This is a genomic window from Peribacillus sp. V2I11, assembly GCF_030817135.1.
Lineage (GTDB): Bacteria > Bacillota > Bacilli > Bacillales > DSM-1321 > Peribacillus > Peribacillus simplex.
Genome location: NZ_JAUSYW010000001.1, coordinates 4,273,080 through 4,388,422, shown reverse-complemented (window position 1 = coordinate 4,388,422; position 115,343 = coordinate 4,273,080). Strand labels below are relative to the sequence as shown.

General features: G+C 40.9%; 112 protein-coding genes, 5 pseudogenes and 1 riboswitch (1 of these 118 only partly in view). Of the genes and pseudogenes, 20 read left to right on the top strand and 97 right to left on the bottom strand.

The window, feature by feature from the left end:
• Nucleotides 1-291: 291 nt before the first annotated feature.
• The 5 genes from QFZ73_RS21495 to QFZ73_RS21475 form a co-directional block, all read right to left on the bottom strand.
• Nucleotides 292-495: a hypothetical protein gene (locus tag QFZ73_RS21495; protein WP_251430457.1), complete on the bottom strand. Its 204-nt coding sequence runs from the start codon at nucleotides 493-495 to the stop codon at nucleotides 292-294.
• Between the two features lie 114 nt (nucleotides 496-609).
• On the bottom strand, nucleotides 610-1,947 hold the full coding sequence (locus tag QFZ73_RS21490) for an APC family permease (protein ID WP_251430454.1): 1,338 nt from the start codon (nucleotides 1,945-1,947) through the stop codon (nucleotides 610-612).
• 385 nt (nucleotides 1,948-2,332) lie between these two features.
• Nucleotides 2,333-3,385, bottom strand: coding sequence for an NAD(P)H-dependent glycerol-3-phosphate dehydrogenase (locus QFZ73_RS21485; protein ID WP_251430451.1), 1,053 nt, complete (start codon nucleotides 3,383-3,385; stop codon nucleotides 2,333-2,335).
• A gap of 16 nt (nucleotides 3,386-3,401) precedes the next feature.
• Entirely contained in the window at nucleotides 3,402-4,712 is a 1,311-nt protein-coding gene (der, locus tag QFZ73_RS21480) for a ribosome biogenesis GTPase Der (protein WP_251430448.1), read from the bottom strand.
• Nucleotides 4,713-5,211: 499 nt separating this feature from the next.
• On the bottom strand, nucleotides 5,212-5,832 hold the full coding sequence (locus tag QFZ73_RS21475) for a YphA family membrane protein (protein WP_251430445.1): 621 nt from the start codon (nucleotides 5,830-5,832) through the stop codon (nucleotides 5,212-5,214).
• 114 nt (nucleotides 5,833-5,946) lie between these two features.
• On the opposite strand from QFZ73_RS21475, the gene QFZ73_RS21470 reads away from it, so the two are divergent.
• Nucleotides 5,947-6,078, top strand: a complete 132-nt coding sequence (locus tag QFZ73_RS21470) for a YpzI family protein (protein ID WP_082527554.1) — start codon at nucleotides 5,947-5,949, stop codon at nucleotides 6,076-6,078.
• A 66-nt stretch (nucleotides 6,079-6,144) separates the two neighbouring features.
• Here the strand turns inward: QFZ73_RS21470 and fni are convergent, their stop codons facing one another.
• The 19 genes from fni to QFZ73_RS21375 all read right to left on the bottom strand — a co-directional run bounded on the left by fni (nucleotide 6,145) and on the right by QFZ73_RS21375 (nucleotide 25,289).
• A complete protein-coding gene (gene fni, locus QFZ73_RS21465; protein ID WP_251430442.1) occupies nucleotides 6,145-7,191 on the bottom strand; it encodes a type 2 isopentenyl-diphosphate Delta-isomerase in 1,047 nt (348 codons plus the stop codon).
• A 19-nt stretch (nucleotides 7,192-7,210) separates the two neighbouring features.
• Nucleotides 7,211-8,350, bottom strand: coding sequence for a 30S ribosomal protein S1 (rpsA, locus tag QFZ73_RS21460; RefSeq protein WP_251430438.1), 1,140 nt, complete (start codon nucleotides 8,348-8,350; stop codon nucleotides 7,211-7,213).
• A 216-nt stretch (nucleotides 8,351-8,566) separates the two neighbouring features.
• On the bottom strand, nucleotides 8,567-9,148 hold the full coding sequence (locus QFZ73_RS21455; RefSeq protein ID WP_307272970.1) for a lysophospholipid acyltransferase family protein: 582 nt from the start codon (nucleotides 9,146-9,148) through the stop codon (nucleotides 8,567-8,569).
• A 2-nt stretch (nucleotides 9,149-9,150) separates the two neighbouring features.
• Nucleotides 9,151-9,825 (bottom strand): (d)CMP kinase, encoded by a 675-nt coding sequence (cmk, locus tag QFZ73_RS21450; protein ID WP_251430433.1) that lies wholly within the window; start codon nucleotides 9,823-9,825, stop codon nucleotides 9,151-9,153.
• 471 nt (nucleotides 9,826-10,296) lie between these two features.
• Nucleotides 10,297-10,482 (bottom strand): YpfB family protein, encoded by a 186-nt coding sequence (locus QFZ73_RS21445; RefSeq protein WP_048681726.1) that lies wholly within the window; start codon nucleotides 10,480-10,482, stop codon nucleotides 10,297-10,299.
• Nucleotides 10,483-11,361: 879 nt separating this feature from the next.
• Nucleotides 11,362-12,717, bottom strand: a complete 1,356-nt coding sequence (gene ypeB / locus QFZ73_RS21440; protein ID WP_251430431.1) for a germination protein YpeB — start codon at nucleotides 12,715-12,717, stop codon at nucleotides 11,362-11,364.
• Between the two features lie 14 nt (nucleotides 12,718-12,731).
• On the bottom strand, nucleotides 12,732-13,571 hold the full coding sequence (gene sleB, locus QFZ73_RS21435) for a spore cortex-lytic enzyme (protein WP_251430429.1): 840 nt from the start codon (nucleotides 13,569-13,571) through the stop codon (nucleotides 12,732-12,734).
• Nucleotides 13,572-13,696: 125 nt separating this feature from the next.
• A complete protein-coding gene (gene prsW, locus QFZ73_RS21430) occupies nucleotides 13,697-14,383 on the bottom strand; it encodes a glutamic-type intramembrane protease PrsW (protein ID WP_307270446.1) in 687 nt (228 codons plus the stop codon).
• A 97-nt stretch (nucleotides 14,384-14,480) separates the two neighbouring features.
• Nucleotides 14,481-15,446, bottom strand: a complete 966-nt coding sequence (locus tag QFZ73_RS21425; RefSeq protein ID WP_307270443.1) for an asparaginase — start codon at nucleotides 15,444-15,446, stop codon at nucleotides 14,481-14,483.
• 27 nt (nucleotides 15,447-15,473) lie between these two features.
• Nucleotides 15,474-16,442 (bottom strand): YpdA family putative bacillithiol disulfide reductase, encoded by a 969-nt coding sequence (locus tag QFZ73_RS21420; RefSeq protein ID WP_307270441.1) that lies wholly within the window; start codon nucleotides 16,440-16,442, stop codon nucleotides 15,474-15,476.
• A gap of 151 nt (nucleotides 16,443-16,593) precedes the next feature.
• Complete coding sequence (locus QFZ73_RS21415; protein WP_251430421.1) at nucleotides 16,594-17,871, bottom strand: Glu/Leu/Phe/Val family dehydrogenase; 1,278 nt, start codon at nucleotides 17,869-17,871, stop codon at nucleotides 16,594-16,596.
• Nucleotides 17,872-18,143: 272 nt separating this feature from the next.
• Nucleotides 18,144-18,719 (bottom strand): genetic competence negative regulator, encoded by a 576-nt coding sequence (locus QFZ73_RS21410; RefSeq protein ID WP_251430418.1) that lies wholly within the window; start codon nucleotides 18,717-18,719, stop codon nucleotides 18,144-18,146.
• A gap of 91 nt (nucleotides 18,720-18,810) precedes the next feature.
• Nucleotides 18,811-19,704: a MerR family transcriptional regulator gene (locus tag QFZ73_RS21405; protein ID WP_307270434.1), complete on the bottom strand. Its 894-nt coding sequence runs from the start codon at nucleotides 19,702-19,704 to the stop codon at nucleotides 18,811-18,813.
• Nucleotides 19,705-19,802: 98 nt separating this feature from the next.
• Nucleotides 19,803-20,618: a metallophosphoesterase gene (locus QFZ73_RS21400; RefSeq protein ID WP_307270431.1), complete on the bottom strand. Its 816-nt coding sequence runs from the start codon at nucleotides 20,616-20,618 to the stop codon at nucleotides 19,803-19,805.
• 95 nt (nucleotides 20,619-20,713) lie between these two features.
• Nucleotides 20,714-21,172 (bottom strand): YpbF family protein, encoded by a 459-nt coding sequence (locus QFZ73_RS21395; protein WP_063233188.1) that lies wholly within the window; start codon nucleotides 21,170-21,172, stop codon nucleotides 20,714-20,716.
• 141 nt (nucleotides 21,173-21,313) lie between these two features.
• Nucleotides 21,314-22,126 (bottom strand): LysM peptidoglycan-binding domain-containing protein, encoded by an 813-nt coding sequence (locus QFZ73_RS21390; protein ID WP_307270428.1) that lies wholly within the window; start codon nucleotides 22,124-22,126, stop codon nucleotides 21,314-21,316.
• Nucleotides 22,104-22,730: a CPBP family intramembrane glutamic endopeptidase gene (locus tag QFZ73_RS21385; protein WP_307270425.1), complete on the bottom strand. Its 627-nt coding sequence runs from the start codon at nucleotides 22,728-22,730 to the stop codon at nucleotides 22,104-22,106. The genes QFZ73_RS21390 and QFZ73_RS21385 overlap by 23 nt, the downstream gene beginning before the upstream one ends.
• Nucleotides 22,720-24,225: a RecQ family ATP-dependent DNA helicase gene (locus tag QFZ73_RS21380; protein ID WP_307270421.1), complete on the bottom strand. Its 1,506-nt coding sequence runs from the start codon at nucleotides 24,223-24,225 to the stop codon at nucleotides 22,720-22,722. Before QFZ73_RS21380 ends, QFZ73_RS21385 begins: the two co-directional genes overlap by 11 nt.
• Nucleotides 24,225-25,289 carry a YpbB family protein gene (locus tag QFZ73_RS21375; RefSeq protein ID WP_307270419.1) on the bottom strand — a complete coding sequence of 355 codons (1,065 nt, stop codon included), beginning with the start codon at nucleotides 25,287-25,289 and terminating at the stop codon, nucleotides 24,225-24,227. The genes QFZ73_RS21380 and QFZ73_RS21375 overlap by 1 nt, the downstream gene beginning before the upstream one ends.
• A 290-nt stretch (nucleotides 25,290-25,579) precedes the next feature.
• Between QFZ73_RS21375 and QFZ73_RS21370 the strand changes: the two genes are divergently transcribed.
• Entirely contained in the window at nucleotides 25,580-25,828 is a 249-nt protein-coding gene (locus tag QFZ73_RS21370) for a ferredoxin (RefSeq protein WP_034308087.1), read from the top strand.
• 144 nt (nucleotides 25,829-25,972) lie between these two features.
• Here the strand turns inward: QFZ73_RS21370 and QFZ73_RS21365 are convergent.
• Nucleotides 25,973-27,310, bottom strand: a pseudogene (locus QFZ73_RS21365) (IS3 family transposase).
• Between the two features lie 138 nt (nucleotides 27,311-27,448).
• Here QFZ73_RS21365 and QFZ73_RS21360 point away from each other — a divergent pair.
• Nucleotides 27,449-28,819 (top strand): IS1182 family transposase, encoded by a 1,371-nt coding sequence (locus QFZ73_RS21360; protein ID WP_307270414.1) that lies wholly within the window; start codon nucleotides 27,449-27,451, stop codon nucleotides 28,817-28,819.
• A gap of 185 nt (nucleotides 28,820-29,004) precedes the next feature.
• Here QFZ73_RS21360 and QFZ73_RS21355 read toward each other — a convergent pair whose 3' ends face one another.
• Nucleotides 29,005-29,586 carry an ECF transporter S component gene (locus QFZ73_RS21355; protein WP_063233170.1) on the bottom strand — a complete coding sequence of 194 codons (582 nt, stop codon included), beginning with the start codon at nucleotides 29,584-29,586 and terminating at the stop codon, nucleotides 29,005-29,007.
• Between the two features lie 166 nt (nucleotides 29,587-29,752).
• Nucleotides 29,753-29,889, bottom strand: a riboswitch (FMN riboswitch).
• A gap of 339 nt (nucleotides 29,890-30,228) precedes the next feature.
• Between QFZ73_RS21355 and serA the strand changes: the two genes are divergently transcribed.
• Nucleotides 30,229-31,803 carry a phosphoglycerate dehydrogenase gene (serA, locus tag QFZ73_RS21350; RefSeq protein ID WP_251430390.1) on the top strand — a complete coding sequence of 525 codons (1,575 nt, stop codon included), beginning with the start codon at nucleotides 30,229-30,231 and terminating at the stop codon, nucleotides 31,801-31,803.
• 304 nt (nucleotides 31,804-32,107) lie between these two features.
• Nucleotides 32,108-33,466, top strand: coding sequence for an IS1182 family transposase (locus QFZ73_RS21345; protein WP_307270409.1), 1,359 nt, complete (start codon nucleotides 32,108-32,110; stop codon nucleotides 33,464-33,466).
• 221 nt (nucleotides 33,467-33,687) lie between these two features.
• Here QFZ73_RS21345 and QFZ73_RS21340 read toward each other — a convergent pair whose 3' ends face one another.
• The 18 genes from QFZ73_RS21340 to QFZ73_RS21255 form a co-directional block, all read right to left on the bottom strand.
• On the bottom strand, nucleotides 33,688-34,911 hold the full coding sequence (locus tag QFZ73_RS21340; protein WP_307270406.1) for a hypothetical protein: 1,224 nt from the start codon (nucleotides 34,909-34,911) through the stop codon (nucleotides 33,688-33,690).
• Entirely contained in the window at nucleotides 34,883-35,437 is a 555-nt protein-coding gene (gene sigX / locus QFZ73_RS21335; RefSeq protein WP_251435015.1) for an RNA polymerase sigma factor SigX, read from the bottom strand. The genes QFZ73_RS21340 and sigX overlap by 29 nt, the downstream gene beginning before the upstream one ends.
• Nucleotides 35,438-35,653: 216 nt before the next feature.
• Nucleotides 35,654-37,447 (bottom strand): ATP-binding protein, encoded by a 1,794-nt coding sequence (locus QFZ73_RS21330; RefSeq protein ID WP_307272966.1) that lies wholly within the window; start codon nucleotides 37,445-37,447, stop codon nucleotides 35,654-35,656.
• Nucleotides 37,444-38,160 carry a response regulator gene (locus QFZ73_RS21325; RefSeq protein WP_098370811.1) on the bottom strand — a complete coding sequence of 239 codons (717 nt, stop codon included), beginning with the start codon at nucleotides 38,158-38,160 and terminating at the stop codon, nucleotides 37,444-37,446. The genes QFZ73_RS21330 and QFZ73_RS21325 overlap by 4 nt, the downstream gene beginning before the upstream one ends.
• A gap of 295 nt (nucleotides 38,161-38,455) precedes the next feature.
• A complete protein-coding gene (ccsB, locus tag QFZ73_RS21320; RefSeq protein WP_251435002.1) occupies nucleotides 38,456-39,634 on the bottom strand; it encodes a c-type cytochrome biogenesis protein CcsB in 1,179 nt (392 codons plus the stop codon).
• Nucleotides 39,627-41,276 carry a cytochrome c biogenesis protein ResB gene (gene resB, locus QFZ73_RS21315; protein WP_307270400.1) on the bottom strand — a complete coding sequence of 550 codons (1,650 nt, stop codon included), beginning with the start codon at nucleotides 41,274-41,276 and terminating at the stop codon, nucleotides 39,627-39,629. The genes ccsB and resB overlap by 8 nt, the downstream gene beginning before the upstream one ends.
• A gap of 18 nt (nucleotides 41,277-41,294) precedes the next feature.
• Nucleotides 41,295-41,825 (bottom strand): thiol-disulfide oxidoreductase ResA, encoded by a 531-nt coding sequence (resA, locus tag QFZ73_RS21310; RefSeq protein WP_144478468.1) that lies wholly within the window; start codon nucleotides 41,823-41,825, stop codon nucleotides 41,295-41,297.
• A gap of 208 nt (nucleotides 41,826-42,033) precedes the next feature.
• On the bottom strand, nucleotides 42,034-42,774 hold the full coding sequence (gene rluB, locus QFZ73_RS21305) for a 23S rRNA pseudouridine(2605) synthase RluB (RefSeq protein WP_034308106.1): 741 nt from the start codon (nucleotides 42,772-42,774) through the stop codon (nucleotides 42,034-42,036).
• A gap of 313 nt (nucleotides 42,775-43,087) precedes the next feature.
• On the bottom strand, nucleotides 43,088-43,615 hold the full coding sequence (locus QFZ73_RS21300; RefSeq protein WP_373459022.1) for a spore maturation protein: 528 nt from the start codon (nucleotides 43,613-43,615) through the stop codon (nucleotides 43,088-43,090).
• Between the two features lie 13 nt (nucleotides 43,616-43,628).
• Entirely contained in the window at nucleotides 43,629-44,222 is a 594-nt protein-coding gene (locus QFZ73_RS21295; RefSeq protein WP_251434998.1) for a nucleoside recognition domain-containing protein, read from the bottom strand.
• Complete coding sequence (locus QFZ73_RS21290) at nucleotides 44,215-45,372, bottom strand: D-alanyl-D-alanine carboxypeptidase family protein (RefSeq protein WP_373458961.1); 1,158 nt, start codon at nucleotides 45,370-45,372, stop codon at nucleotides 44,215-44,217. Before QFZ73_RS21290 ends, QFZ73_RS21295 begins: the two co-directional genes overlap by 8 nt.
• Before the next feature lie 155 nt (nucleotides 45,373-45,527).
• Nucleotides 45,528-47,174, bottom strand: coding sequence for an FAD-dependent oxidoreductase (locus tag QFZ73_RS21285; protein WP_307270388.1), 1,647 nt, complete (start codon nucleotides 47,172-47,174; stop codon nucleotides 45,528-45,530).
• A 179-nt stretch (nucleotides 47,175-47,353) separates the two neighbouring features.
• Nucleotides 47,354-47,917 (bottom strand): alkyl hydroperoxide reductase subunit C, encoded by a 564-nt coding sequence (ahpC, locus tag QFZ73_RS21280; RefSeq protein WP_063233159.1) that lies wholly within the window; start codon nucleotides 47,915-47,917, stop codon nucleotides 47,354-47,356.
• Between the two features lie 857 nt (nucleotides 47,918-48,774).
• Nucleotides 48,775-49,650 carry a superoxide dismutase gene (locus QFZ73_RS21275; RefSeq protein ID WP_307270383.1) on the bottom strand — a complete coding sequence of 292 codons (876 nt, stop codon included), beginning with the start codon at nucleotides 49,648-49,650 and terminating at the stop codon, nucleotides 48,775-48,777.
• 120 nt (nucleotides 49,651-49,770) lie between these two features.
• Complete coding sequence (locus tag QFZ73_RS21270; RefSeq protein ID WP_307270381.1) at nucleotides 49,771-50,259, bottom strand: YpuI family protein; 489 nt, start codon at nucleotides 50,257-50,259, stop codon at nucleotides 49,771-49,773.
• Between the two features lie 22 nt (nucleotides 50,260-50,281).
• Entirely contained in the window at nucleotides 50,282-50,698 is a 417-nt protein-coding gene (locus QFZ73_RS21265) for a hypothetical protein (protein WP_251434991.1), read from the bottom strand.
• A 55-nt stretch (nucleotides 50,699-50,753) separates the two neighbouring features.
• A complete protein-coding gene (scpB, locus tag QFZ73_RS21260) occupies nucleotides 50,754-51,335 on the bottom strand; it encodes an SMC-Scp complex subunit ScpB (protein WP_307270375.1) in 582 nt (193 codons plus the stop codon).
• Nucleotides 51,322-52,089 carry a segregation/condensation protein A gene (locus QFZ73_RS21255; protein ID WP_251434987.1) on the bottom strand — a complete coding sequence of 256 codons (768 nt, stop codon included), beginning with the start codon at nucleotides 52,087-52,089 and terminating at the stop codon, nucleotides 51,322-51,324. Before QFZ73_RS21255 ends, scpB begins: the two co-directional genes overlap by 14 nt.
• Before the next feature lie 215 nt (nucleotides 52,090-52,304).
• On the opposite strand from QFZ73_RS21255, the gene QFZ73_RS21250 reads away from it, so the two are divergent.
• Complete coding sequence (locus QFZ73_RS21250; RefSeq protein ID WP_072273196.1) at nucleotides 52,305-52,397, top strand: YjcZ family sporulation protein; 93 nt, start codon at nucleotides 52,305-52,307, stop codon at nucleotides 52,395-52,397.
• 166 nt (nucleotides 52,398-52,563) lie between these two features.
• Nucleotides 52,564-53,100 (top strand): DUF309 domain-containing protein, encoded by a 537-nt coding sequence (locus QFZ73_RS21245; protein WP_307270369.1) that lies wholly within the window; start codon nucleotides 52,564-52,566, stop codon nucleotides 53,098-53,100.
• A 34-nt stretch (nucleotides 53,101-53,134) separates the two neighbouring features.
• Here QFZ73_RS21245 and QFZ73_RS21240 read toward each other — a convergent pair whose 3' ends face one another.
• Nucleotides 53,135-53,473: a GNAT family N-acetyltransferase gene (locus tag QFZ73_RS21240; RefSeq protein ID WP_251434983.1), complete on the bottom strand. Its 339-nt coding sequence runs from the start codon at nucleotides 53,471-53,473 to the stop codon at nucleotides 53,135-53,137.
• A gap of 588 nt (nucleotides 53,474-54,061) precedes the next feature.
• Here QFZ73_RS21240 and QFZ73_RS21235 point away from each other — a divergent pair.
• Entirely contained in the window at nucleotides 54,062-54,922 is an 861-nt protein-coding gene (locus QFZ73_RS21235; protein ID WP_373459021.1) for a DUF1002 domain-containing protein, read from the top strand.
• Between the two features lie 38 nt (nucleotides 54,923-54,960).
• On the opposite strand, the gene lysA is transcribed toward QFZ73_RS21235, so the two are convergent.
• From lysA to spoIIM, 18 genes and pseudogenes are all read right to left on the bottom strand, one after another.
• Nucleotides 54,961-56,289, bottom strand: coding sequence for a diaminopimelate decarboxylase (lysA, locus tag QFZ73_RS21230; RefSeq protein ID WP_251434980.1), 1,329 nt, complete (start codon nucleotides 56,287-56,289; stop codon nucleotides 54,961-54,963).
• Nucleotides 56,290-56,558: 269 nt separating this feature from the next.
• A complete protein-coding gene (locus QFZ73_RS21225) occupies nucleotides 56,559-58,052 on the bottom strand; it encodes a spore germination protein (protein ID WP_373458960.1) in 1,494 nt (497 codons plus the stop codon).
• Nucleotides 58,030-58,611: a stage V sporulation protein SpoVABEA gene (gene spoVAEA / locus QFZ73_RS21220; RefSeq protein ID WP_251434976.1), complete on the bottom strand. Its 582-nt coding sequence runs from the start codon at nucleotides 58,609-58,611 to the stop codon at nucleotides 58,030-58,032. The genes QFZ73_RS21225 and spoVAEA overlap by 23 nt, the downstream gene beginning before the upstream one ends.
• Nucleotides 58,612-58,654: 43 nt before the next feature.
• Nucleotides 58,655-59,077, bottom strand: a complete 423-nt coding sequence (locus tag QFZ73_RS21215) for a stage V sporulation protein AB (RefSeq protein ID WP_148358836.1) — start codon at nucleotides 59,075-59,077, stop codon at nucleotides 58,655-58,657.
• Complete coding sequence (locus QFZ73_RS21210; RefSeq protein ID WP_285847333.1) at nucleotides 59,067-59,690, bottom strand: stage V sporulation protein AA; 624 nt, start codon at nucleotides 59,688-59,690, stop codon at nucleotides 59,067-59,069. Before QFZ73_RS21210 ends, QFZ73_RS21215 begins: the two co-directional genes overlap by 11 nt.
• Nucleotides 59,691-59,842: 152 nt before the next feature.
• The gene (locus QFZ73_RS21205) at nucleotides 59,843-61,132 is read right to left on the bottom strand and encodes an NCS2 family permease (protein ID WP_063233185.1); all 1,290 of its coding nucleotides are present in this window, start codon (nucleotides 61,130-61,132) and stop codon (nucleotides 59,843-59,845) included.
• A 234-nt stretch (nucleotides 61,133-61,366) separates the two neighbouring features.
• Complete coding sequence (gene sigF / locus QFZ73_RS21200) at nucleotides 61,367-62,134, bottom strand: RNA polymerase sporulation sigma factor SigF (protein ID WP_034308137.1); 768 nt, start codon at nucleotides 62,132-62,134, stop codon at nucleotides 61,367-61,369.
• Nucleotides 62,135-62,147: 13 nt separating this feature from the next.
• Complete coding sequence (gene spoIIAB, locus QFZ73_RS21195; RefSeq protein ID WP_034308139.1) at nucleotides 62,148-62,588, bottom strand: anti-sigma F factor; 441 nt, start codon at nucleotides 62,586-62,588, stop codon at nucleotides 62,148-62,150.
• 1 nt (nucleotide 62,589) lies between these two features.
• Complete coding sequence (spoIIAA, locus tag QFZ73_RS21190) at nucleotides 62,590-62,940, bottom strand: anti-sigma F factor antagonist (RefSeq protein ID WP_034308142.1); 351 nt, start codon at nucleotides 62,938-62,940, stop codon at nucleotides 62,590-62,592.
• Nucleotides 62,941-63,071: 131 nt separating this feature from the next.
• Nucleotides 63,072-64,238 carry a D-alanyl-D-alanine carboxypeptidase family protein gene (locus tag QFZ73_RS21185; RefSeq protein WP_307270350.1) on the bottom strand — a complete coding sequence of 389 codons (1,167 nt, stop codon included), beginning with the start codon at nucleotides 64,236-64,238 and terminating at the stop codon, nucleotides 63,072-63,074.
• A 220-nt stretch (nucleotides 64,239-64,458) separates the two neighbouring features.
• Nucleotides 64,459-65,799: pseudogene (locus QFZ73_RS21180) on the bottom strand (IS3 family transposase).
• An 85-nt stretch (nucleotides 65,800-65,884) separates the two neighbouring features.
• On the bottom strand, nucleotides 65,885-67,189 hold the full coding sequence (locus QFZ73_RS21175; protein ID WP_076365531.1) for a pyrimidine-nucleoside phosphorylase: 1,305 nt from the start codon (nucleotides 67,187-67,189) through the stop codon (nucleotides 65,885-65,887).
• Between the two features lie 66 nt (nucleotides 67,190-67,255).
• Complete coding sequence (locus QFZ73_RS21170; protein WP_307270343.1) at nucleotides 67,256-68,068, bottom strand: purine-nucleoside phosphorylase; 813 nt, start codon at nucleotides 68,066-68,068, stop codon at nucleotides 67,256-67,258.
• Nucleotides 68,069-69,271 carry a phosphopentomutase gene (gene deoB / locus QFZ73_RS21165; RefSeq protein ID WP_251434967.1) on the bottom strand — a complete coding sequence of 401 codons (1,203 nt, stop codon included), beginning with the start codon at nucleotides 69,269-69,271 and terminating at the stop codon, nucleotides 68,069-68,071. It lies immediately after the preceding gene.
• A gap of 298 nt (nucleotides 69,272-69,569) precedes the next feature.
• Nucleotides 69,570-70,463 (bottom strand): site-specific tyrosine recombinase XerD, encoded by an 894-nt coding sequence (xerD, locus tag QFZ73_RS21160; protein ID WP_251434965.1) that lies wholly within the window; start codon nucleotides 70,461-70,463, stop codon nucleotides 69,570-69,572.
• Between the two features lie 5 nt (nucleotides 70,464-70,468).
• A complete protein-coding gene (locus QFZ73_RS21155; protein WP_251434963.1) occupies nucleotides 70,469-70,696 on the bottom strand; it encodes a YqzK family protein in 228 nt (75 codons plus the stop codon).
• Between the two features lie 168 nt (nucleotides 70,697-70,864).
• Complete coding sequence (gene fur, locus QFZ73_RS21150; protein ID WP_034311309.1) at nucleotides 70,865-71,314, bottom strand: ferric iron uptake transcriptional regulator; 450 nt, start codon at nucleotides 71,312-71,314, stop codon at nucleotides 70,865-70,867.
• A gap of 119 nt (nucleotides 71,315-71,433) precedes the next feature.
• Nucleotides 71,434-72,081: a stage II sporulation protein M gene (gene spoIIM / locus QFZ73_RS21145; RefSeq protein WP_034308157.1), complete on the bottom strand. Its 648-nt coding sequence runs from the start codon at nucleotides 72,079-72,081 to the stop codon at nucleotides 71,434-71,436.
• Nucleotides 72,082-72,219: 138 nt separating this feature from the next.
• On the opposite strand from spoIIM, the gene QFZ73_RS21140 reads away from it, so the two are divergent.
• Nucleotides 72,220-72,783, top strand: a complete 564-nt coding sequence (locus QFZ73_RS21140) for a GNAT family N-acetyltransferase (protein WP_251434961.1) — start codon at nucleotides 72,220-72,222, stop codon at nucleotides 72,781-72,783.
• Nucleotides 72,784-72,820: 37 nt separating this feature from the next.
• On the opposite strand, the gene QFZ73_RS21135 is transcribed toward QFZ73_RS21140, so the two are convergent.
• Both QFZ73_RS21135 and QFZ73_RS21130 read right to left on the bottom strand, forming a co-directional pair.
• On the bottom strand, nucleotides 72,821-74,002 hold the full coding sequence (locus QFZ73_RS21135; protein WP_251434958.1) for an endonuclease Q family protein: 1,182 nt from the start codon (nucleotides 74,000-74,002) through the stop codon (nucleotides 72,821-72,823).
• Nucleotides 74,003-74,554, bottom strand: a complete 552-nt coding sequence (locus QFZ73_RS21130; RefSeq protein ID WP_307270328.1) for an NUDIX hydrolase — start codon at nucleotides 74,552-74,554, stop codon at nucleotides 74,003-74,005.
• Between the two features lie 75 nt (nucleotides 74,555-74,629).
• On the opposite strand from QFZ73_RS21130, the gene mciZ reads away from it, so the two are divergent.
• A complete protein-coding gene (gene mciZ / locus QFZ73_RS21125) occupies nucleotides 74,630-74,791 on the top strand; it encodes a Z-ring formation inhibitor MciZ (protein ID WP_251434954.1) in 162 nt (53 codons plus the stop codon).
• A gap of 56 nt (nucleotides 74,792-74,847) precedes the next feature.
• Nucleotides 74,848-75,756 (top strand): aldo/keto reductase, encoded by a 909-nt coding sequence (locus tag QFZ73_RS21120; protein WP_307270326.1) that lies wholly within the window; start codon nucleotides 74,848-74,850, stop codon nucleotides 75,754-75,756.
• A 49-nt stretch (nucleotides 75,757-75,805) separates the two neighbouring features.
• On the opposite strand, the gene QFZ73_RS21115 is transcribed toward QFZ73_RS21120, so the two are convergent.
• Entirely contained in the window at nucleotides 75,806-75,955 is a 150-nt protein-coding gene (locus tag QFZ73_RS21115) for a hypothetical protein (RefSeq protein ID WP_251434950.1), read from the bottom strand.
• A gap of 100 nt (nucleotides 75,956-76,055) precedes the next feature.
• Between QFZ73_RS21115 and QFZ73_RS21110 the strand changes: the two genes are divergently transcribed.
• Nucleotides 76,056-76,481 carry an Ohr family peroxiredoxin gene (locus tag QFZ73_RS21110; RefSeq protein ID WP_251435007.1) on the top strand — a complete coding sequence of 142 codons (426 nt, stop codon included), beginning with the start codon at nucleotides 76,056-76,058 and terminating at the stop codon, nucleotides 76,479-76,481.
• 59 nt (nucleotides 76,482-76,540) lie between these two features.
• On the opposite strand, the gene QFZ73_RS21105 is transcribed toward QFZ73_RS21110, so the two are convergent.
• Together QFZ73_RS21105 and QFZ73_RS21100 are read right to left on the bottom strand one after the other, a co-directional pair.
• Nucleotides 76,541-76,978 (bottom strand): MarR family winged helix-turn-helix transcriptional regulator, encoded by a 438-nt coding sequence (locus QFZ73_RS21105; protein ID WP_251434948.1) that lies wholly within the window; start codon nucleotides 76,976-76,978, stop codon nucleotides 76,541-76,543.
• Nucleotides 76,979-77,135: 157 nt separating this feature from the next.
• Nucleotides 77,136-77,396, bottom strand: coding sequence for a YqkE family protein (locus QFZ73_RS21100; RefSeq protein WP_063233136.1), 261 nt, complete (start codon nucleotides 77,394-77,396; stop codon nucleotides 77,136-77,138).
• 129 nt (nucleotides 77,397-77,525) lie between these two features.
• On the opposite strand from QFZ73_RS21100, the gene QFZ73_RS21095 reads away from it, so the two are divergent.
• Nucleotides 77,526-78,425, top strand: coding sequence for an alpha/beta hydrolase (locus QFZ73_RS21095; protein ID WP_251434946.1), 900 nt, complete (start codon nucleotides 77,526-77,528; stop codon nucleotides 78,423-78,425).
• A 43-nt stretch (nucleotides 78,426-78,468) separates the two neighbouring features.
• Here the strand turns inward: QFZ73_RS21095 and QFZ73_RS21090 are convergent, their stop codons facing one another.
• The 3 genes from QFZ73_RS21090 to QFZ73_RS21080 all read right to left on the bottom strand — a co-directional run bounded on the left by QFZ73_RS21090 (nucleotide 78,469) and on the right by QFZ73_RS21080 (nucleotide 80,591).
• Nucleotides 78,469-78,792 carry an iron-sulfur cluster biosynthesis family protein gene (locus tag QFZ73_RS21090; RefSeq protein ID WP_251434944.1) on the bottom strand — a complete coding sequence of 108 codons (324 nt, stop codon included), beginning with the start codon at nucleotides 78,790-78,792 and terminating at the stop codon, nucleotides 78,469-78,471.
• A gap of 180 nt (nucleotides 78,793-78,972) precedes the next feature.
• Nucleotides 78,973-79,305 (bottom strand): YolD-like family protein, encoded by a 333-nt coding sequence (locus QFZ73_RS21085; protein ID WP_101222486.1) that lies wholly within the window; start codon nucleotides 79,303-79,305, stop codon nucleotides 78,973-78,975.
• Between the two features lie 26 nt (nucleotides 79,306-79,331).
• Entirely contained in the window at nucleotides 79,332-80,591 is a 1,260-nt protein-coding gene (locus tag QFZ73_RS21080; protein ID WP_307270313.1) for a Y-family DNA polymerase, read from the bottom strand.
• A gap of 414 nt (nucleotides 80,592-81,005) precedes the next feature.
• Between QFZ73_RS21080 and QFZ73_RS21075 the strand changes: the two genes are divergently transcribed.
• Nucleotides 81,006-81,665 (top strand): C40 family peptidase, encoded by a 660-nt coding sequence (locus QFZ73_RS21075; protein WP_251434941.1) that lies wholly within the window; start codon nucleotides 81,006-81,008, stop codon nucleotides 81,663-81,665.
• An 80-nt stretch (nucleotides 81,666-81,745) separates the two neighbouring features.
• Here the strand turns inward: QFZ73_RS21075 and QFZ73_RS21070 are convergent, their stop codons facing one another.
• The 4 genes from QFZ73_RS21070 to QFZ73_RS21055 all read right to left on the bottom strand — a co-directional run bounded on the left by QFZ73_RS21070 (nucleotide 81,746) and on the right by QFZ73_RS21055 (nucleotide 84,206).
• Nucleotides 81,746-82,024, bottom strand: coding sequence for a hypothetical protein (locus tag QFZ73_RS21070; protein WP_307270308.1), 279 nt, complete (start codon nucleotides 82,022-82,024; stop codon nucleotides 81,746-81,748).
• A complete protein-coding gene (locus QFZ73_RS21065; protein ID WP_307270305.1) occupies nucleotides 81,970-82,272 on the bottom strand; it encodes a hypothetical protein in 303 nt (100 codons plus the stop codon). The genes QFZ73_RS21070 and QFZ73_RS21065 overlap by 55 nt, the downstream gene beginning before the upstream one ends.
• 151 nt (nucleotides 82,273-82,423) lie before the next feature.
• A complete protein-coding gene (locus QFZ73_RS21060) occupies nucleotides 82,424-83,215 on the bottom strand; it encodes an SDR family NAD(P)-dependent oxidoreductase (protein ID WP_251434937.1) in 792 nt (263 codons plus the stop codon).
• 22 nt (nucleotides 83,216-83,237) lie between these two features.
• Nucleotides 83,238-84,206, bottom strand: coding sequence for an MBL fold metallo-hydrolase (locus tag QFZ73_RS21055; protein ID WP_251434935.1), 969 nt, complete (start codon nucleotides 84,204-84,206; stop codon nucleotides 83,238-83,240).
• A gap of 510 nt (nucleotides 84,207-84,716) precedes the next feature.
• On the opposite strand from QFZ73_RS21055, the gene proC reads away from it, so the two are divergent.
• A complete protein-coding gene (gene proC, locus QFZ73_RS21050; protein ID WP_251434933.1) occupies nucleotides 84,717-85,562 on the top strand; it encodes a pyrroline-5-carboxylate reductase in 846 nt (281 codons plus the stop codon).
• 103 nt (nucleotides 85,563-85,665) lie between these two features.
• On the opposite strand, the gene QFZ73_RS21045 is transcribed toward proC, so the two are convergent.
• Nucleotides 85,666-86,097, bottom strand: coding sequence for a VOC family protein (locus QFZ73_RS21045; RefSeq protein WP_251434931.1), 432 nt, complete (start codon nucleotides 86,095-86,097; stop codon nucleotides 85,666-85,668).
• Between the two features lie 285 nt (nucleotides 86,098-86,382).
• Between QFZ73_RS21045 and QFZ73_RS21040 the strand changes: the two genes are divergently transcribed.
• Nucleotides 86,383-86,934 carry a MerR family transcriptional regulator gene (locus QFZ73_RS21040; protein ID WP_251434926.1) on the top strand — a complete coding sequence of 184 codons (552 nt, stop codon included), beginning with the start codon at nucleotides 86,383-86,385 and terminating at the stop codon, nucleotides 86,932-86,934.
• A gap of 149 nt (nucleotides 86,935-87,083) precedes the next feature.
• On the opposite strand, the gene QFZ73_RS21035 is transcribed toward QFZ73_RS21040, so the two are convergent.
• The 5 genes and pseudogenes from QFZ73_RS21035 to rnz form a co-directional block, all read right to left on the bottom strand.
• Nucleotides 87,084-87,878, bottom strand: coding sequence for an ABC transporter ATP-binding protein (locus QFZ73_RS21035; RefSeq protein WP_251434923.1), 795 nt, complete (start codon nucleotides 87,876-87,878; stop codon nucleotides 87,084-87,086).
• Nucleotides 87,853-88,884, bottom strand: coding sequence for an ABC transporter permease (locus QFZ73_RS21030; protein WP_063233126.1), 1,032 nt, complete (start codon nucleotides 88,882-88,884; stop codon nucleotides 87,853-87,855). Before QFZ73_RS21030 ends, QFZ73_RS21035 begins: the two co-directional genes overlap by 26 nt.
• Before the next feature lie 32 nt (nucleotides 88,885-88,916).
• Nucleotides 88,917-89,914: pseudogene (locus QFZ73_RS21025) on the bottom strand (ABC transporter substrate-binding protein).
• 208 nt (nucleotides 89,915-90,122) lie between these two features.
• Nucleotides 90,123-90,941 carry a squalene/phytoene synthase family protein gene (locus tag QFZ73_RS21020; protein ID WP_251434917.1) on the bottom strand — a complete coding sequence of 273 codons (819 nt, stop codon included), beginning with the start codon at nucleotides 90,939-90,941 and terminating at the stop codon, nucleotides 90,123-90,125.
• Between the two features lie 64 nt (nucleotides 90,942-91,005).
• Nucleotides 91,006-91,947, bottom strand: a complete 942-nt coding sequence (gene rnz, locus QFZ73_RS21015) for a ribonuclease Z (protein ID WP_251434914.1) — start codon at nucleotides 91,945-91,947, stop codon at nucleotides 91,006-91,008.
• Between the two features lie 229 nt (nucleotides 91,948-92,176).
• Between rnz and zwf the strand changes: the two genes are divergently transcribed.
• Both zwf and QFZ73_RS21005 read left to right on the top strand, forming a co-directional pair.
• Entirely contained in the window at nucleotides 92,177-93,676 is a 1,500-nt protein-coding gene (gene zwf, locus QFZ73_RS21010) for a glucose-6-phosphate dehydrogenase (protein WP_251434911.1), read from the top strand.
• 480 nt (nucleotides 93,677-94,156) lie between these two features.
• Nucleotides 94,157-94,329, top strand: a pseudogene (locus tag QFZ73_RS21005) (asparagine synthase).
• A 61-nt stretch (nucleotides 94,330-94,390) separates the two neighbouring features.
• Here QFZ73_RS21005 and QFZ73_RS21000 read toward each other — a convergent pair.
• From QFZ73_RS21000 to mce, 6 genes and pseudogenes are all read right to left on the bottom strand, one after another.
• Nucleotides 94,391-95,547 (bottom strand): annotated as a pseudogene (locus tag QFZ73_RS21000) (IS3 family transposase).
• Nucleotides 95,548-95,759: 212 nt separating this feature from the next.
• The gene (gene gndA / locus QFZ73_RS20995) at nucleotides 95,760-97,172 is read right to left on the bottom strand and encodes an NADP-dependent phosphogluconate dehydrogenase (protein ID WP_251434908.1); all 1,413 of its coding nucleotides are present in this window, start codon (nucleotides 97,170-97,172) and stop codon (nucleotides 95,760-95,762) included.
• Nucleotides 97,173-97,214: 42 nt separating this feature from the next.
• A complete protein-coding gene (locus tag QFZ73_RS20990; RefSeq protein WP_251434905.1) occupies nucleotides 97,215-98,489 on the bottom strand; it encodes a DNA polymerase IV in 1,275 nt (424 codons plus the stop codon).
• Between the two features lie 560 nt (nucleotides 98,490-99,049).
• A complete protein-coding gene (locus QFZ73_RS20985; protein WP_251434902.1) occupies nucleotides 99,050-100,171 on the bottom strand; it encodes a tripeptidase T in 1,122 nt (373 codons plus the stop codon).
• A 234-nt stretch (nucleotides 100,172-100,405) separates the two neighbouring features.
• Nucleotides 100,406-101,956 carry an acyl-CoA carboxylase subunit beta gene (locus QFZ73_RS20980; RefSeq protein ID WP_251434898.1) on the bottom strand — a complete coding sequence of 517 codons (1,551 nt, stop codon included), beginning with the start codon at nucleotides 101,954-101,956 and terminating at the stop codon, nucleotides 100,406-100,408.
• Nucleotides 101,953-102,378 (bottom strand): methylmalonyl-CoA epimerase, encoded by a 426-nt coding sequence (gene mce / locus QFZ73_RS20975; protein WP_307270279.1) that lies wholly within the window; start codon nucleotides 102,376-102,378, stop codon nucleotides 101,953-101,955. The genes QFZ73_RS20980 and mce overlap by 4 nt, the downstream gene beginning before the upstream one ends.
• 167 nt (nucleotides 102,379-102,545) lie before the next feature.
• Between mce and prli42 the strand changes: the two genes are divergently transcribed.
• Nucleotides 102,546-102,641: a stressosome-associated protein Prli42 gene (prli42, locus tag QFZ73_RS20970; protein ID WP_156404416.1), complete on the top strand. Its 96-nt coding sequence runs from the start codon at nucleotides 102,546-102,548 to the stop codon at nucleotides 102,639-102,641.
• A 41-nt stretch (nucleotides 102,642-102,682) separates the two neighbouring features.
• On the opposite strand, the gene QFZ73_RS20965 is transcribed toward prli42, so the two are convergent.
• From QFZ73_RS20965 to QFZ73_RS20945, 5 genes are all read right to left on the bottom strand, one after another.
• Nucleotides 102,683-103,198 carry a L,D-transpeptidase gene (locus QFZ73_RS20965; RefSeq protein ID WP_307270272.1) on the bottom strand — a complete coding sequence of 172 codons (516 nt, stop codon included), beginning with the start codon at nucleotides 103,196-103,198 and terminating at the stop codon, nucleotides 102,683-102,685.
• A 32-nt stretch (nucleotides 103,199-103,230) separates the two neighbouring features.
• Nucleotides 103,231-104,220: an aromatic acid exporter family protein gene (locus QFZ73_RS20960; RefSeq protein ID WP_307270269.1), complete on the bottom strand. Its 990-nt coding sequence runs from the start codon at nucleotides 104,218-104,220 to the stop codon at nucleotides 103,231-103,233.
• Nucleotides 104,221-104,410: 190 nt separating this feature from the next.
• Nucleotides 104,411-105,133: an amino acid ABC transporter ATP-binding protein gene (locus tag QFZ73_RS20955; protein ID WP_251434890.1), complete on the bottom strand. Its 723-nt coding sequence runs from the start codon at nucleotides 105,131-105,133 to the stop codon at nucleotides 104,411-104,413.
• The gene (locus QFZ73_RS20950; RefSeq protein ID WP_207439437.1) at nucleotides 105,126-105,785 is read right to left on the bottom strand and encodes an amino acid ABC transporter permease; all 660 of its coding nucleotides are present in this window, start codon (nucleotides 105,783-105,785) and stop codon (nucleotides 105,126-105,128) included. Before QFZ73_RS20950 ends, QFZ73_RS20955 begins: the two co-directional genes overlap by 8 nt.
• A 127-nt stretch (nucleotides 105,786-105,912) precedes the next feature.
• Entirely contained in the window at nucleotides 105,913-106,716 is an 804-nt protein-coding gene (locus tag QFZ73_RS20945) for a transporter substrate-binding domain-containing protein (RefSeq protein WP_483878194.1), read from the bottom strand.
• Nucleotides 106,717-107,082: 366 nt separating this feature from the next.
• Here QFZ73_RS20945 and QFZ73_RS20940 point away from each other — a divergent pair, with 366 nt between their 5' ends.
• Nucleotides 107,083-108,453 (top strand): IS1182 family transposase, encoded by a 1,371-nt coding sequence (locus tag QFZ73_RS20940; RefSeq protein ID WP_307270260.1) that lies wholly within the window; start codon nucleotides 107,083-107,085, stop codon nucleotides 108,451-108,453.
• A 134-nt stretch (nucleotides 108,454-108,587) separates the two neighbouring features.
• Here the strand turns inward: QFZ73_RS20940 and QFZ73_RS20935 are convergent, their stop codons facing one another.
• The 5 genes from QFZ73_RS20935 to QFZ73_RS20915 all read right to left on the bottom strand — a co-directional run.
• Nucleotides 108,588-109,025, bottom strand: coding sequence for a BrxA/BrxB family bacilliredoxin (locus QFZ73_RS20935; RefSeq protein WP_034308239.1), 438 nt, complete (start codon nucleotides 109,023-109,025; stop codon nucleotides 108,588-108,590).
• Between the two features lie 211 nt (nucleotides 109,026-109,236).
• The gene (gene meaB, locus QFZ73_RS20930; RefSeq protein ID WP_307270257.1) at nucleotides 109,237-110,364 is read right to left on the bottom strand and encodes a methylmalonyl Co-A mutase-associated GTPase MeaB; all 1,128 of its coding nucleotides are present in this window, start codon (nucleotides 110,362-110,364) and stop codon (nucleotides 109,237-109,239) included.
• Complete coding sequence (scpA, locus tag QFZ73_RS20925) at nucleotides 110,364-112,556, bottom strand: methylmalonyl-CoA mutase (protein ID WP_251434880.1); 2,193 nt, start codon at nucleotides 112,554-112,556, stop codon at nucleotides 110,364-110,366. The genes meaB and scpA overlap by 1 nt, the downstream gene beginning before the upstream one ends.
• Before the next feature lies 1 nt (nucleotide 112,557).
• Nucleotides 112,558-114,435, bottom strand: coding sequence for a methylmalonyl-CoA mutase family protein (locus QFZ73_RS20920; protein WP_307270252.1), 1,878 nt, complete (start codon nucleotides 114,433-114,435; stop codon nucleotides 112,558-112,560).
• Between the two features lie 345 nt (nucleotides 114,436-114,780).
• Nucleotides 114,781-115,343, bottom strand: the end of a protein-coding gene (locus QFZ73_RS20915) for a dihydrolipoamide acetyltransferase family protein (protein ID WP_307270249.1). 721 nt of this gene lie beyond the right edge of the window; only the last 563 of its 1,284 coding nucleotides appear in the window; the start codon falls outside the window, past its right edge; its stop codon occupies nucleotides 114,781-114,783.

The window sequence follows — 115,343 nt, the reverse complement described above, 5'->3', positions numbered from 1 at the left end:
AAGGATATATGCTTTCAAAGGTTCCGCTACCGTCACTTTTACTTGTTCATTCATGTAATTTCACGGATAGATAAAACGAACGATCGATATGACCTTGAAAAACAAGGCGACGAACGCTAGTACAGCATTTGCTTTCGTAGTTATTTCTCACCCTCATGACATGGATAAACGTCATAATAATCAGTAAACTCAGTATCCATGCATAAGCCGGTACAAAATGAAAAGCTGCTGAAAAGAAAATGCTGAACAACAACAACAAGTAATTGACCATTGGAATGAATAATTAATCCATCAGTATCGATTACCTACAAGAAAACCGGCATATGTATTAATAGACTCTTTGCGTTTACGCATATACCGAACCTGTCGAAGGAATGACTTTGCCATCAGTCCATAGCTGTATGCCGTGAAAAGCATCTCCATTATAGCGAGCTCGCAGGCTCCCGGAACCATTCCATGTGACATCAATGCAGCAATCCCATAAATGTTAAACACCCTTGCTAACGCCTGAACGAAAAACGAATAGAACAACAGGCAGGAGCATTAACGACCTCTTCATTTTCTCATCAGCCATATAACAACCTCCTTCGTTTCATGAATCGAGTAGATTCACTGTGCTTCTTCAAAACGGAATAGCGGAGGGGATTCCGTAAACCATTTTGTCCGATACAGAAGATAACCAATCCCAATTACTGCCCAGACAATTCCTAAAATCAAGGAACTCATCTCGAGATTAAGCCAAAGGATGAAGACCGAAGCCGCGCCTAAAACCGGGGACAGAATAGTTGAAAGAAATCCTTTAATCGTTCTGAAGCTTTTGTTTCTTATTGCATGGACGATTACGCAAATATTCACGAAGGTAAAAGCGATTAAAGCCCCAAAGTTTATGAGGGAAGTGGCCGTAACCAAATCAAGGAATAAGGCAACCATTGATATGGACCCGACAAATATGACATTAAAAAATGGCGTGTTATATTTGGGGTGGACAAACCCAAATAGTTTTTTCGGGATCACTTGGTCACGCCCCATGACATATAGCAACCTAGAAACACTAGCATGAGATGCAAGACCGGAGGCAAGGGTACCGCATAAGGTTCCTGCGAGAAAGAAAGCCTGAAATAACTTCCCGCCCACGAAAAGGGCAATTTCCGGAGAAGCTGCTTCAGGATTGCTAAAACGGGAAACATCCGGGAAAAATAACTGTGTAAAGAATGATGCCGTCACAAATAAAACCCCTCCGATAAGGGCAGTCAAAAAGATGGCCCGGGGAACTGTTTTGGATGGATTCGGTGTTTCTTCCGATAAAGTTGTGACTGCGTCAAACCCCAAGAAAGAAAAACAAAGGATTGTAGCACCAGTTATGAGCGTCGACATTTCCATATGAGGCCCGATGAATGGCTGAACCGATAAGACCTCTCCAGTCCCTTCTCCACCCATGACTCCTTTAACGACAAGTGCCACAAAAATAACGATGACCAACATTTGAAAAAAAACAAGGAAGCTATTAAAGTTGGCAGCAAAATTAACATTGAATAAGTTAATGACTGTCATTAAAAGGACAAATGCCACCACCCATATCCACGGGTATACTTCCGGAAAAAGAGCAGTTAAGTATATTTTTGTTAAAATGCCGTTCACCATCGGTAAAAATAAATAATCAAGTAACGAAGACCACCCGACAAGGAAGCCTAGATGTGGATTGATCGTTTTTTGTGTGTAAGTATAGGATGAACCTGCCTGCGGATAAATTTTCACCATTTTCCCATAACTGGATGCAGTAAACAACATCGCTAAAAGAGCAATGACATATGCAGTTGGCACATGTCCCCCCGTTTTTTCGGAAACTATCCCGAATGTATCAAAAACAACCATCGGCGTCATATATCCAACACCAAGCAATACGATATGCCATAAGTTTAAAGACCTTTTCAGTTTACCTGTTTGCATGTATCATTCCCCTTCCTTTTTAGCGGGAAAAGTTAACCAACTTTTCTCGCCTCCCTTATAATTTTTTTGGTCATAATACACTTCGCAATTTTCATACCAAAAAAAATAGTCGATTTTTAACAAAAAACAAAGAAATATGTAGAATGATTTATGCAAATTTGAATAACCTATTCAGTTATTCATAAATTAACAGAGAAGAGATGATTTTTTGCCCATAAAAAAAGCAGAAGATATCTAGATATCTTCTGCTCATTTGACTAAATCCCCCGTGCCGAGGTCAAATTACTAGTTTACTTTCGTTGCATTGTATGCTGATACACGGTAAGGCGCATCATCAAATGCCTAATTTAATGAAATTCTTTTATCAAAATCAACAGATTGGAGGTTAATCCTGCTGCCTGCTATCCAATATGTTAAAAAGTTCTTCCATCTCATTCGTTTTTGAACGATTCATCAAAAGGTCGACTGCCTTTTTCACTTCTTCCCCATTGAATAAAACATCGTACAGGACTTCAGTGATCGGCATGTTAACTTCGTACTTTTGAGCTAGTTGATAGGCGGCTTTAGTTGTTCTGACACCTTCAACGACCATACCCATGTTTTCCAAAACTTCTTCAAGCTTTTGCCCTTTTCCAAGCATATTTCCAGCTCTCCAATTACGGGAATGGACGCTTGTACAAGTGACGATCAAGTCGCCAATCCCAGCTAAACCTGAAAACGTTAGTGGGTTAGCCCCCATGGCAACCCCTAGACGGGATATTTCAGCCAATCCTCGTGTCATTAATGCAGCCTTGGCATTATCCCCGTAGCCTAAACCATCCGTAATGCCGGCAGCCAAAGCAATGATGTTCTTTAATGCCCCACCGATTTCAACACCAATCAAGTCCGGATTTGTATACACACGGAAATTATTATTGATAAAGATGTCCTGAACCCTTTCGGCAGCTTTCATATTCTTTGAAGAAACGGCAACTGTTGTCGGGTGACGTAGACTGACTTCTTCTGCATGACTCGGTCCTGAAAGAACCACTATATCTTTAAGCCAATCCGCCGAAGAGACTTCTTCAATCATTTCCGATATACGAAGCAGGGAATCAGGTTCAATCCCCTTACTCACATGAACGATTGTCAAAGGCTTATCATGAGCCTCTTCAATCTGACCAAGCACTTCCCTGTAGGCTTTGGTCGGCACAGCCAAGATTATTATTTCAATCCCGACCAATGCTTCCTTAATCGAAGAATACCCTTTAATCCCCAAAGGCAATTCAATCCCAGGCAAGTATTTTTCATTCGTATGATTTTGATTTATTTCATTGATTTGTTTCTGATTATGTCCCCATAATCTCACTTCATGCTGGTTATCAGCGATTACGAGCGCTAAAGCAGTTCCCCAGCTCCCAGCTCCAATCACTGCGATACTTTCTTTATCTTTCATCATGTTATAACCACCTTTACTATTTTCTCTGGCGTCCAAAAATTCGTATTGGTGTTCCTTCAAAACCAAAGGCATCCCTAATTCGATTTTCTAAAAATCTTTCATATGAGAAATGCAATAACTCCGGATCGTTAACGAATACAACGAAAGTTGGTGGCTTGATCGCTACCTGAGTCGTATAATAAATTTTCAAACGGTTGCCATTATGTGTCGGTGTCGGATTCATCGCCACGGCATCCATGACCACTTCATTCAATACATTTGTCTGAACCCGGATGGCATGATTCTCACTAGCCTGATCAATGACCGGTATTAAGGTATGTGTCCGTTTTTTCGTTAAGGCAGAAAGATAAATGATTGGCGCATAATCCAAGAATAGGAAATGGGCGCGGATCTTTTCTTCAAAATCCTTCATCGTTTTTTCATCTTTCTCGATGGCATCCCACTTATTGACGACGATGATGACCGCCCTACCCGCTTCATGGGCATATCCGGCAATTTTTTTATCCTGCTCACGAATACCTTCTTCAGCGTTCAGGACCACAAGAACAACGTCTGAACGTTCAATTGCCCTTAATGCACGAAGTACGCTATATTTTTCCGTGCTTTCATACACTTTACCTTTTTTCCGCATCCCTGCTGTATCAATAATGACATATTCTTTGCCATTGTATTTATAAGGGGAGTCAATCGCGTCGCGAGTCGTACCTTCAATATCACTTACAATGACACGTTCTTCACCTAACAATGCATTGACCAGAGATGATTTACCTACGTTCGGTCTTCCAATCAAACTGAATTTAATGACATCATCAGCATAATCCTGGCCGCTGAATTTAGGGAAATGTTTGGCGGCTTCATCCAGAAGGTCACCAAGACCAAGTCCGTGAGATCCGGAAATCGGGAATGGATCGCCAAAACCTAACGCATAGAAATCATAAATTTGATCTTTCATTTCTGGGTTATCGACTTTATTTACTGCAAGGACAACTGGCTTTCTCGATTTAAAGAGTATTTTAGCGACTTCTTCATCAGCAGCCGTTACCCCTTCACGGCCATTCGTCATAAAAATTATCACATCGGCTTCGTCGATGGCAATTTCAGCCTGCTGGCGAATTTGTTCTAGGAACGGCTCGTCACCGATATCAATTCCACCTGTATCAATAATGTTAAAATCATGTGTCAACCATTCACCAGAACTATAAATCCTGTCCCGAGTTACTCCAGGAACGTCTTCGACAATCGAAACCCGTTCTCCAACTATCCTATTAAAGATTGTCGATTTTCCCACGTTCGGACGACCGACTATCGCAATTACCGGTTTTGGCATTGCTATTCACCCTTTCTGCTACTATATCTCTGTCAAAGTCACGAAATTCATGAATGCATTTATTACGGTTGCTTTGCATTATTGATTTTCATTATTTCCTTTTAAAGGAAAAGGCTGTATCCATCATCATTTAAAGGAATCTTTCATCAGTATGAAAATCCCAACTATGTTCAGTTAATCTCATCTAGTATTCACGTGCAGTTTGTCCACTTGACGCCCCAGTTCCTAAGGTGACGTGAAGCTGAACCCTCTGCATGCTCAAACGTGATTATAAACAGCCCAAAAAAATGAAGAAAGCTTCGACATACGGCTTCCCTTTTAATTGTTTAGAGCATTTTACGATTTATCTACAGACCTCTAACTATCCTATAGTAACAAATTTCTCGCCAATCAACAATGATTGTATGAATAAAAGCCTTCCAATTCCAATTGGTTCCATTTATACTTCTGCCTTTTGATGAAGCTGCTAATGCCCCATACCTATTTTTCAGCATTCCCTTCATTGATTAAAATTCTCTTTTCCTTGTTTTGATAAAAATCTCGATTGGGATACTAAATAAATGTATTGGCCAACCAATTCCAACATTCTCCACAGTATGTTTGCGCCCAATACCAGCACTGCATTATCATGCCATTCGTAAGCAAGGGCCACATAAGGTAAAGAGTGGTAAGCAAGCAATCCAGAATATATGATATCTCCCATCATCATCCCAATTAAAAGGACGAACAATCGATGTTTCCAATTTTTTAAAAGGAGTAGGATAAGATAATTCAGGAAAATACACAAAAGATAAGAGGGTTTCATGATGAGCCATATCGGATCAAGCAAAGAAAAAAGTTGAAAACTGGCATAAGCGAGAGTGATAATAAGACTTCCGCTGATCAGTTCCATCATCTTGATGATTGAATTCTTCCTAATATACACACAAAGTATAAAGAAAAGATACGGACCGCTCAAATGCACGGAAACCAAGGGAGCCTCCAGTTTATAGCCCGCTAATAACATAACGGCTAATAGATGAAAAAGAAAATCAAAACGAAAGGGAACCGTTTTCGGAATAAAAAACATGACAATGACCCAAACTATCCATGAAATCCAATAAAAAATAATTCCATCCAAACTGCCGTCCCCCTTTTAGGAACATTATGGCTTGTTTATTCAAAGTATAAACGTAAAGCACGGCATTTTAATGAAGTAAGCCTTCCCTTTATCATTTAAAAAGGAGGTGTGAACATGGGAAAAGATCGGCAAGAGAAGAAATTGAAAGAAAGTAAACGGGTGGAGTCCGACAGGGACCAATCACTGGATCATAAAGGGGCAACAAAAATGGAAAGCCCTGAAGAGGCACGAAAAAGGAATAGTTAAGTCTATCCCTGAACAAAAAGAAGCATCTCAATTCGTTTCAATTGAGATGCTTCCTTTTGTGGTCATTCATTTAGCATACGCCGAACAATCAATGCCTCTTTGAGATAACCAATGATAGGTATTTCCTTTGATGACTAATTTCGATTCCCTAAGCTCTGAGATATTACTGCACCCGAGTGCAGTCATGATGACCTTCAAATCTTCATGTATGTAATTTATTTCTTTGATCAATTTTTCCAAGCCCAACTCTTTATAGAGCTTGAGGAAATGTCCGGCCAATCCGACACCTTTCGCCCCTAATGCCAGGCTTTTTGTAATTTCCAAAGGACTTTGAATGCCACCTGATCCAATGACCGATAGCTGTGGTGAAACATTAACTGCTTCGACAATCGAAGCGGCTGTCGGTATGCCCCACTCATTAAAATATCCGAGTATTTTCGCGCGTCTCTCATTTTCTATTTTAGCAAAATTCGTTCCGCCAAACCCGCCTACATCAATGATCGAAACACCCACGGAATGTAATTGCTGCACCGTTTCCATACTCATCCCAAATCCAACCTCTTTTACGATGACAGGAATTCCGATCGTTCTGTTGATTTTTTCTATTCTCGAAAGGGTACCCGCAAAATCCCTGTCCCCTTCAGGCATCGTCAATTCCTGGATGACGTTAATATGAATCTGAAGGGCATTGGCCCCGATCATTTCGCTGGCCCGCTTAGCCTGTTCGACTGTTGCTTCACCACCGAGATTACCAATCAACACACCATCAGGGTTTTCCTTCCTTACAACTTTAAATGAAGCTTGCTGGCTAGAATCCTTGATGGCTGCCATTTGCGATCCTACCGCCATGGCGATTCCTGTTTCCCGTGCAGCAATGGCTAGGTCACCATTCAATTTTTCGGTTTCAGGGCCTCCGCCTCCGGTCATGGCATTTATAAAAATTGGCGAACTTAATTCAAGTTCGCCAACTTCTGCTGTGAGGTTCACATTATTCAAGGAAATACCTGGTAGGCTTTGGTGAATAAACGAAATATCTTCTAGTCCGGTTTTATGCTGCTGTCCTGTCTTTAGCGCAAATTCTATATGATCTAATTTTCGTTGTTTTCTCTCCAAGGCCATCACCATAATTATCTTATTTTAGTTTTTTCAATTGATCACCAATCATTTCACCTAGCTGAAAGCCCTTCGATTCTTCAGGGAGTTCATAATCTGATGTGTTGTAATTGGATTGAGGTTCTTCAAGTTCCTTAATGCTCAATGATAAACGTTGATCCGTTTCATTGACTTCCAGCACTTTCACTTCGACAGACTGGCCTTCTTTAAGTACTTCTTGCGGTGTGGCAATATGCTTGTGCGAAATCTGTGAAATATGGACAAGCCCTTCCACCCCTGGAAAAATCTCAACGAATGCACCGAAAGAAACAAGGCGTTTAACGATACCTTCCAGTTTTGAGCCTTTGGCCGCTTTTTCTGCAATGCCTGCCCAAGGTCCCGGAAGGGTATCCTTAATGGAAAGTGATATCCTTTCATTATCACGATCGATGGATAGTACTTTCACCTGCACCTTATCCCCTTCGGAAACGACATCGGATGCCTTGTCGACATGCTGATGGGAAAGCTGGGAAATGTGGACAAGGCCGTCTACGCCTCCAATATCCACGAATGCACCAAAATCGGTAATCCTTTGGACCACGCCCTCAAGCACTTGCCCGCTTTCAATCTTATCCAAAACGTTTGCTTTTTGCTTTTCCTTTTGGTCTTGGACCACTGCCCGATGTGAGAGGATTAAGCGATTCTTGTCTTTCTCAAGCTCAACGATCTTGAATGTTAAAGTTTTGTTTTTGTAATCAGAAAAGTCTTCAACGAAATAGTCTTCTACTAGAGAAGCTGGAACAAAACCACGTACGCCTAGATCTACAACAAGCCCGCCTTTGACGACATCTTTAACTTCAGCCTCAAATACGTCTCCATTTTCAAATTTCAATTCCAGGTCATCCCATGCTTTAAGAGCGTCAATTTTACGTTTTGATAGAATGAGAGCTTCATCCTCGACTTTAATCACTTCCAGCTCCAATGCATCACCTTCCGAAACGGCATCTGACGCCTTTTCGACATGCAGGCTTGAAAGCTCGCTGATGGGTATGATTCCATCAGTCTTGCTGTTTTCCACATTGACAATGACCTGTTTTTCTTCTACCTTTGAAACGGTTGCTTTAACTTGATCCCCAACTTTGAAATTGTTCACTTCTACCTGGTTCATATCTTCTGTCATTACTAACTCCTCCTTAACCCATGACTGATCAGCAAATTTCCTCTTCATCGGCCACATATTTTATTTAAAGTGGTTCAATAAAAACACTTTCCTAATAAAGATAAAAACAGTTTTTTTAGAGTAATAAAAGTTATATTCCCTTTCATCCGCAATAACTGAACAATACTCTTATTTTATAAATTCTAACAAAATCAGAAAATTGTCAAGTATGAAGGACTATTTATGCTCGGAAATCAATTTCCCAATTTGGTCCATGATGATTTTTGTAGCTTCATCGGCTGATATTTTCTGTTCGCGATATTCGGTAAAATTTATTGGAGGACCGTAAACGACCTTCAACGGACGCAAAAATTTATATGGGCCGATGATTGCACAGGGTATGATAACGGCATCAGACCGCAACGCGAAAAATCCAGCACCCGCCAAACCTTCTCCCAATTCACCAGTCTTGCTTCTGGTTCCCTCGGGAAACAGGCCAATCGCCTTGCCCTCCTTCAAAAGCTTTAAACCTTTTCTAAGGGATTCACGATCGCTATTGCCCCGCTTGACGGGAAAAGCATTTACTCTGGGTAATATACCCTTTAAAACAGGTGCTTGAAACAACTCTTCCTTCGCCATGAAATGAATATCCCTAGGAGATGTCATGCCAACTACAGGCGGATCCAAATTATCAATGTGATTGGCACAGATCAATACTCCGCCCTCTTTAGGGATATGTTCCTTTCCGAGCGTCTTAACCCTATACGCAGGCATTAAAACGCCTTTTACGACGTTCTTGGCAAATGTGTAAAAATCCAATGTCATCTTTTCCTCTCTTCTATTAAAGACATGATACTTTCTGCAACTTCCTGAATCGATAATGAAGTCGTATCGATTTCGATAGCATCCGCTGCCTTTTTCAGTGGCGATACCTCGCGTTCGGAGTCCAGCTTGTCCCTTGTTGCGATTTCTTCCCTTAATTTTTCGATATCTGATGGAAAACCTTTCAATATATTTTCCTGATGCCTCCGCTGTGCCCTTTCATCCACAGAAGCGATTAGAAATACCTTCACTTCGGCGTTTGGTAAAACATGCGTACCGATGTCCCTGCCATCCATGACGACACCGCCATTTTCACCAAAGATTTGCTGCCTGCGAACCAATTCTTCCCGGATGCTCCGGTGCTTTGCCACTTCCGATACGGAACCAGTCACTTCATTGTTCCTGATTTGGGCTGTCACGTCCTGATTATCCAAGAACACCAACTGTCCATTTTCACTTGGTCTTAATTCGATTTCCGTATTGATGAGAACTTCTGATAATGCTTGTTCATCATCAAGAAGAATCTTTTGATTAAGGGCCTTATAGGTAAGGGCCCTGTACATTGCACCTGTATCCACATATATGTAATTGAACTTTTCTGCAACAATTTTAGCAACCGTGCTTTTTCCAGCAGCAGCTGGTCCATCGATTGCAACTGATAATTTTTTTTCCATAAATCCTCCCAAGAATCCTACAATCATGCTGATTATTTAGTACCCTTTCATTTTATCACAACTAGCGGGAAAATCATTAATAAAAGGGATGTGTCCGTTCAAAATCACCTTTGTTCTTTTTTTGATCACTACAGCCATCAAAAGTTATCCTTTATTGAAAATCATCATACAAAAAAAGCGGTTCACCGCTTCAGACAGTAGACATATTTGAGGAAAAACGAGTTGCCTGAAGTTTTTTATTGAAATACGTGCCAGTTGATTTCAGAAATCCGCTCCCTCTCCTCCGACTGTCTGCCAAGCGTCTGAGGGGTCTCGGGTAGCCAGTTATTCGGCATGATTGTCGCCAATTTCTTCAGGGTTGTTCCATATAAAAAGTAAAAAACATGAAGATAAACAAGTTACTTTTAAAACGGTTCGGAGGAGATCATTCCGAATCTCCTTTTGTCGACAAACTGAAGCGGATAACCGCTTTTACTTATGGGTCCCATTGAATGTTTCAATGATTTTCGTATAATTATTGCTAGTGACACCTTCATACCTCGAGAGCTTGGTCAAATCAAAGATTTGATCCTCCCTGCTCAAAAGGAACTGGAAAAAAAATAAGCAGGCCAATTGGATGATGATCACTTTAATTAATAGTCTTTCAAATGTTTTCAAAAGCCGCACCCTCCATCTGTTTATATTAGCAGTATGGATGGAATCGCTGTTTTTCATTCAATCATGTTAAACATACAAGCTTTTTTTCTTTAAATCGACCTGCTTTTCAAATATAAATCTCATTAATGACTGTACATCATTTTTCGTAGGTTCAAGAAATTGACGTGCAGAGCATATTTCCATGTTCTTTCTCCGTTACGCGATGACTTTGCTTTTTAACCTTAAATAATGAATCTCACCTGATTTTAGCGTAAGCGCCATCCATAGGTATAATTGCGAAACCGATTGTATATTATTTCCTTTTTAAAAGCCTTATGAAGCTCCGCCTGCACTGATATCCTCCTTTATTGTGAGAAAATGGGTAAACTCGGAATGTTCTGGATGAATGGGTGTATCCAAGGTTACATGCAGGCGCACGTATTGCCTACGTTGGGTTTTCACGAACGCTTCTGCTTCGGGCAGCAATAGTTGCATCATGGGTATTCTACCTTTCACTTTTCCAAGCACTTCAGAATCGAATACATAAACAGCCTGCTTGGAAAAAGGTGACGTTCAACTGTGTCCCATCCATGAGGAATGCAATTTTTCCAGTCTCTAAATTGATGGAAAAGTCCGTATAGACACAACCCGTTCGCATTTCGAAACCATACAATTGAACTTTTCCTTCTGTGATGAGTATTTCGGTTCGAGCATTAATATATCACCAATTTTAAACATCGTCGTCCACGTCCTTTTTGATAGGAAGGAAAACACAAATATTACCCGTGAATTATCCCATAGAATCCAATAATCATATAAGTTATTTATCATGTAATAAGAAAAAGGGAAAGTGACTAAGCACATTTCCCTGAAACTGATTATTCATGATAACAGTTTAAATTAAATTAAATTCTCGTATATCGGTTCGGAATTCTTTAATTTATCCACCTTTTCTTCTTGACCGGTATCTGCATTAATGAAAATACGGTAGGTATCATCATTAATCGTACCGAGAAATTCATAACAAAGAACTTCTTCACCAATATCATTGGTGATTAACGCCTTGCCTTCTTCCATTATTTTTACATTACTGTTGATTTTACCCTTAGCCTCTTTCTCGGATATGCTTGGATTCCCTATTTCCCTGGATTTATGTGATTTTAAATACTCGTCGGCTGAAAAACCTATAACGGATCCATCATCCAATGCGATTTTGACCTTGACTGAATCCGGATAAATCTTGACGCCATTTTCTGATGTCACGAAATTCAATAATGCGATATTATCGTACTGAGCACTTTCAAATAATTCAAGTGAACTGAAATCATGTTCCTTTAAAAAATCTTCGGCTTTTGTATAGGCTTGATTCAAATCAATATTTGTTTTGTTCACGTCCCTATTATTTATATACCAAATAGGGTAACCGCCTTTTTTTGTCAAATCCATATTCAATTCGGTATCGGAATCCTTATCGAGGATGCTCACACTATAAAATCCATAATCGGAACCTTTTCCGTTTTCTTCCACATTAACTTGCAAATTTTTGCTTTTTGAGTGTGCATAGTTTTTTGCCGTCGTAATTGCTTCTTCTTTTGTAATGGTCTCACCTTGCAAGTTTTTGAAGTTTTCATCCCTCTGTTGTGCAGAAGTAAAAGTCGGATTCATCTCATTCGTTTCCCCGTACCCAGATACTTTTTTCTCTACCGTCTTTAATCCGTCGATGATCGTGTTATCCGAATTTTCTTTCCCTGATGCAAGAGCCATTTCGACATCCATCCATCTTAAATTGTTTTTAAGGACCAGATACTGAACTTTTCTTAACTCGCCCTGGATGTCCCCTGCCTGTGTGTACAAGGATTGTAGAGTCGCATATTCCTTATCATTCAACGGTTCTTTTTCAAGGTCACGTACCGCTGTTTTATAACTGAAGTCCGCAATTTTTGATAAGAATTCCTCTGTCTTATTAAAAGGAAGCAAGGTCAATGGCAACTGCCCGACATCACTTTGGGCTTCGGAAGTGATACGCCAAACATCTGTTAAAGCCGGACTTAATGAATAACGTGAATTCATAGCCAAAGTACTGCCTACCTTATCGTGCAATAAATCCACTTGATAGCTTAAATCATGAAAGGCTCGCTGATACGTATTTTCCGCGTTGATTAATACAGCATTTTTTTCCTTATGTTCTTGATAGCCCCAGAATGCAGTTCCAGCAACAACTACAACAAGCAGGGCAATCACTATATTCCTGATCATTTTCCTTCACCCCTTTACTTACAAAAGATATGTTTTCCGATTCTTTTAATTTGTTCCCTTGACCAAATCCATTTGCTTGTTGCCGTATCGGGATTAAAGTAATATTCTGCATTACCGCTTGGATCCCACCCATTGATAGCATCCACCACGGCTTCTTTCGCCCTTTCGTTCGGTGTCAGCCAAATCTGTCCATCCGCAACAGCCGTAAAGGCCCCAGGTTCAAAAATCACTCCCGAAATGGTATTAGGAAAGGCAGCACTTTCCACCCTATTCAGTATTACTGCTGCAACGGCAACCTGACCTGTATATGGCTCCCCTCGTGCCTCTCCATAAACGGCATTGGCCATCAACTGAATATCGTTTTGAGAATATCCTCCTGGAAGATTGGCTGATGTCGTTGTTTTGGAAGGGGCCTTACCGGAAGCTGTCCCTCCAGACGAAGATCCATTTCCTTTCGCTTTTACCTGTTTTTCAATGGGGACTCCCCCATAATAGGTGAACTCGTTCCCTTTATTGATCTGTTCATGAACAAATTGTTTATTGAAATTAGAGGCATTCGTCAACTTCTGTTTTGTTGTAGTCCCTGCCAAACCATCGATTGGAAGCCCGAAATCTTGTTGAAAGTTTCGAAGTGCCCAATAAGTGCCCCATCCATAGACTCCATCAATCTTTCCATTATAGTAACCGATGTTTTGTAGGCGTGCCTGCATTTCAATTACATCATCACCAACCGCACCTTTTTGAATGACTTGGCTCGAAAAGGCATTTGTTCTTGTTTCCGGGTAAATTCCGAAACAAATAATTATACACGAAAACAGCAAAAGCCATTTCCATTTTGACGAAATTCCTTTCATCAAAAACACTCCTCTTTTTCTTGAATTAATGTAATTCTATTTTCTTCTTTACTGGCTTTTTTATTCCAAACATAAAAAAAACGGAGCGGGCAAAATATGCCAGCACTCCGTTTTGATAGTATTCTTCATTTGCTAAGGTAATGATTTTGAGAAAGTTTTTCTGCGTGAAAGTCAGACAACAAACGTGCTTTCTTTACTTTTTTCATGCCTAACCACCATAGATAAATCATGAATGGCATGATAAAGTACACCCAAAATTTTTGGGAAACTAAAATATAATCGTAAATCCCATGTAACGAAATTGGTATGATCAATGCCAATAATAAATAAACCCTATTATTCGAAGCCGAAAATTTCGCCTTGCCCAAATAATACCCCATGATCACGCCGAACAAAGCGTGACTGGATACAGGGAGAACGGCCCTTAGAAAAGCGTGTTCCACCCCGTTGGCCAGCAGGTACAAAATATTCTCCATTGTAGCGAATCCAAGGGAGAATGCAGCTCCGTAAACAATCCCATCATATGGCTCATCGAATGCCACATGCTGATAAATAACATAAATGAGTATGAACCACTTAAAGAATTCCTCAAGAAGTGCAGCCCATAAAAAAGCATTTGCTAAATCGGTATTCAAGATTTGTTCGGTTTCGAGCACATACTGTATGAACATAATCGGCAATACAAGAAATACACCGAATAAAAATGTTTTGACCACAACCGATATCGGTTCTGTTTCATATTGATCTTTTAAATAGAAATAGCTCAGTAGCGCCAATCCTGGCGCAATGGCCGCTGACAACATGACCAGCATTAGCTGACCCTCTTTTCATCTTCTTTTCCTTAATCGTACCATGGAATGGAGAAAAACTGAATCCAAGAATGAAGTCTTCCAAATTTTATTTAGTCCTTCAGTACTTAAAGAAGGTCCCATCTATAGAGTTTTCGCTTGCCAACATGACAGCTAACTTAATTCGAGCCTTCTTGCTGTCATAATCAGCGCCTAATATCACACCGCGTTGTTTTAAATCAAATGCGCTGCCTTCATAATCATAAGCTGGGTAAACTTTTCCTTCTTCCGCACTTGTAGTCATGATGATCGTTATGCCTTTATCGATTGCAGCTTGTATGGAAGTTACCATTACAGGGGTAACTTGTCCCCTTCCTACACCCTCGAGCACGATGCCTTTCGCACCGTTTGCAACCGCAGCATCAACAAAGAGGCCATCAGCGCCTGTATGGCACTTGATGATATCCACCCTGGGGATGCTTTTCTGAATATCATAACATTCCCTATGTAAAGGTTTTTGATAGATGCTGACTACATCATTATCAATTATCCCCAAATATCCATAGCCAAAAGATTCGAATCCCTGCAAATTGGAAGCATGCACTTTTTTGACATACTTTGCTGAATAAATCCGCTCATTAAAAACGACCACTACTCCAACATCCCTAATAAGATCACTCGCAGCGCATAATATCGAATTCCTTAGATTGGAATATACATCAGTCCCCACCTCTTGAGGAGACCGTTGGGAGCCGGTTAATACGATTGGACGTTGATCCTTACTCGTTAGATCAAGGAAATATGCCGTTTCCTCAAGTGTATCTGTACCGTGGGTCACGACGATTCCCGTAACTTCAGGATCCTCCAATTCCTTTTGAATGGCTGATTTAAGCTGTTGCATTTTCTCAAAGGACATGGACATGCTTGAAATCTGGAAAATATCAACCACTTTAACCTCGATATCGTTGGGCAATTCGCAAAGTGATGCCAACTCATGTCCAGTCAATGCACCAGAGGCCAACATACCATTCGAAGTTTCTTTACTGGCAATAGTCCCACCAGTCGTTATTAATGATATTTTTTCCATACGGTCCCCAGCTCCTCATTTATATAATCATTTTTCTTTAACAGCCAAATGATAAGCAATCAATCCACCATGAAACCTGCCGTTCTCGATGAAGATTTCGTTCGCATTATTTCCGGCTGCCAGAACTCCTGCAATATAAAGCCCTTTAACGTTCGTCTCCATCGTTTCCTCGTTATATGCGGGCCTTCCAGTCTCCTTATCAATAGTAATGCCCATTGAAGCTAAAAAGGAATGGTCAGGATGGTAACCAGTCATTGCAAATACAAAATCATTTTTAATAACTTTTTCCTCATCACCTACATGATAGATGACGCTGTCTTCCGTTATCCTGTCAACATTCGCATTAAATTCCATCTTGATCGTTCCATTGCGGACTAATGATTCAAATTCCGGAAGGATCCAGGGTTTGATGCTAGAAGAGTAATCCGATCCTCTATAAAGGACTGAAACCCTTGCTCCTGATTTGACCAATTCCAGAGCTGCATCCACACTCGAGTTTTTGCCACCGATGACTGCAACATCACAATTAAAGTAGGGATGGCCCTCCTTGAAGTAATGAAACACTTTAGGGAGCTGTTCACCCGGTATGCACATATAGTTAGGATGATCATAGTATCCGGTCGATATGATCACATGTAGAGCTGTATAGTCACCTTTCGATGTTTTGACTAAAAACTTCCCGTCTTCTCGTTTTTCCACCTTTTCCACTTTTTCGAATTTATTGACCCGCAATTCTTTCCTTCTGACTACCTCCCTATAATAGGCTAGTGCCTGATTGCGGAACGGTTTACGGTTTTCGATTATAAAAGCGATATCACCAATCTCCAGTTTTTCACTCGAACTGAAAAATGTTTGATGTGTCGGATAACGGTAAATTGAATCAACCACATTGCCTTTTTCAATGATCAGGGACTGTATTCCCACTTCTTTAAGAGCGATTGCAGCAGCCAATCCACAAGGGCCCCCACCTATGATAATGACTTCTTCAACATTCATCTTTATTCCACTGCCTTTCCATGCACTATGTAATTCGTTCGTCTGAAAAATAAAAACTCCTATCAATACATGATAGGAGTTTTTACAAATCATTTCAATGATAATGCATGAACATGATTTTAACTATAAACTTATACATGATTTGAATCTTTTAGATCCAACCACGGAAGCGAGAAGCTTCAGCCATTTTTCTTACGCCAATCATATAAGCCGCTAGGCGCATATCAACTCGTCTTGATTGTGCAAGTTCATAAATGTTATTAAAAGATTTCACAAGGATTTTTTCCAGCTTTTCGTCCACTTCTTCTTCAGACCAGTAATACCCTTGATTATTTTGTACCCATTCGAAGTAAGAAACCGTTACACCGCCAGCAGAAGCAAGGACATCAGGAACAAGAAGGATTCCGCGGTCCGTTAGGATTTGTGTCGCTTCAATTGTTGTAGGTCCGTTAGCTGCCTCGACAACGATCGATGCTTTGATATCAGCAGCATTTTCTTCAGTGATTTGGTTTTCAATTGCAGCAGGAACTAAAATATCACATTCCAATTCAAGCAATTCTTTATTTGAAATTGTGCTTTTAAACAATTTCGTTACGGTTCCGAAACTATCTCTCCGATCGAGAAGATAATCGATATCCAATCCTTCAGGATCATGAAGAGCACCATATGCATCCGAAATCCCAATGACTTTAGCACCTGCGTCATGCATGAATTTAGCTAAGAAACTACCTGCGTTACCAAAACCTTGAATGACGACCCGTGCCCCTTTAATATCGATGCCGCATTTCTTGGCAGCTTCATTGATACAAATTGTTACACCTTTAGCAGTGGCTGATTCACGGCCATGAGAACCACCAAGCACTAGCGGTTTACCCGTAATGAATCCTGGCGAGTTGAATTCATCCATACGGCTGTATTCATCCATCATCCAAGCCATGATTTGAGAATTCGTAAATACATCAGGTGCCGGGATATCTTTAGTCGGCCCCACGATTTGACTAATTGCGCGAACATAGCCCCGGCTCAGCCTTTCAAGCTCACGGAATGACATATTACGAGGATCACAAACGATACCGCCTTTTCCCCCGCCGTATGGCAAATCAACGATGCCGCATTTCAGACTCATCCAAATGGATAATGCCTTAACTTCACGTTCCGTTACATCAGGGTGAAAACGGATACCACCTTTTGTAGGCCCAACAGCATCGTTATGCTGTGCACGGTAACCTGTGAAAATTTTAACCGAGCCATCATCCATGCGGACAGGTATCTTCACCGTTAATAAACGCAATGGTTCCTTCAACAGCTCAAAAACTTCTTCCGGGTAACCCAGCTTATCCAAAGCTTTATGTATTACAGTTTGGGTAGACCTCAGTACGTCGTGTTTTTCTTCTTCATTTACATGGCTATTGCCTTTTGCCGATTCCATTAAAAGTACCTCCTAGAAAATCTCATCCAAATATTAAATTATAATGTACAAATAGTCCTCTTCATGTGCTAGTATACACCTTCGTTACATTTATGCAAGAGTAAAAATGGGAATTTAAAAGTTGGAAATATTCTAAAAATGAAAACGTTATCATATCAACGGTTTTCTTACTCTTTTATCGTATATCTTCTTCCGCCGAAAGTTGAGACAAATAAGGCAAACCGCATTGTTTTTACCATAATGTGGCTGCCTTGTCTCACATTCGTTTTACATCAGCTAAAGTGTGTGAGCAAAACATGTATCGCTTCATTTTCGATTATACATGTTCCATATTCATTGATGCGGCTGAGTGTCAATGTAGATGCATGGCCATACTCAGCCGCTAAAGATATGACCGTGTCATAGGTCGTGTCTTTAACATTTTCGATAAGTAAATAATATCTTCCCTCAAAATGATAAAGATTACTCTTAAGCAAGCCTTGAAAAGATAATCTAAGAGATAATTGGACGATATCTTCAAAGTCATTGAAAACATACAGAATATGGGGGAAGTCGTCAATTTTCACTTGTAAATCCAAGAATTCCTCTTCGTCAGTCAATAATTCCTCTTCGTCCTTTGTCACAATGATTATCAACCCTTGAGCAGGCAAGGAGAAAATTTCGATTGCAATGGAACCGCTCATTTTAAAGCTGAGTTCTTCGCACGCTTCTTCGACCATATCCTGAAATAGCTTGTGGACCTTTAAGGAATTCCCTAAAATATCTTCTTTTGTTATACCTCTATCAATTAAATCATCAAGGGTCAAAAAAATCTTGATTTTATTATTAGTTAATCGCTCCAGCTTCATAAAAAAATGCCCCCTGGTTACCATCTTCATACATCATATGAAGCCTTGGTCGCAGGGTGCATATCCATTATTTAGCCTAAGCCGCCAGCGGCTAATCTTTCAGCCATTCCTCCCATTTAGATTGCGTGTCCCCCATTAAAACTCCGCTGAAGGCCGTATGGTTTTCTTCGGAAATAAGGCTCAGCGCCGCACCGCCAAGACCCACCTTCAAATCCGGGAAATCCTTTATTAACGCTTCAACCAGCCTAAATGTTCCATCAAGATTCTCTTTCAGTGAACATGACATGAATAGGTAAGAGGGCTTTATGATGTTTAAAACGGTGAAAAGGTCCTTATCAGCAATGGATTCACCTAAATAAATGGTTTCATACCCTTTCCGCTTTAAAAAAATGGTAAAGACCAACAGTCCAAATTCATGTTTTTCACCGGGAGCACAAACGGTAATGGCTTTCGGAAGAAAACCATTAGTCGGAATCGTATGCATAACTGAACTGATCCTGGATTTTAGGATGTTCGACGCAAAATGTTCATGAGCGGAAGTAATTTCCCCTCTTTCCCACTTATCCCCAATCTGAACCAATATTGAACCGAGTACATCGACTATGGTTTGTTCGATTGTATACATGCTGAATGCTTGGCTTATAAGCATATGGGCTTTATTTTCATTGAAATTCAATAGAGCTTCGATTAATTCATCCGATAACTTAATCGCTTGTTCATCCTTACGGTTCGTTTCAGGAACTCCAGGCGCTGGAGTTCCAGTACTTTCGAGAAGTGAAACAGCTTGACTTATTGTAAAACCTAGCTTTGTTTTATTAATGAGCCACTTAAGGATTTGCAGATGTTTTTCTGTATACAGCCGGTGCCCTGATTCATTCCTGACAGGTTCGATAAATTTATAGCGCCTTTCCCATGCCCTAAGGGTTCCCGACTGAATGTCTAGCAGTTTTGAAACTGCCTTTATATTATATTTACCTTCTTGCATGGTTTTACAAGGCCTCCAATAACTGTACGATCATTTGTTGAAATTATAGTGGATTTTTCAAAGTCTGTAAAATCCCGATATGCTCGATTAATAGCAGCCTAGTAGGTTTTTTCCACAGCTTCGCCTATTTCAGTGTCTGTCCCCCTTTTCAGGGTGAAGAGGTGCGTTTCCGGCTTAGCCTCAAGCCTTAAAGGCACTGCGCTTGTCCCATAGCCGTTACTCGTCATATATAAACAGTCCCCCTCTTTTTTAATGCTGCCGATCTGATAGGGCCCGAATCCGAATATGCGAATCTGCCCGCCATGGGTGTGACCTGACAGGACGAGACTAATATGGTATTCCGGAGTCAACTGTTTCTTGACCAATGGATTATGGCTCACCAAAATCCGAAAATCTTCATTCCCGCAATCCGACAGGGCAAGGTCAAGCCTATCACGTTCTTCCGATATATCATCAATGCCCAGAAGAGCGATTTTGCTGCCATTTTGAGACTCAAAAGAAACAGCTGTATTATCAAGGATTTTCACACCGTGTTTCAAAAGAGTCGCATCCAGTTCATGGAAGTCTCCTTCATAATCATTATTACCCCAAACAAAATATAGGGGACCAAGTTCTTTCAGTTTCAATATATTTTTTTCCACACGTTCTAAGGGAACCCCGCTTTCCCTAATGTCACCGCCGATTATAACCAAATCTGCCTTGTCACGAGCTTCCTCAATTAATTTGTCCGCAACGATCCGTCGATGAAGATCGGATATGAAAAAAATCCGAACATCACCAAAGCCTTCAGGAAAGTCTTTGAAATATAAGTCTTGAAAAATCACCCTATCTTGCATTGCCGTACGCCACATGTAAATGATCGTGGCAAATGACAGCAGAATGATGACTAAAAATAATCCAGATAACCATAACATCTTAGTAAAACCTTCTTTCCATCCTTATCCCAAACGTACTTTCATATAACCATAAAACCATATTACCCGCAATTAAATATGATTTAACGCGATCATCATTTATTTTCATGATATAAGTTAATATCATAATTCTTCTTCATCATTTCAAAAACCTTATGGCGACTTTTCCATTCTTCCTCTTTTTCCCACAATTGCTTACTTTTATTAATGATTTCACAGCGTAGCAGTTGAAACTCCTTTTCAGCTTTATCAAGCTTTTTTTTAATTAAAACCATATATCCATATAGACCAATTGCTGCCGCCAAAAAAAGGAAATGACTAAAATGGTCGACAAAAACACTAAACATACTGAAAAAGGAATAGGAATAAGGTACAACGATATAAAAATAAAGATAAATCATAAAAAGGGCAGCAACAATCATGGTTGCCCATAAGCTTTGAAGGTGTTTCTTTTTAAGTGCCTCGAATTTTTTCTTTCGATCCACGACATTCTGCAGCATTTGTTTTGTTGCTTGATCCGTTTTCTCATCCAATAAAATGATTGTCGATTCCATCGCATTTCCTCCTCTACTCTTTCAAATCATGATATGAAAGAGTAGTGGAAAAAATGATAAAGTACCTATCACGTTTGCCTTCATACTGAACCAAGTCAAACAATTAAAAAACACCCTGCCTATAAAGACAGAGTGCCATCGTTATTTCTTGATCGGAATTTTCAATACCTGACCTTTGGAAATTTCATTGCCACTCAGCCCATTCCACTCCCTGATCAGAGCAATCCCTTCCTGTGATTTGTAGTAATTCATGGAAATGCGAAATAATGTTTCTTCACCTTGAACAGTATGTAAGACAACTTTATAACCCTCTTTATCCGGTTTCGCGGCTTGAACATTTTCGGCAGCCTTTTTCTTTTCTGCTGCTGCCTTCTTTGCTTTTTTGTCAGCTATTTGCTGTGCTTTGGCCTTTTCCTCAGCTTCTTGCTCCGTTTTGGCCTTTTCTTCAGCTTCTTGCTCCGTTTTGGCCTTTTCCTCAGCTTCTTGCTCCGCTTTGGCCTTTTCTTCAGCTTCTTGCTCCGCTTTGGCCTTTTCTTCAGCTTCTTGCTCCGCTTTGGCCTTTTCTTCAGCTTCTTGCTCCGCTTTGGCCTCAGCTTCTTCTTTTTCTTTCTCAGCTCCAGCCTTTGCCGATTCTTTTTCCTTTAAATCATCTGCCGTTGCTGTAGTTGGAATCGATTCATCATCTTTAAAGACGACTTGGTCACTTTTCGTATAAGGTACTGGCCTATCCTGCAGATATGTATAAAGAGTGTAAAATCCAATTGGAAGTAAAATAAAAAATAACGCTAATAATTGTATCATCGGGAACTTAATCTTCACTTTACTTTTTTTCTTTTTATTCTGGTGGACTTTGCTCCGCTTGGGCAATGATGACTTAGCCTTCTGACGTTCAATTCGCGAACGAAGTTCACCAGCCTGATCGTTTTCTTTTTCATTCTTTTGTACCCGGCTCATTCAAGTCACCCCCTTTCTTGCTAAACCCTCTTTGTTTTTTGTTCCTGATTAAAATACCAAGGATCAAGTCAATCAAAAAGTGGGCCGTTATCGTCACGATGATATTATTGGTCATTTCAAATAGAAAACCGATAAAGAAGCTCAAAACCAAAACATTTAAAAATAAAAACCAATTAAAAAGGTAACGATAATGAACGGCTGCAAAAATGAGGCTCGTAAGAAGCAAACCAAAATGTGTTTGCAACACTCCACGGAATAATACTTCTTCACTTATCGCTACGACTAAAGCTACGACAAAAATCATCGGGTATGACAAATTACTGAAAATGCGTTCGTTAATACCACCATCATCCTGATAGGAAGATGGTGTCACTTTCATAAGCAATAAGTCAAATAACACGACAATGACTCCAGCGGGAATTCCAATCAGCAAAATGTTCAGGTCATCAAAGATAAATAAGTCGAAAAAAGCAGAACGGTCCTTAAATAAAATAATACCTAAAAAGATGGCTAACGTTAAGAGAATAATTTGTGTAAGAAATAAATTATATAGCAACTGTTTATCTGTAAGTTGTTTAATTATTTCAGCTTGCTTATTTTTCATTGCCATTTTCCTTTTTTAATAAGATATAAGCCAATTCCTTTTTCCACGTGGTAAAGGAATTGACCGGATCCACCTTGACTTCCGGCCATACATCAGCCATTTTTTCGGCATCCATCCCACAGATATCACAGCAGATGGGGTTTACTTCCCGATGCTTTTCTCCAAAGTAGTCCAGTATCCCTAAACGGCGACATTCCTGTGTATATATCCAGTGAAGGAATTTATGTAGCTTTTCTTGATTCCTGGATTTCCTCTCTTGACAATACTCTTTCATCTCTGCCACTTGATGTAAGTCATTGCCCGTAATAAACTGGGTAAAAAAACGCAGCTGGATTTCGTTCAACGAAAAGGATTGAGACAGCTGTTCTTTTTCTGAGAGGGTCAAATTCACCGGAATTTTCTGTGATGCATTAAGGAAAGAACATACACCATCGATTTGCGATTCAGTAGGCAACTGTTGCTCCATCAAATGAAGGGGAAGCCCTTCATCCCCTTCGCCATATAATAAGACAGCCACACTTTGCTTCCGATCCCTTCCCGCCCTGCCTATCTCCTGAAGATATGCTTCCATTGTCGATGGGAGATGAAAATGTATAACATATCTGACATCGGATTTATTCACACCCATTCCAAAAGCACTTGTTGCACATATAATTTTTAGCTGGCCGGAAATGAATTGCTGCTGAATGAGCATCCTTTGTTCCTGTTCCATTCCACCGTGATAATAATTGACACTATCGATCCCGTTCTCCTGTAAAAACCCAGTGACCGATTCCGCCACTTTTTTAGAGGAAAAATAAATAATCCCGCTTCCCGTAAATTTCCTGACAAGCTCCAGCACACGGGCTAGCTTCTCATCATAGCTGAACATTCGCTCAACAATAATTGCAATATTTTCCCGATCAACAGATGAAACTGTTTCATTGACCGACCCAATGTTGAGTTTGCCAACGATGTCCCTCCGGACCTCATCGGTTGCAGTTGCTGTCAGGGCAAGAGTCAACGGATTGTTCAATTCACGCCTCACTTCTCCTAAATTCAAATAATCCGGACGGAAATCATACCCCCATTGTGAGATGCAGTGTGCTTCATCTATGACGAACAAACCTATTTCTATGGATTTCAAGGATTTTATCACACCATCCAGGCTTAGCATTTCAGGAGATAAAAAGATAAAACGATAACTATGTAACCGGTCGAAAGCTTTCCTTTTTTGATTTAGCGTCAAAAAAGAGTTGAGCGTCAATACACTTTTTTCGCCACTCATCTTCAGCTGATCTGCCTGATCCTGCATTAATGATAATAACGGGGAGACAATTAGGACAGTCTTATTTAAAAGATAAGCCGGCAGCTGGTAACATAATGATTTACCTGATCCGGTCGGTAGCATCGCTAAAGTATGACGGCCGGACATCAATGATTCAACCACTTCCTTTTGTCCAGGACGGAATTCATCAAATCCGAATTTTTCTTTGAGGACTCGTTCCATATTCATCATCCATCACCTATTTTCGCAAGTACAAGTCTTATTTGGAAAAAGCTTATCTGTTTATTATCGACCATCTGCTTGATTGCTTTAAGCTTTTTCGTTCCAAGTTCCTTAATAGCTTCATCAATTTCCCTCTCATCCTCGATGGTCACATAATCCGAAATCGGAAAACTCTTGTCCGTTAAAACAATTTCTACGAGGTGATCTTCGATGGTGTTGACTTTCAATCTACGGATTTCAGCTATCTCACCCAGATTTTTCCCTTCCTGGATGTATCGTAAAGTAATCTGTGTAGATTGTGTCAAATGAGGATTCCCACTTCTTTTCCAATCATTGGTTAATGTGGACAAGAGAGGGTAAGCCTTTCCCGTTTCCATTTCTGCAAGCATTTGATGCAATGAGTCAAGGAATGTAAAACGAACATATTCTTCTTCTACATCTTTCCTTTTTGCAATCTGTTCAAACGTAAGTCCAATCCTGTTTATCCCGGTTAAATTCAAAATGAAAATGTCTCGTTTCATATCACTTTGACTTTCTAAAAGGGATATCAGTTCATCATATAGATGTTGGGCAATCAAGGATCGATCCTGACGATTGGCATGTAAAAACTCCTTTACGAAGAATTGGATTTTGGGATTTCGTTGTATCGGATAAAAACGTCTTTCATTGTGGACAATATGGGATATGGTTTGAACGAGTAAGTTTAATCTTCCCCAGAAAACCGGGGTGATATTGTGATACTTCCAACCATTTATATACGTCGGAAATGGATTATTTTTAAAGTAATCGGCTAACATTTCCTCACCTTGCATACTAATTTCATACGCATCTGATTTATCCGTTAATTTAATCAAGTCATGCTTAAGTAAATGTTCAATGTTTTGATTTAATTGCTGACGGGTAAATCGAGGTATTGTCCCAAAAATATCCGTTAACCCGAATAAATGGGCATCCTGGATTGTTTGTGACGATTTCTTCCCCTGCAGCATATGGTATATAGCATAAATGGAACGTTCGCCTTGAAATTTTTTTATCGCATATAGAATGATGGCCTGTAGATAATTATTCATGGGACTCACATCCTTGTTTCATTTAACCAATAAACCCATTGTAACAAAAAACTGCAAAAATCGCCGTTATTATTGATGAATACAAGGGCAATTATGTGACTGAATGACGAACCAAGGAAAGAACCAAGTTAATTATTTCAATGTTTTTTGTTGACATTCAGATACATGATAGTCATTATCAATACAATTTCTATTGAAAAGTTTGGCATTCGGTCTTACAATAAGAAAGAGATAATAATCTGAAATAAAAAGATTATCAGTTGTTAATCAACTTAGGAGGGGTTATATTCATGGCTAAATTTACTATTGTGGATAAAGAAACATGCATAGCTTGTGGAGCATGCGGAGCAGCGGCACCAGATATATATGATTACGATGACGAAGGGATTGCATTTGTTACCCTTGACGATAACGAGGGAATCGTTGAAATTCCAGATGTACTTATAGATGACATGATGGATGCATTTGAAGGATGCCCAACGGATTCTATTAAAGTTGCTGACGAGGCATTTGACGGCGATGCACTAAAGTTCGAATAAAGGTACAAGCCATTTTCAATCGAGAATGGCTTTTCTTTTTGCCAAAGTCGCATTACATGTTCTCATACCAAAATTGAATAGAAATAAAAAACAACCGAATATGGATGAACTATGCCCCACTTTTCGGACAGTATAAAAAAGTGCCTATGCGGCTAATAGGTGGTCCCGGTATTGTACCGGGGCCATTTTCTTTAGTCCCCATTGATAACGACACTCATTGTATTCTTCTATAACTCGATCAACTTCTTCCTTCACATCCGTTAAATTAGTACATGTTTTATATTCTGCTAAATCTTTAAAGTGGCCAAAAAAAAAAAATTTCCATCGGCGGATTATCCCAACAGTTTCCCTTGCGGGACATGGATTGGGTTAGCCCAAGTTCCTTCACTTTGTTTTGAAATAGCGGATGGGTGTAATGGAATCCTTGGTCAGAATGCAGGATTGCACTCGGATGGAACTCGTGATTCACAGCCTGCCTTAGCTTGTTTAAAGTTTCATAAACGATATTCATATCCATGACGTGGATAAATGATACGTAACTATTTCTTTTATAGCCGTATCTTATACGCATGACAAATACGCTTTTTGACCCTTTCCATAATAAAGGTAGGTAATGTCAGTAAGCAGAATTTCCCTTGGCTCCTCCTGTTTGAATTCACGATTAAGAAGGTTTGAACAAGTAAGGTACTCCTTGGTTGCCTTAGCCATTTTTCACATACGGATTGGCCCTTCTGATTTTTGCGAAGAGATGATATTTTGCCATCAATCGTCTGATTTTCTTATGATTCATGACGGCCGAATAATCATTTTCCATAACCATTTTGATTTGGAGGGCGCCTACGTTTTTCCTTTTTACTGAGGAATATACTTTTAATTAATTCTATGTCCAAATCATCCTGTTCCTCGCGTAGCTCACGGGTTAGAGCTGCCTTTAACCAATCGTAGTAGCCACTTCGACTTACACCAGCCAATTTGCATAGATAGGGAACAGCCTTCTTTAAATGGTATGTCCTGATGGTTCTTTCAATCAGATAGAACTTCTCAGCTGCAGTTAGAATTATTTCTTTTTCAACGCCCGCCTTTCTAACTCTTCCAGCTTTTTTAGGAAATCATTTTCTGCTTCAAGGAATTTGATTCTCGCTTCGGCCCTCCTAAGTTGATTCTCTATAGACTGTGGCTTGGAAGAAGGGCGTCCTGTACTTCCTTTTCCACGGCGTTCCGTAAGGAAGCCTTCCTCGCCAAACCTTTCAAAGGTATCACGCCAGCGCTGTAGACAACGCTTAGGTTGTTCCTTACCAATTATTTCGAGATTAAATCCATGTTCTATGAAAATTTGAGAGGGGGATTTCCCTTTTTTATATTCCTAACAGCATTTGTTTTAAATTCGGGATTATAGGAAATAGAACGCTCTGAAGCACTTATGATATTTGGATTCTTTTCAAGTTCTTTAATCTGAAATTCAGTATATATATTCTTACTCATAGAAACCCTCCGTCCATACTCATTACACCTATTGAAACATAAAAAACCCCGGATATGGGGGCTGTTGACAATCTAAAAGGAATTTCTGAAACCTGTATAGAATTTATTCTATGCAGGTTTTTTATTGGAGGGATTTCTATGATGGGACGCAATGATGAGTACCAAAGCAAAATGGAGTTTATTGATTTGAACGATTTTGTTCCTACTAATCATATTCTCCGCTTAATATTGGAGAGAATTGACTTCTCTTTTATATACGTTAAAATGGAAAGTTTTTATTCGAAACTGGGCCGGAAGTCTTTGGATCCCGTCCTCCTTTTCAAGATGTTGCTTATCGGCTATCTTTTTAATATTGACTCAGAACGCGAACTTGAACAGGAGGTTCATTTAAATCTTGCTTATAGATGGTTTTTAGGACTTGATCTAACTGATCGAATTCCCGACCACTCTATTTTTAGTCAAAATCGTCGAAGACGGTTCAAAGACAGTGCCGTATTCCAAGAAATCTTCGATCACACTGTTTCACTATGCATTGAAAAAGGATTGGTCACAGGGGAAACCATTGTGACAGATTCTACCCATATAAAAGCCAGTGCTTCTAAGGATCAGGTGAAAAAGGTTGAGGTTGAGAAGACTCCTTCCCAGTATTTAAATACTCTTGAAGAAGAGGCAAAGAAGCTTGAAAAAGAACTGCAGGAGAAAAGAGAAAACGTTGGCCGAAAAAAGGCTGGGAGAAAACCGAAAGAGTCTACTACAAAAATAGTGTCCGTCTCTAAAACCGATCCTGATTCAGGGTTATTAAATCGACCCGGGAAACCATCAGGTCCCCACTATTTGGCTCATACCAGCATTGATACCCAAAACGGAATCATAATAGATATTCATCCGAGTGCAGGAAATGTAAATGACTGCGAACCTTACGTAGAACGCTTGAAAGTGATAAAAGAGAAGTTTCATTTAAATATTAAGAATGTAGGGGCGGATCGTGGATACGATACAACGCCTATTCACCATGGATTAAAAAAATTAGGCATAACGGGGTATATCAGTCCCACTCATTATGATTCGGCGTTTAAGACAACCTCGCATCGGGAGTTCACTTATAATAGCGAAAACGATATATACCTATGTCAAAATAAGAAGGAACTAGCCTTTACACATTTAATGAGAAAGGGCGAAACAAATTACAAGACCTATTCGGCAAAAACCCAAGACTGTAAAGTCTGTCCTTTCAGAGTGGAATGCTTCGGGAAAACAGCGACTAAAAGAACCATATCACGCCCCATCGCCCATGAACTATTAGAAGAAAACATGAAAAGGACAAAAACAAGTGATTACAAACTGGTTCAAAAACTAAGAAGAGTCTGGTGTGAAGGCTCATTTGGCACCATGAAAATAAAGCACAATTTATATAAGACATATAAGAGGGGCATTCAAAAAATCCATGAACAATGCCTCTTTTCGGCGTTGGCCTTAAACTTAAAACGAATGGTAAAAGTAATGAACTAGCTACAAAAAAATGAAGAAGAATAATCAATAAACAAGCAATTAACGATAAAAATCAAAATGGGGAAGAAGCAAAAGCTCTCCCCATTTTGTCAACAGCCCCATAAGGGACACTTTTTTATGTGTGTCCGTTATCCGGGGTATAGTTCAGGATATCCGGTTGTTTTTTATTTCTATCGTCAATGCCATTAAGCATTTTTATATAATGTTTGCTTATTGATCCATGTCTGTAATTTAATGAAAAGCAACATGAATACAGATGTGATGAGCACGCCTTTTATCACGTTGAAAGGCAGGATTGCCGTCGTAACGAACTTTCTTGACTCGGGTGCCGACATTGCATCCCATCCCATAAAGAAGGTATAAGCCGGTAAAAAGACAAAATAGTTTAAAACACTCATAAATACTGCCATGGAAACTGTCCCTGCAAGTAAAGCGAACGTCATCCCTTTTTTTGAATTGATTTTCTGAAATACATAATAAGTCGGCAAGACGAACAGTATTCCGGCTATAAAGTTAGCGATATGCCCCACAGGTACAGCAGTCAAGGTCCCTGTCATTACTAAATCCAATAGGTTTTTAATGAACTCAACAAGAATTCCAGCCATCGGACCGAAAATCAATGCCGCCATCAGTGCTGGTATGTCGCTAAAATCAACATTGAGAAATGGAGGGAATCCTGGAAAAGGAAAATTTAAAAGCATCAATAAATAAGAAATGCTTCCCATCATGGCAAGTGTGACCGTTTTTTTCACTTTGTTCTTTTTCATAGTTCTCTCTCCTTCTTTTCCGATCTACCTGAAAAAGAGGTTAGGGTTCCTTAATCATGTTGATGCTCAATAAAAAAACCTTTAATTCCAATAGAATTAAAGGGATAAATTAAAGGTTACATCAAACAAACGTTCAGCAAAAAACTGTTGAAACGCACTCAGGAACCTCCATCTTCTCCCATCCAGACTATACTGTCGGCTTTGGAATCACACCAAATCCTGCCTTGTAAGGCTCGCGGGCTTAGAAGAAGAAATTCCTTCATCACCGCCGGTGGGGAATTGCGCCCCGCCCCGAAGATAGACCTATAAATTTTTTTATACCTCCCATTATATCTGAAATTCCTTTTTTTTGATAGCATTTTTTCTCAGTTGATGCTTTTAAGATGAATATCGATTGTCACAGTGAATGGCTTAAAATACTTTGTGATATACAAAATGACAATTTAAAATAATGAAAAATTTTTTTTATATTACGAAAACGAAGACGAAGTCATTTATATCGCGACATTAAACAATTGATCAGATGATAATCATTTTATTAAGCGCTTACATCCAGATAAGCCAAATTGACATAATCAGCATTTCAATTGTAAAATTAACTGAAATTTAAGATAATTCTTTTCCCTAGGAAGGTGTTTAGACGTGTATCGGATTTTAGTAGCAGACGCCATTAAACCAGAAGGACTCGGACCGCTCTCAGAGGCATCCAATATTCATCTCATTCAGAAGACCGTAAAGGAAGCTGCAAACGAACTTGATCAGATCGATGCAATTCTTGTGAGAAGTGCAACAAAGGTTTCGGAAGATTTAATGAACCGTATGCCGCAGTTAAAAATTATAGCACGCGCTGGTGTCGGTGTTGATAACATAGACATCCCCGCGGCGACAAAACGGGGGATTGTCGTGGTTAATGCACCTGACGGCAATACCATTTCAACAGCTGAACATACATTCGCCATGATGGCTTCATTAATGCGCCATATTCCGCAAGCCTATGCTTCACTGAAGAAGGGGGAGTGGAAACGTTCTTCATATACGGGAACTGAACTTCGTGGTAAAACATTAGGTATAGTTGGCTTTGGACGTATCGGAGGGGAAATTGCCAAACGTGCGAAAGTGTTTGGCATGGATGTCATTGTCTATGATCCGTTCCTGACTGTCGATCGTGCAAAGAAAATGTCCGTAACGGCCCTGCCGTTAGATGAATTGCTTCCTAAAGCAGACATCATTACTGTTCATACACCACTAACGAATGATACTAGAGGATTAATCAATAAAGAAAAACTGCTTACCTGTAAAAAAGGGGTTTATGTACTGAACTGCGCCCGTGGTGGAATTCTAGACGAGGATGATTTATATGAAATGTTAGTTGAAGGACATGTTGCAGGGGCGGCACTGGACGTTTTCGTCGAAGAACCTCCAATTGGCCATAAACTCCTTGAACTTGATAGCGTCATTGCTACACCGCATCTAGGTGCTTCCACGAAAGAAGCACAATTAAATGTTGCCGTACAGGTTGCCCAGGAAGTATTGACTTATTTCGAAGGAAACCCAGTCTCAAGTTCAATCAACCTTCCAGCCATATCTAAAGAAGTGTTTGAAAAGGTACAGCCATTCCATCAACTTGTTCAGCAAATGGGATCCATTGCTTCTCAGTGCATGAATGAAGGAATTCAGGAAATCTCCGTTACGTATGCAGGGGAATCATTGGATTTCGATACAGCGATTCTTACAAAAAGTCTAATCTCTGGCTTTTTCAGATCAAGAGTTGATGCATCAGTCAATGAAGTGAATGCCTTGTTGATCGCAAAAGAGCGTGGCATAACCGTTGGTGAAAAAATCTCTGCGGACTCTTTAGGTTACTCGAATTTGATCAGCCTTAAAGTAAAAGGTGACAACCGTGAATTAACAATCAGTGGGACCTATATCGAAAATTACGGTTCTCGGATTGTAAGTTTGAATGGTTTCAAAATCGACTTCCATCCAGAATCGAATTTACTTTACATACAGCATACCGATAAACCTGGTGTAATCGGTAACGTAGGTAAGGTCCTAGGTGATCACGGGGTGAATATCGCCACCATGCAGGTTGGCCGAAAAGAAGCTGGCGGGGAAGCCATCATGGTTTTGAGCTTTGATTTACCATTAGAAGACAACATGAAACAATTTTTAATGGAAACAGAAGAAATTACATTCATGGCCCGTATTTCATTATAAGAAGAAAAAAGTGCCCGTAAGCGCGGGCACTCAGACTGTAGACAAACTCGATGAAAATCGAGTTTGTCTATTTTTATGGCTTGTACAATTTGGACGTTGATTTCCACTCCAGGCACTCGCTTTCCGCGGGCGGTCGGGGAGCCTCCTCGGCTTTCGCCTGCGGGGTCTCCCCTAGACGCGCTTTTCCCGCAGGAGTCTCGTACCTTCCGTTCCAATCAACTTTGTCTTCCCTTTTAGATAGAACACTTTTGCCTGGAGTCATTTTTGTTTTAAAATAGAAGTATTAAAACTTGAGGTGATGAGGATGCTTTCTAAACATGATTCTATTCAGCGAGATCAACTTGAAATGATTACTTTAGATCAACTGGTGCCACCGAACCATTTGGTTCGTAAAATGGAGGCTGCCATTGACTTCACTTTCATTTATGACTTGGTGAAAGATATGTATTCAGAGGTAGGACGCCCAAGTATTGATCCAGTTATTTTAGTTAAACTGACTTTCATTCAATATACCTTCGGTATTCGTTCCATGCGTAAAACGATTGAAGAAGTTGAAACCAATATGGCTTACCGTTGGTTCTTAGGCTATGGTTTCCATGATAAAGTACCTCATTTCTCTACATTCGGGAAAAATTATGAGCGACGCTTTAAAGATACAGACCTGTTTGAACAGATTTTCTATCGCATTTTAATGACAGCTGCTAATAAAAAGTTAATAAGTGCTGAACACGTTTTCGTGGATTCCACACATGTGAAAGCCAGTGCGAATAAACGGAAATTTGAAAAGAAAATCGTTCGTAAAGAAACACGAGCGTATCAAGGACGTCTTCAAGAAGAAATCAATCAAGATCGTGAAAACCATGGAAAAAAGCCTTTTCCACCAGATAAATTTGATAAAGAAGAGACCAAAGAGATTAAAGAAAGTACAACGGATTCTGAGAGTGGCTACTATGTGAAAGATGAACGAACAAAACAGTTTGCCTATTCATTCCACGCGGCCGCAGACCGCAACGGTTTTGTATTGGGAACGATTGTAACACCTGGAAATACACATGACAGTCAGATCTTAGAGCCACTAGTTGAACAAGTGATTGAGAAAGTTGGAAAACCGGAAGCCGTTGCCGCAGATGCAGCTTATAAAACACCAGCGATTACAAGCTACCTATTTAACAAAAAAATCATACCGGCTTTACCTTATACACGTCCTCGCACCAAAGAAGGATTTTTCCGCAAACAGGACTATGTATACGATGAACATTTTGATTGTTACCTTTGCCCTTCGGGCGAAACTTTAAAGTACTCAACAACAAATAAAGAGGGCTATCGCGAGTACAAATCGCCAAAACAAATTTGTACAACATGCTCATTTTTATCTCGGTGTACAGAAAGCAAAGACTGTCAAAAAGTGGTGACACGGCATATCTGGCAAACACATGTGGAAGAAGCAGATCATCTGCGTCATCATCAAGATGTAAAACCTATATATGCAAAACGTAAAGAAACGATTGAGCGTGTATTCGCAGTTGCAAAAGAAAAGCATGGTATGCGTTGGACTACTTTAAGGGGACTTAAAAAATTGTCGATGCAGGCGATGCTTACTTTCGCTGCCATTAATTTAAAGAAGATGGCCAATTGGACATGGCGAGGTCCAAAAATGGCCTAACATAGTGGGCTCGTAGAGCCCCAATCTCTTAACTTTAGGCGAAAATTCAAAGGGAATTTCAAAAGGGGTTCAGAATTTTTTAATTCCGAACCCCTTTTGTCTACAAACTGAGTGCCCGTAAGCGCGGGCACTTTTTCTTTGAATGCAAGGAGCTTTTACCAACCATAGACAGGGTGTTTATAACGCCATCATATGGGAAACCTCGCCATCATATAGTTGCATCAATTCACTTGGTTCGGTGCCTTGGGCACCAATATATCTTCAGTTAAATTCAGCTGCCCTACCTCTTCAATAGGAGCATTTTCAAACTTCACTTTTTCAAAACCAAAATCCTTGGCTATGAAGAGTATGGCTTCTAAAGCTTGAAGGGATTCCTCATCATTTTCAATGGCAGCTTGATCTGATAATTGAATGATCACAAGATCTCCATAAGAGCTTATCCTTTCCCATTTCAGGTCATGCGGGATTGCAGGTGAAATCCCCTCGATGTCCGCCTCCCCTTTTCCAGCTTGCAGCGCCTCTTCAAAGTCCTGATAGCCCATATTGCTTGGAACAAGTAACCTTGGGGAGGTCTCATCCCTTTGGTAAAGAAGGTATGTGCGATTTTTTTGATGAGGTATATCCACCTCCTTTAAATATCCCGCATGCGCAAACCTGGCTCCTTGCTTACCACCTGTAGAAAATGTCATTTTCTCTATATTGTTATAGGAAAGCGTTTCCTCCATCGAATGGAGAAAAAGGGTATCTTCATCCAATAATTGGCTTTTTTCTTGAAAATCAATATGAGCAGTGGTCATATCGTTTCCTTGGCTAATCTTTATATCAAGTGGAAAATAGTCAGATAGCCCATATTGCTCTTCTTCGATTTCGGACATTTGATTAACTAACTGATTCAGTGTATCACTTTCGTCATAATGTTTGAGTTTAATTGAAATGGGAACGATGAAATTCATTTGATCATCTGGGACACCCATCGTAATGATCGATGCATTTTTAAGGTCATCTTGATAGATTGCTTGTGCAAAAGTTTTTGCCTTTTCCCCTTTTCGGGGTTCCATTTCTGAAACCTTGTCTTTAGATTCGATTTCAGCTTGCTTACTCGAAAACTCTTGATTATACTGTTTATCTTCTGAAGGATTTTCTTTGTTACTTGCATCCTGCCGTTCAAGATCTGCCATTTCCTTATTTTCAGATATGGATAATTTCCCACTACTGCCGCTGCCCTCTTGACTTGTCGTTCCTTTTTTTTCAATAATTATCGATGATGCCAAAACAACCATTAAGAATAAGGAGGCAACACCCGCAATTAGAGGTATCCAGTGTTTCGTTCTCTTCTTATTATGTATTTTCGCAAACACCTCTGCCTTGGTTCGGTCATCTTTTAATTTCGGAAGCTCGCGTAGCATGTCTTCAATTTCATTTTCTTTCCAACGGGATCTTCTCAATGCGGTGGCCCTCCTTCCCTGATAATTCTTCCATCAACTTTTTGATAGCCTTTAAAGCACGGTGCTGGGTCGTTTTCACCTTACTTTCACTCCAATTCAATACTTCAGCAGTTTCCGTAATGGACAATCCCTGAATATACCGTAAAATGATGACGGATCTTTGATCGACGGTACACCGGTTTAAGCATTGATAAATATTTTGGATTTCATCGTTCATGATAGCCACTTCTTCGGGAATGGGCTCTTTATCCTTTATCAATTGCCTATCCCAATCAAAGTTAGGAAAGATTTTGTCTTTCCACCCTTTTTGTTTCCGAAAGTAATCAATCGCCACATTTCTTGCAATCGAATACATCCACGTTTTTTCACTACTTTTTCCTTCGAAGCGTTCATAGGCCTTCATCACCCGGATATAGACCTCCTGAACAAGGTCCTCAGCCGTTTCTCGATTTTTAGTCATATAAAAAATGAATTGATATATTTCCTGATGATATTTTTCATAAAGATCGTGGAAAACGGAATCCATCATTTCCCCACATCCGTTCATAAATATAGTCGTCAATCCTAAATAAAAGTTACATACCTCGGCTTCAATCTTATTATAATATTCCGTTAATTTCCACATATCCGGGACTTCTTATCTTGTTTCCTAAAAAAACAAAGGCAAGTTGGAAAGAAATCCAATTGCCTTTGTCTTCTCAGTTCCTTATGAAATAAGATCTTTTGGCATGCCACCCGTCATTCATTCAGCATTTTCCATAATTCGAGGCAAAATAAAACTGAACGTCGTCCCTTTATTTGGTAAACTGTTTACCGAAATGTAGCCATCATGGGCATTGATTATATTTTTCACGATTGCCAAACCCAATCCGGTACCCGAACGGCCGCGGGTCCTTGCTTTATCCGCTTTATAAAACCTCTCGAATACAAAAGGTAAATCTTCTTCGGGAATTCCGGATCCAGAGTCCCTCACATCAATTATCAGACCCCTTCGATCACTTGTCCTCTGAATGACATCAATGTTACCGCCTGGAGGAGTATGACGAATCGCATTATCAATTAAATTGGTCAAAACCTGTTCAATACGGTCGGGATCGAAATGCCATTGAATTTGATTGTCTTGCAGACTGGCTGATATTGTAATCCCTTTTTCTTTGGCTAACCCGGAAAACTTACTTGTAATCCTCTTTAAATAAGGGGAAATAGGTACACATTCATAGCTAAGGTTCATTTTACCCGATTCCAATTTTGCTAGATCGAGGAGATCATTGACTAAACGTCCCATTCTCAAAGACTCATCATAGATGATACGGGCCATTTCCACCTTTTCCTCTTCACTGCTCGCAATGTCATCCACGATCGCTTCACTATAACCTTGCAACATTGAAATCGGCGTTCTTAACTCATGGGAGACATTCGCTATGAAATCCGTCCTAAGTTTGTCCATACGTCTTTCATCACTCATATCCCGTATGATGGCCACCGCTCCGCGAATATTTTCGGCATTTGTATATAGCGGACTGACAATAAATCCCCAATCACGGCCCTGTAAGGTGATTTCACCGACTTGCTCCTTATCGAAGGACCCTGATTCATCAAATAGATTCATCAAAACCAAGGGGACATTCACGTCATCTTTCCGGTTAAAGCCCTTTTCAAAGTACCAGGATTGCAGAAACCTTTCCGCTGGCGGATTCGTTTCCAGAATTGTGCCATCCTTATTAAAGGTAATGACCCCATCAGCCATACTGCTAAGAATGCTTGAGAGATGTTCCTTTTCCTGACTAAGTGCATTCATATTGAATTTCAGTTGCTTCCTCATCTGATTAAACGCTATGGCCAGCTCACCGATCTCATCTTGAGTCAGAATCGGGACCTTCGTATCAAATTTCCCCCGGGCAATCGCTAGAGCGGCTTCCCTCATCTTCACCAATGGGGCATTGATTCTTGTAGATAAAAAGAAAGCAAAAATCGTTGTCAAAATAATGGCGATGCCCGCTGCCAATAAAATGAACTGTGTAGTGGACTTTGTGGTTTCTTCCATGGACTCCAACGATTGAAATAGGAAAACTTCATCCTGTTCCCCGTTCAATTCAAGTGGAATGCCTACAACGATTGCGGATAATTCCTCGTTATCCGCATCATCGGATATCGCCATTTCTTTTTTTACAGTCTTTCTTTCCGTAAAAACCTTGAGCAAATCAGAATCATTTTTAATGGATTCCGGCGTGATCTCAAACTCATTATTTCCTCCGATGGATGAGAATACCATTTTGTCATCATTAAGAATGATCATTTTCGTTTCGTTGCCTATTAATTCCGAAGCTATTTGTAAAACCTCGTTGCTGGATCCCTGATGTTCATTGGTTACCTTAATGATTTGTTCAGCGGTTTTGGTTAAATCATTTTCAATATTTTCAATTTGAAAATTCTCAAAGAATTCGACCAGCAGAACGGTTAAAACGATTAATACAAACGACACGAGCAATAGGATCGTTGCCCATAGCTTCCCTACAACACTGCCCCATAGCATCAGTCATTAATGACTTCGAACTTGTAACCTACACCCCAAACGGTGACAATCATCTTGGCTGCGTTTTCGGATATGCGGTTTAATTTTTCACGTAAGCGTTTAACATGCGTGTCTACAGTTCGAAGATCTCCAAAGAATTCATAGTGCCAGACTTCTTTTAACAATTGCTCCCGATCGAAAACCTTATCTGGGGATTTCGCCAAGAAATATAATAATTCATATTCTTTTGGTGTTAATGAAACCTCTTTGTTATCAGCAAGTACACGGTGTGCATCATTATCAATGGTTAGATGCGAGAAGACGATCACATCTTTTGCCGTCGTTTCCGTCTGCATGTAACTTGTGCTTGAAGAGCGCCGTAATAAAGCTTTAACCCTTAAAACGACTTCACGAGGACTGAACGGCTTCACGATATAATCATCGGTCCCCACTTCGAACCCTTGTACGCGGTTCACTTCTTCCCCTTTAGCAGTCAGCATGATAATCGGTGTCGTTTTCTTTTCCCTTAATTCCCGGCAAACTTCGATTCCATCTTTACCAGGCATCATAATATCCAATAAAATTAAATCATAATCATTTTCAAGGGCTTTCGTTAAAGCCATATCTCCATTTTCTGCTTCATCGATTATGTACTCTTCTCTTTCCAAATACATCTTTAGCAGCCGGCGGATTCTTTCCTCATCATCCACCACGAGAATTTTAATAGCATTATACATTATGTAATCAGCCTCCTATCATATATTCTACAAAATGAAAACTTCCATGACTAATACTTTTTCCTTACAAAGTACGATAAAGAGCCAATTTCGCATAGCTTCCATGAACCTTTCACCATTTTGTCACAAAAAAAGACTTCGACCGCTCACTAAGATTTCATTCATGCTATTTCACCGAAATATTCTTATTAAAAGGAGTGACGGAAAAAGGGATCATTCTCTAGAAAAATCGATAAGCCAACTCCTCGACGTTTCTATCAAAAGACCCCCTTCATCTACTTATTACAATACAGAATCAAGCATATGAATGCAAACCAGCAATAACAAGATTAACGAATATCAAGTTAAACATTATGATGGCAAAACCGATGACGGCAAGCCAAGCTGATTTTTCCCCTTGCCATCCCTTCGACATGCGCAGATGCAAGAAAGCCGCATAAAACAACCAAGTAACCAGTGCCCAGACCTCTTTCGGATCCCAGCCCCAGAATCGTGTCCAGGCCACTTGTGCCCAGATCATTGCAAAAATGAGGGCACCGAGTGTAAAGATCGGAAAACCGATAAGGACCGAACGATAACTAATTTCGTCCAATAAATTCAAATTCACATTTTTAACGATCGGTTTAATCAATGCTGCCACTCTTTTGCGAGTAATCAACCTTATTAAACCATACAGGACGAGTCCCATACCGACTGACCAAAGTACAGTATTCAGTTTCTTGGCATTGATCAGTGCAGGCATGTCCACCAGTGGTTCAAATCGATCCGTCTCGATAAGTTTCCCTTCATTGGGACCTACCAATGCCGGTAGGTTGAATTCCTGTTTGACCTCGGCACCATGTTTATCCACCCAATCAAAATTCGCCTTATAATCCATGGCAGCAAAAGAAGAAGTGCTGATGACGAAACCGATGGTGCAGACTAATATGAACATGATGACTTCAAGCCAGAACGTTCTTTTGCTAGGTTGTGTCTGATCGACGAATTTGATTAAATAAATGATGGCAGTAACGAAACTTATGGCAAGGATCGACTGTCCTGCCGCTGCAGTCGTTACATGAATATGAAGCCAATCACTCTGCAAAGCAGGAATGAGTGGCGAAATTTCTGTAGGGAACATACTTGCATATGCGATTATCAATAACGCAATCGGTAAAGCGAATAGCCCAAGGGCAGGTGTTTTATAAAGAAAATAAATTAATATGAAAGCACCGACCAGCATCATTCCGAAAAAGGTCGTAAATTCAAACAGGTTACTTACCGGGGCATGGCCGGCGGCAATCCATCTAGTGATGAAATATCCAATTTGCGCCGCGAAACCGAGAATGGTGATGAAAATCCCCAGTTTAGCCCATCTGTTTTGTTTCTTTTCCTCCGCTCCGCGTTTATCCTTGATCGATCCCCCAAATAAAAAGGTAGCGATCAGATATAATAAGAAAGCTGCATATAAAAAGTTACTGCTTAATTCAGCCATTTAAAACTTCCCCCTTACTAGAAGATTTCTCCTCTTCAAGTTGATCCATTGGTTCGGAAAGTGATGTTGATTCTATAGCTTGCTTTATATCTCTTTTAATACCGTGCCAGTTTTTGTTTGTATGGCCGGCCATTAATATCTCATCATCTTTCCTCTTAATCCATATACGCCGGTGATTCCAATAAGACCCTTGGACAACGCCGATCATGAAAATGATACCACCCGTGAATAGGATCCAAAGCGTTAAATCCTTCCTGACGGTCAAAGCCGTGACATCTTGGGTTTCCACACCATTAAAAGCCATTTTATAAGTGTTTTCCCCTAAAGGCTCCACAGTCTCCTTAATCGCTACGAAACTGACTTCACCCTCTGGCTTATCCGGAGTATGCATTTTAAAGATAAATGCTGGATTATTCGGAATTTTCGATATCGTTCTAGGTTCGCCTTTTTCATCGAACTCGAAATCAGGGAAGTAACTGATCAAGTCAACCGAATATCCTTCTTTCAACTCGTATTTCTTTTGAGGGTTATTCAAATCAACCTTTAAGCCACCATATTTCTCTTCGGTTTTTTTATTTATCAAATTAAAAGCCATCGTACTGAGCTCATCCAGTTTATAGTCTACTTGGTAGAGGGCATAATGATCATGTTTCAGAGGTTCATTGACTTTGATTTTATAATCTTTAAGCTTATCAAGGTCCACTTTTTCCCCTGGTAAGGTTTCTCCCTTGCGTTCATACAACGTAACATCGGATTGATAGGTTTTTGCGATCGTACCGGTTTTATCAATTGCAGCACTGTACTGCTCATCTTCTTCATTTTCTTTGTCATACACCTCTAAGGTAAATTCATTATTCTGGAGGTAATATTCACCATTTGTACCCGGGATTTCTTTTCTCTCGCCTTCACGCAGCCAAAGTACTTTGTCGATATACATCCCAGGGACGGAACGCAATAATGCTCCAATTAAGAAAATGATAAGTCCAATATGATTTACATAGGGTCCCCAACGTGAAAAACGACCCTTTTCGGCAAGTATATGACCGTTTTCCTCTCGTATATGATAACGCTGCCTTTTTAGTCTATCCTTTACTTCTTCAAGGTTTATATCTTGGTCTTCAAGCTTTGTCACCCCATAAATCCGCTGACGTTTCATGAAACCGTCATGACGTGTGACCCCTTGTTTTTTTAACGATCGATATAATGGAAAGAACCGATCGATACTGGCAATCAATAGTGATATGCCCAGCATGCCTATGATAATCAAATACCACCATGAACTATACAAATTATGAAACCCGAGTTCATAATACACCCTTCCGAACCAGCCGTATTCCTGTTCATAATGCTCTGCAGGCGTAGCTGTTGAAGGGATGTACATTTCCTGGGGTAAAATCGTCCCGATAGCTGAAGCGATCAAGGCAATGACAATGAGCGTCACCCCTACCTTTACGGAAGAAAAGAAGTTCCATATTTTATCGATGATCGTTTTTTTATATGTTTGAGAACGCCTGGCACTTCCTTCATATCTCATATCAATAAGCTTGGTTTCTTTTTCGTTACCAAGCATCATCCCGCATTTCCCACAAATCTTTGTGCCAAACGGATTTATATGACCACAATCGCATTTTACTTCTTTCATGTCAAAAACTCCCCAATATTATGGTTTAATTCTCTCCATATGCTTTTGGATGCTCTCTTCTGTCAAAGCTCCGGTGATGATATCTATCACTTTCCCCTCTTTATCAACCAAAAAGGTGACAGGCAATATATCCACGCGATAAGCATTCTCCACTTCCCTACCTTTATCGATCATGACAGGAAAGGTTAGATCATGCTTTGTAATGAAATTATTGACAGCATAGTCAGATTCCCCGACATTAACCGCCAATATCTCAACGCCTTGGTCTTTAAAGTTTTTATATTGATTTTCCATATAAGGCATTTCATATTCACACGGTTTGCAATATGTACCCCAAAAGTTCAGGAAGACGCCTTTTCCCTTGTAATCGGAAAGTTTATGCTCTTTGCCTTCCATATCAGTTAAGACGAAATTGGGTGCATCGGATCCTTTTCTCAGACTTTCATTCTTATCTTTAGTGAAGTTCGTATAAAGGGCGAACACTAAAGCTGCACCTAAAAGCAGGAGAATGATGGTTCTGCTAATTAGGCGTCGCTTCTTTTTATCCATAGAAATCCTCCTAAGGCCACACTAAATTTAACCATACCATTATACCACTTAACGCCATGTCCTTTTTGTTTACATTTCTGAAGGTTTTGTGACATTCTTTCCCGATTCATGAAGGAAAAGGTATTTACAGGTTGTTTTCCACCACCCATTCTTCCAGGGGAAGAATGGGGTAGTGGTTTCAACCTATTAATACAGGAAAAATTCTTTCTTACATTCTCCGCTGTTTAGGTTCGGTCGTTGCTAAAGTCCGCATTAATTTAACTTCATGTGGAGTCAGCTCCCGGGAATCTCCTGCTGTTAAACCGTCCAAGGTCAAGAAACCATATTGTTCCCTCTTCAATTTAATGACGGGATGGCCAATTGCTTCGAACATCCGGCGGACTTGCCTGTTCCTGCCTTCATGTATTGTGATTTCAACTATCGCCGTTTCCTTTTTCTTGTCGGTAGACAATACCCTTGTCTTGGCTGGTGCAGTCTTGCCATCCTCCAACTTGATACCTTTATCCAACTTTTTCAAGCTTTCACGCAAAGGCATCCCTTTCACTTTTGCCACATACACTTTATCCACTTCATGCTTCGGATGCATTAACGTGTTTGCAAATTCCCCGTCATTAGTTAAAATCAACAAGCCCGAAGTATCGTAATCCAAGCGGCCAACTGGATAAATCCGTTCATTAATGTAAGGGAAAAAGTCCGTTACGACTTTTCTATTCTTATCATCAGAAACTGCTGAAATGACGCCACGCGGTTTATAAAACAGGAAATAAACCGGGGCTTCTTTTTCAAGCGGGACTTCATTAACCTCAACCTTATCATTAGGCCCAACTTTCACACCTAATTCCTTCACTACTTTGCCGTTCACTTTTACCTTACCTTCTAAAATCAACTCTTCTGCTTTACGGCGGGAAGCCAGTCCAGCATGTGCTATAACCTTTTGTAATCGTTCCATCTATCTTCACCCCATAGTATAATCATTCGTTTGTTATTGTCTATACATACACAATCATACAATTATTACATATTGAGAGGCAAAAACAAAAGGTTTTTCGCGATTAAGAGCTTTTCTTTTATTATTACACCAATAATGGGACGGTTAAATGGGTTGGTTTCCATAATGAGTGTAACATAGCTTATTTTTCCATACAAAAAAATGTTTCTTTTAGATGAAAGTTTGAACCCACTTAAAAATGGAGAGCTTAACATAGCGATTGTTTAAGAAAAAAGACAAAAAAAAAGAAATGGAATCGCCCATTTCCCTACCTTTAATTCATACCGAAAACCAGTGTGACGACGATAACGGCAGCTATGATTCCGATCAAGTCCGCCAAAAGACCGACCTTAAGGGCATCTCCCATTTTTTTGATCCCGACGGCTCCAAAATAAACGGTCAATACATAGAAGGTGGTATCTGTACTTCCCTGAATCGTGGCAGCCAAGCGGCCAATAAAGGAATCGGGTCCATATACAGATATCAGGTCGCTGGTTATTCCTAAAGCGGCTGTTCCGGATATTGGTCTGATAATCGCAAGGGGTAAAACCTCAGACGGAAAATGAAGAAGGGAAAGCAATGGGTTCAATGTTTGTACAATGAAATCCAAGGCCCCTGATGCCCTAAATACTGAAATCGCCACAAGCATCCCTACAAGGAAAGGGATGAGGGAAAAAGACATGCTGATTCCTTCTTTCCCCCCCTCAACGAAGGTCTCATAGGTGGGAACTCTTTTCAAGGTGCCGTACAGTAATATACAGAGGATCAAAATCGGTATCATCCAAATTGAAATGGTGGTCATCCAGTGTAACATCCTATTCCCTCCCGCTCCTCTTTCTCCTGTAATAAAAATATCGATCTATCGCGATTCCTCCAACGGCAGAAATGGCCGTTGCTATAATGGTCGGAAAAACGATGTCCGTCGGGGAGTGGGCATCGTAATTCATCCGAATCGCAATGACAGTAGTTGGAATCAACGTTACGCTTGATGTATTGATTGCTAAAAAGGTGACCATCGAGCGGCTGACCGTTGCTTTTCCTCCATTTAGTTTCTTTAGCTGTTCCATGGCTTTTATTCCAAGAGGCGTAGCTGCATTCCCCAATCCGAATGTGTTTGCCATCATATTGGAAAGTATATACCCCATAGCGGGATGATTAGCAGGCACTTCAGGGAATAGCCATCTCATGAACGGTTTGAACAAGTTGGATAGTTTATCTAACAGCCCCGATTCCTCCGCTATTTTCATCAAACCCAGCCAAAAGACAAGTATGCTCATCAGTCCCAGGCAAAGGGTGACCGCTTCCTTTGCGCTGACAAATAGCGCTTCATTCACCTGATCCATCGTCCCATTAATCATGCCAAAGACAATACCGATCACAAACATCCCGACCCAAATGTAATTAACCATTGCGTCCGATTCCCAATACCGCTTCAAATACCTCAGCCCATGAAGATTGGAATGATTGTTGCTTGAAGCTTTCTTTTGCTTCCCCATAAAAAATCGAACGCGTACCTATTTTCTTACCATCGAGATAGATGGATGCTCTGCCGACCACTTCCGGGATTTTCCTTTTATCTTTCCAAGCCTTCTGGGGCTTCAACAATTTCATTTTCACATTGACCAAATTTCTCTCTTCTTTTGTTAGTGGGTACGAAAAATCATTTTTAATGTAAACATGCCCTTTATATATTTTATTTTTCATATTTCTTACCATGCCTTCAGGTAAAATTTCTGTCGGCTGATAATCCTTAAAGGCGGATTCGTACATTTCAATATGATCATTCCAATCATCCGGACCATTCAATGTCACAGCAATCAGGTCATGCTCATTTTTTGTTGCCGTCGTGACCAAGGTCCGTTTTGCTAGTTTGGTATACCCTGTTTTCCCCCCTGTGCAATACTCATATAATTGTGTAAGCAGGCGATTTTTGTTTTTCCATATATAATCCCATTGTTCTGTGGAATTAGGTACCCTGTGTTCCTTTGTGCCGGAAATCTTTGCATACGTTTCATTTTGCATGGCATAACGAGTGAGTATGGCCATATCATATGCGGTTGAATAATGGTTCTTCGTATTATCCAAACCATGTGGATTTGAAAAATGGGTATTTTTCATCCCGATTTCTTCCGCCTTTTGATTCATCATCCAGACGAATCCATCCAGGCTTCCGCCAACCTTTTCGCTGATTGCGACTGCTGCATCATTACCTGAACGAAGCATCAGGCCATAAACCAAATCTTCGAGCTTAATTTTTTCTCCTTCTTTTAAATAAAGGGAAGAGCCCTCCGTCCCGAAGGCATTGCCGCTTACCTTCACTGTTTCATCCATTTGTCCTGATTCAATAGCCAAGATAGCCGTCATTATTTTCGTAATGCTTGCTATGCGATTCTTTTCATGGGCATTCACTTCATAAATGACCCTTCCGCTATCCTCATCCATTAAAATCGCACTATGGGCACTTACGGATACATTTGCTTTGGAGCTTTGTACAGGTACCATAAAAGACAACAGGATGACGATACACAAACTTGATAACCCTTTATATGGAAAATGCATGAGTGCCCCCTTGTCTCTTTACTTGTTTTTGTACAAGTTTATGCAAAGGGACAAGGGTTATGAATAAAAGAATGTAACCCTTCATGATATCTACTGATTTTCAAGGGCATAAAAAAATCGATAGGAGGACATGCCCCTATCGATTTAGTGTTCTATCATACTAATAAAGCAGCGATTTCATCAATTTTCTTAGCTCCGAATACCACTTCTTCATCATTGATGATCATGGCCGGCACGCTCATGACTTTATATTTCTTCTTGATTTCCTGGAAATTGCTTATATCGACCATTTCAGCTTCAACGTTAGGGTTTTCAATCGCTATGCGCTGTGCACCCACTACAACGTCTGGACAGTAGTGGCATGCCAATGAAACCATAACCTTAATGTTCGCTTTTTTACTGATTCCCTTAATTGAATTCAGTACGACTGAATCCAATGCTTGACCAGGTCCGGCCAGATTATAGATAGCCAAAATGAAGGAATTCAACTCATGGCCGCCTGGTACACCGTGGTATTTGACGCCACTGTATTCACCATTCGAATTTAAGAGGGAAACGACAGGGAACTTATCTGCATTGATTTTTTCTTCAATTTCCGTATTTTCCCCCTTGTTGTATAATTCAAGATGAAGCTTATCTCCTAATTCCGCAACATCCAACAAGAAATCTCGCAATTCGACTGATTTTGGCAAACTTTCATCGACGATGGACACCAATGTAACGTCGCTCTCCATCTTGCCGAAGATTCCCTTTAATTGGCCACGTAACGCATCACTTAATAAAGCGCTCTTGCCTGCTGGGACAGCGGCCTGTTCTTTTTTCGCCGGTTTTTCAACTTCAGGTTCATCTTTGATTCCTAAACGATCTTTTTCTTCTGCAATATATTTACCGGCATCCGTTGCTGCAATCGCTCCATCAGATACAGCTGTGATAATCTGGCGCAAGGATTTTGGCCTTAGGTCGCCCGCCGCATAGACACCATTAACATTAGTCTTCATATCATCATCGGTAAAAATGTAACCAGCATGATCCATTTCGATATGGCCCTTGAAAATCTCTGTTTTCGGCTCGTAACCTATGAAAACGAATACTCCAAACGTATTGTCTTCTTCCTTAGCCTTATATTCAAATTCTTCTTTAGTCGCGTTATTGATGAACCGTGCACTTTGAATCATCCCGTCTCCATATACCCCAAGGATTTCCGTATTGAATTTCACTTCAATCTTATCATTTGCCATTACTTTATCAACAATGGACGGGGCACACGAGAAGCTTGATTCTCGGGCGATGATTGTAACTTTTGTAGCAAAGCGTGTCAGGAATATTGCTTCTTCAGCGGCTGCATATCCTGCCCCGATAACGAAAACTTCCAACCCTTCAAAGAATTCACCATCACATGTTGAACAATAAGCTACACCGCGGCCAGTGAATTCCTCTTCACCTGGAAATCCTAGTGTTCTTGGAGTAGCACCCGTTGCAATGATGACGGCACGTGCATGGTAGTCCCCGCCAAAGGTTTTAACGACTTTCACCTCACCGGAGAAATCCACGTCCGTTACATCAGCTTTGGCGAATTCAACGCCAAAATCTTCGTTTTGAAGCTTCATTTCTTCAACTAACCTAGGGCCCGATATATGACGGATACCAGGATAATTGGCTATTTCCGACGTAGTTGCAGCTTGTCCGCCGCCAGTTCCTTTTTCAAGAATTATTGTTTTTAACTTAGCTCTTCCTGCATAAACTCCGGCTGAGAGGCCTGCAGGTCCGCCACCAATAATTAATAAATCATATTTTTTTTTCATCTTTTGTGCTCCTTGCTGAATGATAATACGTGCTAAACTGATTATTTTAAAAAACAAAAGGCACTTATTTTAGGTAAGTGCCTTTTGTCATAAGATCTTGTAGGACGAATTGTCCCAGTAATCGTAATCAATGCTGGGTATGTCCATTACCGGTAGAAATGGACCATCCCATTTAAAAATTAAAGTTTACCTACAAGGTCTAGGCTTGGTTCAAGAGTAGCTTCACCTGGAGTCCATTTTGCAGGGCAAACTTTATCTCCATGTTCCGCTACGAATTGTGCAGCTTGAACTTTTCTTACAAGTTCTTCAGCATTACGTCCAATTCCTAGGTCATTAATTTCGTATGCTTTAATTTGTCCTTCTGGATTTACGATGAAAGTTCCACGTAGAGCCAATCCATCTTCTTCAATTAATACACCGAATTGACGGGATAAAACGTTTGCTGGGTCAGCTAACATTGGATATTGGATTTTACCGATTGTATCAGTAGCATCAGCCCATCCTTTGTGGCTGAAATGAGTATCTGTTGAAACTGAGTAAACTTCACAACCAATTTCCTTGAATGTTTCATAGTTATCTTGAAGATCAGCTAGTTCAGTTGGACATACGAAAGAGAAGTCAGCTGGGTAGAAAAAGAATACTGCCCATTTTCCTTTAACATCTTCAAGTGTAACTTCTTTGAATTCTCCCGCATGGTAAGCTTGTACTTTAAAATCTTCAACTTGTTTATTGATCAATGACATAATAAATTCCTCCAATAGCTAATTTTTTTATCTGCTCCTGTTTATAATAATTATTAAATAGAAACTAGTCAATAAATATACCTTAATAATTTTTAAGTTCACAAATTGGTCACAGTTTTTATATTGATATAAATTAATTATTTTTTTAAAACCCCTAGTACTTCAAAATAGCATATTTAACACATTTCCAATGTTATTTCAAGGATTTAAATAAGACACATGCTCATTATTTCATGAGATGATATCATCTCCTTTTCAATCTAATTATAATATCCAAATGAGAATCATAAGTCGCTTTCAAATAAAATTTTCAGGTCCCTCTTCATATCTTTCCCATATTTTCCCTAAAAAATTCTTGATACAAAATTTCAGGCAAAAAAAATAAAACGAACCTTCACGGATTGGTCAGACTGTAGACAAATTCGATGATAATCAAGTTTGTCTACAGTTTTTTTGAGGGTTTGTAAAAACTCGAACGTTGGATTGGAACGTAGGGCGGTTTCCGCGGGCGGTCTCCCTTGGACGCACTTTACCGCAGAAGTCCCGTACACCCGTTCCAATCAACTTTGTTTAACATTTAGATAAAACTCCTTTTGCCTACAGTCTTATTTGTTTTAAAATACACGTATTAAACTGAAGTGATAAGGATACTTTTTTCAGCGAGATCAACTTGAAATGATTAGCTTAGATCAACTGGTTTCATCGAACCATTTGGTTCGTGAATTGACGGGCGCCATTGATTTCAAAAGGGTTTCGGAATGAAACCATTCCGAAACCCTTTTCTACAAACTGAAACGAACCTTCACGGAGCGTATATTTGTAATTGGTTCTCCAAGGACTCTCCTATATTTTATCAGTTATTGCTTTTTCCAAATAAGCTTTTTCGCTTCGGTGAACCTTACGGCAGTTTTCGGCCAGTTTACAACATCCCACCATTTGTCCACATACGCTGCCCGATTATTTTTATATTGCAGGTAATAAGCATGTTCCCATACATCAAGAACAAGGATTGGGATCGTATCCCACTGGGTCAAAACCATATGCAATTCCGATTGAAGTATTTCTAGCCGCCGCGCACGCGGAACCCAGACTAAAATCGCCCAGCCAACACCTTCTACTTGCTTGGCAGCTTCACTAAAATGACTTTTAAAAGCTGCAAAGCTTCCAAAATCCTTCTCAATCTGTTTAAGTAAATCCCCCTTTGGCTGTCCGCCCCCTCCCGGAATCATCACTTCCCAGAACAGCGTATGGAGATAATGGCCTGATCCATGAAAGGCTGCTTCTTTTTCCCAATGTTTCAACAAGGAAAAATCATTCGTTTCCCTCGCTTTCTTCATCATCAATTCCGCTTTATTCAGACCATCGACATATGCTTGATGATGCTTATCATGGTGCAGATACATGATTTCCCTTGAAATCGTCGGTTCCAACGCATCATAGGCATAAGGTAACGGCGGTAGCGTATGCTTCCCAATCGGCACTGATTGGCTTTCCTGTATATTGAATTCTCTAGCGAGTTCTTCAATTTCCTCGTAGACCCGAGCCATCTCTTCTTCAATCAGGAGCATATCCTCATAATCCATTTCTTCCTCATCCATATCTTTTGTCAACTTGGAAAGCCGTTCAATATTTGACAGCAAAGGCGAATCGGTGATATCGATCTTCTCAAGATATTCCATCACTCCATCAACCCAATCACTTACCTCTTTAGCATAATCTCTTACTTCAGACATCTTGCAACCTCCTCTTAACCTTTATGCACATAAATCATCAAAGTATTTTATGTTTCGATTAAGCGGAGATTCCATTTATAGCTAAAAAAACAGCTAGGCCTATTAAGCCTAGCTGTTTCATTATCTTGACTGTAACATTTTCGTCCGGTAATCCGTTTCATAAAACTCCAATTCTTCACGCATGGACTGGAATCCACTTTCCACGGCCTTCAGAATGGATATTATGCTGTCAGGTACACTTTGATGAAATTTAATCGAGTTTTTTCCTGTATAGGCAGATCTGCTGTCCTCGAACCACCGATCTGATTTTGGGGAAAAGTATTCTTCGATACATTGATGATAAACCCTATAAAGCGTCTTTTCAGCTGCAGCTTTATTGAAAACATCATTTTTCAGAACGATTTGGCAAGCCTCCAAGCCCTCTTCACAACTTACAAGCATTCTTCTTAAACTAGAAAGGATCCCTTTATAATAGGTTTCATCCCCGCTTTTTTCCTTTTGCAGCTTAGAATAGGTCGTCTCATTTATAAATTCTTCTAACTGAGCCACTGTTGTTTCTAAAAAGCCTTTTACATCCTCAAGCTGAGATTTTACCAATGTATTCCCCAACCGTGAACCCTCCTCAAAATGATTAAGATTGAATATAATAGTCAACATGTGATTCTATATCATATGGTTTAGCTTGGTCAATAGATATAAACACTTTCTCCAATTTTTCAAAATCTATATTTTCGAAATAACCAGCCAGCTCTTTTTCTGCATTTATATATATACGTTTTCGGTTAACCAGGCTCGGGTCTTTGAGTAGACAGACCATGGCAATGATATCAGCCATATAAATATCTCTGTTAGGGCTTTTGAATATAGGATTGGCGGGATATGGGGTCCAACGAGTGACCATCTCATCAAAATAGCGAAGATACAGTACATTCAGCGTCTTTTCTTCCCCATCCTTTATGTATTGTATAACGGATCGATTAAAGAAGTCCTCAGGTGAATTTGACTTTTCCTTTTCAAGCCCAAATCCATTGCATGCTACAATTTGCACCCGCAATCCCCCCGCATTCATTTTTTTCTATATTATCACAATTTAAAGAAAAATGTTATTCGATTGTTTGCTGAAATTTTTCAAAAAACAGATCGGCTTCCCCATTTTCAAAGCTATCATCCGAATTATCGTCGAGAGGCGGTAATTCATCTATGGAATTCAGGCCGAAGTAATCCAAAAACTCTTTTGTTGTCCCATATAAATAAGCCCGGCCGGAGCCTTCAGCACGTCCGACCTCTTTGATTAAGACTTTTGTGACAAGTGTATGAATGGGGCGTTCCGTTTTCACTCCGCGAATTTCATCTATTTCAGCCCTAGTAATCGGCTGCTTATAGGCAATGATTGCGAGTGTTTCCAAAGCCGCTTGGGACAAGCCTTGAGTGCTTGATGTTTCCACTAGTCTTTTCAAGTAATCCGAGTGCTCTTTCTTTGTCGTCATTTGATAAACACCCGCTATTTCAATCACCTGAATCCCGCGTACATCCGATATATATTCTTCCTTTAAACTTTCAACGATGTCCGTTGCTTGATACTCCGTAATTTCCAGGACAGAGGAAATTTGTTTGACGGAGAGCCCTTCATCTCCGGCAGCAAACAATAATGCCTCAAGAATCCCTTTCCAATTAATAACTTCCAACTGGTTCTACACCTTTCTTAGCAGCAATCATGATCTCCGAAAAATTATCTTCCTGTTCAACGATGATTTCATTTAATTTCATCAGTTCCAGCACCGCCATAAAAGTGATGACGATATGCTCTTTAACCGGGAGCGAAAACAGTTCAAAAAAACTTTTCTTCCCTTTAATTGATTGTAGCTCAATCATGATTTCATCCATTCGTTTCTCTATCGATATCTCTTGTTTCGTTACTTTCGTGTAAAGCGGCTTTTGAATTTTTTGCCTTCGCAGCAGTTTTTGCAGAGCCCCCAACATATCGTATAGACTTACGTTCAACTCTTGTTTATCACTTTCCGCTTCTTTAACATAAACTGATAAATCACTTGGGGGTTTAGTGAACATCAAGCTGCGCTCTTCTTCCATCCCTTTTAATTCTTCAGCTGCATTTTTATACTTTTTATATTCTAATAGTTTTTCCACAAGCTCATCCCGTGGATCTTCCTCAAATATTTCCCCATCTTCATCAATCAATTGTTCATCCTCATGCTTTGGCAGCAACATTTTACTCTTGATGGCAAGCAGTGTTGCAGCCATCACCAGATATTCGCTGGCCACATCCAATTCCAGATGCTGCATCGTATGGATGTACCCTAGGTATTGATCTGTTATATCAGCCATGGGAATATCATAGATGTCTATTTCCAGGCGATTAATCAAATGCAGGAGTAAATCCATCGGACCTTCGAAAGCGTCAATTTTTATATTATAACCCATTAAATTACCTCATTTAAATCTAATTGGCCGATAAAGGCCTATTTCTTTTACTTATCCAGTATAGTGGATTGCCGCCCTTTATCCAAATAATAATTTGCTGTCCTCAGAAAAGTTCTTTAAATGGATTGCAGACAAATGGGTCGGTGCCCAATCACATTCCGAAATCCAACATAACCTAGAAATGTAAGAATAGCAGAACAAAGGAGGTACTCATTATGGGTGCAGGTGGTTTTGGAAACGGCGGCGGATTCGCGTTTATTGTAGTATTGTTCATTTTATTAGTTATCGTCGGTGCTTCATGGTGTTAATTGAAGGCTGATGAATCAAGCTGATTGCCTTGCAATCGGCTTTCTTTATTTTCCAAGAAAAATTTCTATGCTAAACTTATTGAGTATACATAGCGTGCGTTAAGCTATGGAAAATTGCTTTTTGCCTTACCTTACTTGATTCCATCAAACAAAAGGGGTGCTCCTATTGAATTACGCGGAAGACTACCTTTCTTTCCTTTTCCATTTCCATGGGACAAGGGATTACTTCGAATGTCATGAAATTCTTGAAGAATATTGGAAGGAAACCGCACCAAAAGAGCGTGACTCTCATTGGGTCGGGCTCATTCAAATTGCGGTTGCCCTGTATCATGATCGCAGGGGAAACAAAAAAGGGGCTGCGAGGACCCTGTCTAAAGCCCTGGCAAATCTCCACTCTAAAAAGGCCGAGCTCCTGAAGTTGGGACTCGATCCAGAACGACTGTTCAAATTGCTCGAGGACACACATGAGCGAATTTTATCACAAAAGCCATATGAAAGCATTATTCTGCCGATAGCGGATCAAAGCTTGATCGAAAAATGCCAGTCCATGTGTTTGCATGAAGGGTACATATGGGGTGCAGATAGCGACATGGCCAATTCATCAATAGTCGATAAGCATCTAATGCGCGATCGTTCGGATGTCATTTCTGAAAGGGCTCGACAGCTATCCCTTCGAAAAACAAGAATGGAGGACCGCCCTTAAAGGTGGTCCTCCATTCAAGCTTTCATATTCAGAATTATTCACACCTGTCAAGAAAGCTTTCCGTAAACTCATTTGCTTTTAATTCTTTGTCAGGATATTGTTCCTTGATGGCCCTGACCATCGTTTTACCGATACCTTGCTTCCGAAAGGATGGATTTACAGATATATGTTGTATCTCAATGTGGTTTGGAGAGACCTCTATCCCGATCAAGCCAGTAATCTCTTCATCTTTCCATAAGAACAGCTGTAGATTTTCATCCGTTTCATAATTCTTCATCGTATTCCGAAGCGTTTTTATCTCTTTTTCATTTGGCATGAAAGATAATAATCCCATGGCAAACTTCTCATAACTTTTCTTATACTTAATCAACATAATATCCCTCGTTACTAAATAACGTTTTTATTATCTTCCTGTTTCCAATTAATTTGCTTTGAATAATAATCCTCACATATAACATTTACATCATACATAAAAACCTCGTTCGTTTCAACATCACTTTCAGCACTTGATTTATCGATGTGCTATGTGCTAAGCGATAAATAGCCAGTATATGATTCCCCACATCAAAGCGATAATAAGCATCATAAGTAAAAGAGTCTTATTACTTTTCCTCATCCCATACTCCCTTTATGAATGGTCCAAATATTTAAATAACGAATTCATTCTACTATAACTTAACACAATCTGACAAATATCCTTGCAATCTTGCTTCGATTTTACTACATTGGTAAAGTGATCTAGGTTCATAGAGTGCCATCTTAGGTATAAAAGACAAAGATACACCCAACTTCTTCGTTAAAAGAACGTAGCATCTTGGGCTATATAAATTTTTTTCAGGAAAATATGTATCTTTTTTATCCTTTGTTTCGTCAAATACTATGAATCTGATATGGAGTGCCGCCCTTTTATTGAAAGATTCCCAATTCAGCAGGAAAGTTAAGGAGGATTATCATGAAAAAAATGAATAAATGGGTCATTGTAACCATTTTATTATGTCTATTATTGCCATATAAAGCTTTTGCAGATGCAGCTGTTGGTGAAATGACCGTCACACTTGGTGAGAATTTGACAAATGAACAAAAAAATATGATTTTATCAGAAATGAAAGCACCTAATGATGTTGAAGTTCTAACGGTTACAAATGCGGAGGAACATGAATACTTAGGAGACTATATCGCTAGCCGTCTGATCGGTACAAAAGCGATTTCATCTTCTGCCATTACTTTGGAGGAAAAAGGTACAGGACTTAAACTGGAGTCGAAAAACATTAACTGGGTTTCCGATGAAATGTATATCAATGCCCTGGCAACTGCTGGAGTAAAAGATGCTACCGTTTATGTCACCGCACCTATACCCGTGTCCGGTACAGCGGCTTTGACAGGGGTCATTAAAGCCTATGAAATCTCTGCCGACAAGAAGATTCCTGAAGATGTGAAACAGGCAGCGAATGAAGAAATGGTGAAAACAGCAAAATTGGGTGACGAAATCGGTACAGAGGAAGCCTCTGCACTGGTTACGAAAATCAAAGAGGAAATGGCTGCAAATCCACCAGCCAATACTGAAGAGGTCCGTGAGGTTGTCGAGTCTTCAGCAAAAGACCTTGGAATCGCCTTAAATGATGATCAAGTCCAAAGTTTAATTGATTTATTCAATAAGCTAAAAGAATTGGATATTGATTGGAACGCTGTCGGTGATCAGCTTACTGCAGCTAAAGATAAGCTTTCCAATTTTCTTGAATCCGAAGAGGGTCAATCGTTTCTTGATAAATTGAAAGAAGTCTTCAGTAGTTTAATAGACGCGATCAAATCACTTTTCAGCTGAATCAAATAAAAAAAGGATGGCCAATGCCATCCTTTTTTTTATTCTTTATTGACGACTGCAGCTTCATGAAGGGCCAAATCCAAATGGATAAGATCTTCGTACGTCTCGCGTTTGATGACCAACCGGGCTTCCCCATTTTCGGCAAAGACGACAGCGGGTCTCGGAATCCGATTGTAATTATTAGACATGGAATATCCATATGCCCCTGTACAAAATACCGCCAAGACATCACCGCGGCCGGCTTTTGGCAATGGTAAATCCCATATCAACATATCTCCGCTTTCACAGCATTTCCCGGCAATGGACACTGTCTCTTCTACAGGGTCAAGCGGCCGGTTTGCAAGAATGGCATCATACTTCGCTTCGTATAGAGCTGGGCGTAAATTATCACTCATGCCCCCATCAACGGCAATATATTTACGGACATTTGGAACTTCCTTTTCAGAACCCACCTTGTACAGTGTCACACCGGCGTCTCCCACTAATGAACGGCCAGGTTCGATCCAGATTTCAGGCATCACTAAATCAGAATCAGCAATCAGGTTCTGCACTTCCCTGACGATTTCCTCAACATATTGAGAAGCCGGTAGCGGGTCGTCCTCTTGTGTATACCGGATCCCGAATCCCCCTCCGAGATTCAATACCTTTGGTTGAAACCCTATCGAGCCATGCCAATCATTCAGCTTACCGATAATTTTTTGGGCTGCAAGAAGGAAACCGGTCGTTTGAAAAATCTGGGAACCGATATGACAGTGCAGTCCTAGAACTTCCAGAAATTCACTTTTTAGTGCTTGTCGAAGGGCACCTTCGGCCTGACCGTTAATAAGATCAAAACCAAATTTCGAATCTTCTTGCCCTGTCAAGATATAATCATGCGTATGGGCTTCGATACCCGGTGTTACACGAAGTAGGATTTTCACCTTTTGTTCACGGTTTGTACAAATTTCCTCCAACAGTGTCAACTCTGAAAAATTATCGACTACTATACAGCCAATGTCATAATCCAAAGCCATATGTAGCTCTTCTTCACTTTTGTTATTTCCATGAAAGTGAATCCGTTCAGTTGGGAAATTTGCCTTAATTGCCGTATACAATTCCCCCGCTGAGACAACATCGAGAGAAAGTCCTTCTTGTTCAGCCAACTGGATCATGGCAATCGAAGAAAAGGCTTTACTTGCGTAAGCAACTTGAGCTGAGATCCCCAATTCCTCAAAAGTTCTCTTGAACCCTCTTGCCCGTTCGCGAATTAGCTCTACATCATAAACATATAATGGTGTACCAAATTTTTCGATCAGTTCGATCGTGTCCACTCCGCCAATCTCCAGATGTCCACGTTCATTGACACCACCGGTCCCGTACAAATACATATAGCCTCACCTTCCTGACTTAAAACTAAAGATTAATATGAAATGAGGCAGCCTCAAATAAAGTAACCCTACTGTAAGTGAAAAAGGGTCCTCTATTTGAACAAGCCTCATCCGAATCCTAAATATTGTTTCTATGACTGCTTAGTAGTTCGAAGGGAAAGACAGATTGGTTTAAACTCCAAAGAGTCATAGTAGCTCTATCTCTTTGTGAAGCCTAACATTACCGCTTTATCCGAATAAAATTAAATTACCACAACTTTTCGACAACATCAACCTTTAGATTTTCTCGGCTGCCTATATATATCCTGGGGATGTACAATACTCGGACGTTCTATAGTACCTGGATAAGGTCTTCTAAATATTATATGTGACAAGGCTTTCGGCTGAAACGGGAGAAGCGGCCATAAATAAGGTGTATTTAACGTTTTTATACTAGTAAGCATGATAATGTAGAGTGTGATGCCTATGATTAAGCCCGGCACTTTAAATAAAGCGACCAACACTAGCAGGACTAAACGGGAAATTTTATTTGCAACCCCCAATTCTAAACTTGGAGTGACAAATGTACCGATTGTCGCTACGGAAGCGTAGAGAACCACTTCAGGAACGAATAGGCCAACATCTATCGCTATCTGTCCTATCAAAACTGCCGCAACCAAGCCCATTGCCGTAGAAAGCGGGGTCGGGGTATGAACGGCCGCCATCCTTAAAAATTCTATCCCAATATCGGAAATGAAGATTTGGATCACAATGGGTATATGCGTTTTTTCATTCGGCCCGATATACTCGAACTTCTCCGGCAGGAGGGAAGGCTCTAAACAAAACAATAACCAAATCGGCAGTAAGAATAACGAAACGAAAATTCCCAAAAAACGTACCCAGCGCACCAAGGATCCAACAGTAGGCGCCTGCCGATACTCCTCAGCATGTTGCATGTGATGGAAAAGAGTGGACGGGGTAATGATGACACTCGGTGACGTATCCACATAAATAAGGACATGCCCCTCAAGTAAATGTGTTGCAGCTACATCTGCCCGTTCCGTGTACCTGACAAGCGGGTATGGGTTATATTTTTGCTTGACGATGAACTCTTCAATCGTTTTATCAGACATCGTAATGCCATCAACCTCAATACTATTCAATTCCTTACGAACGATATCTATCAAATCGGGATCGGCAATATCTTTAATGTAGCCGATGGATATATCCGTTTTCGATCGTTCACCTACATGCAACATTTCGAAACGTAATCTTTCATCCCGGATCCTCCGTCTCGTTATCGCTGTATTAACGATGATATTCTCAACAAAACCATCCCTTGATCCACGGACGACTTTTTCCGTATCGGGTTCTACTGGCTGTCTCCCGGGATAACTCCTGACATCCACAACCAATCCTATTGGTTTACCATCAACAACAATGACTATTAAACCGGATAATACCTGATCAACAAGCTCATCCATCGTCTTTATTTCCTCAACGGATTGGTGTACGAGCAAGTCTTTGACTGCATCAAAAACTTTAGTAGTCAAGATTTCAGCATTTTTGTTATGGATTAGAGATTCGAGGATTTCCATGATGAACTCTGTATCAGTCAGCCCGTTTATATAGTAAAGATGCACATCTTTTCTAAGGACCTTTATCCTTCTTACCCCTAAGTCGAAGCTGACGCCCAGACCTACTTTCTCTTTCATGTACGCGTCAACTTCCGCTACCCTATCCGGAATCGGTTTCATGTTTTCAGGTTTTTCTGAAGTCATCATGACCACTCCTTTCCAATATGATATCCACCGCTAGCTTCGTTATCGGTGCTCCTCTTTTAAAATCGTCCTGGTGGGACATTTTTCCGATATCCCCTATCCCCACTACTATGGGAACATGCAATTGATCGATGCAATACACTGTATCCCCTGTAATCTTACCCAGTTCGAATTCCTCGGCGCCGTATTTATCAACCCCGTTCGGTGTCAAATTGCCATCACGGTCAATACAGATATCCACCTTGGTCCATTCTTCCCTTCTAGACTTTGAAGCGACGGCTATCACTCCAAGGACATTAATATCAGGGTGACCTGCAACTACCTTCATTGCCTGTTCGCCGGATCCTTCACCGATGAAACCGCTATCATCAAACATGACCAATACTGGATCATACTTCGCCTTTTTTATTAATTCAACTAGCTCCAAGCCCGTATATCGTGATGGATTACCCTGGGACATGGAGATACATCTTCCCCCAATTTCCTTGGCTACATGCTCGACAGCCCGTTTCGCATACTCATCTCCATCCGTAATCAATATCACTTTTCGTTTGGTCACCATCTTGGGCCTACCTTTCATCATCAGGAATAGTTACCTCATAAACTTATAAATCGACAAAATAAATCCATTGGAATAATGATCCGGCTATTTTTCCCAATACGAGTGCCATTAACAGATAAATGATTTTCTCTTGAATTCCGATTCGCTTTGACAGAACCGGAAATACATTCAGGACTTCAGTTAAGGCAGCAGCAAGCATCCCATTAAAGATCCCGTCAGCCAAACCGATCGGAATTAATAAAAAATGCGGGAGGGAAAATTCCGTTTCCTGTAATCCTAACCATGTTCCTGCGACAACGCCGGCAATGATAGCTCCTTCGTAGTAATGTATCATTTTCATTGTTTTTGTCAGTTGAGTCAGTCTCGGAATCACCCCAAGTACAGTTAAAAACGCTACAAAACCGGCACCTGTCGCAAACCCCCCAGCTAAACCGACAAAGATTCCGAAGATGATTTTACCGGTCATCAAGGCGGCGCACGTTCTCCTTATTTTCATTCATGATTACATAACGGTCCAAATCCTGCTGATAGTTGAACATTTCAACCTCGAGCGGACTAGGTTCCTCATTGAAGCGTTTTTTAAAGAAGTGATTAAAAAATAGAATCATGCCTATACCAAGACCGAAGCTGTATGGGATTTGGATCAATAACGGCTTATCCTCCACTTTTCCCGTTATTATAGTAAAGATTTTTTGATGCACTTCCCCCATGCTGACATCCACATGAAAATTCATGATCGTCATCCCGCCGCCGACAAATAACAAAAACCAAACTAAGGCGAATGTCAGGTATGACATTTTCTTTTTCGAAAGGATGATTTCGATGATCGTTTGGGAGGGCCCGAATGTCTCCACTTCAATAGTCTGATCCATCTTGCGGATGGCCATGATAACTTGAGCCAAATCAATGACAATAATATTCCTATCTTCCTTCTTGACCGTTAATAATATGATTTCTTCAATTATGGTGATCACTTCTTCAGGTCCGATTATCCTTGCAATATCTTTTATCCTCACCGTTTGATTTCCCTTTACTTGTACACGGTTCCTCATCCTGATATATACAACTGCCACTATCATCACATCCCGACCTTTTATTTCCTTATGCTAGTAGTATGGATTGGAAACCAATTGAAAATGCAGGAAGTGAACCATGTCCAAATATTACTAAATTGAAAACAAAAAAAGACACGCTGCAATGACAGCATGTCTTTTTGATTTACATTCATACATTAATGAGTGGGGAAGAAAATCAGCTGAACCAAAAATATCAATCCAAAAATATAAATGAGCGGATGTACCGATTTCCCCTTACCACTGAATACCTTCATAAGGGGATATGTAATGAACCCGATTGCAATCCCTGTAGATATACTTGAAGTAAGCGGCATCGTTAAAATGATTGCAAATGCCGGAAATGCTTCATCGAAGATTTTCCAATTGACTTTAGCCAGTCCTTCCATCATGAAACATCCTACGATGATCAAAACGGGAGCTGTAATTGCTTGAACTGAAGAAATTGCCGATATCAATGGAGAAAAGAAAATCGATGCAGCAAACAAGATTGCCACGACAGTAGCGGTTAATCCCGTACGCCCGCCTGCGGCCACCCCCGTGCTCGATTCAACATAGGCCGTTGAAGGGCTTGTACCAAACATCGAGCCGACTGTCGTCGCAATCGCATCACCTAAAAAGGCTTTCTTGGCACGAGGGATTTTCCCATCTTTCGTTAGTCCTGCCTGTTCCGTCACGCCAATCAAGGTTCCTGTCGTATCAAAAATCGTCACAAGTAAAAAGGCGAAAACAATTGAATATAAAGAATTCGTGAAGACCCCAGCAATGTCGATATCGAAAAATACCGGTGTTGGAGGTACAGATAATACCCCATCGAAGTTGAGCAAACCAATAAAGTAGCCAATGATTGCCGTAATGATCATACCAATGAAAATGGCCCCTTTAATATTACGGGCCATAAAAATCAAGGTAATGAATAAGCCTGCTAACGCTAAAACGGTTCCAGGCTGATGCAAATCGCCAAGCGTCACCATCGTTGATTCATTAGGCACTACGATTCCAGCATTTTTCAATCCGATAAACGCAATGAATAAACCAATTCCGGATGTGATGCCATATTTTAATGAGTTAGGAATTGCATCAATTATCATTTTACGCAAGCTTGTCACGCTAATTAATAGAAATAGCAAACCAGCAATGAAAACCGTACCGAACACAGTCTGGTATGAGAGGCCCTGTGCCCCCACCACGCTGGCAAAATAAGCATTCAAACCCATACCTGGTGCTATCGCAATCGGGTATTTTGCAACGAGCCCCATGATAAGGGTGCCTATCACCGCTGATATGACCGTTGCCATGAAAACTTGTTCAAATGGAATTCCGATTGAAGACAATAAAGCCGGATTCACAATAAGGATATAAACCATAGTTAAAAATGTCGTAACACCCGCCATGACTTCTGTACGGACATCCGTCCCATTTTCTTTCAGGGAGAAAAACTTTTCCATAAACATATTTTAGACCTCCAGATCTAAAGGAAACACCGACAACCGTTTGCACGAAAAGGCAAGGTGTCCTAAAATTGTACTGCATCGACGCTTTTCGTGATCATTATTCGTTGAGTGTACGATAAAAAAACGAATGAAAAACGCGACCTTTACTATAATATTCGTTTTTAATCCTAAATTCAACTAAAAAATTCGACCCCACCCCTATTTTCAGCTCAAAAAAAACCACATGAATCACTGATTCATGTGGTTTTTCATTTGCTGAAGAATCTTCTTTTCCAGCCTTGACACCTGGACTTGGGAAATACCAAGCCTTGCCGCCACTTCCGATTGCGTCTGATCTTTATAATACCTCAGGAAAACAATCAGCCTTTCACGTTCATTCAATTCATGTATGGCTTCTTTCAAAGCGATTTGATCAAACCAGGATGTTTCATTATGGTCGGCAATCTGGTCAAGAAGAGTAATCGGATCTCCATCATTTTCGTAAACCGTTTCATGGATGGATGAAGGGCTCCTGCTAGCTTCTTGGGCCATGATGATTTCCTCTGGCGACAGCTCAAGGTGTTCCGCCAATTCATTGACGGTCGGAACACGGCCATACGTCTTTGAAAGTTCCTCTTTGGCCCTGCGAATTTTATTTGCCATTTCCTTTAATGACCGGCTCACTTTAACCGTTCCGTCATCACGGATAAAACGTTGGATTTCACCAATGATCATAGGCACAGCATACGTTGAGAATTTCACTTCAAACGATAAGTCAAATTTATCCACGGACTTCAACAGACCAATACAGCCTATTTGATAAAGGTCATCCGGTTCGTAGCCTCGATTGAGGAATCTTTGCACTACTGACCATACAAGCCTCAGATTGCTATTGACAATCAGATTCCTCGCATCTTGGTCACCGCTTTGGCTGCGTTGGATTAAATTCCGCAATTCCTCATCTTTTAAATGGGGCTGGCCTTTCTTGCTCTTCTCGTTTTTAACCTCCACATCCATATGCAAGTCTCCCTTAATTGCACAAAGCTCTGCTTGTAGTTAAGTGCTTTTTTAATCGAATGATCGTGCCTTCGCCCTTATGGGAAATTATATTGATTTCATCCATGAAGTTTTCCATGATGGTGAATCCCATACCGGAACGTTCAAGTTCGGGTTTTGTCGTAAATAACGGCTGTTTAGCCTCCTCGACATCTTCAATGCCCAGTCCTTCATCCCGGATGGTCAATTCCACAGTATCTCCTTCGATGACCACTGAAATATAGACCCAACCTTCCGGGTCACTCTCATACCCATGGATAATCGAATTCGTAACGGCTTCCGACACGACAGTCTTGATTTCTGTCAATTCATCCATCGTCGGGTCCAGTTGGGCGATGAATGCCGCAACAGTTACCCTGGCAAAAGATTCATTTTGGCTAAGTGCAGAAAATTTCGTTTCCATTTTATTTTTCATCTTAGGCAACCCCCAGTCTTTGCAAAGCGTTTTTTTCGGATAGTTCCATTTTAACAATTTTAAACAACCCTGACATCTCAAATAACCGCTTTACTGCTGGAGAAATTGCACAGACCACCATTTCACCTTGCTTTTTGTTTACCTGCTTATAACGCCCTAAAATAACTCCGAGTCCTGAACTGTCCATAAAATCCAATTCTTCCATGTTGAGGATAATATGCTTGATATTATGCTTTTGAATGGCTGCCTCTGCCTGGTTTTTCAATTTTTCTGCTGTATGATGATCTAAATCACCTTTGAGACGAATGCACAATACGCGATTTTTCGCCTCCATATTAATCGTAAGACTCATTATATACAGCCTCCTTCACTGTCTTATAAAGAGTCAAATTCTCTTTTTCACCTGCCGATTCCTCCTTACTAGCAAAACTAGTGGAGTTTCGCCTAAATTAGTACGATTAACAGGCATTGCGACAATTTATTCTATTTCGCCTGGGTAAACATGCCGAATGCCCGTTTATACAATTGCCACCAAGTGGCATTTTCAACAGTTTCCTTCGCAACAATCGGAGATTCGACATACACCTTACCGTTTTTCTTCAATTCAAGCGTACCAATTTCATCACCTTTTTTAATCGGGGCAGCCAAATCTTTATCAAGCGTGATTTTTTTTGTGAAGTCCTTTGCCGTTCCGTTTTTGGCTGTCAAAACTGAAATAGGTTCACTTGTCACTCCCACCACGGATTTCTTTTGGCCTTTACTTACCTTGGCTTCACCTAACACCTCGCCGCGTTTATAAATCGGGTATGTGATGTATTGTGAAAATGCATAATCCAGCATCTTGGTGACCTGAGCGTTTCGTTCCTTTGGAGAAACAGCTCCGAAAACGACGGCAATGACGCGCATATTCCCTTTTTTAGCAGTCGCTGTCAAACAATACTTCGCTTCATTTGTGAATCCTGTCTTCAGTCCATCGACCCCAGGATAAAATTTCACCAATCTGTTCGTGTTGACAAGCCAGAATTTCTTTTCGGTATTTTCACGGAGATAATCTTCATATGTACCCGTGAACCTTGTAATCGTATCGTATTTCAATAATTCCTTCGCCATGATCGACATATCATGTGCAGAACTGTAATGATCTTTAACAGGTAAGCCTGTTGCGTTTTGGAACTTTGTATTTTTCAACCCGAGGTCTTTCACCTTTTTGTTCATTTTCCTAACAAACTCTTCTTCCGATCCTTCAAGACGTTCAGCCATCGCCACCGATGCATCATTCGCCGAACCAATCGAGATGCCCTTGAGCATTTGTTCTGTGGTCATTTCTTCACCTGGCTCGAGGAAGATCTGGGAACCGCCCATCGATGCTGCATACTCACTAGTCCTGATTTTCTCCTTCATGCTAAGTTCGCCTTTATCGATTGCCTCCATGATCAGCAGCATCGTCATGATTTTCGTCATGCTTGCCGGTGAAAGACGAGCATCTGCATTTTTATCATAGAGAACAGTACCTGTATCCCGTTCAATCAAAATAGCGGATTTAGCATTTGCCGCCAATTCGACTCCTTTTTCTTCAGCTGCTTTTGTATGCGGGATGCTAAAACCCATTGCTACCAATACGGTTAAAAATAGAGAAAGAATCCGCTTCATCTCCATACCCTCCAATCTTTATAGGTTTTATTTTTTCCATTAAACCCATTTTTATACAAATAAAGATGAATTTTGAACATATACTGGATATCGGGTAACAAAGTTAACCAAATTAAAAGAGGATGCGCATGGGCATCCTCTTTTAAACATTCAATGGGATAGACGTAAAAAGGCCGCTCAAAAGCTGAAGTGAACCCAAAAAGTTAGACACTTTATTTAATTAGGCAACCTTGAGGGCATGAACCCGGTAATCTACTGGGCTCATGCCTTTTAATTTCACTTTGATTCGTCGGTGATTGTAATAATGGATATAATCTTCTAGTTCTTGTTTGAAATGCTCCATGCTGTCAAACTTCTGTAAATAAAGTAATTCAGATTTTAGTAAGCCAAAGAAGTTTTCTATGACTGCATTGTCTAAACAATTTCCTTTGCGGGACATGCTTTGTATAATGTTGTGTCTTTTCAAATCATATGAGTATTGTTTCATCTGGTAATGCCAGCCCTGATCTGAATGAAGAATGGGGGAATCTTTCGATTCCAATCGCATAAAGGTTTGGTCAAGCATCTTGGAGACTAAGGGATAAATAGGACGTGATTCGATATTGTAAGCAATGATCTCTCCATTAAATAAGTCTAGAATGGGCGATAAATACAACTTTTCTACCTTATAAATGAAATTCAGTTACGTCCGTGACCCATTTTTGATTTGGCTTTATTGCCTTAAAATTACGATTGAGGATATTAGGCGCAACCTTTCCAATCTTGCCTTTGTATGAACGGTATCTCTTCATTCGGACCAGACACTTTAGCCCTAACTCCTTCATTAATCGAAGGACCGTTTTATGGTTCATTTGAATCCCTCTATTACGTAATTCCAATGTAATGCGTCGATACCCGTATCTCCCTTTATTCGTATGAAATATCTCCTTGATAACTGGCTTTATTTCTTCGTATTTATCCTGACGCCCGAAGGCGTTAATCCAATAATAATAGGTACTCCGTGCAGATTTGCGATGGACAGCAGTAGCCCTTTAAATTAAAATCTCCCCTAGTTCATGTACTACTTTCGCTTTTTGCGTTCGGACGCTTCGCTTTCTTGAACTAAGGCTCTCAACCTTTTTAAATATGCATTCTCTGCACGTAATCTTTCATTTTCAGCCTGTAACGCCTCTAATGACCCTTCTACTGGTTTTTTCTTCGTATCTTTTTTCATGGATGGACGCCCCTTTTTCTTCGTTTCAAGAGCGTCAACTCCTTTCCCCTCCAATTGCTTTAGCCACTTAGTAATATTGAAGAAGAAGCAATGTTATACACAGCAGCTGCATGGGTACAAGACACTCCAAAATCGTTCATATAGTTTAGTACATCCATCTTAAAGCTAATCATAATTTGTATAGGTAGACATTAGCCCTTCTATACCATGTTCTTTATAATGCGCCACCCATTGCTTTAAAGGAGTCAAACTGGTATTAAATTGATTGGCTACAGTTCTAAATGAGTCAACTCCTACTAAATAAGCAAGGACAGCTTTTAATTTCAACTCTAATGAATATTTTGTCATAAAAAATAGCACCTCCAATTGTTTGATAGTGTCTAACAATTGGGGTGCAGTTCATCAAAAGCACGGCCTTTTTTTTGGAAAATGCTTATTCCATGATCTCTTTATAGATCAATGTAGGTTTTTCTATTTTCTCTTTTGAAATCGCAATGCTCTCATACAATTTTTCTTTCACCTTTGAAACATCTTCAAAGTTGCTGTAAATCGTCACAAGGGATTCACCTTTTGCCACGGTTTCCCCGATTTTTTTACGAAGTACCAGTCCGACTGCCAAATCAATCTCTGATTCTTTTGTCGCCCGCCCGGCGCCTAACAGCATAGCTGCCGTTCCTACTTCATCAGCGATGATTTCCGATACATATCCGTCCTCTTTCGCTTCCAGCTCGAAAGTATGAGCAGCCTGCGGTAGTTTTTCCGGCTGATCTACAACCGAACCATCGCCTCCCTGCGCTTCCAGGAAAACCTTGAATGAGTTAAGTGCAGAACCATCCTTAATCGCATTTTCCAGCAAGGTTCTTGCTTCTTCCAGCGAGCTTGCCTTTTTGGCAAGGTATACCATATGGCTTCCCAGTGTTAAAGAAAGTTCCGTTAAATCTTCCGGTCCCTCTCCTTTAAGCGTATCGATGGCTTCCTTCACTTCTAAAGCATTTCCGATTGCATAACCCAACGGTTGGCTCATATCGGAAATGACAGCCATCGTATTTCGCCCCACATTGTTTCCAATGCTAACCATTGCATGCGCCAACTCTTCGGAATCTTCGAGAGTTTTCATGAAAGCGCCCGCTCCCGTTTTAACATCAAGAACGATTGCATCAGCACCAGCGGCGATTTTCTTACTCATGATCGAGCCAGCAATCAACCCTATACTGTTAACGGTAGCCGTAACATCTCGTAATGCATATAACTTTTTATCGGCTGGAGTAAGGTTACCACTTTGTCCAATGACAGCTATCTTATTTTTATTAACAAGTCGAATGAACTCGTCATTTTCTATTTCGACATGAAATCCTTTTACAGACTCCAATTTATCGATCGTTCCGCCTGTATGGCCAAGACCGCGTCCTGACATTTTTGCCACTGGAACACCTACAGCAGCAACCAATGGTCCAAGCACCAGGGTTGTGGTATCACCAACACCGCCTGTTGAATGTTTATCGACCTTAATTCCTTCAATCATCGATAAATCAATTTGATCTCCTGATTCGACCATTGCCATCGTTAGATCAGCACGTTCCTGCTCATTCATGCCTTTGAAATAAACAGCCATTGACCAAGCGCTCATTTGGTAATCCGGAATCGATCCATCGGTAAACCCTTTGATGATGAACTGTATTTCTTCTGTAGTAAGAGCCTTTCCATCACGCTTTTTCTCGATTAAATCTACCATTCTCATATTAGAATCCCTACTTTTTTAAAGACACCGCTTCTCTTTAGGTGTACTTGTATTTTTTGGTTCTTTTTAAATGTCTTTAACGATATTCTTAACAAATTCCAGAAAACTGCTTTTCACTTTTTCCGTCGTTTCAATTACCTCTTCATGCGACAAAGGCTGATCGAGAATGCCTGCGGCCATATTGGTAAGGCATGAGATTCCGAGCACCTTCATATCACTATGCCTTGCTACGATAACTTCCGGAACTGTCGACATACCAACTGCATCCCCGCCAAGGATCCTTGCCATTTTCACTTCTGCCGGTGTCTCATAGGTCGGTCCTGTATTTCCGATATAGACACCTTCTTTAATATCCAATCCTAGTGAAGCTGCTATTTTTTTTGCTTGCGTCCGAAGGTCTTTATTATAAGCCTCCGACATATCAGGGAATCTAGGGCCGAAACGCTCTTCATTAGGACCAATCAATGGGTTTGCCCCCATTAAATTAATATGATCCGTAATGAGCATCAAGTCACCTGGTTCATAGCTTTCATTAACGCTTCCGGCAGCATTCGTTACAATTAGCTGCTCAACACCAAGAAGTTTCATTACACGTACAGGAAAAGTGACCTTCTCCATGGAGTAACCCTCATAAAAGTGGAAACGTCCTTGCATGGCTACAACTTTTTTGCCGCTTAAATGACCAATGACAAGCTGTCCAGCGTGTCCTTCAACAGTCGATACCGGGAATTCCGGGATTTCGTGGTATGGAATCGTTATGGGATTTTCAATTTCATCCGCCAATACTCCAAGTCCGGAACCAAGAATCAGTCCTATCTCCGGAGAGCCTTCAATTTTACTTTTTATAAATGACGCAGCAGTCTCTATTTTATTAAACATCTATTTAATCTCCCCTAAATTTAGATCGCCCAATATATTTTTCCCGAAGGCAGGCATTTTCACATCAAAATTAGCAGCGACCGTCGCCCCAATATCAGCAAATGTATCTCTTATCGGGAGTTCGGCACCTTCTTTAAATCGTTTGGAATAGACTAATAATGGTACATATTCACGTGTGTGATCGGTTCCTTCATGGACCGGATCATTCCCGTGATCTGCAGTGATGATCAATAAATCATCCTCTTTCAGTTTATCAAGGACTTCCGGCATCCTAGCATCGAATTCTTCCAATGCCTTTCCGTATCCCTCTGGATCGCGGCGGTGACCGTATAAAGCATCGAAGTCGACAAGATTAAGGAAACTTAACCCTTTGAAATCCTGTTCTACAGTTTGGATTAATTTATCCATTCCATCCATATTGGATACGGTCCTTAATGATTCAGTGACGCCTTCCCCATCAAAGATATCCGAGATCTTCCCGATTGCGAGCACATCATATCCAGAATCCTTCAATTCATCCATTACTGTCCGGTTAAAAGGCTTCAATGCATAATCATGACGGTTAGGCGTTCTTTTGAAGTTGCCTGGTTCACCTGTGAACGGTCTGGCAATCACGCGTCCAACCTTGAACTCATCAGCCATTGTCACTTCACGGGCAATTTCACAAATCTTGTATAATTCGTCTATCGGGACGATATCTTCATGTGCAGCAATCTGTAATACGGAATCAGCTGATGTATATACGATCAGCGCCCCCGTTTTCATATGTTCCTCGCCAAGTCTTTCAATGATTTCCGTGCCGCTTGCCGGGACGTTCCCAATAATTCCCCGCCCCATCTTCGCCTCGAGTTCATTGACTAATAATTCAGGAAAACCATCTGGAAATACACGGAATGGAGTCGATATATTCAATCCCATTATTTCCCAATGCCCAGTCATCGTATCTTTTCCTGTAGAGGCTTCTTTCATTTTCGTATAGTATGCGAGAGGTTGCTGAGCTTTATCAATTCCCTTGATTTCACGGATATTGCCTAAACCCAATTTTGCGAGAGTCGGCATGTTCAATCCATTCATTTTTTCTGCGATATGGCCGAGTGTATCCGCCCCTTTATCGCCGAATAAATCTGCATCAGGTGCTTCGCCAATTCCAACTGAATCCATAACTATTACAAATATTCGTTTAAATGCTGAATTCCCTTTCATGAGTCATTCCTCCTAAAATAGTAAATCACTTTTTATACTCTCTATAATACCCTTATTCTGCTCAGTTACTCTTCATTTAAATGAAATCGCGAGAACGTCAGAAGTCTGACCTCTCTACATTGTAAACGATTACCATGATGGAGACAAATAATATATTTCGGAATGAAACAAAGTGCCATTTGACGTGGCAAGAATCATCAGCAGCCATTATAGCAGGAAAGTCCACGATGAAAAAAAGGCTGCTCCTTCAACTGCCTCGCAGTTAAATTCACAACCTCTCTATCATTCTACTATTCTTTTAAGCTCGCGGATGGAATTTTGAATAAACATCCTTGATCCGTACGTTCGTAATATGTGTATAAATTTGAGTTGTCGAAATATCCGCATGACCCAGCATTTCTTGGACGGCACGTAAATCAGCCCCGTTCATCAATAGATGTGTCGCGAAAGAATGTCTTAGTGTATGCGGTGTTATTTCTTTTTCTATTTGTGCCGATTTTACAAGTTTTTTTAGAATCTTCCAAAATCCCTGCCTTGTCAGCCTGTTGCCATGATGATTCAAAAAAAGTGAATCTGTCCTGTGCTTGGGGCTGGCCATTTTCCCCCGGGAACTATCCATATAATGTTCAATCGCTCCCAATGCAGTTTGGCCAATCGGAATGATCCTCTCTTTATTCCCTTTCCCTACACAACGGACAAAACCCATCGATGCATGGACATCACTCATATCCATGGATATCAACTCACTGACACGCATACCCGTCGCATACATCAGTTCTAGCATCGCCTTATCGCGCAAACCAAATTCATCCATTTTCTTCGGGGCTTCCAATAGTGCTTCAACCTCTTCCATGCTTAATACCTTTGGAAGGCTTCGTTCCGGTTTTGGCGTTTCAATATGTATGGACGGATCCTGATCCGTTACTTTTTCCCTTAGAAGAAATTGATGAAAAGACCGAATGGAGGCTATATGACGCGCCACCGTCTTCGATGATTTCCCTTGATCCTTCAAATGCACAAGAAAATGCAAGATGTTCCCCCGCCGTGAATCATTCCAATCTTCAATGGTTTCGACATCTTTCAGATAGCTCCAATATGATCTTAAGTCACGCTCATACGAGACGAGCGTATTCTTGGCAAGTCCTTTTTCAATGGTTAAAAAATGAATGAAATCCCTAATTTGATTCTCCATATTCATTACTCCCCGTTTAAATAAAACAACATTAAGCGTTCAAGCCATGCATCATCACCCGTATCAACAGCCTTCGATACCTTTACAGCCATGCCTTTCGGTTCATCATAACGATGATAACTTTGATATTCCTGATTTAACCATACCATTCCTATATAAAAAAGAACAGTGAAGCTAACAAAGAGAACCATCACTTTAACCGTATGCAAAACAAGCGATAATGATGTTTTCATCATCTTTCCCCTCCCATTCGATCCTTTGTATCAATCTATGCCCAACGGGACAAGTTTTATACGTGTTTCGGAAAGGAGAAAACAAAAACAGCTCTTACTTGAGAAAATAGGCTTTTAAAATGCAGAAAACCTTCTCCATTAAATGGAAAAGGTCCGACTTCATTCACCTTAATTTTCTTCTTTGTCATGACATCGATGACAAATGCCATGAAAGGTTAATCTATGGTCTTTTATCTTGAAGTTCCAGTCGCGTTCCACAATGTCTTCTACGTCTTCAAGTAGGTCTTCCTGGATCTCATCTACCGCACCACATTCCACACAAACAAGATGATGATGGAAATGCGCAGCTCCTTCTTGTCTTAAATCATAACGGGAAACCCCGTCTCCAAAGTTAATTTTATCTACTATCTTCAATTCAGTCAGCAACTCTAGCGTACGGTAAACTGTTGCCAATCCAATTTCCGGCGACTTTTCTTTGACAAGGAGGTAAACGTCTTCTGCGCTTAAATGATCCTCTTCATGCTCAAGTAAAACGCGGACGGTCGCTTCTCGCTGAGGCGTTAATTTGTAGCTGGACGAGTGTAACTGCTTTTTTATCCTATCAATTCTGTTTTCTATTTCCATACCTAATATTCCCTCCCGCGCCGCTATCCTATCCATTATATCAAAAGAGGGAAAACTGTCAAAATAGATTTCTTGTTAATGATAAAAAAATTTCCACGAACGGCAAATTTTCATTAATGACCCAATAAACTTACGACATTTTTCATTAAAGAAGGGGATAGGTACGCTTCAAATGCAGCAGCCGTAATCAAAAATAACCCCGACAAAACCAATGAGAAAATATACCGTGAAATTATCGGCTTCAGCGGTTCACGAACCTGCTTAAGGAAAATCCGGCTGATCATTTTCATTGATAGTGAGACGGCAAGGACAGTTATTACGATGAATATCGGGACGATGAATATATTTTGGGGCAGAATAGCGACAAACGATAATAAGAACCCGCTCCATCCCATTTGATTGACTAAAAAGCCGACTGTGAATCCAACAACCATCCCTTTTATAAATAACAAAACCAGGATGACAGGCAAACCGATGACCGATATTCCGAGAATCCAGATGACCCCGATATATTTTATATTATGCATAATACTTTGGCTGAACATATCATGCGAAGATGCAAATTCACCTTTGGATACTTGTCCGAAAAATTGCGATAAATAATAGAACAAGTCTTCCTTTTGGGTAAAGCTCAAACTATTCACCAATATTGCCCCAAAAATGACACCCATCAAAAAAAGCACAGTGATAAAGACATATAATGAGGAATGTTCGTTAATATGTTTCATTACGGCATTTTGTACGACAGATTTTTTTTTCATCTTTCATCCTCCCAACTCCGCTTACTAGAATCTATGTTTTCTCTCTCTCGTTTATGCTAAGAAAACTTACCCCTCAGCCGAACACTTTGAACCCAATTCATGTTATAATTTTCCATACCAATGATATGGAGGCAGGATATGAAAGCTATATTAATGGATTTTCCCGAAAAAATTGAAACCCCACGATTATATCTAAGACCTTGTCAGCCTGGCGATGGCCTGGACGTTCACGAAGCCATTGTCCATTCTAAACCTGAATTGAAACAGTGGCTGCCGTTTGCCCATCAAGATGTTTCTTTGGAAACTTCTGAACAGAACGTCCTTAAGTCCTTTGCGGACTTTATTTTAAAAGAGGATATTAGACTCCATATTTATAGGAAAGAAGACGATCAATTCATCGGTTCCACTGGTCTGCACCGAATTAACTGGGATATCCCTAAATTCGAAATTGGCTATTGGATTGATACGAGATACAGTAAACTGGGCTACATGATGGAGGCAGTGGAAAAGTTAACCAAATTCGCCTTTTACCATTATGGCGCAAAACGAGTCGAAATCCGCTGTGACCCTAATAATATTGCCAGCAACCGGATTCCCGAGAAGCTGGGGTACACCCTTGAAGGAATTTTGCGTAATGATTGCCTTAGTGCAGACGGCAAGGAAGTACGGGACACCTCCATTTATGCAAAAACAAAAAACTAAAAAAGTCCTGACAGATCTCATCTGTCAGGACTTTTTTTCAGGTTAATTCCTTTTTGACCTTTCCGTACTTTCCTCCGCCCCCCACTTCAAAAGAAAGCGTTCCTTTTCTGGCAGAATCGATGTAGCCCGCCAATTTTTCAGGAACGATTTCCATGAGCTGTTCAAGCGTAACTTCATGAAGGATATTCATCTCTGTTCCAAATGCCACCAGCAGTTTTTCCATGGATTTAGGTCCGAGTCCTGGGATGAAATCGAGTGGTACTTGATGGATATATGGCGGCCTTTCCCTTCCGTATCTTCCTTCCATCTCGGAAATGGAGAGTTCTTCGATCCTGGACGATACCCCTTTAATAATGGATTTATTACCACATTCGGGACATTGTTCACTATCCCTCAATACCTGGTGTAAGCACCCTGAACATACGGTTTGATGATACTTTCCCAATAAGGGGTTCAATCCATAATTAACAGTCACCTTACGATTCCCTTTTTCTTTAAGGGCTTTTGCCAGCTCATTGAAACTTGGTTCTTCAAGCAGGACTTTTTGATATTCACGAGCGATTTTCCCAAGCGAATGCGCATCGGAATTTGTCACGAATACATAGGAGTCCAACTCCTCGATATCCTTGACCATTTCTGTATCTGAACTTAAACCAAGTTCGATGGCATCAATTAGCTTCGGATCGAATACTTCTGTCAGACTGGATCGCACCCCTTTTCCATACAAGCTTTTAAATGGGGTGAAAACATGTGCCGGGATAAACAGGCCGCCCAGTGACTTAACGATCTTTTGCAGCGTTCTTCCATCACAATAAATCCTTTGGGAGCTCAAGGTGATATTTTTAACATGTCCGCTCATCCATGAGGAGAAGTCCTTCATCGCTTTTAAAGTGGGAAAATAGGCGAGGACATGGATCGGTCCCTTACAATTCTGATCATAAATTTCAATCTCCGAGCCTGGAATGATGGTTGTATTCTTGTATTGAAGTCCGCCTTCAAGCTTTTCCGTGATTTCGCCATCCAGAATCCCCGCTTCGATCTCTTCGATAATTTCAGGAGAATGGCAATCGATTATCCCGATTAGATCAAGACCCTTCCTTTCACTTGCCACTTGCAGCACATTGCTGAAGGTTAACGTTTTAGCACCTGTTATTTTTACGGCCCTTCCGCTTCTCGTTCTGCCTATATGGATATGCAGGTCAGCGTAAAACTCTTTCATTTATGATGTCATCGCCTTTTTCAACTGCAGATACTGAACTGCATATGCCGTTTTGGCATCCTGGATCTTCCCTTCATCCAGGTAAGTTTGAGCTTCCTCCAACGTGAGTTCAAGCATCTCGACAAATTCATCTTCATCCAGTGGGGCCGCATTTTCTTTCTTTTTCAAATTGTGGGCCACATACAGGTGGACCAATTCATCGGCGAAACCTGGGGATGTATAGAATGATATGATGTGCTCCATTTTTCCACATTCATAACCTGTCTCCTCTTCCAGCTCCCGTTCAGCCGACAGAACCGGTTCTTCGCCTTTTTCCAGCTTTCCTGCAGGAATTTCCACCAAGCTTCTCTCCAGCGCTTTACGGTACTGTTCAACCATGATGATTTTATTTTCTGCCGTGAGAGCTATGATGGCAACCGCTCCCGGATGTTTGATTATTTCACGTTTACCCGTTTTCCCATCAGGAAGCTCTACATCATCCACTTGCAGGCTGATTACCTTTCCTGTGAAGATTTTTTCCGAAGACAGCGTTTTTTCTTCAAATTTTTTCATCCTGACCACTCCTCTGTTCTAATTGCAGCATGATTCCTCATACATTTTACCATAATAGAGATGGAGGGCGATTTAATGAAAGTTTACGTATTGGAAAAAAGCGTTACTTTATCCGGAAAGAGTTGGGAAATCCTTCAAAAACTAAAACAATTACAAAATCAATATGTCTATATCAATGATTGGATTGCCGACATACATGATCAGGTGCCGCCCACTTCTTTAAAACGGATCAAGTGAATTCTTTGAGTGAAATGGATTTCTCCCTTACAATGAATGTAAAGGGAGTGGATAACATGAAAACACGCAGACTAGGAAATTCAGACTTGCTAGTTTCTGAAATCGGGCTCGGATGCATGTCATTGGGGACTGTTGAAAATCAGGCATCCGAAATCATACAGGCCGCTTTAGATGAAGGAATCAATTATTTTGATACTGCTGACTTATATGATTTCGGTATGAATGAAGAAATCGTCGGAAAGAATTTAAAATCGGTCCGTGATAAGGTATACATAGCCACCAAGGTCGGAAACCGCTGGAATGAAAATAAAGATGCCTGGAGCTGGGATCCATCTGGCACTTATATTAAAACGGCAGTAAAAGATAGCTTAAAGCGATTGGGGACTGATTATATTGATCTTTATCAGTTACATGGCGGCACCATTTCAGACAATATCGGAGAAACGGTAGAAGCATTTGAAGATTTGAAAAAAGAGGGCTATATCCGATATTATGGAATTTCCTCGATTCGTCCGAATGTAATCAAGGAATTCACCGAAAAGTCTGATCTTGATTCCGTGATGATGCAGTTTAATCTACTTGACCGCCGCCCAGAAGAGTGGATGTCCCTTTTGGCCAACAAACAGATCAGCATCATCGCCCGTGGCCCCCTTGCCAAAGGATTGCTTAGTGAAAAAATGCTTGAAAAGGCAAATGAGGATGGATACCTTGACTATAACTATCACGAACTTAAAGATTTGCTTCCGCAATTAAAGGACAAACTTTCTGATAGGAAGTTGAATGAAACGGCTCTTCAATATGTATTGTCCCATCCTAGCGTCGCTACCGTTGTACCTGGAGCAAGCTCAGTACAGCAGCTCCGTGAGAACTGCCAAGCCGCTAACAGCCCTTCACTGTCCAAAACCGAGTTGGATATCTTGAAGCAGTTGACCAAAGCGAACAAATATGAAAGTCACCGGGATTAAAAAGAACAGGACCATAACTAAATGTTTCAAAAGAATGTCAGGACGACCTTTAGGCTGCACTATCCCCGTTTAACCAACGTGATAGGCAGCCTTTTTCCGTTCCATCGTTTTTTCGCCATACTGCTTCTGTACCGCTTTCAAGTTTCCAATCATTCCAATTCCAATCCCTCTCCAAACCAATTTTGATCGATAACTTCATACAAATGATTTTTCAACTTTTTCATTGGACAATCTAAAATCAATGTTGTACAATTCAATTGTACACAATTGAAAATAAGAAGGTAAGGGAGAAAAAAATGATGACAAAAACAATATTTACAACGTCTGTAACAGTTGATGGCGGAAGAGAAGGAACGGCAATTTCTGCTGACGGCAACTTCACGGTTGATATTGCGATGCCTGGAACACCAAGGGCTAAACAGATGCCTGAAGCATCTAATCCGGAACAGCTTTTTGCAGCTGGATATGCTGCATGTTTTGATAGTGCTTTGCAATCAGTTGGTAAAATTGAACGCGTTTCTTTCGATTCCAAAGTCACCGCAAGCGTCAGCCTATTGATGGGTGAGATGCATCAGTACAGCTTGGCTGTAACTTTGGCTGTGAAGGGATCCGGGGTCGACAAGGAGACATTCGAAACCCTTGTTCATAAAGCACATCAAATGTGCCCTTATTCAAAAGCAATCAACGGTAATGTGGACGTCGCCTTTGAAATAGATGTAGATTAACGGACCTTCTTCGTGAATATCCGACAAAAAGACGCTTGGGGTTCCCAAGCGTCTCTTTGCTAAAATTTCTGTAATGTTTTCAATAGTTGGATCAGTGAAGCTTTTAAATCCTCAACCACCTTCTTATCCTCACCCGACATAGCCGAAATGCGATCGGGAATTAAACAGGCCTCTTCCTGTAAACCAAGTCCCTTTTCCGTCAACTTAATCATGACAGACCGTTCATCTTCAGTGGAACGTTCACGGATAATCAAGCCATTCTGCTCCATTCGTTTCAACATGGGGGTAAGCGTTCCTGAGTCGAGGGCAAGGAGCTCCCCTAGCTTTTTTACTGTAAGTGTATCCTGTTCCCATAATAGAAGAAGAACAAGATATTGAGGATATGTCACTTCGAGTTTATCAAGCAGCGGTTTATATTTCTTCGTCATTTCCCTTGAACTTGCATAAAGCAGGAAACATAATTGGTCTTCCAGTACTTTTTCTATTTTACTTTGCATCATATCACCAGCTAATAGTAGTCCATCCGATATGAAAGCATATCGAACTTATCTTTAATATAATCGTTATACTTTATAAAATAAAGGAATATCAGCAAGGAATGGTCTTCCTGAACAGAAAAAGGGAGCAAGCCCTCTTAAAACTGCTCCCTGCTCTTCATTTATAGTTCTTCCAGTTCAGATTGCTTTCACCCAATAGTTCTTCGAATGATTTATTCTTCTCCCGCCGCTTTCTTTCTTCGCGTTTTTTTTCTTCTTCCGCTGCCCTTTTCTCTTGTTCAGCCTCATTAAGTTCCTTTTGCTTTTGACGAAGCTGGGACATGATATCTTGATTGATCATATCACCAAGTTTCAATGAAGATGAATCTTTATCTTGGCTTTTGCTTTGATTTTGATTTCGCTGCTGTTTCTTTTTCATCCTTAAAACCCCCTGGCCATTTATGAAATTATTATATCACGACTGCCGTTTTCCTCGTCATGGTTTTCAAACAGTGTTTTCCCATTTCCCTCATGGTAAAATAAAGAAAATCAACGAGGAGGACCTTTCATGAAGAAATGGTGGTTTACACTGGCTGGAATCCTATCATATATCATCGGCGTCGGCATTTATTTTTCCAATCGGATCATGTACATGAAAAAGAAGGAAGATGATTTTATCCAGAATCGTGAAATCATGGCTAAACGCCTGATCATGGAGGATTTTGATAATCTGCCTAAAACGGAAATTTGGGTATCGTCACCATCCGGATATTCCTTGAAATGCTTGTTTATCGAACCGCATGATACCAATAAGTGGGTGGTCATTTCTCATGGTGTGACGGAGAACAAAGTCAATTCGATTAAGTACATGAATATTTTTCTTAAGCGGGGCTTCAATGCCATCATTTATGATCACCGCCGGCATGGGGATTCCGGTGGCAAGACGAGCAGTTATGGACATTATGAAAAATTCGACCTGAAGGCCGTAATCGATGAATTGAAAAGACGTAAAGGTCCCGACCTTCATATTGGCATTCATGGAGAATCCATGGGGGCCGTAACCCTGCTTTTATATGCCGGAATGCTTGAAGATGGTGCTGATTTTTACATTGCCGACTGTCCATTTTCAAATTTCGAGGATCAGATCAAATACCAGCTTAAGCATGTAGTCCCACTTCCTTCTTGGACCGTGTTTCCGCTTGGGCGTACGTTCATCAAACTCCGTGATGGATATTGGACCAATGAAGTGTCCCCAATCGATTATATGAAAAATATCCGAAACCCCGTGCTCTTCATCCATAGTGAAAATGACAGTTTCATTCCCGCTTCCATGACAGCGGAATTATATGCAGCAAAAGAGGGCCCAAAGCAGCTTTACATCGCTAAAAAAGGGGCCCACGCTCAATCTTATAATGAAAATCCAAAAGAATATGAAGATCAAATCGATCAGTTTCTAAAACTTGTCTGAGAAGAAAAGAGAGAGGGTATCCAAGATTCCCTCTTTGCTTCATTTAGATTTTATTAAAATAGCTCATCCTCGGATTTAAGATTTGATTCGGACTTTTTAATTGAAAGCTGTTCGCTTCCGGAACAAAGTCTATTTTCATGACTTCATCAAGAAAAATCATTTTTGATTTCTCTACATATAGAGGAATTCCGTTTGTTTCCACTTTTTCGGTACCTTCTTCAGGTTCGTTGACCCACCATAGCGCCGTCACACCACTTACCACGCAGCCACAGCCATCAGTATCATATTTCAACTGTAAATATCCTTCTTGTCCCTGTACCTTTCCGGCTATTTTCTCAGCCGCTGTTTCCGTCCATTCAATATACATGATTGCACGCCTCCCGATGTCTTTGCATTCCCCCATTATAAACGATAAAAACGCTTCTGTTAAAGAAACTGCCTGCTTCCTTCTGCAAGATCAGCCCACACGATATCATTTTCTTCATTCGTGCTAGCAAATGCTGTTTCGAAAATGAAAGGCTGCCCCCTTGGAACAGCCCTTCCGCTATCATTCCATTATCCTTACATCGGCTATATCGGAAAGCCTGATATAGTGAGCCTGCTGAAACCGATCAACGATATGAAGCTTTTGGGTGAGCTCATTATAATAATGGATCCTGCCGATTAACAGCTGATACCGGTTTCCTTCATAATGAGCAATCGTGACATCCTTTCTTTCCTCCATCGCTTCCCCCATTACCGCATTCATTTCTTCCAGTTGCTGCTCATCCAGGATACGCTTCGTTTCATAGCCATCTTCCACCACCCAATCCCGAAGCATCTTCACATGCTCCGGCAACATCATCGATGTCCATTTGATACGGCCGCGATCACGAATCATTCTTTTCCCTCCCTTCAAAGTCAACCTTACGCCTTATGCCCACCAAGCAGCCTGCTTCGGTGAACGGCTGTACCCGCTTCCGTATACGAAACTGCACGCAATAAAGATTTGGCTCCATATTTATGGCGGATTCGATCCACCGTGTAACTCAATTCCCGCTTCTTCCAGCGCGAAGCATCGAATAAAGTCAGCTGCATTTCGTTATCATCCACAATATTCGAGAGTCTGACCTCTATGCTCCGAACCGTTTTTTGCTTATAGTTCTCATGAAAAAGCTCCAGGCACACTTTATATAACTCCAGCGTAATGTTGGTCGGTTCGCTAATCGAACGCGAACGATGGAAACCTCCGCCAAACTCATCCTTGCTGTAACCAATGCTTAGGCTAACCGTCCTTCCTGCCTTGCGATGGGTGCGTGCCCTTCTTCCAACTTCTTCGCAAATTTCCAACATGACCTGCTTTACCTCATGCTCCTCCTTATAATCCCGCAGCAGGATTTGACTTTTGCCGAAGCTCACCTGCCCTTCGATGATCGCTGCCCCCATATCGGATAAATCTATTCCCCACGCATGGTGGTAAAGCTGATTGCCCATAATTCCAAACTTCGCTTCAAGTAATTCAAGATCATAATTGGCAAGCTGCCCAACCGTAAATATTCCCATTCCATGAAGGGTTTTTTCTACGCGCCTGCCGATCCCCCACATTTCACGAAGCGGGGAAATCGGCCAAAGTTTGCTTGGCACATCCTCATACTTCCATTCTGCAATCCCTTTATGTTTGGCTTCCAAATCAAGGCAAAGTTTTGCCATAAGCATGTTCGGTCCAATTCCAATGGCACAGGGGAGCTGTAATTCCCGTTCGATTTCATCTTTTATCTTTTCAGCTATCATCCGGGCATCTCCCCATAAAGAAGCGGCACCATCGACTTTCACAAAACTTTCGTCCACACTATATACGTGAATCGCTTCTTTGGGCACATAACGGTTGAACAAGCGGGTGATTTCCGTCGAGACCCTTAAATAGGTCGCCATTTTAGGTTCAACGACCACAATCCTCGGATCATTCGGGATCTCAAACATCCGCGAACCTGTCTTGATGCCAAATTCCTTCTTCATCTTTGGAGAAGCCGCAAGCACAATGCTCCCTGTCCTCTTCAAATCACCAACCACCGCCAAATAACAATCAAGCGGGTCCAGACCAAGCATGACCGCTGAACAGCTTGCATAAAAACTTTTCATATCGATACACATAATTGATTGTTTCGGCATCGTCCCATAATCCATCATTTCTTCACCCTAACAAGAATATACGTTCGCTTTTATTATATTCATAACTTTAACCGAATATACGTTCTTATTCAATGGAAGTTTTCATACAAATTTCTACTTTTTATTGTAATTTCCTTGAAAAATATAATAGATACTTAAAATGGGTAATATAGCAAATTTATACTATAAATCCAAATAGTTTTTTTAAAAAGAATCAATTGGTAGCTTGAATAATTTTCAATGGATCCTTATGCTTAGTTTTTTAAAATTCCTTCACCCTTTTCAACAGACTTTCGTCTATTTAATCTTTAGTCTTACTACTCATTTTTTGTAATGAAACTGTAACCAAAATTATGTCAAATTGTCATAATGGTATTGTAGGATAATATTGTTAAGAATAATAGAGAGATAGATAGAGAGGAAATGAAAATTATGAAGAAATGGATCGCTTCAGCTGCTGTTGCATCTGCCATGATGCTAACCCCACTGCAAGCCTTTGCCAATATTGGAGACCAAACCCTCAGACCCGGAATGACACATAGTGATGTCAAACAACTACAACAACTTTTAAAAACCAAAGGTTATTTCACATATTCAGGTTCACTGACTACATATTATGGTACCTATTCTGTATCCGCAGTAAAAAAATTCCAAAAAGCCAAAGGGTTAACTGTCGACGGAATTGCCGGCCGGGGCACATTTAATGCGCTTGGTGTTTATAATGTCAATAATACAAGCTTGATCAGCTATGCAAAAACCTTAATAGGCAAACCCTATAAATGGGGCGGGACAACACCAACTGGATTCGACTGCTCAGGCTTCGTCTATTACGTATTCCAGAAATCTCAAGGAATTACCTTACCGCGTACAACATCATTGCTCTATTCCAATACAGGTTTAAAAGTATCATCACCAGCTAAAGGTGATCTTGTATTCTTTGATACTTCTTCTGGAAGAACAGGAGTATCCCATGTTGGGATCTATATCGGAAATGGTCAATTCATTAGTGCTACGTCTTCAAAAGGAATAACCATCACGGATATGGATAATCCTTATTGGAAACCAAAATATTTAGGTGCGAAAACTTTATAAAATCCAGGACATGAGCTCATCCTTGTGAGTGAAATCCCATAAAAAAACCGGACAGAATCAAAGTGATTCATCCGGTTTTTTTATTTTATATATAATATTTCATCCGTTAAATCCTCGACTGTCACCATGAATGAAGAGTCCAAGTTGGAACGATTCATCATTTCGATATTATAAACATGCTCTAAGGGTAAATGGACGACATCGAGAACCATGAATCGCTGGCTTTCCGATTTGCTGACATGATCGAGGGCAGCAGTGACCGCCCTTTGTTCGGCTAAGCTTTTTTCATCCGTCGAAACAAGAATCAATTCCGCTTCCGCTTTCCCAGGAATGATTTCTTCACCCCGCCCCGATGCCATGGTTTCACTTTCATCCCGATTTCCAGGTCAGAGAAATCGAGGTCATTACCATGTTGATCTTGAATATATGTATCATTGGCCACCTTATAGTACGTCCCTTTAATCAAAATCCTTTTATCGTCAAGATCCGTAATGAAACCTTCTTCCCCCTTATCTATGGCTTCATCCATGTTCCAATCAGTGGATTGACAGCTGACCAGAATAAAGGCAACAATTATATATATATAAAGGTTTACAATCATCTTCATGAAAATCCCTCCTAAGAAATAGACGGATTCTCCATGAAAATAGTTACCAATTTATTCAGAATAAAACTTCCGTTATTTCATAAAAAAGGGGAATGTCATCGACATTCCCCTTTGCCTATTATTAGACCATCTTTCGCCTTTTTGAACTAGCCTACTTTTTAAAAAATGCTTTTTTCCCTAATGTTTCGGTGATCTTCGGAAACATGTTATACCATTTCCCAGCTAAATTCATCCAGCCAGGGAGATTGATTTCCCTCTTATTGGTCAGCATAGCCGCTACGATTTTAGTAGCGACATCTCCAGGCTTAAGCATGAATTTTTCAACGTTCTTTAAGTATGTACCTGATTCATCCGCAATGTTAAAGAAATTCGTTTCTATTGGGCCAGGATTGACGGTGGTCACAAAAACATGATCTTCCATCAGCTCGAGCCGAAGTGCGTTTGAATAGCCAAGAACTGCGAACTTGGTCGATGAGTACAATGTTGATTTAGGAGTGGCGATTTTCCCGGCCTGTGAAGCGATATTGATGATATGCCCCGATTTTCTCTGCTTCATATACGGAAGAACCAGTTTTGTGCAGGCCATTAATCCAATGACGTTGACAGCAAACATTACTTTCGTTTCATTCAATTCCGTATCCTGCGCTTCTTTAAACGTGCCGAAACCAGCATTGTTAACCAACACATCCACTTCACCAATTTGCGCATGGATGTCATTAAATACATTAGTCACCTGATCAGTGTCTGCAACGTCAAGCTTATAGGCATATGCATCAATCCCATATTGGGTGATCAGTTCATTCTTTAGCAGCAATAATTTATCCATGCTTCTGGCCAAGAGGACGAGACGGCCTCCCTGCTTTGCACTTTGAATGGCAACTTCCTTGCCAATCCCTCCGGAAGCACCGGTAATAACAATAACTTTGCCTTGCAACTTATTCAAAAAAGTGGCCTCCTTGCGAACATTAAGCGATTGAATACAGAATGACCCCTGATTGGATTTCTGTTTGGACTTCACCCAAGTCTTCTAAATAGTCCAGCTGACCGACCGTTTCCGAAAGTGTCAGGCCCACTTCCTGAAGGTATACTTTCGGAAACAGCTGCTGACACACTTCAAATGCCGATAAAGGCTTATCTTGAAGCATGCTTTTCACCTGCATGGCACGGTTATGCTGCCGCTCGAATCTATATTGAATCAAGTCGGCAACAGCATCTCCTTCCACTTCAGATCCATGTCCGGAGTAAACAGTGGATATGGAAAAATCCAATAATTTCTGAAGTGATGCATTATATTGCAGTAACGGACGAGGCCTCATGCCTCCAGGAAGTAAAGGTGGTTCCATTAATGGATTAGGTGAAATCTTGGCAAGCAAGTGATCGCCAGCGATCATGACCCCGTCACTTTCCCGGTAAAAGGATAAATGGCTTTGAGCATGACCTGGAGTCTCGATCACTTTCCAGCCTGGAAGACCAGGAAGCTCATCCCCCTCAGCCAAATATCCATGCAGCTTCCGTTCACTAAGGAAACGGATTTCGTCGCGGTTATGGATCAGTTTATTTTTCAACTCTTCTGCCACTCCGAACTTTTTGGCATAATCAAGGAAAAAACGATTATGGGTTTCAAGGAAATCATCACTGATAGTCAGCCAGCGCTGATTGTTTTTGTGTCCATAAACCGGGATTTCCTTTTCAAAGAAATCGAGCGCACCAGCATGATCAGGATGATGATGGGTTAAAATGATTTGTTCGATATCAGTCAGTTTCAGACCCAAATCCCCAAGTCCGTTAGTCAAGGCTTCCTTTGATCGTTTTGTTTTCACTCCAGTATCGATTAACGTTAAAGCATCCCCTTTAACTACATAAACATTCACATCACCCACTGCAAACGGTGTGGGCAAAGCAATTTTTGCAATATCTCCATTCCAATTCGCCATAATCTTTTCCACCTTAGAAAATTATATTTATATAAATCTTTTTATACGCTAAACAGGATTCTAAGTATACTTATCATGTATAATTACCATTTTACATGTATTTTTAATTACTGTCATTATTTTCACATAATTCATGTCTATTTTTTATCGTCCATGCATATATTATCATTGACAGAGTACTGATATATCCTTCATAATCACAAGTAATTAAAGACGGCGTGGCTTTGATTAAGGCCAAGTAAATTATTGATGGCGTAAAGAGAGTGAAGCTCGGAATGTGCTGAAAGGCTTCATCGCCCCCTCATTATTGAACCTACCTTATGAGCCTTCAGGAAAACCTGACGTAATTCCCGCGTTAGAGGATTCAAGTGCAGCTTTTCTGTTTATTTATAATGGAAAAGTTGAACAAAGGTGGTACCACGGAAGCAGACCTTTCGTCCTTTATTGGATGAGGGGTCTTTTTGTTTTTCAAAAAAAGGCCGAAATTTAAAAGAAAAAGGAGCGGAAAATATGAAAAAAATCGCGTTTATCGGAGCTGGATCGATGGCAGAAGCAATTATTTCGGGGCTGGTGACCCAACAGGTAATTGAACCAGCAAATATTTTTGTAACAAATAAATCAAATGATGATCGGTTCGATTATTTAAAGAACCAATATGGTGTAACTGCCACAAGATCGCTGCAGCTATTAGTACAGGATGCAAACCTTGTCGTACTGGCGGTGAAACCGAAAGATATTTTAGAAACGATGCAATCAATAAAAGAATACATTCGTGAAGAAATGATGTTCATTTCCGTTGTTGCCGGGGTTCATACAACAAGCTTGGAAGGAATCGCCAACAAGCGGTTCTCGATCGTCCGTGCCATGCCTAATACATCGGCAGCTGTAGGAAAATCAGCAACGGCCCTTGCGGCTAACTGTCATACGAAAGAATCGCAATTACAAACGGCGATTACCCTTTTCGAAACGGTAGGTACGGTGGCAGTCGTCGACGAAACCCAGCTGGATGCGGTAACAGGCTTATCAGGCAGCGGTCCGGCTTATATTTATTACTTGGTCGAGGCATTGGAAAAATCAGCAGAAAAAATAGGTCTCGATTCCGAAACCGCTAAGCAATTGATTCTCCAGACACTGATGGGCGCGGCCGATATGTTACAGAAATCACCTAAAACGCCTGCCGTACTAAGAAAGGAAGTAACTTCACCAGGCGGAACGACTGAAGCAGGTCTGAAAGCACTTCAAGCACATCAAGTGGAAGAAGCATTCATTGCCTGTGTACAAGAAGCGACGGAGCAATCAAAGCGAATGGGCGATCAAATAAGTAAAGAACTAGCCAAATATGTAGTTTCACAGTAAGAGCGCATGCTGTTGCCTGGCCACTCCCGTACGGCAGTGGCAAGGCAACAGCCCTTTTTATGATCCGGACTTCTTATAAGGGGTAATCCTTCCGGTGTGAGCGTTACTTTATAATCAGCATATCATTTTCATCAAAACTCCAATCCTTCGAATACGCAACCTCCCAATAGTAACCATCGGGGTCTGAAAAATATCCGCTGTATCCTCCCCAAAAAACATCCTGAGGAGATTTCTCGATTGTTCCCCCAGCCTTTTCAGCCTTGTTGATCACATCATCCACTTCTTCAATTGATTTAGCATTATAAGCGAGTGTAAGACCCGGGAAACCATTTTTCTTAGGCGGTTCTTTCTCATTGATGTCTTTTGCTAACTCCTCTAAAGGATACAAAGCAAGTTTCGTTCCGGCATTATTAAAAAAAACGATTGCGGGTTCGTCCTCTTTAATCGATGTATGGAACCCCAACCCGTCCCGGTAAAACCTTAATGATTCAGGAATATCCCTGACACCTAAAGTTATAATGTTGATCCTGTTCATACTAGTCCTCCTTTTTCCATGTTTTAAGGGTAATTCGACATCTGAATCACTTTTCCTTTTTTAGCTAGATTGACCATCAAGCCACACATCACAAATGCTTCTTAAAGTTCCTAACAACGCTCACCATTTGCATGAGGAGCATCCAAGGGGAATACCACCTTGAATTGCTCTCCATGCAAATTACGTAGGAATTCCACTTTCTTTGCCGAATGAATACATGTTTTGTCATCTGTAAAGGAATTCCCTCATACTTATCGAATTCAACAACCAAAAGGGGGAATCTCGATGAATACAAGTGCAGTTGCCCGGTTACTGAATGTTTCCCATAGTACGATTCAACGCTGGGTCACCCAATTGAACATGGAAGTAGAAAGGAATCAACTTGGCCACTACCAGTTTTCGGATGAAGACATTGCATTATTGAGAAAAATCCAAGATCAGCTGAACGAGGGCATCATTCTCCAAAAGGTCAGCATCTCAGAGAAAAAGATTAGAAAAGCAACCATCCAGAAACACTCCGAACCGAATAAAGAACATGATCAACTGCTTGAACGGATCATCAGGCTTGAAAATGGACTGAAAACAAAAGCGGACGACGTTGTATCCTATCAGCTTTTACAGCACAGAAGTGAAATGGAAGAAATGCACAAACTCGTTAAGAAGCTCGAAGCCCGTATCGAAGCGTTAGAAACACCAATGGGTCAGCCATTTGATTATTTCCTCGCGGCTGAAGAAGCTGCTGCCACTAAAAAGACGAAGAAAAGGCCATTCATAAAAATGATTTTTGGAAACAAAAAGAACGATAGTTCATCATGGAGCACAGCCGACAGCGATTAACATTCAAGATCGTTCATGAGCACCCCACGATAGCCATTTTCTTATGCCAAGCATTTCTTCAGTAATAGAACCTGACCTGATTAATTACCCCAAAATAAAAAGGCCCTGACCCAAGATTAATCTCACTTGGGTCGGGCCTTTTCATCATCTTAAATCAAAACTGCACGGTCATTGAGCATTTTTTCACCTTTGATTCGCTGGAATTCGTTAAGCAGTTTTTCGACGGTTAGCTTCTGCTTTTCAGCGCCTCTAGCTTCAAAAATGATCTGTCCCTTATCCATCATGATCAAGGAATTCCCAAGATCGATTGCCTGCTGCATATTATGAGTCACCATTAACGTCGTTAACTGGTTCTTTTCGACGATTTCCTTCGTCAGACTTGTAACGAGCTCTGCCCGTGAAGGATCAAGTGCTGCTGTATGTTCATCAAGAAGCAGGATTTTAGGGTCGGTGAACGTCGCCATCAGCAATGATAGTGCCTGGCGCTCCCCTCCTGATAATAATCCCACTTTTGCAGTCATCCGGTTTTCCAAGCCTAAATGAAGGGTACCCAAACATTCTTTAAAAAGTTCTTTCCGTTTTTTTGTCACCCCAAAGCCTAACCCTCTTCTATTGGTTCTGCCATAGGCAATCGCCATATTTTCTTCAATCGTCATATGTGGTGCCGTACCCAGCATTGGATCCTGAAAAACGCGTCCAATCATTTTAGCACGGGCATGTTCTTCAATTGCCGATACGTTTTCACCATCGATGATGACTTCACCGGCATCAGGGAGAATCTTACCGGAAATCATATTCATCAACGTCGATTTACCTGCTCCATTACTTCCGATGACTGTTACAAATTCACCTTTTGTCATCTGCAGTTCCAGATTTCCAAGGGCTAGCTTTTCATCTGGTGTTCCCTCATTGAAGACCTTATAAATCTGATTTAATCGAAGCATATTCTTCCCCCCCTTTCGATAAAGTCCCATCATGACGCATCTGTATTTCTTTAAGCCGCCTTTTCTTCCGGCCTTTTTCCTTTTGTTTATCGGAAATTTTAGGAATGACAAGTGCCCCGACCACAATAAGTGCCGTAATTAATTTAACATCACCTGTTTCAAGGAATTCTACGCGAAGTGCCAAAGTTACGACGATTCGGTAAATGATCGCCCCTCCAATGACCGCAAGCGTCGCACGTGCAATCGTTTTTGCACCAAATAAAGCCTCACCGATAATGACGGATGCCAATCCGATGACAATGATTCCAATACCCATTCCTATATCGCTAAAACCGTTATATTGGGCAACCAAGGATCCCGAGAAAGCCACTAGTGCATTTCCGATTGCAAGCCCCAGGATCTTCATGTTGCCGGTATGGGCGGAAAAACTCTTGACCATGGCTTCATTATCACCAGTCGCCCGTAGAGCAAGACCAATTTCCGTTTTTAAAAAAGCTGACATTCCAGCTTGGATGACTACAGCCACAATCAGCATAACGATTAATATTGCCCACGTTTTTGGCAGGCTGTCACCGAGACCCACAAATGATAAAAGACCATTCAACAAATTGTCCAGCCCGGTGGCAGCCCAGGCATCCTGGATATTCGTGATAATGGTTGTTTGAGAAAGCAACGGAATGTTGGATGCACCCATGATCCTCAAATTGATCGAGTAGAGCGCGATCATCATTAAGATACCTGCCAAAAGAGGATTGATTTTCCCTTTCGTATGCAGGAACCCCGTTATCGTCCCAGCGATGAACCCGGCCACCATCGCACTCAACGTGGCAACGATCGGCGAGAAACCGTTAACGATCATAATGGCGGCAACAGAGGCCCCTGTCACAAAACTGCCTTCCACTGTCATATCCGGGAAGTCGAGAATCCTGAATGTTAAATAGACACCAAGTGCCATGATCGCATAAATCATTCCCGACTCAAAAGAGTTGAATAAGGCTGAGAACATTTTTTTCTTCCTTCCCCGAACAAAAGCAGAGTTTATTTTACAAACTCAGCATCTGCTTTCCATTCTTCTTTTATTTCAACACCCATATCTTTTGCTGCTTTTTCATTGATGACCAATTTCAGTTTTTGTGGATATTGAACCGGGATATCTCCAGGTTTTTTACCATCCTTAAGGATTTCAACCGCTTTTTGCCCCGCTTCATAACCAATATCATAGTAACTGAAGCCATAGGCTGCAAAACCACCAGCTTTATCACGGAATCAAGCTCGCCAACAAACAATGGGATATCTTGATCATCTGCTACAGAAATGACCGATTCCAGTGCCGAGACAACTGTATTATCCGTAATGATATAGAAAGCATCCGCTTTTCCGATTAATGATTCCGCTGCCTGTTTAACCTCCGCTGAAGTCGAAACGGATGCTTCCACGACTTTCAATCCTGCTTTTTTCGCTTCCGCTTTCACATTTTTTATTTGGACGACTGAATTTTGCTCCCCTGTATTATAAACAGTCCCAATTGTTTTGGCGCCAAGTTCTTCCGCTAGGAATTTCATTGACTTAGCAATGGCTTCAGGATGGGAATCCGTCGTACCCGTCACATTTCCGCCTGGTTTTTCCAAAGAAGTAACAAGCTCCGCCGATACAGGATCGGTAACCGATGTAAAAACGATTGGAATATCCTTGGTCGCATTTAAAGCACTTAGAGCACTGGGCGTGGAATTCGCAAATATCAGATCCACTTTATCCCCAACGAAGTTATTGGCAATCGTCTGACTGTTATTTTGGTCACCCTGTGCAATCTGAAGATCATATTTGGCATTGATGTCACTATCCTTCAATGCCGCCTGGAAGCCTTCATATGCCTGATCCAGGGAATCATGCTGAACGATTTGTGATACCCCGATATTGAAGGTATCCTTTCCGCTTTCATCCTTTGCCGCATCTTTTTCCTTGTCATTTCCACACCCAGCCAATAATAAACCTGCGACTAATGTCATAGCTGCAGTTGAATATAATTTCTTTTTCATATTTTCCCCCCGCTTTTTTCTTATTTAAGATTATGTTTTTTCTAGCGAAGCCAGCCTTTTCGCTTTTATGTCCTAAATTATAATCGTTTAGTCCCAATTATTCCAATATATTTTTTAACTTTTTAGAATTTTTTGAGTTCTGCATGTGAAACATGAAAAAAGCTGCTGTGAAAGGTATGGTAAACTTTCACAGCAGCTTTATGAAAAATCAGTGTTCGACAACCTGGCTGACAATTTCGGTAACTGTAGCACGATCAATTTTTTCTTTGCCTTCTTTTAGGGCCTTCAATGTGGCTTTTGCCAATTCCAAGGGTATTTTACAGAATTGGATGATCTCTTTCGTTTCAATTTCTCCAATGTACGCATCTGCTAATGCAAGATTATGTTCCGTATGGGCAAGCATCTCGTCGAAACCCCAGCCATCCGGATAAAAGTTCACACCACGTTCTGCATCTTCCTCACGGTTACGCAGGATATTGACTGTTTGGAGTCCACGGCCAAATGCGATGGCCAGTTCTCGGTCCGTTTCGGTTCCATCGTACCAGTTCCACATATCAGACAGCATGACTCCCACTAAACCTGCAACATAATATGTGTAATCATCGAGCTCTTCTTCATTATGGATTTGCCAGTCCTTAGTAACCCATTTTGCCATGCCTTCGGCCATTTCCTTTGTCGACTCCAAGACCTTGGCTTTTGCACCGGGAGGACAAAATTCAACCCAGTCCGAAAGAAGCAGGGTCACTTCGGGCAGAACATCCTTATATGGTTCAAATAACGATTGAAGATCTTCTTCCCTGTAATCATCCTCAAGCAGCTCACTAAGAGCCTGTAACAGGGAAACCTTATTATTTGCTGGAAGAGCGGGATGATCCTCGATTTCATCGATGGCGCGCATGCAAAGGTATGCTGCTCCAATGGCCTCTTGTAATCCCTTTGGAAGATAGCTGATTGGAATGAAAAAAGTCCTGCTAGTTTTCAAGAGAAAATCCATTGCTTTAGTATGTAGGTCACTATTATCAGTCATATTTACACTCCTTTAAGTCTCCAATGAAACAATTGATTAATTATATCAAACATCGGCTTTGATTTCAGCTTCCCGATTCCTCTGAATATAAAGGAACTTTAATTGCCATTAGATCTTCACCCATTATCGTGTTTGAAAAGATCGCTTCGCTTTCCCCTCTTAACCTCTCAGCATCCTCCGGAGTATACCGTGAGCTGATATGGGTAAGGATTAGATGCTTGGCACCCGCTTTCAAAGCCGTTTCTGCAGCCTGAACGGTGGTCGAATGATAATAGGCTGAAGCCAATTCAGATTCTTCCGCCGAAAAAGTAGCTTCATGAACTAGGTAATCCGCCGATTCAGCAAGAATGAGAGCATTGCTGCACATTCTTGTATCACCAAGAATCGTGATGATCCGGCCTTTTTGCGGGGCACTGAGGTAGTCCTTCCCATTTAAGACACGGCCATCGTCGAGACAGACCGTTTGTCCGTTCTTCAATGCTTTAAAAAGCGGCCCCGGCTTCACACCTTCGGACCGCAGCCGGTCAACCAGTAAGCTTCCCGGACGATCTTTTTCCACGATCCGGTAACCGATGCTGTAAATGCCATGATCAAGCGACATGGCCATCACCGTGAATTGTTCGTCCTCAAACACTGTGCCTTCCTCTATTTCGATGATTTCCAAGGGATATTTTAAATGAGTTCCACTCACCTGTAAGCTCGTCTTAATAAATGCATCTATGCCTTGTGGACCATATACAGTCAATTTCTCCACACCGCCCTGAAAAGATCTGCTGCTTAAAAATCCAGGGAGCCCGAAGATGTGGTCACCATGTAAATGGGTGATGAAAATTTTTTCAACCTTTCGCGGTTTGACCGCCGTTTTTAAAATTTGATGCTGTGTTGCTTCCCCACAATCGAATAACCAAACCGTCCCTCGCTCTTCCAATAATTGAAGGGCGATTGATGTCACATTACGCGCTTTAGCCGGAACGCCAGCGCCTGTACCCAATAAAACGAAATCCACGATACTACCTCCGTTGCAAATACTTTATGACTTAACTATAGCATAACCAAGGTGCTCTTTCATTTATGACCCATTAAAACCAAAACCAAATTAAAATTTTAATGAAATATGAGAAAAAATGCGCAAATTGATTGCTTTGAGGGAAAGCTAAACGTAAAATTAGAAATTGGTACACATACGGGGAATTCCAACTTTATAGACAGATTTAACGGAAAGTTGAGGTTTTAACATGACAGAAAATAATAAACCCACAGCATTGATCATGATTTTTGGTGCTACCGGAGATTTAGCGAAAAGGAAATTGTTTCCTTCCATATATCGACTATTTCAAAAAGAGAAAATCAATAAGTTCGCCGTCGTTGGAGTGGCGAGGAGGCCATTGACGAACGAGGAGTTCCAAACAAGTGTCAAGGACTCGATACTTACGTTCGGACATGCGGAAGAAAAGGTCGACGAATTCATTTCCCATTTCCATTATCACTCCCATGACGTCTCCAGTTCGGAATCATACCTGCAATTAAAAGACATTGCCAAAAAATTAGACGGACAATATCAATTAGAAGGAAACCGGATCTTCTATTTGGCGATGGCACCTGAGTTTTTCGGAACGATTGCCGAACAGATTAAAGCTCAAGGCCTGACTGATACGAATGGATATAAGCGCTTGGTCATAGAAAAGCCATTTGGACACAGTTTCGAAACAGCACAAAAATTGAATGAGCAGATTCGAACTGCATTCGCCGAAGATGAAATCTACCGTATCGATCATTATTTAGGTAAAGAAATGGTACAAAATATTGAGGTCATACGTTTTTCCAATGCCCTATTCGAGCCGCTTTGGAATAACAGATATATATCCAACATCCAGGTTACTTCAAGCGAAACACTCGGCGTTGAAGAACGTGGACGTTATTACGAAACCAGCGGTGCCCTAAGGGATATGGTCCAAAACCATCTGCTGCAAATGGTGGCCTTGCTTGCCATGGAACCCCCGATCGCTTTGACGACAGAAGAGATTCGAAGCGAAAAAGTGCGGGCATTGCGTTCACTTCGACCAATGAAAGTGGACGAAGTCAATCAATACTTCGTCCGTGGCCAGTATGGTGAAGGAACGATAGGCGGTCAAACACTTCCGGCCTACCGCAATGAACATAACGTAAATCCCGAATCCAACACAGAGACCTATGTTGCGGGTAAATTGATGATTGATAACTTCCGATGGGCCGGTGTTCCTTTTTATATCCGTACCGGTAAGAGAATGGATGTCAAATCAACGAATATCGTTGTTCAATTCAAAGATATCCCAATGAATCTGTATTATAAAACGGAAGAAACGCTGAACCCGAATCTTCTCGTTATCAATATCCAGCCTGACGAAGGTATCACACTATACTTAAATGTTAAGAAATCCGGGACGACATCCAATACAAAGCCAATGAAGCTGACCGTCTCAAACAAAGGGATCGAACACATCAATTCTCCCGAGGCATATGAAAAGCTATTGTTTGACAGTATGCGCGGGGATGCTACAAACTTTACGCACTGGGACGAGGTTGCCCTCTCATGGAAGTTCGTGGATACCATTTCCAATGCATGGGAAAACACTAAAGACGAGTCCTTCCCTAACTATGAAGCGGGATCCACAGGTCCACTTGCATCCGATGAACTCCTGGAAGAAGATGGACATATTTGGTGGCAAGTCAAGAAAAACGAAAATAATGATGATTGAAATGAAGAAGGGACGCAGATTTGAATCTGCATCCCTTTTTTCATTCATGAAACACTCTTCCTCAGCAATTTATCCCGGATAATATCAAACATTTCCTTGGGCTTAGACAGATCTTTCTCTATTTCTGAATTAAACCAAAATGAAACACCAGATTCTAAGGCAATGAAAAATATAAAAATGGCTACAGCCCACCAGATGATGAACATAAGTCATCCGCTCCTTCTCTCTTCTTTCTGCCTACTGTATCCTACAGTCCGTCCATCTCTTTCAATGTTTATATTCCTTTTTCCGCAGGTGTTTAAACCTAAAAAGCAAGGATGAATGACATACATCATACTATGTTTTCCCTAAAAAAGGTAAATTAATTGGCACTATTTACAACTAGTTCATTTTTACCCTTTTGATCTCTTTATTGAAAAAGTGCTAAGGTTACACTTACCAGTGACGGCACCACTAACTTCGATGTGGAGGGATTAAACGATGGACATTCGTGAAGGATTAATTCCAACAGCGTTGGGCACAGACGTGACAGCTGCGGGTTATGCAATGAAGCAGACCCGGGGCTCAAACAAAATGGTAGCTAATACGGTTTTTGGTTTCGGTTTGGCACATGTTGTATTAGGGTCATTGACCTGGTAGAGCATCGGAGATAGTGAAAAAAGAGGGCGCATAGTGCACATAACCCTGTCAAGTAGACAATAAAAAAAGAGTATTTTAAGCTGCGGCCTTTTCTCGATATTCAATCGGGGAAAGGCCGTTAAATTTTTCTTGGAAGCGATCAGTATTATAGAATTCTATATACTCCTGATTAACTACATAAGCTTCCTCTGCTGTTTTTGGGCGTTCCAAATATAACTTCTCTGTTTTTATATGCGAGAAGAAACTTTCTATACACGCGTTATCATGACAATTGCCACGACGAGAGTGGCTTCCAATACCGAGTTCTTTTACCTGCTTTTCGTATGATTTCGTCGTATATTGGAATCCTTGATCAGAGTGAAGAAGGGCACCCTTTTCAAATGACTTGTCCCTTAACTGATTTAACGTATTATGAACCAATTCAAGATCGTTTCGCGTAGAAACTTCCCATGCCACAATTTCATTATTATACAAATCTAAAACGGCAGATAGGTAGACAAACGTGTCTCCAATCCGTACATAGGTTATATCTGTTACTAACTTTTGTAACATGGACTCTGCATAGAACTCACGGTTTAAAACATTTTTAAATACAACGGATCCTCTTCGACCATAGAAAGGGCGTTTCTTTCGAATAATAGATGTAACCCCCAATTCTCTCATCAATCGGCGAACACGCTTATGATTGACAACGATTCCTCTCTGAATAAAGCTCGGGTCATCCGTTTATATCCGTAGTATGGATGTATCTTATGGATGGCTAATATATGTTCTTTTACCCATAGGTTTTTCTCAAGTCTCAGAGAACGTCTAGACTGAGTCTTTCCTCCATTTGTAGTAACCAGCTCTTGAAACTTCACCGATTTTTAATAGCCACGCGAGTGGGTGTGTTTTCCTCAACCCATCAATCACTTTAAACCTTTCGGCTTTCAGGACCATTCCTTCCCATGTAGATTTGGATTGCGCTTTTTTAAATAGTCCACCTGCGCTTTCAGATAAGCATTTTCTTCTTCTACACTAGAAAAATTCTTACGGTTCCATACACCACGTTGGTCTTCAAAAGGCTCATTATTTTGCACTTTCTTTACCCAATTCGCTATTTGCACATCACTTTTGATACCAAATCGCTCACGAAGCTGACGATATGACCAGCCTTCCTCCAACTTCAAACGAACAACTTCTCGCTTTAATTCTTCTGTATATGTTTGAAAGGTTTGCCCCTTTTTTGCCATAGAAAAATCCCCTCCAAGATAGACTGTTTAAGAGCATTTTATCATGCTCTCTTTTTACTCTGTCTACCTGTAGGGGATAATACCATAGAAGTAGAAGCGCCCTCTTTTTTTCTGTACATTCGAGTCCTTCACATGGTGAATATTACAACTGGATTCCTTAACAAAAAAAGCCGGTATAAAAGGGAATCCCCTTTTAAGCCGGCTTGAACTTTTTATTTTTCCATCCATTCTGTATGGAACGTTCCTTCTTTATCATTGCGTTGATAAGTATGAGCTCCAAAATAGTCACGCTGAGCTTGAATCAGGTTAGCTGGCAGCGTTTCTGTACGATAGCTGTCGAAATAGGCAAGTGCTGATGACAAGCAAGGAACCGGGATTCCGTTCATCACAGCCGTTGACACTACCTCACGTAAAGCTCCTTGATAGCTTTCGACGATTCCTTGGAAGTAAGGATCTAGAAGAAGGTTGTTCAAGTTCGCTTCACGATCGTACGCTTCCTTGATTTTTTGGAGGAATTGTGCACGAATGATACACCCGCCACGGAAAATCATCGCGATTTCCCCATATTGCAAGTTCCAGTCATTTTCTTCTGATGCTGCTTTCATTTGTGCAAATCCCTGTGCATATGAACAGATTTTGCTCATATAAAGTGCTTTACGGATATTTTCAATCAAAGCCTTTTTGTCGCCTGTAAATGATTCGGCTTTTGGACCACGAAGGATTTTACTCGCTTCAACACGCTCGTCCTTGATTGCTGAAATAAACCGGGCGAATACGGATTCCGTAATGATTGGAAGCGGAACACCAAGATCAAGCGCACTTTGACTTGTCCATTTCCCTGTACCCTTTTGGCCAGCTTTATCTAAAATGACATCGACCATTGGCTTGCCGGTTTCTTCATCATATTTTTTGAAAATATCAGCAGTGATTTCAATTAAATAGCTATCAAGTTCCCCTTCATTCCATTCAGTAAAGACATCATGGAATTCTTCAGCAGATAGTCCAAGGAGATTTTTCAGAAGGAAATAAGATTCGGAAATCAATTGCATGTCCCCGTATTCAATACCATTATGTACCATTTTAACATAATGACCTGCCCCATCCGGTCCGATATACGTGCAGCAAGCATCACCATCGACCTTAGCTGAAATATCCTTCAAGATCGGTGCAACCAGTTCATATGCTTCTCTTTGACCTCCAGGCATGATGGATGGACCTGTCAGAGCCCCTTCTTCCCCTCCTGACACGCCTGTACCGATGAAATGGATGCCAAGCTTGCTTAATTCCTCATTGCGGCGCTGAGTGTCCTTGAAGAAGGTATTCCCCCCATCAATAACGATATCACCTTTTTCAAGTAACGGTTTTAATTGCTCGATTGTTGCATCTGTAGCCGCTCCAGCTTTAACCATCAATAAAATTTTGCGTGGTGTTTCCAAAGAATTGACGAATTCTTCAAGCGTATATGCAGCCGTTACGTTTTTGCCTTCCGCTTCCTTCATCATTTCGTCCGTTTTTGATCCTGAGCGATTATACACGGAAATTGAATATCCCCTGCTTTCAATATTAAATGCAAGGTTCTTGCCCATTACGGCTAGTCCGATAACGCCAATCTGTTGTTTTGTCATGTTTCATCTTTCCCTTCTCTATATCTTTACACAGCTTGTACGCTATTCTTTGTCAAAAGAAGAATCATTCCTCCTGGATTGCTCAAAGAAATCTTTACTGAAGCTAGTGTCTGTTCCAATTGAACGGTTTTTCAAGGGTAATCCCTTTTTAATAATATTTTCTCCGTACTTATTTTGCAAGTGTTCCATCGCTTCATACAGAGGTTCTTTTTCCGCATCCTCTTGAAAGGAGAAAATATCCAGTTGCTTGAAGGCAGACTCTTTTTCGATGACATCATAGGCAGTTACACCAAGAAGCCTGATTCCTTCCCCATTCCAATTTTTCATAAAGAGATCGATAGCTCCATCCAAAATATCCTTTTTTTCAAAAACTGGATTAGGAACCGTTCTGCTTCTCGTTATTGTGCGGCGGTCTTTGTAACGGATCGTCACACCTATTTTTTGACCAAGCAGGCGTTTATTTCTCAAACGGACGGCTACCTTCCCGGAAAGCTTTTCCAATACACCGATCAGTTCTTTTTGATTGGTGGAGTCATGCGGAAGAGTCGTCGAGTTCCCAATGCTCTTATGCTCAAAAATCGCTTCGGGATCCACTACCCTTGGATCGATTCCATTAGCCCTATCTTTCAAACGGATGCCATTGATCCCAAGAAGCTGTTTAAGTTGAATATCATTGGCGTGTGCAAGGTCCCTGATTGTCATTATCCCGATGGTTTGAAGCTTTTCCGAGGTCTTATCCCCGATGCCATGCATTTGGCCCACTTGTAAAGGCCAGAGCTTTTCTGAAATGTCACGTTTCCTTAATACGGTGATTCCCATGGGCTTCTTCATATCAGAAGCAGTTTTGGCCAAAAATTTATTAGGGGCAATCCCGATGCTGCAAGGGAGATCCATCGTATTAAAAATTCTTTCCTGGATGCTATTGGCTATATCTAAAGGCGAACCCAATTCGGCGCATTCACTAATATCCAGATACCCCTCATCTATCGAAACCGGTTCAACCATCTCTGTATATTGCCTCAAAACATCGAAAATAGCCAGTGATGCCTTTCGATAACGCTCGAAATTCGGTTTCTGGATGACTAATTGAGGACATAGTTTTTTCGCCTGCCAAATCGGCATGGCCGTTTTAACCCCGAACTTCCTCGCCTCATAGCTGCAGGTGACGATTATGCCCCTTCTCTCTTCAACATTGCCTGCAATGGCAAGCGGTTTGCCTTTCAATGAAACATCATATGACATTTCCACTGAAGCATAGAAACTATTCATGTCTACATGGAGAATGACCCTGCCATTTTTGGGATACATGTCGTTCATGTTTGACCGTCACATCCTTGTAAAAATAAAAAACACAGGATAATAGGGCCAATAAAAAACCATTTCTATTAAGGTACCCTATTTATCTTTGGTAACCACGGTGAAAGATGCTTCCACTCCAAGAAAAACAGCCATCATGTCATTGATGACTGTACATATATTCCTTCAATACTTTGAACACCTTGGCAAATATATACGGGTTTTTTTGCTGATCAATGATCAGTAATCAAACGGAAACACCTTGAATATATTTTGTTTTTTGATAGCTTAATAAGACACCGTTCAAAGGGTATTTCGGTAAAAATCAAGGATTTCAGGGTTCCTGGACAATGGTTTGATGGAGGGGATATCCGTCTTTATTGCATTCCGCATTTGACCATCATTGCCGAGAGCCGATTTATCTGGTTGTAAGAAACCCAGGAAAGCAAGGCATCAGGTTTTTCTATGGAAACACGTATTCAATCGGCAAGTCATATTCCTCGTCCTCTGCAAGAAATACGACAACCTTTATTGATTTACTCAGGAAACTCCCCTCAATCTCCCTGTCATATTACGGGTGATTATTCCCCTGATACTTCTTTGATGATACTGACAACCATTTCAGCTAGCTTGGTTAATTCCTCAACTGGAATTCTTTCATTCGTAGTATGGATATCTTCATAGCCCACTGCGAGATTGACAGTAGGGATGCCAAAGCCCGCAATGACATTCGCATCGCTTCCTCCGCCGCTTTTAACCAGCTCGCATGGACGGCCGATTTTCCCTGCTGCTTTTCTTGCGATTTCGACTACATGATCACCAGCACCATATTTAAAACCAGGATACATGACGTTAACTTCAACTTCAGCACGTCCGCCCATTTCAATGGCTGCAGTCTCGAATGCCTCTTTCATTTTCGCTACCTGTATTTCCATTTTTTCAGGAATCAAGGATCTTGCTTCTGCAAGGATTTCAACATGGTCACAAACAATATTGGTTTGCTGTCCACCCTGGAAACGTCCGATATTTGCTGTCGTTTCCTCGTCGATTCTTCCTAATGGCATTCTAGAGATTGCTTTGGAAGCGATCGTAATGGCCGAAACGCCTTTTTCAGGAGCGACACCAGCGTGAGCAGTCTTGCCTAAAATGGTTGCAGACACTTTCGCTTGAGTAGGTGCAGCAACAACCACATTGCCCACTTTTCCATCACTATCAAGAGCAAAACCGAATTTAGCCGTTACAAGGGAGCGATCCAATGCCTTTGCCCCAACCAAGCCAGATTCTTCACCGACTGTAATGATGAATTCGATTGTACCATGTTCGATATTCTGTTCTTTTAACACTTTAAGCGTTTCTAACATGACCGCTAATCCAGCTTTGTCATCCGCCCCTAAAATGGTCGTTCCGTCTGACACTATGTATCCATCTTTGATGGAAGGCTTGATTCCGTTCCCAGGTATAACCGTATCCATATGGGAGGTGAAATAAATGGTATCTACGCCTTCTTTCATTCCTTTTAAAGTACATACTAAATTCCCTGCACCATGACCGGTAACTGCTGTTGTATCATCTTCAAAAACCTCTACACCCAGTGCCCCGAATTTTTCTTTCAGCACTTTGGCGATGGCTGCTTCATTTTTCGTTTCGGAATCAATCTGCACCAATTCCATAAATTCATTAACTAAACGTTCTTCATTAATCATAAAATAAAACCTCCAAAAAAGTTTTCCTCTTTAATTATACTTCTAAAAGCGGCGCCCCGGCAAATAATGTGAAAAGGAAGACCCAGCTTAAAAAAGCATGCCGATCATTTCCCTGCCAGAAGGCCGTTTTAAAAAGGTGAATGATGACTTACAAATGATTTTCTTTAATATGATATTTTCCCCAGTATGGGAAAGAGCCCAAAACAGATAGTTTGGGCTCCTTGCAATGTTGGATCACAACGGGATATTTCCATGTTTTTTCCATGGTCTAGTTTCTTTTTTGTTGCGCAGCATATCAAGAGATTGAATGATCTTAATCCTGGTTTCACGGGGATCAATAACATCATCCACCATTCCAAGACTTGCGGCAACATATGGATTGGCGAACTTCTCACGGTATTCTTCAATTTTTGCTGCACGTGTCTCTTCCGGATTTTCGCTATTTTGAATTTCACGGGCAAAGATGATATTTGCCGCTCCAGCAGAACCCATTACCGCGATTTCAGCATTCGGCCATGCAAACGTAAGATCGGCACCGATGGATTTACTATTAAGAGCCACGTAAGCCCCCCCGTAAGCTTTACGCAGAATGATCGTCAATTTTGGTACTGTTGCTTCCGAATAAGCGTATAGCAGCTTTGCACCGTGGCGAATGATTCCGCCATGTTCTTGTTTGACACCCGGGAAAAACCCTGAAACGTCTTCAAACGTAATTAGCGGAATGTTAAACGAGTCACAGAAACGAATAAAACGGGCAGCCTTATCTGATGAATCAATATCAAGTCCCCCTGCCAACACCTTTGGCTGGTTACAGACAAGCCCCACTGATTTCCCTTTGATCCGTGCCAAGCCGACCACTATATTTTTCGCAAAGCCCTCTTGAACTTCCATAAAGGAATCCTCATCGACAACCTGCTTCAATACTTTCCGAACATCATATGGACGGATTCCTTCATAAGGGACTACATCCGTTAAGTCCGGACGGTAGTCATCTTCATCGTCGGCTTCCAAAACCGGCGGCTTCTCTTCATTATTTTGTGGAAGATAGCTCAGGAGACGTCTAACGTCCGCCAATACTTGCTCCTCCGAGGCTCCCTTGAAATGGGCATTACCGCTTATGGTATTATGTACAGTCGCTCCACCCAATCCTTCAGATGAAATCTTTTCACCCGTAACCGTTTCAATGACTTTAGGACCTGTTATGAACATTTGGCTCGTTTTTTCAACCATGAAGACAAAGTCGGTTATGGCTGGGGAATATACGGCTCCGCCTGCACAAGGTCCCATAATAACCGAGATCTGTGGAATGACCCCTGAATAAATGGAATTCCGGTAAAATATTTGGCCATATCCGTCAAGCGAAACTACGCCTTCTTGAATACGCGCACCACCAGAATCGTTCAAACCTATGAAAGGGGCTCCATTTTCCGCTGCCAAATCCATAACATTGGCAATTTTCAGAGCGTGCATTTCACCGAGTGCACCGCCAAAAACAGTAAAATCCTGTGAAAACAGATATATGTCGCGGCCGTTGACCTTTCCGTAACCGGTGACGACCCCTTCTCCCGGCCCTTCTTCCTTTTCCATGCCAAAATTGGTATTACGGTGTTTGATAAAAGGATTAAGCTCTATGAAAGTACCTGGATCAACTAAAAGTTCAATTCTTTCCCTTGCAGTAAGTTTGCCCTTTTCATGCTGCTTATCTATTCTTTCTTCACCGCCGCCCATTTCCACTTTGCGGCGTCTGTCATATAGGTCATTGATCGTATCATATATGTCCGTCATTCCTGCTCCTCCTTTGATAAGGCTTGTTCACAAAGCTCATATAATACACCCGCGGTGGACTTGGGATGAACGAAAGCAACATCCGCATTGTGCGCTCCCTTTCTTGATGAATCATCAATCATGCGCAATCCAGCTTCTTTGATTTCTTTTATTCTATCTTCGATGTCATCGACGCCAAGTGCCACATGATGAATCCCTTCACCGCGTTTTTCGATGAATTTGGCGATTGGGCTTGCAGGTGACAACGCTTCCAACAACTCCAAACGGGTATTGCCTGCCAAGATGAAGGCCACTTTCACTCCTTGGCTCTCCACTGTCTCGATTCCTTCAAGTTTCAATTTCAACGTTTCCGTGTAAAGTGGCAAGGCTTCATCTAGTGACTTGACGGCAATTCCGATATGATCAATATTTTTAATCATCATAAAAACCCCCATGCTATGTATTATTGGATGACTCCATTAAAATACTAGTAATCTTGCATTAAAGCCTTTTAAGATTCGGAATAATATGAACATTATACTTTTACTTGTTTCTACTAAATGTTCAAGTTAAAATAAAATCAATTAAACTGTATTAAGGGAGAGAGCATATGGGAAACAAGAAAATCAGAAAGATCGTCGTGTATTTAATGCTTATCTCAATGTTATTAATGAGCTTATTATCAGGTATCGCATTTCTTCTGTAATAGACACCGTAATGGGGAGGGGAGCAAAAGCTTCCCTCTCCTTATTTTATCGCTCCGTTTTTCTTTGCCAACGTTTTGAAATCCTCGTTCGATATGGTGATCAACACCTTAGTGCCGATGGGGACTTTTTCGTACAAACGCTCTATATCGGATTTATGCATCCGTACACAGCCATTTGAAATATATTTACCAATTGATGATGGCTGATTCGTACCATGTATGCCGTAAATCCTCCCATCGGTATTTCGTGCATCGAATCCAATCCACCGCGACCCCAGAGGGTTCCTGGGATCGCCGCCAGGAATATTTTTTTTCCGGTAATATGGATTGACCGCTTTTACTTTGACCGTGAAAATCCCTTCGGGTGTCAGTTCCTGACTCTTTCCCGTACCGACCGGCAGAATCTCCTTGACCTCGTTATCATCAATGAACGCCAATTTATTGTTGGCTTTATTGATGATGATAAACGGATTGCCAGGCTTAACCGATTGAGGTTGGGCTTGTACCTGCAACGGCCACAAAGAAAGCATAAGCAACAAAGAAAGGATCCATTTCATTTGTATCAATTCCTTTTACTTTTTTGCTTAGTTTAAGCCAAGTCCCTCTTTTTCATTCGGTTGCTGTTTAGCTTGGGTAATCCCTTGAAGGAATGCTTCAACAATAAATAGCGCTCCATTTCCTTCATGAGCTGCAGTAATGCGGCCCTAGATTCGAACTCTTCCCGTGTCTGCGGCAGTGCCATTCCCCTAAAATGAATCTCCATTTCTTCAAGCTTCTTCAGATAAAGGATAGCCGTATTTTGCGGGTGGACGTTTTCTGCCAAATCTTCTATAAAATCAGCCACTATCCCGCTTTGCTTGACGACCAACGGAATATTCGTGACCAGGGGAAGAATTCGTTCAATTATTTCAAATTGCTTTTCACGCATTTTGAAATAATGGTAATACAGGTCTTCTTCCCTTAAAAAATGATTTTCCACATCCCTGAAGGCAAGGCTTTTGGCTTGATTAAGAAGATTGGCTGTTTCGGTGATTTCCTTACCATCCCATGTGTGATCATTATCCCTTAAGTAGCGGACAATTCCCATCAAGATCGCACTAAAGTTCGTTTCGATACTTTCCTGATAGGCCAGCAGTTTGTCATCGACACTGGGCATGTACAGATTCATGACAAGTGCCACTCCAACTCCAACTGCAATTAATATCGTTTCATTGATCAGCAGGGAAAAAGTGATGTCACCCGACCCGTATAGGTGCATGATGATGACGCTGCTCGTCACAATCCCCTCATTAATCTTCAAGGCAACTGTCGTTGGAATGAAAATCAAGAGGATCAAACCTATTATCAGCGGATGAAATGCGATGAACTGAAACGATAGGGATGCATAGGCCATTGCGATCAAACAAGCTAAAAACCGGTGCCAGGAGGCATACACCGACTTCTTTTTTGTAACTTGAATGCATAAGATCGCAATGATTCCCGCAGCAGAGAAATATTCGAGATTAAGCATTTGTGCAATAATAATTGCCAGGGTGGCCCCCAAAGCAGTTTTAATCGTCCTGTATCCGATTTTAAACATTGTTATGTATCACCTGGCTCTTTCTCTATCTATTATAATACTATCAGGAAATCAGATATTTTCACAGTCCTTTGCGAGTTAAATTTCCAATTTTTCTAAATACATTCACGCAAAATTACATTATAGGAAAAAAATAAAAAAGGTAACCTAAACGTTACCTTTTTTCACAATTATATACTATTCGCTTTAGTTATAAAACTTTTTCCAAGAAGTCTTTTGCACGCTGGCTTTTTGGATTGGAAAAGAATTCTTCCGGAGCACTTTCCTCAACGAGCAGACCCCCGTCCAGGAATAGTACTCGATCGGCCACTTCTTTTGCAAATCCCATTTCATGCGTTACGATCAGCATGGTCATCCCTGTATGTGCCAGTGACTTCATAACCTCGAGCACTTCTTTTACCATCTCAGGATCAAGCGCTGAAGTGGGCTCATCGAAAAGCATTACTTCCGGGTTCATTGCCAATGCCCGTGCAATCGCGACCCTTTGTTTTTGCCCGCCTGACAGACGATTCGGATAAGCCGATTCTTTATCGGCCAAACCGACTTTATTCAAGAGCTCACGAGCTTGTTTTACAGCCTCAGCCTTTGATAATTTTTTCACCTTCATAGGTGCATATGTCAGATTCTCCAGTACTGTTTTATGAGGAAATAAATGAAAATGCTGAAATACCATTCCGACATTTTCACGCACTTTCATGATATTGGTCTTTTTTTCAGTGATGATTTGATCTTTAAACCTGATTTGACCATCAGTTGGAGTTTCAAGCATATTGATGCAGCGTAAGAAAGTTGATTTTCCCGAACCGGATGGACCGATGATCGCTAGCACTTCACCCTGCCCTATCTCGGTGCTGATTCCTTTTAATACCTCGAGCTTACCATAATTTTTTTTGAGTCCATCAATTTTAATCACTGCGTCTCATTCTCCTTTCAATCACCTTGCCTAAGATGGTGAGAACCATGACCATCACATAATAAATGAGGCCGGCAAATAATATCGGCTCGAAGAATTTATATGTCTCACCGCCGACAATATAAGAACGGCGCATGATATCCCCTAATCCAATAATTGTGACAACGGCTGATTCCTTCGTTAAGGAAATCAATTCGTTCACAAGGGACGGCAGGATATTCTTGATGGCCTGCGGAAGGATAATATTAAGCATCATCCCTGAATAGGGAACCCCAAGGGCAAGCGAAGCCTCTCGTTGTCCTTTATCGACAGCTAAAATGCCTCCCCTGATAATTTCAGAGATGTATGCCGCTGAATTTAGCCCGAATGCTAAAAATGCTGCTTGGAACGCTTCGATTTGAATCCCTAATATTTGTGGTGAACCAAAATAAATAAGCATTAATTGCAGCACCAAAGGGGTACCGCGAAAAATGGATGTATAAAAGTCAGCAATCCAATTTAAGGGCTTGATTCTGCTGATTTTTAGTATAGATAATAATATTCCCAAAACAAATCCGATTACTGCCGCTACCGCTACAACCTTTAATGTAGTCGGTATTCCCTCCAGGATATATGGAAGGGAAGGCATAATCCTTTCAAATTCCAGATTCACTCCATTCATCCTCTCTTATGAAGGCCGTTTTCTTAGGTCCTTCCTCCTGCTTCATTTTACTAACAATAAAGCGCGGAAAAACGTTCAGAAGGCAACTAAGCTCTTCTGAACGCTTTTCATCTCTGTATTATTCAGTTTCACTGCCACCGAACCATTTTATTATTAATTTTTCCATTTCACCATTCTCTAACATTTTTTTCAACTCGGTATTGAATTCTTCAGTTAACTTGCTTCCTTTTTGGAAAGCGATTGCCGAACCGGCATCTTGTTCACCGGACTCGATCACATGGCCCACCAATTCTTTATTATCATTCAAGTAGCCTTTTGCCACAGTATCTTCCATGATCACGGCATCAAAACGTCCTGTTGACATTTCTTGAACAACCTCAGGAATACGATTCCGTTTTTCAACTTTCATCCCGATATCTTGGGATTTATTCAAGTCATTTGCCAATGTCTCCTGAATGGATGCAAGCTGTACGCCTACCGTTTTCCCTTTTAAATCTTCAACAGTTTTGATTTTACTGTCCTTTGTCGTGACGATCATGTTTTTAGCTGTATAGTAAATATCACTGAAATCGACTGATTGCTCACGTTTTTCTGTTGGAGTCATTCCAGAGATAACGAAATCGACCGATTTATTCTCCAGAGCAGGCACAAGACTATTAAAGTCAATGTCCTTCACTTGGACCTCATAACCCAATTTTTTTCCGATTGCTTTAGCGATATCAATGTCAAAACCTTTGATTTCATCACTTTTAGATGTTTCAACAAATTCAAATGGCGGATAATCCGCAGATGTTCCCATTACCAGTACCTTTTTGTCTTCTTTGTCAGCTGTGTTCTTATCTTCTTTCTCTGATGTTCCGCATGCCGCTAAAATACCTACCAATAAAACAGAAGTAAGCAAAAATGCTAACTGCTTTTTCAACTTCATTATTATTCCTCCAAAATGATATTTTCAATTCTCTTGTTATTAATTTTAGTTTAGTTAAATTTTGAATAACTAATATTCATACACTAATGTGTATTTTAACACACTCTAATAATTATTCAATAACGTAAATAATAGATTCATTTTTCAGAATATTGCTATAATTTTATTTCTAAGATTCGCGCTTTTTCACCAAAAGGAATATATCGACATCCTTATCTATCTTCTTTCCCAAATGTTCCTGACTTATGCAATTTCATGAATAAAAAAACCCGCCGAATGGGGGCTGTTGACAATCTAAAAGGAATTTCTGAAACCTGTATAGAATTTATTCTATGCAGGTTTTTTATTGGAGGGATTTCTATGATGGGACGCAATGATGAGTACCAAAGCAAAATGGAGTTTATTGATTTGAACGATTTTGTTCCTACTAATCATATTCTCCGCTTAATATTGGAGAGAATTGACTTCTCTTTTATATACGTTAAAATGGAAAGTTTTTATTCGAAACTGGGCCGGAAGTCTTTGGATCCCGTCCTCCTTTTCAAGATGTTGCTTATCGGCTATCTTTTTAATATTGACTCAGAACGCGAACTTGAACAGGAGGTTCATTTAAATCTTGCTTATAGATGGTTTTTAGGACTTGATCTAACTGATCGAATTCCCGACCACTCTATTTTTAGTCAAAATCGTCGAAGACGGTTCAAAGACAGTGCCGTATTCCAAGAAATCTTCGATCACATTGTTTCACTATGCATTGAAAAAGGATTGGTCACAGGGGAAACCATTGTGACAGATTCTACCCATATAAAAGCCAGTGCTTCTAAGGATCAGGTGAAAAAGGTTGAGGTTGAGAAGACTCCTTCCCAGTATTTAAATACTCTTGAAGAAGAGGCAAAGAAGCTTGAAAAAGAACTGCAGGAGAAAAGAGAAAACGTTGGCCGAAAAAAGGCTGGGAGAAAACCGAAAGAGTCTACTACAAAAATAGTGTCCGTCTCTAAAACCGATCCTGATTCAGGGTTATTAAATCGACCCGGGAAACCATCAGGTCCCCACTATTTGGCTCATACCAGCATTGATACCCAAAACGGAATCATAATAGATATTCATCCGAGTGCAGGAAATGTAAATGACTGCGAACCTTACGTAGAACGCTTGAAAGTGATAAAAGAGAAGTTTCATTTAAATATTAAGAATGTAGGGGCGGATCGTGGATACGATACAACGCCTATTCACCATGGATTAAAAAAATTAGGCATAACGGGGTATATCAGTCCCACTCAGTATGATTCGGCGTTTAAGACAACCTCGCATCGGGAGTTCACTTATAATAGCGAAAACGATATATACCTATGTCAAAATAAGAAGGAACTAGCCTTTACACATTTAATGAGAAAGGGCGAAACAAATTACAAGACCTATTCGGCAAAAACCCAAGACTGTAAAGTCTGTCCTTTCAGAGTGGAATGCTTCGGGAAAACAGCGACTAAAAGAACCATATCACGCCCCATCGCCCATGAACTATTAGAAGAAAACATGAAAAGGACAAAAACAAGTGATTACAAACTGGTTCAAAAACTAAGAAGAGTCTGGTGTGAAGGCTCATTTGGCACCATGAAAATAAAGCACAATTTATATAAGACATATAAGAGGGGCATTCAAAAAATCCATGAACAATGCCTCTTTTCGGCGTTGGCCTTAAACTTAAAACGAATGGTAAAAGTAATGAACTAGCTACAAAAAAATGAAGAAGAATAATCAATAAACAAGCAATTAACGATAAAAATCAAAATGGGGAAGGAGCAAAAGCTCTTCCCCATTTTGTCAACAGCCCCGAATGGGCGGGTTTTTTTATTTATCGCTTTAGGTTACACTTCTTCGCAATATTGATCGAAGTAGTCTTGTAATTTTTCTACTACAGACATCGGATGGTGCCCTTCAATTTCATGGCGCTCTATCATGGTGATGATTTTTCCATCCTTCAGCAATGCAAATGATGGGGATGACGGCGGATACCCTTCGAAATAATCACGGGCTTTCTCCGTCGCCTCTTTATCTTGCCCAGCAAACACGGTTACAAGCTGATCTGGGCGTTTATCATTATGGATTGCATGAGCCGCTGCAGGTCTAGCTATTCCCCCAGCGCAGCCACAAACGGAGTTTACCATAACAAGTGTCGTTCCTTTTTGTGCAAATACTTCCTCTACTTCCTCGGGAGTAGTCAATTCTGTATATCCAGCAGTCTTTATCTCATCGCGAGCCTGTTTGACTACGTCGTTCATTAAAAAATTAAAATCCATATTCATGGCATTTGCTCCTTCCAAGTTTTCTCTTCAATCCTATCATAACAATTGCCACTTCGTGATTCAATAAATTTACCTGTTAAAACCGCATAAACCATTTCCGAACATGTTTAAAACGAAAGGGAAGCGGGAATCATGTGTGTAACAACAAGACTTACAAAAGGATGGGGCATGCTTGGGAGACAATCCTCGCATGCCCCATCCTATTTCTTTTTTAATTTGACTTAAATGTATCGGTAAAAGATTGAAAGGCCTGCTTAACAGCAGCAGTGACCGTTTTATTCCCTGACATCACTTGATTTTCGAGTATTGGGAGAAGACTCTTGATGGTTTCATTTTTATAAAACATCGTTTTAAGCTGGTGATCCATCAATGAATAAAGCCATTCCTTAGATTGCATTCTTCGCCGTTCTTGAAAAACACCCGATTCCTTGGTCATATCGGAAAATTCATTCAATACATCCCAAAGCTCAGGAATTCCTTTACCGGTTATGGCGGAACAAGTATATGCCTTTCCCGCCCATCCCTTTGTTGCTGGCCGAAGGAAGTGCAAGATTCTGCTATATTCGGACTTCGTCCTAATCGCCAGCGGAATGTTCTCTCCATCGGCTTTATTGACCACAATTCCGTCCACAAGTTCCAGAATCCCTTTTTTCATCCCTTGTAATTCATCTCCGGCACCTGTAAGGACAAGGAGCATGAAGAAGTCGACCATACTTCTGACTATAGCCTCACTCTGACCGACCCCGACAGTCTCTATCAGTATCACATCAAATCCTGCCGCTTCACAAAGCAACATCGTTTCCCTCGTTTTGCGGTGAACTCCTCCTAGAGTGCCTTCGGATGGTGAGGGTCTTATGAAGGCATGGGGGTTTTTTGCCAGCTCCTCCATCCTTGTCTTATCGCCTAGTATACTTCCGCCATTGATCGAAGAGCTTGGATCGACTGCTAGAACAGCAACCTTATGGCCCTTGTCACATAAGAAGGTTCCGAACGTCTCGATGAAGGTACTTTTTCCGGCACCGGGCACTCCGGAAATCCCGATGCGAATCGAGTTCCCTGCATGAGGTAGGATGGCATGCAATAATTCCTGTGCATGATCTAAGTGTTGGGATGCATTGCTTTCAACCAATGTAATACCTTTAGCTAGCTTGGCCCTGTCCCCTTTTATGATTCCCTCTTTAAGTTCATGGACCGGTATGTTTACATTATGTTTTTTGACGAATTTACTTTTTGAAGGTTTATTATGGCTTGCTGCTAATTCCACACCTGGCTTTAATGAAGAAGCAAAACCTTTCTGATTGTTAAGATCGACCCATTCGGGCTTCTTGTCTTCACTCATTATTGGGCCACTTCCTCATATCCGAGGCGATTGTATATTTCCTGAAGCACTTTCTTTGCTGCCTGTGGAATGACCGTACCAGGTCCAAAAATGGCTGTAGCGCCATTTTCCATTAGGTACTCATAATCCTGTGCAGGGATGACGCCGCCTACGATCACTATAATGTCCTCACGGCCCAAGTTCTTCAGTTCCGCCATAAGCTGCGGCAACAATGTTTTATGACCGGCAGCAAGCGAACTCATTCCGACTACATGCACATCATTTTCCACGGCCTGGATGGCAGTTTCTTTCGGTGTTTGGAATAATGGACCGATATCGACATCATAGCCTAAATCCGCAAACCCCGTCCCTACTACTTTAGCTCCACGATCATGACCGTCCTGACCCATTTTAGCCATTAACAAACGCGGTCTTCTTCCTTCATTTTCAAGGAACTCTTCCGTCATGCGGACGACTTCCTCAATTTCCGCTTCTTTTGAGTATGCCGAGCTATATACGCCGCTGATAGAACGGATCGTTGCTTTGTGACGTCCAGCCACCTCTTCGATCGCATCGGAGATTTCACCTAATGAAGCCCGTACTCTTGCAGCTTGCACAGCCAGTTCAAGAAGGTTACCTTCGCCAGTTTTGGCAGCGATGGATAGCGCTTGAAGAGCTTCATCCACCTTTGCCTGATCACGTTTCGCTTTTAATTCGCTCAAACGCTTAAGCTGACTTTCGCGAACTGCTGTATTATCAATCTCCAGTATTTCAATCGGATCTTCTTTTTTCAAACGATACTTATTGACGCCAACGATCGTTTCATCTTGGGAATCGATTTTAGCCTGACGCTTTGCAGCCGCTTCCTCGATCCTCATTTTTGGAAGTCCGGTTTCAATTGCCTTCGCCATTCCTCCAAGACCTTCGATTTCTTCTATGTGAGCCCAAGCCCGTTCGATCAATTCATTTGTGAGCGATTCTACATAGTATGAACCCGCCCATGGATCGATTACTTTTGTGATCCCGGTTTCCTCCTGCAGATATAGCTGTGTGTTACGTGCAATGCGTGCAGAGAAATCCGTTGGCAGGGCAATGGCCTCATCCAATGCGTTCGTATGCAGGGACTGTGTATGCCCAAGTGCAGCTGCATGAGCTTCTATAAGGGTCCTTGCGACATTGTTAAACGGATCCTGCTCGGAGAGGCTCCAGCCGGAGGTTTGGGAATGAGTCCTCAATGCCATCGCTTTATTATTTTTCGGTTCGAATTGTTTCATCAGTTTTGACCAAATGAAACGAGCCGCCCTCATTTTCGCCACTTCCATGAAATAGTTCATTCCTACAGCCCAGAAGAATGACAGGCGTGGTGCAAATTTATCGATATCAATACCTGCTTTCATTCCGGTACGTGCATACTCAAGCCCATCCGCCAACGTATAGGCAAGTTCGATATCAGCCGGCGCCCCAGCTTCTTGCAGATGATAACCGGAGATGGAAATGGAATTGAACTTGGGCATATATTTGGATGTATATTCGAATATATCAGCTATGATTTTCATGGACATTTCAGGTGGGTAAATATACGTATTCCGAACCATGTATTCCTTTAAGATGTCATTTTGAATCGTGCCTGAAAGCTTATCCTGTGTTACGCCCTGTTCTTCAGCTGTCACGATATAAAATGCTAGGATGGGTAATACAGCACCGTTCATCGTCATTGACACGGACATCTGATCAAGCGGAATGCCGTCGAACAAGATTTTCATGTCAAGAATGGAATCAATGGCAACTCCCGCCTTCCCCACATCACCGACAACGCGTGGATGATCGGAGTCATAACCGCGGTGTGTAGCTAAATCAAAGGCAACTGAGAGCCCTTTTTGCCCCATCGCCAGGTTACGTCTGTAAAATGCATTGGATTCCTCAGCAGTCGAAAAACCTGCATACTGACGTACCGTCCAAGGACGATTGACATACATCGAAGGATAGGGCCCTCTTGTGAAAGGAGCGATCCCTGGCACACTTTCCATATGCTCCAAGTCACGATTATCTTCCTCAATATAAAGCGGTTTGATTTTTATTTGTTCATTGGTTTCAAACAGAAGATCCTCAATGTTTTTCCCAACTGCTTTTTCGGCTTCCTTTTTCCATGCTTCCACCGTACCTTTAATCTCAGGCTTAGCAGGATTTATAGCAGAAAAATTCGGTTTTTTCATTTCAGTTCACCCCCAGCTTCTGCAATAATTCCAATAAAATGGCTATTGCATTCGTTTTAACATGGATAAAATCTTGGACTCCGGTTTCATTTAGTTTAAACTCCAATTCTTCTTGCTGCTTGCCGGCACAATAAATAGTGATTTCAGGGAATTGTTTTTTAATTTCTTTAATGGTGATTGGCGCTAATTCCGAGTAGTCACCATCACTGCCGCAGACACAATAAATAGGGAGCTTGGTCGCAGCAACATAATCGACTGCTTCCTCGACGGTTTGACACCCCTTACTGCCGATTGTTTCAATACCACCTGCTGCAGCAAGACTTTTAACGAAATCTGCACGAGGTTTATAGGATTTAAGATTATTCAAATTAATCAAACCAATAGTTGGGGCCGTTCCACTTATTTCTTTATACTTTTCACTGCGAAGTCTTATCTGTTCAAAATGAATGGATACCCGATTCCTGGCAAGTGGGGTAATGCCAACGGGCTTCTCGACTTTCATATATGACACATGGTTATCCTGTGTCGGGGTTTTAATCTTATCAGCGGGATTCGGATATACATTCGTTCCGATGATACTTTCTTTTCTGAATGCCGCATTTTGAACTCTTCCGTGGTAAACTTCAGCTATTTCTTTCTGAAGGGTGCCTTGTTTAATTAGCTCTAATATCCCTCCAGCTACATCGATTCCAAGGAATTTCGCCCAAGCCTTTTCAGCCAATTCATCCGTTAATTGCTCAACATACCATGAACCGCCGGCAGGATCGATCACTGTTGTGATATTTGTTTCTTCTTTTAAAATCAAGTGAGTATTACGGGCAATTCTTTCTGAAAAATCATCGGTTTCACCAGTTGCGTGTGTAAATGGATGAATTTGAAGATATTGAATGCCTCCAATAGCTGCGGCGAAAGCTTGGTTTGTGGTCCGAAGAATATTGACGTGCTGATCATATAGCGTTTCTGTCAACTCGGAAGTAACGGCATGTATCGCCATTTTAAAATGGTCCGATGCTGTATCGAAAGCTTCTGCAAGACCTGCCCAAAGCCTTCTGGCAGCCCGCAGTTTAGCGATGGACATGAAGTAATTGGAATCCACAGCAAAAGAGAAAACTATTTTTTCGGAAACCGAAGCAATAGAATGCCCTTGTTTTTGCCCTTCCAATAGATATTGGACGGCTGCCGATAATCCGTACGCTATTTCTTGTACGGCATTAGCTCCTCCATTATGATAAACTGCCGTATTAATCAAAACAGTCTTTAAATCCCTGCCTACCTTCTGATAATCTTGGATCGTCTTCAGCCAGTCTGCAAAATAGTTGTCCGTATCTTCTGGCAGCTGACCGCAAATGAGCCATTCTGCAATGGGATCTTCAGCAATAACGCCTGTCAATTGGGTATTTTGCGCTTCGGCAACAGCATTGAATTGAGGGAATAATCCTTTTTGTTTCCCCTTAAGGTCAATGAAAACCGGGATTTCTTTTAATGGGATATCCTTAAACAATTTTTCAGCCCTTGCTCCCTCGAAAAGCAATCGTGCAGGGTATGCCACGACATTTTGCCCGCGCTTGAATGAAGCCTTCATCTTTTCATTTGCTTCTTCAGCCGTGATACCGCTTACAGGTTGAACGACAAGCCAAGGTTTTTCATGATAACCCGTTGGGGAGGTTCCTCTGGTGAAAGGGAAGAATCCTGGCAATTCAGCCACTTTTTCCGTCGAATCCGCCTTTTCTGTATAGAGCGGATATAAAGTGATGTCCTCATATGTATCCGTTTTTAATTTTTCTACACTTTTCCCTTTTAAACTTGCTTCCGCAGCTTCTTTCCACTCTTCAAAAGAAGGCTTAGGAAAGGTTATGTTTTTTACTTCTTTCAGTTCCATCTGTAATCGCTTTCTTATCTTCTGCCGCCTCATGCGCCCTGTCCTTCCATTGGGAGAACGAACGCTCAGTCAGTTTTGGATAAGAAAACCACCCTCCCGTCAATTTGATCTGGATTATACTAACATTCTACCATAATTTTCTTGAAAATTAAGACAATAGAAATTAGAAAATCTGTTATTAGGGAAACCACTAGCCTCTTTATAAATCAAGTACAGCCCCTGGTCTGTATTAGAACAGCTCTTAATAAAATAATAGCAAAAATAAAATTTTTGTCGATGTTTTTCTATGGAAAAGTGAAGTGCAAAACAAAAAGGAAGGACCTATCGGCCTTCCTTTTCTTCATTTTAGTATATGGAAGTGTTATCTTTGGAAATCTTTTCGATGATTTCTTTAACCCTCGCGAGGAATCGGCCGCATACCAGTCCGTCCAAAACACGATGATCAAGTGATAAACAGAGATTCACCATATCTCGTACTGCAATCATGTCATTTATGACCACTGGGCGTTTTACAATCGTTTCAACTTGTAAAATGGCCGCTTGTGGGTAATTGATGATTCCCATGGACTGGACAGAACCGAATGAACCAGTGTTATTAACAGTGAACGTACCACCTTGCATATCCTCTGCTTTTAACTTACCCGCCTTCACTTTGGATGCGAGTTCCTGTATCTCCCGTGCTATACCTTTGATTGATTTCTCATCCGCATTTTTAATGACCGGGACAAATAAGGCGTCTTCAGTTGCAACGGCTATTGATATATTGATTTCTTTCTTTTGTATGATTTTTTCGCCTGCCCACATCGAATTGAGCTCTGGAAATTCCGTAAGGGCTTGAGCAACCGCTTTTACGAAAAAGGCAAAGTACGTTAAATTATAGCCTTCTTTTAGTTTAAAGTCGGATTTTA

Excerpts from the sequence above, each read along its gene's own strand:
- QFZ73_RS21490 (WP_251430454.1), bottom strand. The coding sequence starts at position 1,947 with ATGCAAACAGGTAAACTGAAAAGGTCTTTAAACTTATGGCATATCGTA.
- QFZ73_RS21485 (WP_251430451.1), bottom strand. The coding sequence starts at position 3,385 with ATGATGAAAGATAAAGAAAGTATCGCAGTGATTGGAGCTGGGAGCTGG.
- der (WP_251430448.1), bottom strand. The coding sequence starts at position 4,712 with ATGCCAAAACCGGTAATTGCGATAGTCGGTCGTCCGAACGTGGGAAAA.
- QFZ73_RS21470 (WP_082527554.1), top strand. The coding sequence starts at position 5,947 with ATGGGAAAAGATCGGCAAGAGAAGAAATTGAAAGAAAGTAAACGGGTG.
- rpsA (WP_251430438.1), bottom strand. The coding sequence starts at position 8,350 with ATGACAGAAGATATGAACCAGGTAGAAGTGAACAATTTCAAAGTTGGG.
- cmk (WP_251430433.1), bottom strand. The coding sequence starts at position 9,825 with ATGGAAAAAAAATTATCAGTTGCAATCGATGGACCAGCTGCTGCTGGA.
- ypeB (WP_251430431.1), bottom strand. The coding sequence starts at position 12,717 with ATGATCAGGAATATAGTGATTGCCCTGCTTGTTGTAGTTGTTGCTGGA.
- sleB (WP_251430429.1), bottom strand. The coding sequence starts at position 13,571 with ATGAAAGGAATTTCGTCAAAATGGAAATGGCTTTTGCTGTTTTCGTGT.
- prsW (WP_307270446.1), bottom strand. The coding sequence starts at position 14,383 with ATGCTGGTCATGTTGTCAGCGGCCATTGCGCCAGGATTGGCGCTACTG.
- QFZ73_RS21425 (WP_307270443.1), bottom strand. The coding sequence starts at position 15,446 with ATGGAAAAAATATCATTAATAACGACTGGTGGGACTATTGCCAGTAAA.
- QFZ73_RS21420 (WP_307270441.1), bottom strand. The coding sequence starts at position 16,442 with ATGAATGTTGAAGAAGTCATTATCATAGGTGGGGGCCCTTGTGGATTG.
- QFZ73_RS21415 (WP_251430421.1), bottom strand. The coding sequence starts at position 17,871 with ATGGAATCGGCAAAAGGCAATAGCCATGTAAATGAAGAAGAAAAACAC.
- QFZ73_RS21410 (WP_251430418.1), bottom strand. The coding sequence starts at position 18,719 with ATGAAGCTGGAGCGATTAACTAATAATAAAATCAAGATTTTTTTGACC.
- QFZ73_RS21405 (WP_307270434.1), bottom strand. The coding sequence starts at position 19,704 with ATGCAAGAAGGTAAATATAATATAAAGGCAGTTTCAAAACTGCTAGAC.
- QFZ73_RS21400 (WP_307270431.1), bottom strand. The coding sequence starts at position 20,618 with ATGTTATGGTTATCTGGATTATTTTTAGTCATCATTCTGCTGTCATTT.
- QFZ73_RS21395 (WP_063233188.1), bottom strand. The coding sequence starts at position 21,172 with ATGGAATCGACAATCATTTTATTGGATGAGAAAACGGATCAAGCAACA.
- QFZ73_RS21390 (WP_307270428.1), bottom strand. The coding sequence starts at position 22,126 with ATGAGCCGGGTACAAAAGAATGAAAAAGAAAACGATCAGGCTGGTGAA.
- QFZ73_RS21385 (WP_307270425.1), bottom strand. The coding sequence starts at position 22,730 with ATGAAAAATAAGCAAGCTGAAATAATTAAACAACTTACAGATAAACAG.
- QFZ73_RS21380 (WP_307270421.1), bottom strand. The coding sequence starts at position 24,225 with ATGAATATGGAACGAGTCCTCAAAGAAAAATTCGGATTTGATGAATTC.
- QFZ73_RS21375 (WP_307270419.1), bottom strand. The coding sequence starts at position 25,289 with ATGAATAATTATCTACAGGCCATCATTCTATATGCGATAAAAAAATTT.
- QFZ73_RS21370 (WP_034308087.1), top strand. The coding sequence starts at position 25,580 with ATGGCTAAATTTACTATTGTGGATAAAGAAACATGCATAGCTTGTGGA.
- QFZ73_RS21360 (WP_307270414.1), top strand. The coding sequence starts at position 27,449 with ATGATGGGACGCAATGATGAGTACCAAAGCAAAATGGAGTTTATTGAT.
- QFZ73_RS21355 (WP_063233170.1), bottom strand. The coding sequence starts at position 29,586 with ATGAAAAAGAACAAAGTGAAAAAAACGGTCACACTTGCCATGATGGGA.
- QFZ73_RS21345 (WP_307270409.1), top strand. The coding sequence starts at position 32,108 with ATGCTTTCTAAACATGATTCTATTCAGCGAGATCAACTTGAAATGATT.
- sigX (WP_251435015.1), bottom strand. The coding sequence starts at position 35,437 with ATGGATTCCGTTTTCCACGATCTTTATGAAAAATATCATCAGGAAATA.
- QFZ73_RS21325 (WP_098370811.1), bottom strand. The coding sequence starts at position 38,160 with ATGTATAATGCTATTAAAATTCTCGTGGTGGATGATGAGGAAAGAATC.
- ccsB (WP_251435002.1), bottom strand. The coding sequence starts at position 39,634 with ATGGCTGAATTAAGCAGTAACTTTTTATATGCAGCTTTCTTATTATAT.
- resB (WP_307270400.1), bottom strand. The coding sequence starts at position 41,276 with ATGAAAGAAGTAAAATGCGATTGTGGTCATATAAATCCGTTTGGCACA.
- resA (WP_144478468.1), bottom strand. The coding sequence starts at position 41,825 with ATGGATAAAAAGAAGCGACGCCTAATTAGCAGAACCATCATTCTCCTG.
- rluB (WP_034308106.1), bottom strand. The coding sequence starts at position 42,774 with ATGGAACGATTACAAAAGGTTATAGCACATGCTGGACTGGCTTCCCGC.
- QFZ73_RS21300 (WP_373459022.1), bottom strand. The coding sequence starts at position 43,615 with ATGACCACCATTTCAATTTGGATGATACCGATTTTGATCCTCTGTATA.
- QFZ73_RS21295 (WP_251434998.1), bottom strand. The coding sequence starts at position 44,222 with ATGGTTAATTACATTTGGGTCGGGATGTTTGTGATCGGTATTGTCTTT.
- QFZ73_RS21290 (WP_373458961.1), bottom strand. The coding sequence starts at position 45,372 with ATGCATTTTCCATATAAAGGGTTATCAAGTTTGTGTATCGTCATCCTG.
- QFZ73_RS21285 (WP_307270388.1), bottom strand. The coding sequence starts at position 47,174 with ATGAAAAAAAAATATGATTTATTAATTATTGGTGGCGGACCTGCAGGC.
- ahpC (WP_063233159.1), bottom strand. The coding sequence starts at position 47,917 with ATGTCATTGATCAATAAACAAGTTGAAGATTTTAAAGTACAAGCTTAC.
- QFZ73_RS21275 (WP_307270383.1), bottom strand. The coding sequence starts at position 49,650 with ATGTCTGAAGTAAGAGATTATGCTAAAGAGGTAAGTGATTGGGTTGAT.
- QFZ73_RS21255 (WP_251434987.1), bottom strand. The coding sequence starts at position 52,089 with ATGGGTTATAATATAAAAATTGACGCTTTCGAAGGTCCGATGGATTTA.
- QFZ73_RS21250 (WP_072273196.1), top strand. The coding sequence starts at position 52,305 with ATGGGTGCAGGTGGTTTTGGAAACGGCGGCGGATTCGCGTTTATTGTA.
- QFZ73_RS21240 (WP_251434983.1), bottom strand. The coding sequence starts at position 53,473 with ATGTTGATTAAGTATAAGAAAAGTTATGAGAAGTTTGCCATGGGATTA.
- QFZ73_RS21235 (WP_373459021.1), top strand. The coding sequence starts at position 54,062 with ATGAATAAATGGGTCATTGTAACCATTTTATTATGTCTATTATTGCCA.
- lysA (WP_251434980.1), bottom strand. The coding sequence starts at position 56,289 with ATGTATTTGTACGGGACCGGTGGTGTCAATGAACGTGGACATCTGGAG.
- QFZ73_RS21225 (WP_373458960.1), bottom strand. The coding sequence starts at position 58,052 with ATGATGACTTCAGAAAAACCTGAAAACATGAAACCGATTCCGGATAGG.
- spoVAEA (WP_251434976.1), bottom strand. The coding sequence starts at position 58,611 with ATGGTGACCAAACGAAAAGTGATATTGATTACGGATGGAGATGAGTAT.
- QFZ73_RS21215 (WP_148358836.1), bottom strand. The coding sequence starts at position 59,077 with ATGACCGGTAAAATCATCTTCGGAATCTTTGTCGGTTTAGCTGGGGGG.
- QFZ73_RS21210 (WP_285847333.1), bottom strand. The coding sequence starts at position 59,690 with ATGATAGTGGCAGTTGTATATATCAGGATGAGGAACCGTGTACAAGTA.
- QFZ73_RS21205 (WP_063233185.1), bottom strand. The coding sequence starts at position 61,132 with ATGGAAAAGTTTTTCTCCCTGAAAGAAAATGGGACGGATGTCCGTACA.
- sigF (WP_034308137.1), bottom strand. The coding sequence starts at position 62,134 with ATGGATGTGGAGGTTAAAAACGAGAAGAGCAAGAAAGGCCAGCCCCAT.
- spoIIAB (WP_034308139.1), bottom strand. The coding sequence starts at position 62,588 with ATGAAAAATAAAATGGAAACGAAATTTTCTGCACTTAGCCAAAATGAA.
- spoIIAA (WP_034308142.1), bottom strand. The coding sequence starts at position 62,940 with ATGAGTCTTACGATTAATATGGAGGCGAAAAATCGCGTATTGTGCATT.
- QFZ73_RS21185 (WP_307270350.1), bottom strand. The coding sequence starts at position 64,238 with ATGAAGCGGATTCTTTCTCTATTTTTAACCGTATTGGTAGCAATGGGT.
- QFZ73_RS21175 (WP_076365531.1), bottom strand. The coding sequence starts at position 67,189 with ATGAGAATGGTAGATTTAATCGAGAAAAAGCGTGATGGAAAGGCTCTT.
- QFZ73_RS21170 (WP_307270343.1), bottom strand. The coding sequence starts at position 68,068 with ATGTTTAATAAAATAGAGACTGCTGCGTCATTTATAAAAAGTAAAATT.
- deoB (WP_251434967.1), bottom strand. The coding sequence starts at position 69,271 with ATGAAAGGGAATTCAGCATTTAAACGAATATTTGTAATAGTTATGGAT.
- xerD (WP_251434965.1), bottom strand. The coding sequence starts at position 70,463 with ATGGAGAATCAAATTAGGGATTTCATTCATTTTTTAACCATTGAAAAA.
- QFZ73_RS21155 (WP_251434963.1), bottom strand. The coding sequence starts at position 70,696 with ATGAAAACATCATTATCGCTTGTTTTGCATACGGTTAAAGTGATGGTT.
- spoIIM (WP_034308157.1), bottom strand. The coding sequence starts at position 72,081 with ATGAAAAAAAAATCTGTCGTACAAAATGCCGTAATGAAACATATTAAC.
- QFZ73_RS21140 (WP_251434961.1), top strand. The coding sequence starts at position 72,220 with ATGAAAGCTATATTAATGGATTTTCCCGAAAAAATTGAAACCCCACGA.
- QFZ73_RS21135 (WP_251434958.1), bottom strand. The coding sequence starts at position 74,002 with ATGAAAGAGTTTTACGCTGACCTGCATATCCATATAGGCAGAACGAGA.
- QFZ73_RS21130 (WP_307270328.1), bottom strand. The coding sequence starts at position 74,554 with ATGAAAAAATTTGAAGAAAAAACGCTGTCTTCGGAAAAAATCTTCACA.
- mciZ (WP_251434954.1), top strand. The coding sequence starts at position 74,630 with ATGAAAGTTTACGTATTGGAAAAAAGCGTTACTTTATCCGGAAAGAGT.
- QFZ73_RS21120 (WP_307270326.1), top strand. The coding sequence starts at position 74,848 with ATGAAAACACGCAGACTAGGAAATTCAGACTTGCTAGTTTCTGAAATC.
- QFZ73_RS21115 (WP_251434950.1), bottom strand. The coding sequence starts at position 75,955 with ATGAAGTTATCGATCAAAATTGGTTTGGAGAGGGATTGGAATTGGAAT.
- QFZ73_RS21110 (WP_251435007.1), top strand. The coding sequence starts at position 76,056 with ATGACAAAAACAATATTTACAACGTCTGTAACAGTTGATGGCGGAAGA.
- QFZ73_RS21105 (WP_251434948.1), bottom strand. The coding sequence starts at position 76,978 with ATGCAAAGTAAAATAGAAAAAGTACTGGAAGACCAATTATGTTTCCTG.
- QFZ73_RS21100 (WP_063233136.1), bottom strand. The coding sequence starts at position 77,396 with ATGAAAAAGAAACAGCAGCGAAATCAAAATCAAAGCAAAAGCCAAGAT.
- QFZ73_RS21095 (WP_251434946.1), top strand. The coding sequence starts at position 77,526 with ATGAAGAAATGGTGGTTTACACTGGCTGGAATCCTATCATATATCATC.
- QFZ73_RS21090 (WP_251434944.1), bottom strand. The coding sequence starts at position 78,792 with ATGTATATTGAATGGACGGAAACAGCGGCTGAGAAAATAGCCGGAAAG.
- QFZ73_RS21085 (WP_101222486.1), bottom strand. The coding sequence starts at position 79,305 with ATGATTCGTGATCGCGGCCGTATCAAATGGACATCGATGATGTTGCCG.
- QFZ73_RS21080 (WP_307270313.1), bottom strand. The coding sequence starts at position 80,591 with ATGATGGATTATGGGACGATGCCGAAACAATCAATTATGTGTATCGAT.
- QFZ73_RS21075 (WP_251434941.1), top strand. The coding sequence starts at position 81,006 with ATGAAGAAATGGATCGCTTCAGCTGCTGTTGCATCTGCCATGATGCTA.
- QFZ73_RS21070 (WP_307270308.1), bottom strand. The coding sequence starts at position 82,024 with ATGGCATCGGGGCGGGGTGAAGAAATCATTCCTGGGAAAGCGGAAGCG.
- QFZ73_RS21065 (WP_307270305.1), bottom strand. The coding sequence starts at position 82,272 with ATGAAGATGATTGTAAACCTTTATATATATATAATTGTTGCCTTTATT.
- QFZ73_RS21055 (WP_251434935.1), bottom strand. The coding sequence starts at position 84,206 with ATGGCGAATTGGAATGGAGATATTGCAAAAATTGCTTTGCCCACACCG.
- proC (WP_251434933.1), top strand. The coding sequence starts at position 84,717 with ATGAAAAAAATCGCGTTTATCGGAGCTGGATCGATGGCAGAAGCAATT.
- QFZ73_RS21045 (WP_251434931.1), bottom strand. The coding sequence starts at position 86,097 with ATGAACAGGATCAACATTATAACTTTAGGTGTCAGGGATATTCCTGAA.
- QFZ73_RS21040 (WP_251434926.1), top strand. The coding sequence starts at position 86,383 with ATGAATACAAGTGCAGTTGCCCGGTTACTGAATGTTTCCCATAGTACG.
- QFZ73_RS21035 (WP_251434923.1), bottom strand. The coding sequence starts at position 87,878 with ATGCTTCGATTAAATCAGATTTATAAGGTCTTCAATGAGGGAACACCA.
- QFZ73_RS21030 (WP_063233126.1), bottom strand. The coding sequence starts at position 88,884 with ATGTTCTCAGCCTTATTCAACTCTTTTGAGTCGGGAATGATTTATGCG.
- QFZ73_RS21020 (WP_251434917.1), bottom strand. The coding sequence starts at position 90,941 with ATGACTGATAATAGTGACCTACATACTAAAGCAATGGATTTTCTCTTG.
- zwf (WP_251434911.1), top strand. The coding sequence starts at position 92,177 with ATGACAGAAAATAATAAACCCACAGCATTGATCATGATTTTTGGTGCT.
- gndA (WP_251434908.1), bottom strand. The coding sequence starts at position 97,172 with ATGACAAAACAACAGATTGGCGTTATCGGACTAGCCGTAATGGGCAAG.
- QFZ73_RS20990 (WP_251434905.1), bottom strand. The coding sequence starts at position 98,489 with ATGAACGACATGTATCCCAAAAATGGCAGGGTCATTCTCCATGTAGAC.
- QFZ73_RS20985 (WP_251434902.1), bottom strand. The coding sequence starts at position 100,171 with ATGATTAATGAAGAACGTTTAGTTAATGAATTTATGGAATTGGTGCAG.
- QFZ73_RS20980 (WP_251434898.1), bottom strand. The coding sequence starts at position 101,956 with ATGACGGACATATATGATACGATCAATGACCTATATGACAGACGCCGC.
- mce (WP_307270279.1), bottom strand. The coding sequence starts at position 102,378 with ATGATGATTAAAAATATTGATCATATCGGAATTGCCGTCAAGTCACTA.
- prli42 (WP_156404416.1), top strand. The coding sequence starts at position 102,546 with ATGGGAAACAAGAAAATCAGAAAGATCGTCGTGTATTTAATGCTTATC.
- QFZ73_RS20965 (WP_307270272.1), bottom strand. The coding sequence starts at position 103,198 with ATGAAATGGATCCTTTCTTTGTTGCTTATGCTTTCTTTGTGGCCGTTG.
- QFZ73_RS20960 (WP_307270269.1), bottom strand. The coding sequence starts at position 104,220 with ATGTTTAAAATCGGATACAGGACGATTAAAACTGCTTTGGGGGCCACC.
- QFZ73_RS20940 (WP_307270260.1), top strand. The coding sequence starts at position 107,083 with ATGATGGGACGCAATGATGAGTACCAAAGCAAAATGGAGTTTATTGAT.
- QFZ73_RS20935 (WP_034308239.1), bottom strand. The coding sequence starts at position 109,025 with ATGAATATGGATTTTAATTTTTTAATGAACGACGTAGTCAAACAGGCT.
- meaB (WP_307270257.1), bottom strand. The coding sequence starts at position 110,364 with ATGAGTGAAGACAAGAAGCCCGAATGGGTCGATCTTAACAATCAGAAA.
- scpA (WP_251434880.1), bottom strand. The coding sequence starts at position 112,556 with ATGAAAAAACCGAATTTTTCTGCTATAAATCCTGCTAAGCCTGAGATT.
- QFZ73_RS20920 (WP_307270252.1), bottom strand. The coding sequence starts at position 114,435 with ATGGAACTGAAAGAAGTAAAAAACATAACCTTTCCTAAGCCTTCTTTT.